99 protein-coding genes, 8 tRNA genes and 2 pseudogenes (1 of these 109 running past the window's edge) are annotated in these 113,673 nt (G+C 67.3%); 67 read left to right on the plus strand and 42 right to left on the minus strand.

The genetic code is table 11. The features are described 5' to 3' along the window. Positions 1–87, plus strand: the 3' end of a protein-coding gene (locus tag PJ250_RS14695; protein WP_271645316.1) for an isopenicillin N synthase family dioxygenase. 864 nt of this gene lie to the left of the window's left edge; only the last 87 of its 951 coding nucleotides appear in the window; its start codon lies off the left edge, out of view; the stop codon is at positions 85–87. An 18-nt stretch (positions 88–105) separates the two neighbouring features. Here PJ250_RS14695 and PJ250_RS14700 read toward each other — a convergent pair whose 3' ends face one another. Then, a complete protein-coding gene (locus tag PJ250_RS14700; RefSeq protein ID WP_271645317.1) occupies positions 106–912 on the minus strand; it encodes an SDR family NAD(P)-dependent oxidoreductase in 807 nt (268 codons plus the stop codon). Positions 913–1,305: 393 nt separating this feature from the next. Between PJ250_RS14700 and tpiA the strand changes: the two genes are divergently transcribed. The 20 genes from tpiA (at position 1,306) to PJ250_RS14800 (ending at position 22,246) form a co-directional block, all read left to right on the plus strand. Then, positions 1,306–2,058, plus strand: coding sequence for a triose-phosphate isomerase (gene tpiA, locus PJ250_RS14705; RefSeq protein ID WP_271645318.1), 753 nt, complete (start codon positions 1,306–1,308; stop codon positions 2,056–2,058). 67 nt (positions 2,059–2,125) lie between these two features. Next, on the plus strand, positions 2,126–2,569 hold the full coding sequence (secG, locus tag PJ250_RS14710; RefSeq protein WP_271648662.1) for a preprotein translocase subunit SecG: 444 nt from the start codon (positions 2,126–2,128) through the stop codon (positions 2,567–2,569). Between the two features lie 48 nt (positions 2,570–2,617). Next, a tRNA-Leu gene (locus tag PJ250_RS14715) sits at positions 2,618–2,702 on the plus strand. Between the two features lie 376 nt (positions 2,703–3,078). Further along, positions 3,079–3,435 carry an NADH-quinone oxidoreductase subunit A gene (locus PJ250_RS14720; RefSeq protein WP_130521787.1) on the plus strand — a complete coding sequence of 119 codons (357 nt, stop codon included), beginning with the start codon at positions 3,079–3,081 and terminating at the stop codon, positions 3,433–3,435. Beyond that, entirely contained in the window at positions 3,426–3,980 is a 555-nt protein-coding gene (locus PJ250_RS14725) for a NuoB/complex I 20 kDa subunit family protein (protein WP_271645319.1), read from the plus strand. The genes PJ250_RS14720 and PJ250_RS14725 overlap by 10 nt, the downstream gene beginning before the upstream one ends. A 29-nt stretch (positions 3,981–4,009) precedes the next feature. Next, entirely contained in the window at positions 4,010–4,756 is a 747-nt protein-coding gene (locus PJ250_RS14730; RefSeq protein WP_271645320.1) for an NADH-quinone oxidoreductase subunit C, read from the plus strand. Positions 4,757–4,833: 77 nt separating this feature from the next. Beyond that, positions 4,834–6,063 carry an NADH-quinone oxidoreductase subunit D gene (locus tag PJ250_RS14735; RefSeq protein WP_271648663.1) on the plus strand — a complete coding sequence of 410 codons (1,230 nt, stop codon included), beginning with the start codon at positions 4,834–4,836 and terminating at the stop codon, positions 6,061–6,063. Continuing rightward, the gene (gene nuoE / locus PJ250_RS14740; RefSeq protein ID WP_271645321.1) at positions 6,060–6,587 is read left to right on the plus strand and encodes an NADH-quinone oxidoreductase subunit NuoE; all 528 of its coding nucleotides are present in this window, start codon (positions 6,060–6,062) and stop codon (positions 6,585–6,587) included. Before PJ250_RS14735 ends, nuoE begins: the two co-directional genes overlap by 4 nt. 4 nt (positions 6,588–6,591) lie before the next feature. Then, positions 6,592–7,929 carry an NADH-quinone oxidoreductase subunit NuoF gene (nuoF, locus tag PJ250_RS14745; protein ID WP_271645322.1) on the plus strand — a complete coding sequence of 446 codons (1,338 nt, stop codon included), beginning with the start codon at positions 6,592–6,594 and terminating at the stop codon, positions 7,927–7,929. Next, positions 7,926–10,172 carry an NADH-quinone oxidoreductase subunit NuoG gene (nuoG, locus tag PJ250_RS14750; RefSeq protein ID WP_271645323.1) on the plus strand — a complete coding sequence of 749 codons (2,247 nt, stop codon included), beginning with the start codon at positions 7,926–7,928 and terminating at the stop codon, positions 10,170–10,172. Before nuoF ends, nuoG begins: the two co-directional genes overlap by 4 nt. Continuing rightward, the gene (nuoH, locus tag PJ250_RS14755) at positions 10,169–11,260 is read left to right on the plus strand and encodes an NADH-quinone oxidoreductase subunit NuoH (protein ID WP_271645324.1); all 1,092 of its coding nucleotides are present in this window, start codon (positions 10,169–10,171) and stop codon (positions 11,258–11,260) included. The genes nuoG and nuoH overlap by 4 nt, the downstream gene beginning before the upstream one ends. 6 nt (positions 11,261–11,266) lie before the next feature. Then, entirely contained in the window at positions 11,267–11,755 is a 489-nt protein-coding gene (gene nuoI / locus PJ250_RS14760; RefSeq protein ID WP_271645325.1) for an NADH-quinone oxidoreductase subunit NuoI, read from the plus strand. Between the two features lie 7 nt (positions 11,756–11,762). Continuing rightward, a complete protein-coding gene (locus tag PJ250_RS14765; RefSeq protein ID WP_271645326.1) occupies positions 11,763–12,419 on the plus strand; it encodes an NADH-quinone oxidoreductase subunit J in 657 nt (218 codons plus the stop codon). Further along, the gene (gene nuoK, locus PJ250_RS14770; protein ID WP_271645327.1) at positions 12,416–12,721 is read left to right on the plus strand and encodes an NADH-quinone oxidoreductase subunit NuoK; all 306 of its coding nucleotides are present in this window, start codon (positions 12,416–12,418) and stop codon (positions 12,719–12,721) included. Before PJ250_RS14765 ends, nuoK begins: the two co-directional genes overlap by 4 nt. A gap of 7 nt (positions 12,722–12,728) precedes the next feature. Beyond that, complete coding sequence (gene nuoL / locus PJ250_RS14775) at positions 12,729–14,888, plus strand: NADH-quinone oxidoreductase subunit L (RefSeq protein ID WP_271645328.1); 2,160 nt, start codon at positions 12,729–12,731, stop codon at positions 14,886–14,888. A 19-nt stretch (positions 14,889–14,907) separates the two neighbouring features. Continuing rightward, positions 14,908–16,428 (plus strand): NADH-quinone oxidoreductase subunit M, encoded by a 1,521-nt coding sequence (locus PJ250_RS14780; protein ID WP_271645329.1) that lies wholly within the window; start codon positions 14,908–14,910, stop codon positions 16,426–16,428. Positions 16,429–16,439: 11 nt separating this feature from the next. Then, positions 16,440–17,903 carry an NADH-quinone oxidoreductase subunit NuoN gene (nuoN, locus tag PJ250_RS14785; protein ID WP_271645330.1) on the plus strand — a complete coding sequence of 488 codons (1,464 nt, stop codon included), beginning with the start codon at positions 16,440–16,442 and terminating at the stop codon, positions 17,901–17,903. A gap of 61 nt (positions 17,904–17,964) precedes the next feature. After that, positions 17,965–18,041, plus strand: a tRNA-Met gene (locus PJ250_RS14790). Between the two features lie 659 nt (positions 18,042–18,700). Then, positions 18,701–19,741, plus strand: coding sequence for a GGDEF domain-containing protein (locus tag PJ250_RS14795; protein ID WP_271645331.1), 1,041 nt, complete (start codon positions 18,701–18,703; stop codon positions 19,739–19,741). 21 nt (positions 19,742–19,762) lie between these two features. Beyond that, entirely contained in the window at positions 19,763–22,246 is a 2,484-nt protein-coding gene (locus PJ250_RS14800) for a putative peptide modification system cyclase (RefSeq protein WP_271645332.1), read from the plus strand. Positions 22,247–22,253: 7 nt separating this feature from the next. Here the strand turns inward: PJ250_RS14800 and PJ250_RS14805 are convergent, their stop codons facing one another. Both PJ250_RS14805 and PJ250_RS14810 read right to left on the minus strand, forming a co-directional pair. Continuing rightward, positions 22,254–22,553 (minus strand): NHLP-related RiPP peptide, encoded by a 300-nt coding sequence (locus PJ250_RS14805; RefSeq protein WP_271645333.1) that lies wholly within the window; start codon positions 22,551–22,553, stop codon positions 22,254–22,256. Positions 22,554–22,619: 66 nt separating this feature from the next. Next, on the minus strand, positions 22,620–23,795 hold the full coding sequence (locus tag PJ250_RS14810) for a putative peptide maturation dehydrogenase (RefSeq protein ID WP_271645334.1): 1,176 nt from the start codon (positions 23,793–23,795) through the stop codon (positions 22,620–22,622). Between the two features lie 452 nt (positions 23,796–24,247). Here PJ250_RS14810 and rimP point away from each other — a divergent pair. The 13 genes and pseudogenes from rimP to PJ250_RS14875 all read left to right on the plus strand — a co-directional run. Beyond that, a pseudogene (rimP, locus tag PJ250_RS14815) lies at positions 24,248–24,742 on the plus strand (ribosome maturation factor RimP); the annotation flags it as partial. A 123-nt stretch (positions 24,743–24,865) separates the two neighbouring features. Continuing rightward, complete coding sequence (gene nusA / locus PJ250_RS14820; RefSeq protein WP_271645336.1) at positions 24,866–26,377, plus strand: transcription termination factor NusA; 1,512 nt, start codon at positions 24,866–24,868, stop codon at positions 26,375–26,377. Between the two features lie 95 nt (positions 26,378–26,472). Next, positions 26,473–29,106, plus strand: coding sequence for a translation initiation factor IF-2 (infB, locus tag PJ250_RS14825; RefSeq protein WP_271645337.1), 2,634 nt, complete (start codon positions 26,473–26,475; stop codon positions 29,104–29,106). Positions 29,107–29,187: 81 nt separating this feature from the next. Continuing rightward, a complete protein-coding gene (gene rbfA, locus PJ250_RS14830) occupies positions 29,188–29,562 on the plus strand; it encodes a 30S ribosome-binding factor RbfA (RefSeq protein ID WP_271645338.1) in 375 nt (124 codons plus the stop codon). Beyond that, positions 29,562–30,599, plus strand: coding sequence for a tRNA pseudouridine(55) synthase TruB (gene truB / locus PJ250_RS14835; protein WP_271645339.1), 1,038 nt, complete (start codon positions 29,562–29,564; stop codon positions 30,597–30,599). Before rbfA ends, truB begins: the two co-directional genes overlap by 1 nt. A gap of 158 nt (positions 30,600–30,757) precedes the next feature. Then, entirely contained in the window at positions 30,758–31,018 is a 261-nt protein-coding gene (gene rpsO, locus PJ250_RS14840) for a 30S ribosomal protein S15 (RefSeq protein ID WP_271645340.1), read from the plus strand. Between the two features lie 155 nt (positions 31,019–31,173). Continuing rightward, the gene (gene pnp / locus PJ250_RS14845) at positions 31,174–33,282 is read left to right on the plus strand and encodes a polyribonucleotide nucleotidyltransferase (RefSeq protein WP_271645341.1); all 2,109 of its coding nucleotides are present in this window, start codon (positions 31,174–31,176) and stop codon (positions 33,280–33,282) included. Between the two features lie 138 nt (positions 33,283–33,420). Then, complete coding sequence (locus PJ250_RS14850) at positions 33,421–33,909, plus strand: NUDIX hydrolase (protein ID WP_271645342.1); 489 nt, start codon at positions 33,421–33,423, stop codon at positions 33,907–33,909. A 369-nt stretch (positions 33,910–34,278) separates the two neighbouring features. Continuing rightward, positions 34,279–34,899 carry a CDP-diacylglycerol--serine O-phosphatidyltransferase gene (pssA, locus tag PJ250_RS14855; protein ID WP_271645343.1) on the plus strand — a complete coding sequence of 207 codons (621 nt, stop codon included), beginning with the start codon at positions 34,279–34,281 and terminating at the stop codon, positions 34,897–34,899. A 54-nt stretch (positions 34,900–34,953) separates the two neighbouring features. Beyond that, entirely contained in the window at positions 34,954–36,177 is a 1,224-nt protein-coding gene (phaE, locus tag PJ250_RS14860) for a class III poly(R)-hydroxyalkanoic acid synthase subunit PhaE (RefSeq protein ID WP_271645344.1), read from the plus strand. Then, positions 36,174–37,238: a class III poly(R)-hydroxyalkanoic acid synthase subunit PhaC gene (locus PJ250_RS14865; RefSeq protein WP_271645345.1), complete on the plus strand. Its 1,065-nt coding sequence runs from the start codon at positions 36,174–36,176 to the stop codon at positions 37,236–37,238. The genes phaE and PJ250_RS14865 overlap by 4 nt, the downstream gene beginning before the upstream one ends. Positions 37,239–37,335: 97 nt before the next feature. Further along, a complete protein-coding gene (locus tag PJ250_RS14870; protein ID WP_271645346.1) occupies positions 37,336–37,542 on the plus strand; it encodes a PspC domain-containing protein in 207 nt (68 codons plus the stop codon). Between the two features lie 9 nt (positions 37,543–37,551). Next, positions 37,552–38,019, plus strand: coding sequence for a hypothetical protein (locus PJ250_RS14875; RefSeq protein WP_271645347.1), 468 nt, complete (start codon positions 37,552–37,554; stop codon positions 38,017–38,019). Here the strand turns inward: PJ250_RS14875 and PJ250_RS14880 are convergent. The 4 genes from PJ250_RS14880 to PJ250_RS14895 all read right to left on the minus strand — a co-directional run bounded on the left by PJ250_RS14880 (position 38,008) and on the right by PJ250_RS14895 (position 41,500). Then, entirely contained in the window at positions 38,008–39,228 is a 1,221-nt protein-coding gene (locus PJ250_RS14880; RefSeq protein ID WP_271645348.1) for an NAD(P)/FAD-dependent oxidoreductase, read from the minus strand. The genes PJ250_RS14875 and PJ250_RS14880 overlap by 12 nt on opposite strands. Positions 39,229–39,292: 64 nt before the next feature. Continuing rightward, on the minus strand, positions 39,293–39,961 hold the full coding sequence (locus PJ250_RS14885; protein ID WP_271645349.1) for a TetR/AcrR family transcriptional regulator: 669 nt from the start codon (positions 39,959–39,961) through the stop codon (positions 39,293–39,295). A gap of 164 nt (positions 39,962–40,125) precedes the next feature. After that, positions 40,126–40,211, minus strand: a tRNA-Leu gene (locus tag PJ250_RS14890). 275 nt (positions 40,212–40,486) lie between these two features. After that, positions 40,487–41,500: a LacI family DNA-binding transcriptional regulator gene (locus PJ250_RS14895; RefSeq protein WP_271645350.1), complete on the minus strand. Its 1,014-nt coding sequence runs from the start codon at positions 41,498–41,500 to the stop codon at positions 40,487–40,489. A gap of 323 nt (positions 41,501–41,823) precedes the next feature. Between PJ250_RS14895 and PJ250_RS14900 the strand changes: the two genes are divergently transcribed. Continuing rightward, on the plus strand, positions 41,824–44,178 hold the full coding sequence (locus PJ250_RS14900) for a glycoside hydrolase family 3 protein (protein WP_271648664.1): 2,355 nt from the start codon (positions 41,824–41,826) through the stop codon (positions 44,176–44,178). A gap of 169 nt (positions 44,179–44,347) precedes the next feature. Here the strand turns inward: PJ250_RS14900 and PJ250_RS14905 are convergent, their stop codons facing one another. The 13 genes from PJ250_RS14905 to PJ250_RS14965 form a co-directional block, all read right to left on the minus strand. Then, the gene (locus PJ250_RS14905; RefSeq protein WP_271645351.1) at positions 44,348–44,815 is read right to left on the minus strand and encodes a hypothetical protein; all 468 of its coding nucleotides are present in this window, start codon (positions 44,813–44,815) and stop codon (positions 44,348–44,350) included. Between the two features lie 124 nt (positions 44,816–44,939). Then, entirely contained in the window at positions 44,940–46,052 is a 1,113-nt protein-coding gene (locus PJ250_RS14910) for a homoserine O-acetyltransferase MetX (protein ID WP_271645352.1), read from the minus strand. Between the two features lie 827 nt (positions 46,053–46,879). Next, positions 46,880–47,887 carry a tetratricopeptide repeat protein gene (locus tag PJ250_RS14915; protein ID WP_271645353.1) on the minus strand — a complete coding sequence of 336 codons (1,008 nt, stop codon included), beginning with the start codon at positions 47,885–47,887 and terminating at the stop codon, positions 46,880–46,882. Further along, the gene (locus PJ250_RS14920) at positions 47,887–48,318 is read right to left on the minus strand and encodes a cytochrome c-type biogenesis protein (RefSeq protein ID WP_271648665.1); all 432 of its coding nucleotides are present in this window, start codon (positions 48,316–48,318) and stop codon (positions 47,887–47,889) included. The genes PJ250_RS14915 and PJ250_RS14920 overlap by 1 nt, the downstream gene beginning before the upstream one ends. Before the next feature lie 188 nt (positions 48,319–48,506). Then, positions 48,507–49,082, minus strand: a complete 576-nt coding sequence (locus tag PJ250_RS14925; RefSeq protein WP_271645354.1) for a DsbE family thiol:disulfide interchange protein — start codon at positions 49,080–49,082, stop codon at positions 48,507–48,509. Then, complete coding sequence (locus PJ250_RS14930) at positions 49,079–50,998, minus strand: heme lyase CcmF/NrfE family subunit (protein WP_271645355.1); 1,920 nt, start codon at positions 50,996–50,998, stop codon at positions 49,079–49,081. Before PJ250_RS14930 ends, PJ250_RS14925 begins: the two co-directional genes overlap by 4 nt. 60 nt (positions 50,999–51,058) lie before the next feature. Continuing rightward, positions 51,059–51,526, minus strand: coding sequence for a cytochrome c maturation protein CcmE (gene ccmE, locus PJ250_RS14935; RefSeq protein WP_271645356.1), 468 nt, complete (start codon positions 51,524–51,526; stop codon positions 51,059–51,061). After that, positions 51,523–51,702: a heme exporter protein CcmD gene (gene ccmD, locus PJ250_RS14940; protein ID WP_271645357.1), complete on the minus strand. Its 180-nt coding sequence runs from the start codon at positions 51,700–51,702 to the stop codon at positions 51,523–51,525. Before ccmD ends, ccmE begins: the two co-directional genes overlap by 4 nt. Further along, positions 51,699–52,457 (minus strand): heme ABC transporter permease CcmC, encoded by a 759-nt coding sequence (gene ccmC, locus PJ250_RS14945; RefSeq protein ID WP_271645358.1) that lies wholly within the window; start codon positions 52,455–52,457, stop codon positions 51,699–51,701. The genes ccmD and ccmC overlap by 4 nt, the downstream gene beginning before the upstream one ends. A gap of 176 nt (positions 52,458–52,633) precedes the next feature. Then, positions 52,634–53,080, minus strand: coding sequence for an azurin (gene azu / locus PJ250_RS14950; protein ID WP_271645359.1), 447 nt, complete (start codon positions 53,078–53,080; stop codon positions 52,634–52,636). A gap of 225 nt (positions 53,081–53,305) precedes the next feature. Beyond that, positions 53,306–53,989, minus strand: coding sequence for a heme exporter protein CcmB (ccmB, locus tag PJ250_RS14955; RefSeq protein ID WP_271645360.1), 684 nt, complete (start codon positions 53,987–53,989; stop codon positions 53,306–53,308). A gap of 39 nt (positions 53,990–54,028) precedes the next feature. Beyond that, on the minus strand, positions 54,029–54,757 hold the full coding sequence (gene ccmA / locus PJ250_RS14960; protein WP_271645361.1) for a heme ABC exporter ATP-binding protein CcmA: 729 nt from the start codon (positions 54,755–54,757) through the stop codon (positions 54,029–54,031). Between the two features lie 41 nt (positions 54,758–54,798). Then, entirely contained in the window at positions 54,799–55,278 is a 480-nt protein-coding gene (locus tag PJ250_RS14965) for a DUF3293 domain-containing protein (protein WP_271645362.1), read from the minus strand. A 171-nt stretch (positions 55,279–55,449) separates the two neighbouring features. Here PJ250_RS14965 and PJ250_RS14970 point away from each other — a divergent pair, with 171 nt between their 5' ends. The 3 genes from PJ250_RS14970 to hemN all read left to right on the plus strand — a co-directional run bounded on the left by PJ250_RS14970 (position 55,450) and on the right by hemN (position 59,136). Continuing rightward, positions 55,450–56,598 (plus strand): pyridoxal phosphate-dependent aminotransferase, encoded by a 1,149-nt coding sequence (locus PJ250_RS14970; RefSeq protein ID WP_271645363.1) that lies wholly within the window; start codon positions 55,450–55,452, stop codon positions 56,596–56,598. A 258-nt stretch (positions 56,599–56,856) separates the two neighbouring features. Then, positions 56,857–57,660 (plus strand): amidohydrolase, encoded by an 804-nt coding sequence (locus PJ250_RS14975; protein ID WP_271645364.1) that lies wholly within the window; start codon positions 56,857–56,859, stop codon positions 57,658–57,660. Positions 57,661–57,726: 66 nt separating this feature from the next. Continuing rightward, entirely contained in the window at positions 57,727–59,136 is a 1,410-nt protein-coding gene (gene hemN / locus PJ250_RS14980) for an oxygen-independent coproporphyrinogen III oxidase (protein WP_271645365.1), read from the plus strand. A 12-nt stretch (positions 59,137–59,148) separates the two neighbouring features. On the opposite strand, the gene PJ250_RS14985 is transcribed toward hemN, so the two are convergent. From PJ250_RS14985 to PJ250_RS15005, 5 genes are all read right to left on the minus strand, one after another. After that, positions 59,149–59,556, minus strand: coding sequence for a hypothetical protein (locus tag PJ250_RS14985; protein ID WP_271645366.1), 408 nt, complete (start codon positions 59,554–59,556; stop codon positions 59,149–59,151). Positions 59,557–59,581: 25 nt separating this feature from the next. After that, complete coding sequence (locus PJ250_RS14990) at positions 59,582–61,456, minus strand: ABC transporter ATP-binding protein (RefSeq protein WP_271645367.1); 1,875 nt, start codon at positions 61,454–61,456, stop codon at positions 59,582–59,584. Between the two features lie 136 nt (positions 61,457–61,592). Beyond that, positions 61,593–62,075 (minus strand): FKBP-type peptidyl-prolyl cis-trans isomerase, encoded by a 483-nt coding sequence (locus PJ250_RS14995; RefSeq protein ID WP_271645368.1) that lies wholly within the window; start codon positions 62,073–62,075, stop codon positions 61,593–61,595. A 152-nt stretch (positions 62,076–62,227) separates the two neighbouring features. Then, a complete protein-coding gene (locus PJ250_RS15000) occupies positions 62,228–62,383 on the minus strand; it encodes a hypothetical protein (RefSeq protein ID WP_271645369.1) in 156 nt (51 codons plus the stop codon). Between the two features lie 75 nt (positions 62,384–62,458). Next, positions 62,459–63,418 carry a cation diffusion facilitator family transporter gene (locus tag PJ250_RS15005; protein WP_271645370.1) on the minus strand — a complete coding sequence of 320 codons (960 nt, stop codon included), beginning with the start codon at positions 63,416–63,418 and terminating at the stop codon, positions 62,459–62,461. A 164-nt stretch (positions 63,419–63,582) separates the two neighbouring features. On the opposite strand from PJ250_RS15005, the gene PJ250_RS15010 reads away from it, so the two are divergent. Beyond that, a complete protein-coding gene (locus PJ250_RS15010) occupies positions 63,583–63,921 on the plus strand; it encodes a zinc ribbon domain-containing protein YjdM (RefSeq protein WP_271645371.1) in 339 nt (112 codons plus the stop codon). A 19-nt stretch (positions 63,922–63,940) separates the two neighbouring features. Here the strand turns inward: PJ250_RS15010 and PJ250_RS15015 are convergent, their stop codons facing one another. Further along, entirely contained in the window at positions 63,941–64,855 is a 915-nt protein-coding gene (locus PJ250_RS15015; protein WP_271645372.1) for a LysR family transcriptional regulator, read from the minus strand. A gap of 113 nt (positions 64,856–64,968) precedes the next feature. Here PJ250_RS15015 and PJ250_RS15020 point away from each other — a divergent pair, with 113 nt between their 5' ends. Next, positions 64,969–65,730: an SDR family NAD(P)-dependent oxidoreductase gene (locus tag PJ250_RS15020; protein ID WP_271645373.1), complete on the plus strand. Its 762-nt coding sequence runs from the start codon at positions 64,969–64,971 to the stop codon at positions 65,728–65,730. A gap of 110 nt (positions 65,731–65,840) precedes the next feature. Further along, positions 65,841–66,866 carry a LacI family DNA-binding transcriptional regulator gene (locus PJ250_RS15025; RefSeq protein ID WP_271645374.1) on the plus strand — a complete coding sequence of 342 codons (1,026 nt, stop codon included), beginning with the start codon at positions 65,841–65,843 and terminating at the stop codon, positions 66,864–66,866. Between the two features lie 221 nt (positions 66,867–67,087). Here the strand turns inward: PJ250_RS15025 and PJ250_RS15030 are convergent, their stop codons facing one another. The 4 genes from PJ250_RS15030 to PJ250_RS15045 all read right to left on the minus strand — a co-directional run bounded on the left by PJ250_RS15030 (position 67,088) and on the right by PJ250_RS15045 (position 69,593). Further along, positions 67,088–67,270 (minus strand): hypothetical protein, encoded by a 183-nt coding sequence (locus PJ250_RS15030; protein ID WP_271648729.1) that lies wholly within the window; start codon positions 67,268–67,270, stop codon positions 67,088–67,090. A 16-nt stretch (positions 67,271–67,286) separates the two neighbouring features. Then, positions 67,287–67,619 carry a YkgJ family cysteine cluster protein gene (locus tag PJ250_RS15035; RefSeq protein ID WP_271645375.1) on the minus strand — a complete coding sequence of 111 codons (333 nt, stop codon included), beginning with the start codon at positions 67,617–67,619 and terminating at the stop codon, positions 67,287–67,289. Then, positions 67,616–68,278: a class I SAM-dependent methyltransferase gene (locus PJ250_RS15040; RefSeq protein ID WP_271645376.1), complete on the minus strand. Its 663-nt coding sequence runs from the start codon at positions 68,276–68,278 to the stop codon at positions 67,616–67,618. Before PJ250_RS15040 ends, PJ250_RS15035 begins: the two co-directional genes overlap by 4 nt. Before the next feature lie 208 nt (positions 68,279–68,486). Then, positions 68,487–69,593, minus strand: a complete 1,107-nt coding sequence (locus PJ250_RS15045) for an alkene reductase (RefSeq protein WP_271645377.1) — start codon at positions 69,591–69,593, stop codon at positions 68,487–68,489. Positions 69,594–69,775: 182 nt separating this feature from the next. Here PJ250_RS15045 and PJ250_RS15050 point away from each other — a divergent pair, with 182 nt between their 5' ends. The 3 genes and pseudogenes from PJ250_RS15050 to PJ250_RS15060 all read left to right on the plus strand — a co-directional run bounded on the left by PJ250_RS15050 (position 69,776) and on the right by PJ250_RS15060 (position 70,940). Continuing rightward, positions 69,776–70,117: a RidA family protein gene (locus tag PJ250_RS15050; protein ID WP_271645378.1), complete on the plus strand. Its 342-nt coding sequence runs from the start codon at positions 69,776–69,778 to the stop codon at positions 70,115–70,117. Positions 70,118–70,190: 73 nt separating this feature from the next. Then, positions 70,191–70,355, plus strand: a pseudogene (locus PJ250_RS20635) (DUF2256 domain-containing protein). Between the two features lie 27 nt (positions 70,356–70,382). Beyond that, positions 70,383–70,940, plus strand: a complete 558-nt coding sequence (locus PJ250_RS15060; protein ID WP_271645379.1) for a 2'-5' RNA ligase family protein — start codon at positions 70,383–70,385, stop codon at positions 70,938–70,940. Here PJ250_RS15060 and PJ250_RS15065 read toward each other — a convergent pair. Beyond that, positions 70,937–72,166 (minus strand): TCR/Tet family MFS transporter, encoded by a 1,230-nt coding sequence (locus PJ250_RS15065; protein WP_271645380.1) that lies wholly within the window; start codon positions 72,164–72,166, stop codon positions 70,937–70,939. The two genes, PJ250_RS15060 and PJ250_RS15065, sit on opposite strands and share 4 nt — an antisense overlap. Before the next feature lie 270 nt (positions 72,167–72,436). Here PJ250_RS15065 and PJ250_RS15070 point away from each other — a divergent pair, with 270 nt between their 5' ends. The 13 genes from PJ250_RS15070 (at position 72,437) to PJ250_RS15130 (ending at position 84,180) form a co-directional block, all read left to right on the plus strand. Next, the gene (locus tag PJ250_RS15070; RefSeq protein WP_271645381.1) at positions 72,437–74,926 is read left to right on the plus strand and encodes a DNA internalization-related competence protein ComEC/Rec2; all 2,490 of its coding nucleotides are present in this window, start codon (positions 72,437–72,439) and stop codon (positions 74,924–74,926) included. Beyond that, a complete protein-coding gene (locus PJ250_RS15075; RefSeq protein WP_333909484.1) occupies positions 74,826–75,419 on the plus strand; it encodes a MotA/TolQ/ExbB proton channel family protein in 594 nt (197 codons plus the stop codon). The genes PJ250_RS15070 and PJ250_RS15075 overlap by 101 nt, the downstream gene beginning before the upstream one ends. A gap of 7 nt (positions 75,420–75,426) precedes the next feature. After that, a complete protein-coding gene (locus PJ250_RS15080; protein ID WP_271645382.1) occupies positions 75,427–75,849 on the plus strand; it encodes an ExbD/TolR family protein in 423 nt (140 codons plus the stop codon). Then, positions 75,846–77,600, plus strand: coding sequence for a lipid A export permease/ATP-binding protein MsbA (msbA, locus tag PJ250_RS15085; protein WP_271645383.1), 1,755 nt, complete (start codon positions 75,846–75,848; stop codon positions 77,598–77,600). The genes PJ250_RS15080 and msbA overlap by 4 nt, the downstream gene beginning before the upstream one ends. Further along, positions 77,597–78,610: a tetraacyldisaccharide 4'-kinase gene (gene lpxK / locus PJ250_RS15090; RefSeq protein ID WP_271645384.1), complete on the plus strand. Its 1,014-nt coding sequence runs from the start codon at positions 77,597–77,599 to the stop codon at positions 78,608–78,610. Before msbA ends, lpxK begins: the two co-directional genes overlap by 4 nt. 112 nt (positions 78,611–78,722) lie before the next feature. Next, positions 78,723–79,502 carry a 3-deoxy-manno-octulosonate cytidylyltransferase gene (kdsB, locus tag PJ250_RS15095; protein ID WP_271645385.1) on the plus strand — a complete coding sequence of 260 codons (780 nt, stop codon included), beginning with the start codon at positions 78,723–78,725 and terminating at the stop codon, positions 79,500–79,502. A gap of 128 nt (positions 79,503–79,630) precedes the next feature. Then, a complete protein-coding gene (locus PJ250_RS15100) occupies positions 79,631–81,052 on the plus strand; it encodes a redoxin domain-containing protein (RefSeq protein WP_271645386.1) in 1,422 nt (473 codons plus the stop codon). Then, complete coding sequence (gene uvrC / locus PJ250_RS15105) at positions 81,049–82,926, plus strand: excinuclease ABC subunit UvrC (protein WP_271645387.1); 1,878 nt, start codon at positions 81,049–81,051, stop codon at positions 82,924–82,926. Before PJ250_RS15100 ends, uvrC begins: the two co-directional genes overlap by 4 nt. Next, entirely contained in the window at positions 82,923–83,567 is a 645-nt protein-coding gene (gene pgsA / locus PJ250_RS15110; RefSeq protein WP_271645388.1) for a CDP-diacylglycerol--glycerol-3-phosphate 3-phosphatidyltransferase, read from the plus strand. Before uvrC ends, pgsA begins: the two co-directional genes overlap by 4 nt. After that, positions 83,558–83,633, plus strand: a tRNA-Gly gene (locus PJ250_RS15115). The genes pgsA and PJ250_RS15115 overlap by 10 nt, the downstream gene beginning before the upstream one ends. 106 nt (positions 83,634–83,739) lie before the next feature. Beyond that, positions 83,740–83,813, plus strand: a tRNA-Cys gene (locus tag PJ250_RS15120). Positions 83,814–83,857: 44 nt separating this feature from the next. Next, a tRNA-Gly gene (locus PJ250_RS15125) sits at positions 83,858–83,933 on the plus strand. A 160-nt stretch (positions 83,934–84,093) separates the two neighbouring features. Beyond that, positions 84,094–84,180, plus strand: a tRNA-Leu gene (locus tag PJ250_RS15130). Positions 84,181–84,449: 269 nt separating this feature from the next. Here the strand turns inward: PJ250_RS15130 and PJ250_RS15135 are convergent. Next, positions 84,450–84,581: a hypothetical protein gene (locus PJ250_RS15135; RefSeq protein ID WP_271645389.1), complete on the minus strand. Its 132-nt coding sequence runs from the start codon at positions 84,579–84,581 to the stop codon at positions 84,450–84,452. Between the two features lie 806 nt (positions 84,582–85,387). Here PJ250_RS15135 and PJ250_RS15140 point away from each other — a divergent pair. Beyond that, positions 85,388–85,462: transfer RNA gene (locus tag PJ250_RS15140), tRNA-Val, on the plus strand. A gap of 72 nt (positions 85,463–85,534) precedes the next feature. Here the strand turns inward: PJ250_RS15140 and PJ250_RS15145 are convergent. Then, positions 85,535–86,548 carry a LysR family transcriptional regulator gene (locus tag PJ250_RS15145; RefSeq protein WP_271645390.1) on the minus strand — a complete coding sequence of 338 codons (1,014 nt, stop codon included), beginning with the start codon at positions 86,546–86,548 and terminating at the stop codon, positions 85,535–85,537. A gap of 125 nt (positions 86,549–86,673) precedes the next feature. On the opposite strand from PJ250_RS15145, the gene PJ250_RS15150 reads away from it, so the two are divergent. The 6 genes from PJ250_RS15150 to PJ250_RS15175 all read left to right on the plus strand — a co-directional run bounded on the left by PJ250_RS15150 (position 86,674) and on the right by PJ250_RS15175 (position 94,590). Beyond that, positions 86,674–86,901, plus strand: a complete 228-nt coding sequence (locus tag PJ250_RS15150) for a hypothetical protein (protein ID WP_271645391.1) — start codon at positions 86,674–86,676, stop codon at positions 86,899–86,901. Then, entirely contained in the window at positions 86,898–87,698 is an 801-nt protein-coding gene (locus PJ250_RS15155; protein WP_271645392.1) for an SDR family oxidoreductase, read from the plus strand. Before PJ250_RS15150 ends, PJ250_RS15155 begins: the two co-directional genes overlap by 4 nt. Before the next feature lie 48 nt (positions 87,699–87,746). Beyond that, positions 87,747–88,958: an efflux RND transporter periplasmic adaptor subunit gene (locus PJ250_RS15160; protein WP_271645393.1), complete on the plus strand. Its 1,212-nt coding sequence runs from the start codon at positions 87,747–87,749 to the stop codon at positions 88,956–88,958. Between the two features lie 152 nt (positions 88,959–89,110). Further along, positions 89,111–92,290, plus strand: coding sequence for an efflux RND transporter permease subunit (locus PJ250_RS15165; RefSeq protein WP_271645394.1), 3,180 nt, complete (start codon positions 89,111–89,113; stop codon positions 92,288–92,290). A 60-nt stretch (positions 92,291–92,350) separates the two neighbouring features. Then, on the plus strand, positions 92,351–93,100 hold the full coding sequence (locus tag PJ250_RS15170) for an SDR family oxidoreductase (RefSeq protein ID WP_271645395.1): 750 nt from the start codon (positions 92,351–92,353) through the stop codon (positions 93,098–93,100). Then, complete coding sequence (locus PJ250_RS15175; RefSeq protein ID WP_271645396.1) at positions 93,094–94,590, plus strand: efflux transporter outer membrane subunit; 1,497 nt, start codon at positions 93,094–93,096, stop codon at positions 94,588–94,590. Before PJ250_RS15170 ends, PJ250_RS15175 begins: the two co-directional genes overlap by 7 nt. Before the next feature lie 202 nt (positions 94,591–94,792). Here PJ250_RS15175 and PJ250_RS15180 read toward each other — a convergent pair whose 3' ends face one another. Both PJ250_RS15180 and PJ250_RS15185 read right to left on the minus strand, forming a co-directional pair. After that, the gene (locus tag PJ250_RS15180) at positions 94,793–95,050 is read right to left on the minus strand and encodes an acyl-CoA-binding protein (protein WP_271645397.1); all 258 of its coding nucleotides are present in this window, start codon (positions 95,048–95,050) and stop codon (positions 94,793–94,795) included. 141 nt (positions 95,051–95,191) lie between these two features. Further along, entirely contained in the window at positions 95,192–96,319 is a 1,128-nt protein-coding gene (locus PJ250_RS15185; protein ID WP_271645398.1) for an acyltransferase family protein, read from the minus strand. 344 nt (positions 96,320–96,663) lie between these two features. Between PJ250_RS15185 and PJ250_RS15190 the strand changes: the two genes are divergently transcribed. The 3 genes from PJ250_RS15190 to PJ250_RS15200 all read left to right on the plus strand — a co-directional run bounded on the left by PJ250_RS15190 (position 96,664) and on the right by PJ250_RS15200 (position 102,953). Then, positions 96,664–99,150 carry an alpha/beta hydrolase family protein gene (locus PJ250_RS15190; protein WP_271645399.1) on the plus strand — a complete coding sequence of 829 codons (2,487 nt, stop codon included), beginning with the start codon at positions 96,664–96,666 and terminating at the stop codon, positions 99,148–99,150. Between the two features lie 192 nt (positions 99,151–99,342). Then, complete coding sequence (locus PJ250_RS15195; RefSeq protein ID WP_271645400.1) at positions 99,343–100,350, plus strand: glycoside hydrolase family 43 protein; 1,008 nt, start codon at positions 99,343–99,345, stop codon at positions 100,348–100,350. A 215-nt stretch (positions 100,351–100,565) separates the two neighbouring features. Beyond that, positions 100,566–102,953, plus strand: a complete 2,388-nt coding sequence (locus PJ250_RS15200; protein WP_271645401.1) for a GH92 family glycosyl hydrolase — start codon at positions 100,566–100,568, stop codon at positions 102,951–102,953. 243 nt (positions 102,954–103,196) lie between these two features. Here the strand turns inward: PJ250_RS15200 and PJ250_RS15205 are convergent, their stop codons facing one another. The 7 genes from PJ250_RS15205 to hutI all read right to left on the minus strand — a co-directional run bounded on the left by PJ250_RS15205 (position 103,197) and on the right by hutI (position 113,604). Continuing rightward, complete coding sequence (locus tag PJ250_RS15205) at positions 103,197–105,263, minus strand: TonB-dependent receptor family protein (protein WP_271645402.1); 2,067 nt, start codon at positions 105,261–105,263, stop codon at positions 103,197–103,199. Between the two features lie 710 nt (positions 105,264–105,973). Beyond that, a complete protein-coding gene (locus PJ250_RS15210; protein WP_271645403.1) occupies positions 105,974–106,558 on the minus strand; it encodes a DUF8082 domain-containing protein in 585 nt (194 codons plus the stop codon). 49 nt (positions 106,559–106,607) lie between these two features. Then, positions 106,608–107,735 (minus strand): Cache 3/Cache 2 fusion domain-containing protein, encoded by a 1,128-nt coding sequence (locus tag PJ250_RS15215; RefSeq protein WP_271645404.1) that lies wholly within the window; start codon positions 107,733–107,735, stop codon positions 106,608–106,610. A gap of 236 nt (positions 107,736–107,971) precedes the next feature. Then, positions 107,972–109,639 (minus strand): urocanate hydratase, encoded by a 1,668-nt coding sequence (hutU, locus tag PJ250_RS15220; protein ID WP_271645405.1) that lies wholly within the window; start codon positions 109,637–109,639, stop codon positions 107,972–107,974. 47 nt (positions 109,640–109,686) lie between these two features. Further along, entirely contained in the window at positions 109,687–110,520 is an 834-nt protein-coding gene (gene hutG / locus PJ250_RS15225; protein ID WP_271645406.1) for an N-formylglutamate deformylase, read from the minus strand. Positions 110,521–110,625: 105 nt separating this feature from the next. Further along, positions 110,626–112,167, minus strand: coding sequence for a histidine ammonia-lyase (hutH, locus tag PJ250_RS15230; RefSeq protein ID WP_271645407.1), 1,542 nt, complete (start codon positions 112,165–112,167; stop codon positions 110,626–110,628). A 231-nt stretch (positions 112,168–112,398) separates the two neighbouring features. Next, complete coding sequence (gene hutI / locus PJ250_RS15235; RefSeq protein WP_271645408.1) at positions 112,399–113,604, minus strand: imidazolonepropionase; 1,206 nt, start codon at positions 113,602–113,604, stop codon at positions 112,399–112,401. Positions 113,605–113,673: the final 69 nt, after the last annotated feature.

Raw genomic sequence — 113,673 nt, forward strand, 5'->3', positions numbered from 1 at the left:
ACCCCGGACAATCCCAAGCGCTATGCCGAGCCGATCACCGCCCAGGGCTACCTGGAAGAGCGCCTGCGCGAGATCAAACTGAAGTAAGCGGCATCGCGCGCAGGCTCATGCCTGCGCGCGCACCTTGCGGGAGCTGCGTGCCATCAGTTTCAACAGCAAGGCCTGCGGCAGGTGGCGCACCACCCGGTACAGCCAGCGGTAGCGCCAGCCCGGGATGACCAGCACCTGGCCGCGCTCGACGCCGTCGATGCCGGCACGCACGACCTCCTCGGCGGTCAACCAGATCCAGCCGGGCATGCGCGACATCTGCTCGCGGGTGCCGGTGACATCGTGGAACTCCGACCAGGTGAAGCCCGGACACAGGGCGCAGACGTGCAGGCCGCGGTCGGCGTATTCCAGCGCCAGCGATTCGCTCATCGCCACCAGCCAGGCCTTGGCGGGGGCGTAGAGGGTCTGCCCGTCCGCACCCGGCACCAAGGCCGCGAACGAGGCCACGTTGATAACGTGTCCAGCACCGCTGTCCAGCAGGTCCGGCAGCACCCGCCAGGTCAGCTCGCACAGCGAGGTCACCATCAGCTGCACGAAGCGTGCATGGGTGGCCCAGTCGCGGGTGAGGTAGCGTCCCGGCACGCCGTAGCCGGCGTTGTTCACCAGGATGCGCACTGACAGCCCGCGGCGCTGGATTTCCGCGTGGAGGCGGGCGGGTGCGGCCGGGTCCTCCAGATTCTCGGCAATGACCTGGACGTCCACCTGCGCGCCCAGTTCTGCGGCCAGCGCCTGGAGCCGGTCGAGCCGGCGTGCGGTGAGGATCAGCGGGACGCCGGCGGCAGCGTACTGACGGGCGAACTCGGCCCCGATCCCGCTGGATGCACCAGTGATCAGGGCGTAGCCCCTGGCGGATCGGGATGGCATCGTGACGGTCTCGGCGGGAGCGGGTAACCAGTGTGCCTGAGCCCGTCCGCTTCCCGCAGGCGCCATGAAGACCGCAGCCACGGCGGTGTGTGCCGCGGGCGTGCGCTCGTCGATGTGCCTGATTGGTGGGGAATTTCCGCGAGGTCACCGTGCTGGTTGCCGGCCGTGCGGTGCCGCTGTCCCCCAGCAGTCATCCGGGAGCGGGGCGGTCGCCACTCGCGCGCCGCCGATGCCGCAGACGCTGGCGCGAAATCCGCACATGACCCGGACGCACGAACAGAGGTGCCTCCGCTTGCTGGCGGTCTGACCGGCGACTCGCGCAGCGGGGCATCCTCGCAGGGCCGCGACAGGGCGCACGGTATTCTGTCGTGCCCGAATCAGACAGGAGCTCCCATGCGCCGCAAGATCGTCGCTGGAAACTGGAAACTGCACGGCAGCCGCGGCTTCGCCACCCAATTGGTGGGCGAGGTGGTCCAGGCCCTTCCGCTTGAGGGCGTGGACGTGGTCGTCATGCCACCCCTGCCGTACCTGGGCGATCTGATCGAGGACTTCGAGGGCAAGGCGATCAGTTTCGGCGCTCAGGATGTCAGCCCCAACGAGAAGGGGGCCTACACCGGCGAGGTGTCCGCCTCGATGCTGGTGGATGTCGGGGCGCGCTACGGCCTGGTTGGCCATTCCGAGCGTCGCCAGTACCATCATGAGAGCAGCGAGCTGGTCGCCCGCAAGTTCCTGGCCGCCCGCAACGCTGGCCTGATGCCGGTGCTGTGTGTGGGCGAATCCCTGGAGCAGCGCGAAGCAGGGCAGACCGAAGCGGTGATCGCGTCCCAGCTCGAGCCGGTCCTGGCGCTGGTGGGCGTGGGCGGGTTCGATGGTGCCGTGGTGGCCTACGAGCCGGTCTGGGCCATCGGCACCGGGCGCACGGCGTCGCCGCAGCAGGCGCAGGAGGTGCACGCGTTCATCCGTGGCATTGTGGCCAAGCACGATGCTAGAATCGCCGATTCGCTGCCCCTGCTGTACGGCGGCAGCGTCAAGCCCGACAACGCTGCGGAACTGTTTGCCCAGTCCGATGTCGATGGAGGGCTGGTCGGAGGCGCCTCGCTGGTGGCCGACGACTTTCTGGCCATCGCCCGTGCGGCGGCCAGGTGACCAGATGACTTTGCGGCCTCGTCGACCTTGTCGGCGGGGTCTTTGACGAGATGCCAGATCCATGTCGATGTTGATGCTGATCCTGAATGTGGTCTACGTGCTGGTGGCGGTTGCCATCATCGGCCTGGTGCTGATGCAGCGCGGGACCGGTGCCCAGGCGGGCTCTGGCTTTGGCGCGGGTGCGTCGGGGACGGTGTTCGGTTCGCGTGGTGCTTCCAACTTCCTGTCCAAGAGCACCAAGTGGCTGGCCGTGGCCTTCTTCGCCATCAGCCTGTTCATGGCATGGAGCGCCTCGCGCACCTCGCACACCACCTCTGTTGAGCAGGATCTTGGCCTGATGTCCGAGCAGCCTGCCACGGCCGCGCCGGCGGCCCCGGGCGAAGTGGCGCCGTCGGCCAGCACGCCTCCGGCCACCCAGGCTCCGGCCGCCTCCGCCCCGGCGACATCGGCTCCGGCCGAGTCGACGCCTGCCACCGGTTCGCCGGAACAGGCTCCCACTCAGGGCCAGTGACACGTACAATGCCGCCCCGGCCAAACGCCGGTACGGTGTAGCAGCTTTGCCCAGGTGGCGGAATTGGTAGACGCACTACCTTGAGGTGGTAGCGACGAGAGTCGTAGGGGTTCGAGTCCCCTCTTGGGCACCATATCCAGATGCAGGATCACGCTAGGGCCCTCCGGGGCCCTTTCGCGTATGAAGGCGATTGCGCAATGAGGCGCCGTGCCGTGGATCAGGCCGTCATGGACTGACGGAATCCTCATAAATCGTTTACTCAACAGTTCAGTGACCGCTACAATTGACGGGTTCGCAGCAGCGTCCGGTACGACACCGGAAGGGCGCGTTGCGAAGCGCCCGGCTTGGCCGGACCGGAGGACGGAGGACGCAAGGTCGTGTCCTTCTGGCGCCAGGCTCCTGCCAACACAGGGCCGCAAGCCCGGACCCGAATGCGACCGTCGCATGTTTCTGCCGCGCTGCAGCAGTAGACTTGCGGTGGCTGCCGGAACCCAAAGAGAGAACTGCGAGTGCTGGCCAACTATCTGCCGAACCTGCTTTTCCTGATCGTCGCCACCGGTATCGGCATTGCGCTGATGATCATCGGTCGCCTCATCGGCCCGCGGCGTCCTGACGCCGAAAAGCTCTCCCCCTACGAGTGCGGTTTCGAAGCATTCGAGGACGCGCGCATGAAGTTCGATGTGCGCTACTACCTGATCGCCATCCAGTTCATCGTCTTCGACCTGGAAATCATCTTCATCGTGCCGTGGACCCAGGTGTTCATGGACATCGGTGCGCGCTCCCTGGTCACCATGGGCCTGTTCGTGGGCATGCTGTTCCTGGGCTTCATTTACGTCTGGAAGAAGGGAGCGCTCGAATGGGAGTGATCCAAACCCTCGACAAGCTGATGACCAACCCGATCCCGGAAGGGCGGGTGGACGACATCTTGCGTCCCGAAGGGGAAAACCCGCTGCTGGAGAAGGGCTACGTCACCACCAGCGTCGATGCGCTGATGAACTGGGCCCGCACCGGTTCGATGTGGCCGATGACCTTCGGCCTGGCCTGCTGCGCGGTCGAGATGATGCATGCCGGCGCCGCGCGCCTGGACCTGGATCGCTACGGCGTCGTCTTCCGTCCCAGTCCGCGCCAGTCCGACGTGATGATCGTGGCCGGCACCCTGGTCAACAAGATGGCCCCGGCGCTGCGCAAGGTCTACGACCAGATGCCCGAGCCCAAGTGGGTCATCTCGATGGGCAGCTGCGCCAACGGCGGTGGCTACTACCACTATTCCTACTCGGTGGTGCGCGGCTGTGACCGCATCGTGCCGGTCGACGTCTACGTGCCGGGCTGTCCGCCGACGGCCGAGGCGCTGGTCTACGGCATCCTGCAGCTGCAGAAGAAGATCTGGCGTACCCAGACCATCGCCCGCTGATCCACTCATCAAGAGCACGCAAAGCCCCCATGGCAGAGCAAGCCGATTACATCGACGAGTTGCGCACGCGTTTCACCGACGCGGCCGTGACCGTATCGCCCTCGGGCGAGACCACCATCGAAGTGCCGCACGCACAGTGGCATGACCTGTGCCTGGCGTTGCGCGACAGCTTTGGCTTCGAACAGCTGACCGACCTGTGCGGCGTGGACTATCTGGGTTTCGGCAGTGACGAGTGGGATACCTCGGACGTGTCGTCCCAGGGCTTCTCACGCGGCGTGGAAGGCAAGGCCGTGGGTCGCTTCGCCTGGGGCGAGATGCCCACGGGGGAGGGCGCGGACCATGCCACCGGCCTGCCGATGCCGACCAATCGCTTCGCGGCGGTCGCCCACCTGATCTCCTACCAGCACAACCGGCGCGTGCGCGTCCGCTGCTACGCCCCCAACGATGACGTTCCGGTGGTGTCCTCGGTCACCGACATCTGGCCGGGCGCCAATTGGTTCGAGCGCGAGGCCTTCGATTTGTTCGGTATCGTGTTCGCCGGGCATCCGGATCTGCGCCGCATCCTGACCGACTACGGCTTTGTCGGGCACCCGTTCCGCAAGGACTTCCCGCTGATCGGCAACGTCGAAGTGCGCTACGACGAGGAGCGCAAGCGCGTGGTGTATGAGCCGGTCACCTCGGTCGAGCCGCGCGTCGGCGTGCCACGTGTGATCCGCGAGGACGCGCGCTACCAGACCGCCGCCGGCGAGACCGCGGCGCGGGAGAGCAGCAAGTGAACGCACACATCAAGCCATCCCACGTGGGCGCGGCCGGCGAGCCGGGCCAGGACAAGCAGGAAATCCGCAACTACACGATGAACTTCGGACCGCAGCATCCTGCGGCCCACGGCGTGTTGCGTTTGATCCTGGAAATGGATGGCGAGACCATCGTCCGCGCCGATCCCCACATCGGCCTGCTGCATCGGGGCACCGAGAAGCTGGCCGAATCCAAGCCCTTCAACCAGTCGATCGGCTACATGGATCGCCTGGACTACGTCTCGATGATGTGCAACGAGCACGCCTACGTGCGCGCCATCGAGACCCTGATGGGGATCCAGGCCCCCGAACGCGCGCAGTACATCCGCACGATGTTCGACGAGATCACCCGCATCCTGAACCACCTGATGTGGCTGGGCTCCAATGCGCTGGACCTGGGCGCGATGGCGGTGATGCTGTACTGCTTCCGCGAGCGCGAAGAGCTGATGGACTGCTATGAAGCGGTCTCCGGTGCGCGCATGCATGCCACCTACTATCGGCCGGGCGGCGTCTACCGCGACCTGCCGGGGCAGATGCCCAAGTACAAGGAGTCGCCCTGGCACAAGGGTGCGGCGCTCAAGCACCTCAATGCCGCGCGCGAGGGTTCGCTGCTGGACTTCCTCGAGGAGTTCACCCGTACTTTCCCCTCGCGCGTGGACGAATACGAGACCCTGCTGACCGACAACCGCATTTGGAAGCAGCGCACCGTCGGCATCGGCGTGGTCACGCCCGAACAGGCGCGCGCCTGGGGCATGACCGGCGTGATGCTGCGCGGTTCGGAGATCGAGTGGGACCTGCGCAAGAAGCAGCCCTACGCCAAGTACGACGCGGTCGATTTCGACATCCCGGTCGGCGTCAACGGCGACTGCTACGACCGCTATCTGGTCCGCGTGGCCGAGATGCGCGAGTCCAACCGCATCATCGCCCAGTGCGTGAAGTGGCTGAAGGCCAATCCGGGTCCGGTGATGGTCGAGAACTTCAAGGTCGCCCCGCCCAAGCGCGAGGCGATGAAGGACGACATGGAAGCGCTGATCCACCACTTCAAGCTGTTCTCCGAAGGCTATTGCGTGCCGGCCGGCGAGACCTACAGCGCGGTGGAGGCGCCCAAGGGCGAATTCGGCTGCTACCTGTTGTCCGACGGTGCCAACAAGCCCTTCCGCGTGCACCTGCGCGCGCCGGGCTTCGTGCACCTTTCTTCGATGGACGCGATCGTGGTTGGGCACATGCTGCCGGACGTGGTTGCGATGATCGGCACTTATGATCTTGTCTTTGGTGAGGTGGACCGATGAGGGCCACGGGTAATTTCGAGAACGCGCGCCATGTCGACCCGCAGGTCGTCCTGAGCGAGAAGACGCGCGCCCACATCGATCATTGGCTGACCAAGTTTCCGCCGGATCGCAAGCGCTCGGCCGTGCTGCAGGGCCTGCATGCAGCGCAGGAGCAGAACGGGGGCTGGCTGACCGACGAATTGATCGCCGGCGTGGCCAAGTACCTGGAGCTGCCGCCGGTGTGGGCCTATGAGGTGGCCAGCTTCTATTCGATGTTCGAGCTGGAGAAGGTCGGCCGCCACAACGTCGCCTTCTGCACCAACATCAGCTGCTGGCTCAACGGTGGTGAGGAACTGGCGCAGCATGCCGAGCGCAAGCTCGGCTGCAAGCGCGGGCAGTCCACCGCCGACGGCCGCATCTTCCTCAAGCGCGAGGAAGAATGCCTGGCCGCGTGTTCGGCGGCACCGATGATGGTGATCAACGGCCACTACCACGAGCACCTCACGCCCGAAAAGGTCGATGAGTTGCTGGACGGCCTGGAGTAAGCGCATGGCACATTCCCACCACGCCCCCACCGGCCCGGTCGGTCCCGCACCGCAGCCGCACCAGGTGGTCTATACCACGCTGCATTACGACACCCCGTGGTCGTACGAGAGCTACCTCAAGACCGGTGGTTACGCCGCGCTGCGCAAGATCCTCGAAGAGAAGATCAGCCCGGCCGACGTGATCGAGATGGTCAAGGCCTCCAACCTGCGCGGCCGTGGCGGCGCCGGGTTCCCGACCGGCCTGAAGTGGTCCTTCATGCCCAAGGGCGACATGCAGAAGTACATCCTGTGCAACTCGGACGAGTCCGAGCCGGGTACCTGCAAGGATCGCGACATCCTGCGCTACAACCCGCATTCGGTGGTGGAGGGCATGGCCATCGCCTGCTATGCCACCGGTTCGACCGTGGGCTACAACTACCTGCGCGGCGAGTTCCACCACGAGCCCTTCGAGCATTTCGAGCAGGCCCTGGCCGATGCGTACGAACACGGCTGGCTGGGCAAGGACATCCTCGGCAGCGGCGTGAACATCGACATCTACGGTGCGCTGGGTGCCGGTGCCTACATCTGCGGGGAAGAGACCGCGCTGATGGAGTCGCTGGAAGGCAAGAAAGGCCAGCCACGCTACAAGCCACCGTTCCCGGCCAATTTCGGCCTGTACGGCAAGCCCTCGACGATCAACAACACCGAGACGTATGCCTCGGTGCCGGCGATCATCCGCAACGGCCCGGAATGGTTCCTGGGCCTGTCCAAGACCAAGAACGGCGGCCCGAAGATCTTCTCGGTGTCCGGTTGCGTGGCCAAGGGCGGCAATTTCGAGGTGCCGCTGGGCACCACGTTTGACGAACTGCTGGAAATGGCCGGCGGTCTCAAGCCGGGCCGCACGCTCAAGGGCGCCGTCCCCGGCGGCGTCTCGATGCCGGTGCTCAAGGCCGAGGAGCTCAAGGGCCTGCAGATGGACTACGACACCCTGCGCGCGCTGGGCACCGGCCTGGGCTCGGGCGCCATCGTGGTGCTGGACGACAGCGTGTGCTGCGTGAAGTTCGCCTGCCGCATCAGCCAGTTCTTCCACAAGGAATCCTGCGGTCAGTGCACGCCCTGCCGCGAGGGCACCGGCTGGATGCACCGCGTGCTGGAGCGCATCGTGGCCGGCAAGGGCACGATGGAGGACCTGCACCAGCTCAAGGCCGTGGCCGGCCAGATCGAAGGCCACACCATCTGCGCGTTCGGCGAGGCGGCGGCGTGGCCCATCCAGGGCTTCCTGCGCCAGTTCTGGGACGAGTTCGAGTACTACATCGTCAACGGTCATTCGATGGTTGACGGCCAGCTGGAGGCGGCCGCATGAGCGCCCAACCGGTCGACCCCAACGTCCCACCGGATCACGTGACCATCGAGATCGACGGGCGCACGCTGTACGCGCCCAAGGGCTCGATGATCATCCAGGCGGCCGACAAGGCCGGCATCCCGATTCCGCGGTTCTGCTATCACGACAAGCTGTCCATCGCGGCCAACTGCCGCATGTGCCTGGTCGATACCGAGATGGGCGGGCGCGCCGCGCCCAAGCCGTCGCCGGCTTGCGCCACGCCGGTGGGCGATGGTCTGAAGGTCTTCACCCGCAACGAGAAAGCGCTCAAGTACCAGCGCAGCGTGATGGAATTCCTGCTGATCAACCATCCGCTGGACTGCCCGATCTGTGATCAGGGCGGCGAGTGCGAACTGCAGGACGTCTCGCTGGGCTATGGCCGTTCGGTGAGCCGCTTCAACGAGCGCAAGCGCACCGTGCCGGACGAGGACATCGGGCCGCTGGTGGCCACCGAGATGACCCGCTGCATCCAGTGCACGCGTTGCGTGCGCTTCACCGCGGAAGTCGCCGGCACCTACGAGCTGGGCGGCATGTACCGCGGCGAGAACCTGCAGATCGGCACCTACGACGGCAAGCCGTTGACCACCGAGCTGTCGGGCAATGTCGTGGACGTGTGTCCGGTCGGCGCGCTGACCAACAAGGTGTTCCAGTTCCGCGCCCGTCCGTGGGAGCTGCAGGCGCGCGAGTCGCTGGGTTTCCACGATGCGATGGGCTCGAACCTGTTCGTGCACGTGCGTCGTGGTGAAGTGCTGCGCACCGTGCCGCGCGACAACGAGGCGGTCAACGAGTGCTGGCTGTCCGATCGCGACCGCTATTCGCACCAAGGCCTGTACGCCGAAGACCGCGCGGTCAAGCCGCTACAGAAGGTCAATGGCGAGTGGAAGGAAGTGAGCTGGGCCGAAGGCCTGGCCGCCGCGGTCGAGATCCTCAAGGCCCATCAGGGCGATGATCTGGGCGTGCTGGTGCATCCGGCCACCTCGAACGAGGAGGGCGGCCTGCTGGCCAAGCTCGCCTCCGGCCTGGGCACCGGCAACCTCGACCATCGCATCACCTCCAACGACCTGTCCGATGGCGCCGTCGCGCAGCCGTTCGGCCTGCCGCTGGCGCAGATCGAACAGGCCGGTGCGATCGTGGTGTTCGGCAGCAACGTGCGCCACGAGCTGCCGCTGCTGCACCAGCGCATCCGCAAGGCGGTGCGCAATGGTGCCAAGGTCCATGTGGTCAACCCGGTCGACTTCGACTTCACCTTCAACGCGGCGGGCAAGTACATCGTGGCGCCGTCGCAGCTGGCCGATGCACTTGGCAATGCGGCGCTGCGCGAGGCGGTGCAGGGCGCCAGCTCGTCGGTGGTGATCGTCGGTGCCATCGCCGAGAACCACCCGCAGGCCGCCACGCTGCGCAAGGCCGCTGCGGACTTTGCGTCGGCGACCGGCGCGGCGCTGTGCCGCATCCCGCAGGGGGCCAATGCCGTGGGCCTGGCCCGTGCCGGCGTGCTGCCCAGCGGCAGCGACGCGGTGGACATGGTCGCCAAGCCGCGCGGTGCCTACGTGATCTACGGGATCGAGCCGGGCCTGGACTTCGCCCATGGCTTCGCGACCCAGAAGGCGCTGACGGCGGCCAAGGTCGTGGCGTTCAGCCACTTCGCCTGTGCCTCCACGCGCCGCATGGCCGATGTGATTCTGCCGATCGGCGCGCTTCCGGAGATCGAAGCCACGCTGACCAACCTGGATGGCGTCGAGCAGCGCGCCCAGGCCGGCGGCAAACTGCCGGGCGAAGCCCGCGAGGGCTGGCGTGTACTGCGTGCCCTGGGTGGCGCGCTGGGGCTGGCCGGCTTCGAGTTCACCGATTTGTCTGGTGCGCGCGCAAGCCTGGCGGGTGCCGCGCCCGTCGCGCCCAAGACCTCCGCCGCGCCGGCACTGGCCGGGGAGGGGCTGGAGGTCGTGGCCACGGCGGGCATCTATCGCACCGACGGATTCGTGCGCCGGGCCACCGCCCTGCAATCGCATCCGCTCAATGGCGCGCCGGCCATCAGTCTGCATCCGGACGATGCGCAGCGCCTGGCCCTCACGGACGGACAGGTGGCCAAGGTGCAGGCCGGTGACGGTACGGCCACCTTGCCGGTGGTGATCAATGATCGGGTCGCGCCGGGATCGGTGTGGATCGAATCGGGCCATGGCGCCACCGCGCCCATCGGGGCCGATCGGGTGAAGGTGGTGGCGGCATGAACGAGTTGTTGATCAATGGTGTCGGCCCGCTGCGCGACTGGCTCATCGGCCTGGGCGCCGGGGGACTGATCGCGTGGATCGTGCTGAAGATCCTGGTGATCGCGGTCCCGGTGATCGTGACCGTGGCCTTCTACGTGGTCTGGGAGCGCAAGCTCATCGGCTGGATGCATGTGCGCCACGGGCCGATGTACGTCGGCATGGGCATCTTTCAGGCCTTCGCGGACGTCTTCAAGCTGCTGTTCAAGGAGATCATCCAGCCAGCCAGCGCGCAGAAGGCGATCTATATCATCGCGCCGCTGATCACCCTGGCCCCGGCCTTCGCGGCCTGGGCAGTGGTGCCCTTCGACGGCAAGCTGGTGCTGTCCAACGCCAATGTCGGCCTGCTGTACCTGCTGGCGATGACCTCGCTGGGCGTGTACGGCATCATCCTGGCGGGCTGGGCTTCCAACTCGAAGTACGCCTTCCTGGGCGCGCTGCGCTCGGCGGCCCAGGTGGTCAGCTACGAGATCGCGATGGGCTTTGCGCTGGTCGGTGTGATGATCGCCGCTGGTAGCCTCAACCTGTCGTCCATCGTCGAGGCGCAGCGCGGCAACGCCGGCTTCTTCGAGTGGTACTGGCTGCCGCTGTTCCCCTTGTTCATCGTCTACTGGGTTTCGGGTGTGGCCGAGACCAACCGTGCGCCGTTCGACGTGGTCGAGGGCGAGTCGGAGATCGTGGCGGGCCACATGGTGGAGTACTCTGGCTCGGCGTTCGCGCTGTTCTTCCTGGCCGAATACGCCAACATGATCCTGGTGAGCTTCCTGGTCGCGCTGTTCTTCATGGGCGGCTGGCTGAGCCCCATCCAGGGCTGGGTGACCGGGGATGTGTCGCCCTGGGTCAACTGGATCTGGGATGGCGGTTGGCCGTGGCTGTTCGCCAAGGTGTTCTTCTTCGCCAGTGCCTTCATCTGGTTCCGCGCCAGCTTCCCGCGCTACCGCTATGACCAGATCATGCGGCTGGGCTGGAAGGTCTTCATTCCCCTGACCATCGTGTGGATCGCAGTGACCGCGCTGATGGTCTTCTACGGCGTCATCCAACGAGGCGCCTGACCTGTCATGAATAAGATCACCCATTACTTCAAGAGCCTGCTGCTGCTCGAGCTGCTGCAGGGCCTGTGGCTGACGTTGAAGTACACGTTCAAGCCCAAGTACACCATGATGTACCCGATGGAGAAGTTCCCGCAGTCGCCGCGCTTCCGCGGCCTGCATGCGCTCCGTCGCTACCCGAACGGGGAAGAGCGTTGCATCGCCTGCAAGCTGTGCGAGGCGGTGTGCCCGGCGCTGGCGATCACCATCGATTCGACCAAGCGCGAGGACGGCACCCGCCGTACCACGCGCTACGACATCGACCTGTTCAAGTGCATCTACTGCGGCTTCTGCGAAGAAAGCTGCCCGGTGGATTCCATCGTGGAAACCCACGTCCTGGAATATCACTTCGAAAACCGTGGCGAGAACATCGTCAACAAGCAGCAGCTGCTGGCCATTGGCGACCGACTCGAGTCGGAAATCGCCGAGCGCCGTGCCGCCGACGCCGCATTCCGCTGAGGACGAGATGGACTGGGTATTGATCAGCTTCTACATCTTCGCCGCCGTCGCCGCGCTGTCCGGCGGTGCGGTGATCAGCGTGCGTAATCCCGTGCACGCGGTCTTGTTCCTCATCCTGACCTTCTTCAGCGTGGCCTGCACCTGGCTGCTGGTCGGCGCCGAGTTCCTCGGCGTGGCCCTGATCCTGGTGTACGTCGGCGCGGTGATGGTGCTGTTCCTGTTCGTGGTGATGATGCTGGACGTCGACGTGGCGTACCTGCGCCAGGGGTGGGTCAAGTTCCTGCCGGTGGGCATCCTGGTGGCCGTGATCATGCTGGTGCAGATGCTGATCCTGATCGGCATCAAGGCCAAGACCGGCGCGGTCCTGCCGGACAACGCCGCAGCGGCGGCGGCGGAGACCTCCAACATCACCTGGCTTGCCCGCACGCTGTTCACCGAGTTCCTGCTGCCGTTCGAGTTTGCGGCGGTGATCCTGACCGTGGCGGTGATCGCCGCGGTGATGTTGACCCTGCGCAAGCGCGAAGGCGTCAAGACACAGAATCCTTCCGAGCAGACCCGGGTCAAGGCGGCAGGTCGCTTCCGCATGGTGCGCATGGAAGCCGTTCGTCCGGCGCCCGCACCGCAGCCCCCGGCCGATGCGCCATCCCAGGAGGCCAAATCGTGATCACCCTCGGACACCTGCTGGCGCTTGGCGCGGTGCTGTTCTGCATCTCGCTGGCCGGCATCTTCCTCAACCGCAAGAACGTGATCATCCTGCTGATGTCGATCGAGCTGATGCTGCTGTCGGTCAACATCAACTTCGTGGCCTTCTCGCGCCAGCTGGGCGACCCGGCCGGGCAGCTGTTCGTGTTCTTCATTCTCACCGTGGCAGCGGCCGAGGCCGCGATCGGCCTGGCGATCCTGGTCGCGCTGTTCCGCAGCCGGCACACGATCAACGTGGCCGATGTCGACTCCCTGAAGGGCTGATGTACTGATGATGGGCGAACTCCTCCTCTCCAAGTCCATGCTGGTGGCCGTGGTGCTCGCGCCGCTGCTGGGCAGCATCATCGCCGGCCTGTTCGGGCGTCAGGTCGGGCGCGCCGGTGCGCACACGGTCACCATCCTGGGTGTGGCGGTCAGCTGCGCGTTGTCTTGCTGGGTGCTCTACCAGTTGGCCTGGCAGGGTGCGGCGCCGTTCAACCAGAACCTCTACACCTTCTTCGACATCGGCAATTTCCAGGGGCACGTCGGCTTCATGGTCGATCGCCTGACCGCGATGATGATGGTCGTGGTGACCTTCGTGTCGCTGCTGGTGCACATCTACACCATCGGTTACATGGCCGATGACCCGGGCTATCAGCGCTTCTTCAGCTATATCTCGCTGTTCACCTTCTCGATGTTGATGCTCGTGATGAGCAACAACTTCCTGCAGCTGTTCTTCGGCTGGGAGGCGGTCGGCCTGGTGTCCTATCTGCTGATCGGTTTCTGGTTCAAGCGCCCGACGGCCGTGTTCGCCAACATGAAGGCGTTCCTGGTCAACCGCGTGGGCGATTTCGGTTTCCTGCTGGGCATCGCCGCCATCCTGCTGTGGTTCCGCACACTGGATTACAGCGAGGTGTTCGCCAGCGCGCCGATGCTCAAGAACATGTCGCTGACCCTGATCGACGGCCATCCCTGGCAGGTCGCGACGGTCATCTGCATCTGTCTGTTCATCGGTGCGATGGGCAAGTCGGCCCAGGTGCCGCTGCACGTGTGGCTGCCCGACTCGATGGAAGGCCCGACCCCGATTTCGGCCCTGATCCACGCCGCGACGATGGTGACCGCCGGCATCTTCATGGTCGCGCGCATGTCACCGCTGTTCGAGCTGTCGCAGACGGCGCTGAACTTCGTGCTGTTCATCGGTGCCACCACGGCGTTCTTCACCGGCCTGATCGGTGTCATCCAGAACGACATCAAGCGCGTGGTGGCGTACTCCACGCTGTCCCAGTTGGGTTACATGACCGTTGCGCTGGGTGTGTCGGCCTATAGCGCGGGCGTGTTCCACCTGATGACGCACGCGTTCTTCAAGGCGCTGCTGTTCCTGGGCGCCGGCTCGGTCATCATCGGCATGCACCACGAGCAGGACATGCGCAAGATGGGCGGCCTGCGCAAGTACATGCCGATCACCTACGTGACGATGATCATCGGCACCCTGGCCCTGGTCGGCACGCCGTTCTTCAGCGGCTTCTATTCCAAGGACACCATCATCGAGGCCGCCGCCCACCATGCGCACGAGGCGAACAACTGGATCGCCACCTATGGCTACTGGGCGGTGCTTGGCGGCGTCATCATCACCAGTTTCTACAGCTTCCGCCTGCTGTTCCTGACCTTTCATGGCGCCGAACGCTTCCGCGACGCCCATGCCCACGGCGAGCAGCACGGTGCCGCAGCCCACACCGACGCCGAGGCGCAGGTCCATGGCGACGGGCACGATGCCCACGGTCATGACGACGATCATGGGCACGGACATCACGGCGCGCATGAGCCACACGAATCACCCTGGGTGGTGACTGTGCCGCTCATCCTGCTGGCGATCCCGTCGGTGCTGATCGGCTTCTTCACCATCGGTCCGATGCTGTTCGGCACCGATTGGGCCGGCCATCATGCCGAGGCGAGCGTGCCGGGCCAGGCGGTCGGTTTCTTCACCGGCATCATCGACTTCCACGACTCCGCACGCGATACGGTGGGGGCCTTGGCCGAAGAGTTCCACAGCCCGTGGTCGTTCGCCCTGCATGGCCTGACCGGCGCGCCGTTCTGGTTGACGCTGGCCGGTTTCATCCTCGCCGCGGTGCTTTACCTGGTGCTTTCGCCCGAGTGGCCAGCCAAGTTGCGTGCCCGCCTGTCGGTACTGGTCCGCATCCTGGAGGCCAAGTTCGGCTTCGACATCCTCTGGATCGACGGCTTCGCCGGGGGCGGCCTGGAGCTGGGCAAGATTTCGCGCTGGATCGATACCCGCATCATCGATGGTGTCTTCGTCAACGGCAGCGCCCGCGTGGTCGATCTGGCCTCGCAGCTGCTGCGCCGCACCCAATCCGGTTTCCTCTACCACTACGCCTTCGCCATGATTCTCGGCCTGATCGCACTGCTGGCCGCAGTCATGACGTACTGGCGCTGATCTGTACGGATACGAACACGTGTCGAACCTGCTGAGCATTCTGATCTGGCTGCCGATTCTCGGTGGCGCCCTGGCCCTGCTGATGGGGGGCGGGCGTGCGCGAGCGGCCCGCTGGCTGGCCTTAGGTGTGGCCTTGCTGACGTTCCTGGTGAGCCTGCCGCTGCTGGTGCATTTCCAGTGGGGCAATGGCGACATGCAGTTCGTCGAGAAGCACGCCTGGGTGCCTGCGTTCGACATCTGGTATGCGCTGGGGGCCGACGGCATCTCGGTGGCGCTGATCGTGCTGACCACGCTCACCACCGTGCTGGCCCTGATCGGCGCGTGGACCTCGGTGGACAAGCGCGTCAACCAGTACGTCGCGGCGTTCCTGATGCTCGAAGGCATGATGGTCGGCGTGTTCTGCGCCACCGATGCGATGCTGTTCTACGTGTTCTTCGAGGCGATGCTGATCCCGATGTTCCTGATCATCGGTGTCTGGGGCGGTCCGCGCCGCATCTACGCCTCGGTCAAGTTCTTCCTATACACCTTCCTCGGCTCGGTGCTGATGCTGGTCGGGCTGATCTACCTGTACCTCAAGGGGGCGCAGCTGGGCCATGCGAGCTTTCAGTTCGCCGACCTGTACATCCTGCCGCTGACCGCCAAGGAACAGACCTGGCTGTTCTTCGCCTTCCTGATCGCCTTCGCGGTCAAGGTGCCGATGTTCCCGGTCCACACCTGGCTGCCCGATGCGCACGTGGAGGCGCCCACCGCCGGTTCGGTGATCCTGGCGGCCATCATGCTGAAGATCGGTGGCTACGGTTTCCTGCGCTTCTCGTTGCCGATCACGCCTGATGCCGCGCACGAGTGGGGCCAGCTGGTCATCGTGCTCTCGTTGATCGGCGTGGTGTACGTGGGCCTGGTCGCGCTGGTACAGGAGGACATGAAGAAGCTCATCGCGTATTCGTCCGTTTCGCACATGGGCTTCGTGACCCTGGGTACGTTCATTGCCGCCGGCCTGTTGCGCGACTACGACAACGTCGACGCCGCGCGCCTGGGCCTTCAGGGCGCCATGGTGCAGATGATCTCGCACGGCTTCGTCTCCGGCGCGATGTTCTCGTGCGTAGGCGTGGTCTACGACCGAATGCACACACGCATGATCAAGGACTACGGCGGCGTGGCGAACGTGATGCCCTGGTTCGCCGTGTTCTTCGTGTTCTTCGGTATGGCCAACTCGGGCCTGCCGGGGACCAGCGGCTTCGTCGGTGAGTTCATGGTCATCCTGGCCAGCTTCCAGAAGCACCCCTACATTGCCTTCGTGGCCGCCCTGACCCTGATCATCGGCGCCGCCTACACGCTGTGGCTGGTCAAGCGCGTGCTCTACGGCGAGGTGGCCAACAGCCACGTCGCCGAATTGAAGGACATCAACTGGCGCGAAGCCCTGGTGCTGGGCGTGTTCGCCGCGGGCACCCTGGCGATCGGCGTGTATCCCAAGCCGCTCACCGACCTGCTTGAACCGTCGATCGCGAATCTGGCGATGCAGCTCGCCACCAGCAAGCTGTAAGGAATTACGTCATGGCCGCCCCGATGCTTCCCTCCGCCCCCGCCACCGACCTGCTGTCGATCATTCCCGAGCTGGTCGTCATCGCCGGCGCGTTCGTGCTGCTCATCCTGGATGTCTTTCTGGATGCGCGGCGTCGCGTGATCACCCATGGCCTGACCCTGCTCGTGCTGGCCATTGCCTTCGTGCTGCTGTTCGCGCACGTGGGCGAGGGCACCCAGGCGGTGACGGTCTTCAACGGCATGTTCGTGCATGACGCCATGGCCGACGTGGTCAAGGCCACGATTGTCCTGGTCAGCGGGCTGTCGTTGATCTACGGCTGGCCCTATTTGCGCGAACGTGACCTTTATCCGGGCGAGTTCCCGGTTCTGGTGCTGTTCGCCACCGCCGGCATGATGATGCTGACCTCGGCCGGCAGCCTGGTGATGGTGTATCTCGGTCTGGAGCTGCTGTCGCTGTGTTCCTATGCCATGGTGGGCATGAACCGCGACAACGGCCTGTCGACCGAGGCGGCGATGAAGTACATCGTCCTGGGGTCCATCGCCTCGGGCCTGCTGCTGTACGGCATGTCGCTGGTCTACGGCGCGACCGGCTCGCTGGAGCTGTCCCAGATCAGCGCCGGCATCGCGGGCATCACCGATCGGCCGATGCTGCTGACCGGCGTGGTCTTCATGGTGTGCGGCATCGCCTTCAAGCTGGGCGCGGCGCCGTTCCACATGTGGCTGCCGGACGTCTATCAGGGTGCGCCGACGCCGATCACGCTGTTCATCAGCACTGGCCCCAAGCTGGCGGCCTTCGCCATGGCCTATCGCGTGCTCGAGCAGGGCGTCGGGCCGACCGCCGAGCAGTGGCACCTGCTGCTGGCCGCGCTCGCGGCACTGTCGCTGATCATTGGCAACGTGGTGGCCATCGCCCAGACCAATCTCAAGCGCATGCTGGCGTATTCGACCGTCTCGCATGTGGGCTTTTTGCTGCTGGGCCTGGCCGGTGGCGGTCCTGAGGGGTATTCGGCGGCACTGTTCTACGGCATCGCCTATGCGCTGATGTCCGCAGCGTCCTTCGGCGGCATCCTGGTGCTTTCGCGCAAGGGTTTCGAAGCCGACACCATCGATGACTTCAAGGGTCTCAGCGCGCGTAGCCCATGGATGGCCTGGATGGTGCTGTGTGTCATGGCTTCGCTGGCAGGCGTTCCGCCGTTCCTGGGTTTCTGGGCCAAGCTGGTGGTGCTGCGCGCCGCCTTGCACGGTGATCTGATGTGGCTGGCCCTGCTGGGCGTGATCTGTGCGGTGATCGGCGCCTTCTACTACCTGCGCGTGATGAAAGTGATGTTCTTTGACGAGCCGGTGGGTTCCCTTCCGGATGCGCGTTCAGGTACACTAGTCCCCGTTGTTTTTGGCATCAATGCCCTGGGTCTTCTGGCCCTTGGACTGGCTTGGAACCCAGTCATGACGTGGTGCAAGACCGCGTTCGGCATATGATGTAACGGAAGGTTCTAAGGGTTGCAAAAAATCCTCAATACCTTCATAATTCCGCTTCTGCTGCGGGGTGGAGCAGTCTGGCAGCTCGTCGGGCTCATAACCCGAAGGTCGCAGGTTCAAATCCTGCCCCCGCTACCAAGAAAGAAGTCGCTTTATCTGCTCCAGAGCGACTGTTGAATACGATGCGGCGATCTCGGTAACGAGGTCGCCGTTTTCGTTTTGAGGTAGTGCTTGGTTTTTGTCCAACGCCTGCTTCGAGGCGTATCTCACTGACGTCGGACCAGAGAGGATTCGGCATCCTCCTTCGCGGTGTGTTGGCTGGCGGCGAGCGGCCCAGATCGCCCTGGTCCGTGTGCGATGGCCGTCATCATGGCCTTGAGCAAGCGCATCGCATCATCACGTTCGCGTCCGGCAAAGGGAAAGGTTTGGCCAGAGCCGCCCCCCCGGTCGGGACGCCGCGTCGCGGCCGGCGGGGCGGGAGCCGCCACCGGCGGTAGGGTCGCTCACCCTCCGGCGTGAAGTCGGCGCTCGCCTTGCGCTAGCAACCCGCTCACGGGGCGTGGCTCGATCAGGGCAGCAGCTCGATAGGAGACGCCCGCGCGCGCTAATGGCCCGGTCTTGCCCGCGACATCAGGGCCTTCACGGGCGCCGAGGAACCGGGTACCTTGCTCGAGGGGAGTGATGCCGGATCGGGGTGCGCATTCTTGCAGCGGGTCACCTCGTGTCTTCGAGGCTGCGTCCGGATGTTGCTATGCTGTGAAGGTCACTGGTGGTTCGCCAGTCGTTTGGATTTGGGTATGGCCTGCGATCTCAAGACGCCGGAATCAAGCGACGTGGCCGTTGGCGTTTCCCGGCGGGCGGCGCACGAAGTGCTGTCGGCCGATGAACTGGCCCTGTTCTCCCGTTTTGGCCGCGAGCGGTCGTTCATGGCAGGCGAGCGGATCTTCGAGCGTGGCCAGGTCGGGACGCAGATGTACGTCTGCCTGGAGGGTGGGGTCGATCTGGACTTCGGCCGCGACCTGATCGTCAAGCGGATCGGCGCGGGCGGCTTCTTCGGGGAACTCGGATTGCTGATCGGAGGGCATGCGCGCAGCGCCGATGCCAGCGCCGCCAGCGCGTGCCGGCTACTCGAGCTGGATCACCACGACTTCGAGCGTCTGGTTGCGCATGATCCGGCACTGACCGCGCATTTCCTGCGCGCTGCGATCGTACGGGTTGTCCACAGCGAACAGTCGCTGATCCATCAATTGCGCCGTCGCAATCATGAACTGGAGGCGGCGCTGGAGAGCCTGGACGCCACTTCGCGCCAGCTCAATCAGTCCGAAGTGCTGGCCGGCACCGATGAGCTGACCGGTCTCTACAACCGTCGCGCGCTCGCGTCCTACCTGCAGACGTCTCGTCTCAAGGGAGAACTGCCCGCGCTGGGGCTGTTGCTGATCGACTGCGACCGATTCAAACGTGTCAACGACCAGTATGGGCACGTGGTGGGCGATCGCGTGCTGCAGAACGTGGCGCATGCGCTGCGTGCGCGGATGCGGCCCGGTGACTTCGCCTGCAGGCTTGGTGGCGACGAATTCTGTGTGTTGGTCAGTGCGGATCATGCCGCCGAGGTGAGTCGTTTCGCGGAGGATCTTCTGGCACAGGTGCGCAGCGGAATGAACCAGGCCGGTCAAGTGCCACCGCACATTTGTCCGGTCAGCATCGGCATGAGCCTGATCGATGCGCAGGGCGGTTGGAATGACTGGTACGCGCGCGCCGACGATGCGCTTTATGAAGCCAAGCGTCTGGGGGGCGATCGTGTGCATGGTGCTGATCCGCTTCCGTTCGCTCCAATCTGAGGATCGGCTTTCGGCCTCTGCATGAGTGGTGTCGATCCGCAGCAACTCCAGGCGCCGCAGGTCCGAGCGCTGGTGCTCACCGATCTATGCGGCTACACCGCCCTGGTCGAACGACTTGGCGATGCCGCCGCCGCAGAGGTGCTGCGCGAGCATGATCGTCTGGTCCTCGGGTTGCAGAGGCGTTGGCGCGGACAGCTGATCGATCGCTCCGATGGCTTATTGCTGCTGTTTGAGCGCCCTGTCGACGGGCTGGGGTTCATCCTGGACTTCACGCGAGGTCTGCACGAGTTGGCCCAGGCGCGTGGGCTTGATCTGAAGGCGAGGGCGGGTCTGCATGTTGGCGAGGTCCTGACCTGGCAAAACGACCCCGACGCGATCAGTGCCGGTGCCAAACCCGTGGAAGTGGAGGGGCTGGCCAAGCCCGTCGCTGCACGCCTGATGGCGCTGGCGCGTCCTGGCCAGATCCTGATGTCCGCCGTGGCCGAGTCGCTCACCCGGCGCGGCGTGCGCGAGCTGGGGAAGGAGCTGCGATGGAAGTCCCACGGGCGATGGCACTTCAAGGGCGTGCCCGAGGCGCAGGAAGTGTTCGAAGTGGGCGAGCCTGCGCTGATGCCGTCGCGCAGCCCGGCCGGGTCGGCCAAGGCCAGGCGCGCGCAGCCGCTCTGGCGCAGGCCGATCGGGCTGATCGCGGGAGGGGCTCTGCTGCTCCTCATCGCGCTCGGGGTGCGGCTGGCGACGCGTCCGGCGCTTGATTTTGCAGAGCGCGATTGGGTGGTGGTGGCGCAGCTGCAGAATCAGACCGGCGACGCGCTGCTGGATGACTCGCTCGAGCAGGCGTTCCTGATCGGGCTTCAGCAGTCCCGCTACCTCAATGTCGTCTCGCCGCTCACGATCCGCGAGATCGTCCAGCGGATGCGCTTGGACCCGGATCGCCCGATCGATCGCAAGCTCGCCGGCGAGATCGCGGTGCGCCAGGGGGCGCAGGCAGTCCTGGCGCCGAGTGTGTCCGAGGTCGGCAATCGGATCCTGGTCACGGTGGATGTGGTTGATCCGGCATCTGGCGAGACCATGCTCACGGTGTCCAAGGAGGGCGCGGGACTTGGTTCGGTGCTGCAGACGGTCGATGCGGTCGTGGCCAGCCTGCGTGACGACCTAGGTGAGCAATTGGAGTCGATCCAGAAGGATTCGGCGCCACTGCCCACGGTGACGACGTCCAGCTTGCTGGCGCTCAAGGCCTATGCCCTGGGACAGAAGGCACGCGCCTCGCGCCAGTGCGGACCGGCGCAGGCCTACTATCAACAGGCCATTGAGCTCGACTCCCGGTTCGCTCTGGCTTATGTCGGCATGGCCTTTTGCTATGAGATCCAGGTCGATACCCCCCATGCCCAGGAGGCGTTGGACGCCGCCCTGCGCTTGATCGGGCATCTTCCCGAGCGCGAGCGCCTGTATGTCCAGGCCTGGAAAAGTCGTCTGGACGGAGATTCGTATACGGCGACCGAACGCCTGCGGGTGTTGGCGCATCTGTTCCCGGATGACGAAGAAGCGTTCGGCCAGTACGTGTGGCTGACGCTCTCGCAGGCCGGTTATGGCGAGGTCGAGGAGACGGTGACCTCCGTCCTGAGCAAGCACGGCCCTGAGCGTGGCGACATCCTCTCGTATCTGGGGCGCGCGCAATTGGCGTTGGGCAAGCTGGATGCTGCGCGGCAGTCCTTCCAGCAGTCCGATCAGATCCGGGGCAACGGTACGGGCAGCCAGGAAGCGTTGGTCGATGCCGCGCGCGGGCGGACCCAGGCTGCCTTGCAGAAGCTCCATGCAGCGATCGCCGGACGTAGCATGACCAGTTCGGAGTCGGTGACCATGATCGATCTGGAGGTACAGCGGGGCTGCGCTGCGTGTGCGGAGCAGATCATCGAGACGCAACTGGCCGCGTATGCGCAGGAGGATCCAGAGAGTTTCATGCCGCGGCTCTATCGCTTCATGCAACTTTCCGTCCGTGCGTCGAGCGGCGACCAAAGCAATGCGGCGGATCTGTTGAAGTACCTGGGCCAGGCCCGTCACGCGGTGACCGACGGATTGGCGGGCGACCGGGAGGACAATGCCTACCTGCTGCTGGCGACCTACTACCTGCTGCAGCGCTTTCATCCGCAGCACGCCGACCAAGCCTTGTTGGATCAGGTGGTCGGGCTGGCGTCAGGCTCCAGGAACGCCACGGTCCTGGCCTTGGTCAACCTGGTCAAGGCCCAGCAACTGGTGATCGAGCGACGCCCCGACCAGGCCATCGCGCTGCTGGAGCAGTGGCGGGGTCGCCCGAACCTGCTGCAGGCCGGCGTTGTCCTGCATGCGGCCCATCTGGCGGCCGGGCACGACCAGGACGCATTGGCCGTGGAGCAACAGGTCGCCTCGGAACTCCCGTTGGCGTATGCCGAGGTCGCCGGAGCATTTTCGCTGCAGCCTCTCAACGTGGCCGATGTCATGGCCATGCGTGGAGAGGCTGTGCCGCGCTAGGCCTGGATCAGTGTTGGGCGAGGGCGGCCTGGACCTTGCCGGATTCGAACACCGGCGTTCCCTGCATGTGGACCTGACTGCCGAAGTAGCGCAGCAGCTGCTCGCGCGCCTCGGCCAGTTCGCTCTTGGATGCCAGGACATCGCAGCAGCTGCACGGCGGTGGCTTCGTCCCGCAGTCGATGCCGAGTTCGCCCAGTGCCGCGGCCGGGTCGGCAGCGAAACGGGTCCGGAAACCGTCGTCGCCGCTGAGCAGGTCCAGCAATGCAATGGCTTGTTCGCTGGTCAGGGTAGGGGATTCGGTGCTCAAGGTTGGGTCTCCGTGTGGTGGTTGTGGACGGCAGTATGCCGAGGTTTCAGCGGTCTGGATCCTGGGTCACTCATGTGCCGGCAGTGCTTCCCAGAGGGCGCCGGCGGGGTCGAACTCCGTCGTGGTCATCAGTCCGGATCGCCAGCCAAAGCCGCAGACCGCAAGAGGGCTGTCGGCAAGCGGCTGCAGGTCGAGGGCCTGCTCGATGTCCACTTCATTGATCGCGGCAGTCACGAATGCGCCCAGTCCTGCCTGAGTGGCGGCCAGGTATAGCAGTTGCGACAGATGCCCAGCATCCAGGATCGCGACCCGATATGCCTTGTTGTGGCGGCGATACTTCCAGAAGGTCCTGGGAAAATTCGCCACCAGCATGACCAGCACATGCGCCTCGGCAAACCAGTGTTGTTGCGACACGGCGCGCCGCGCGAAAGCCTCCAGTCCTTCCGGCGGCGCCGGCAATGGTTGCAGCGCGTGTTCCAGGGGGGCATGGCGATAGAGTCCCGGCCGGATGCCATCCACGTCGCGCACCAGCAGGTAGGCGTCGATCGGATGCAGTCCGCCGCCGGAGGGGGCATTGCGTTTGAAGAGCAGGGCTCCGTTGCGCATGCGGACCTGGCCCTGTGCGGCGAAAGTCCGCTGCAGCAGCTGGGCAAGCAGTTCCGAAGGAAGCGACCTGGACGTATCGAAGTTGCGACAGGTCACCCGCCGGGCAAGCAGCGCGTCGAAATCGTCGGCCGGAACCCGGGGCAGGGCGTGCAGGGTGGCGTCGGTGGCCGGTGACGCCGTGGGCATCGGGCCGCGGCGCGCGGTCATGGCGGCCATGTCCAGCACCTCCGCTCGCACCGAGGCATGGGTGCTGTCCACGCCTTGCCAGCGGCTCATACGATGCATCACCGCCGCCAGGGGCCACCATTCCTGATCGGCAGGATGACCGCGATGCGCCGGCATGTTCGGGCGGGCGGGAACCACCAGAGCGTGCGCCAGCAACTCCTGCAGCGCGTGTTGTAACGCGTCTTCCTGCAGCGCCAACGTCGTCCCTGGGTTGGTCAAGGCCGAGAGCACATGCCATTGATCCGGGGTCAGGGTCACCGGGGTTTCCAGGTGCGGCGCCAGCGCGCGCCAGGCGCGACGGACGGTCAGCCCGGTCTTGCCCGCCAGCAGACCGTGAAGTTCCACCCCTGGCTCCTCATGCCATTGCAGGTGCAATCCATCACAACAGCGCAGATCGGCGAAGCTGGGCATGGAGGGCGCCGTGATTTCCGGCGTGGACGCACTGGTATCGAGTGGCATGGTCAGGCAAGGCTGGCTTTCATCTAGCTTAATGCAAGGTCAGGCACGGAACGGCACCGCAGGCGGCAGGACGCGACAGAGTGCAGGTAGGGCGTGCGCCTCAAGGGTATCGGGTCGTCAGCACGGTCCCACCGCCGAAAGGCGGGCATCAGGTTGCTAATTTGCCCTCTGCGTCTTAAGATTTGCGGCTTACGGCGGTTTGGGTCTGGTCTCGGCGATGTTCAATTGCCGTCCATGGTCTGTTCTCGCCACCAGTTTCCGGGTGTTTGAGGGTTACCTCATCCGCCTGAAGCCTGGGCTCGTAGAGGCGTATTTCCCGCTTCTACATCCAGCGTCATCGGACAAGGGCCCTCTGGGCCCTTTTCCGTTTCCGAAGATAAAACACAGGACGAGACCTCCGCGACGTGACTGACAAGGCGACCGAGATTGCGCAGCTGCTGCAGCCGACCGTCCAGGCCCTGGGCCTGGAGTTGCTGGGCGTGGAATACCTGCCGGCTTCGGGCAATGCCACGCTGCGTCTGTACATCGACGTGGCCGAAGCCGAGCGCGAGACGCGCGTGGTCAATGTCGACGACTGCGAGTCGGTGAGCCGCGAGGTCTCGGCCCAGCTCGATGTCGAGGATCCGATCAGCGGCAACTACACCCTGGAGGTTTCGTCTCCCGGTGTCGACCGGCCGCTGTTCACGCCCGCCCAGTTCGCGCGTTTCATCGGCGAGCAGGCCAAGGTGGTGCTGAAGCTTCCACAGGAAGGCCGGCGCCGGCTGCAGGGGCACATCGTGTCCGTCGAGGCGGACCAGGTCACCCTGGCCGTGGACAACCAGCAGCTCACGGTGGCAGGCGACAATATCGACAAGGCCCGGCTGGTGCCGGACTGGGTCGCGCTGGGCATGGCACCCCAACCCAAGAAGAACCTCGGCGCGGGCAAGGGCGGCAAGAAGGCCCCGGCCGCACCGAAGAAGAAACTGCACTGAAATCAACCCAACCCAACGACGGCCCCTGGCGGGTCGCGCGCGGAGTGAAAGATGAGTAAGGAATTGTTGCTGGTGGTGGACGCGGTCGCCAACGAAAAGGGCGTCCCGCGCGAGGTGATCTTCGACGCCATCGAAGCCGCCCTGGCTTCGGCCGCCAAGAAGCGCTACCCCGATCAGGACGTGCTGGCACGCGTGACCATCGACCACAAGGACGGCACCTACGAAACCTTCCGTCGCTGGGAAGTGGTGGCCGACGATGTGGTCATGGAGTCGCCGGATCGCCAGATCCGCCTGATGGACGCGGTCGACGAGGCCGACGGCGTGGACGTGGGCGATTACATCGAAGAGCAGATCGAGAACCCCGACTTCGGCCGTATCGCCGCACAGGCCGCCAAGCAGGTCATCGTCCAGCGCGTGCGCGAGGCCGAGCGCGCCCAGGTCGTGGATGCGTGGAAGGACCGCGTGGGCGAGCTGGTTACCGGCATCGTCAAGCGTGCCGAGCGCGGCAACATCTACGTGGACCTGGGCGGCAACGCCGAGGCCTTCATCGCCAAGGACAAGGGCATCCCGCGCGACGTGCTGCGCGCCGGTGACCGCGTCCGCGGCTATCTGTTCGACGTGCGCTCCGAACCGCGCGGGCCGCAGTTGTTCATCAGCCGCGCCGCGCCGGAATTCATGATGGAGCTGTTCAAGCTGGAAGTGCCGGAAGTGGGCCAGGGCCTGGTGGAGATCAAGGCCTGCGCACGTGATCCGGGCGATCGCGCCAAGATCGCCGTGCTGGCCCACGACACCCGCACCGACCCGATCGGCGCGTGCATCGGCATGCGTGGTTCGCGCGTGCAGGCGGTGAGCAACGAGCTCAACGGCGAGCGCGTGGACATCGTGTTGTGGAACGACAACCCCGCCAACTTCGTCATCAACGCGATGGCGCCGGCCGAGGTGCAGTCGATCATCGTCGACGAGGATCGCCACTCAATGGATCTGGCCGTGGCCGAGGATCGCCTGGCCCAGGCGATCGGCAAGGGCGGCCAGAACGTGCGCCTGGCCAGCCGACTGACTGGCTGGCAGCTCAACGTGATGACCCAGGACCAGGTTTCGGCCAAGTCCGAGGCCGAGCAGGCCGTCGCCCGCCAGTTGTTCATGGACAAGCTGGAAGTGGACGAGGAGATCTCGGCCATCCTGGTGTCCGAGGGCTTCAATACCGTCGAGGAAATCGCCTACGTCCCGGTCGGCGAACTGCTGGCGGTGGAAGGGTTCGACGAGGACATCGTCGAAGAACTGCGCGCCCGTGCCCGCGACGCGCTGCTCAACGAAGCCCTGGCCGCCGAGGAAGGCGCCGAGGGTGAAGGTCCGGCAGAAGACCTGCTGGCCCTGGAGGGCATGGACGAGGAAACGGCCGAGGCCCTGGCGGCCCATGGCGTGCGTACCAGCGAGGACCTGTCCGACCTGGCCGCCGACGAAGTGGTCGAATTCGGCATCGAGGGCCTGGACGAGGCGCGCGCCGCCGCGCTGATCCTGGCCGCACGCGCCGAGGAGATCGCCCGTTTGGAGCGTGGCGAATGAGCCAGCCATGAACATCGCCCTGATCCCGTCAGGGCTTAGAATCCGCGTTTCCCTTGCTCTGGGCGAGGGGGCGCCAACCAGATCATAGGATCCGAATGTCGCAGCAAACCACCATCCGCAAGCTCGCCGCACTGGTCAACACGCCGGTCGAAAAACTGATCGAACAGCTGGCCGAGGCCGGCATGAAGTTCAACGATCCCGACCAGGAAGTCTCCAGCACCGAGAAGATGAAGCTCCTGGGCTTCCTGCGCCGGACCCACGGCAAGGGAGACCTTGCCGAGGAAGAGACCAGCGCACCGAAGAAGATCACCCTGGCACGTCGCAAGGTGCAGGAAGTGACGGTCAAGTCCGGGCGCAGCAACTCCACCGTGGCCGTGGAAGTGCGTCAGAAGCGGACCTACGTCAAGCCGACCGAGGCACAGGCCAAGGAGGCACGGCGTGCCGGTGCCGCAGCGGGTGGCGATGACGAGCGCGCGGAGATCCTGCGCAAGTTGGAAGAGTCGCGCCAGCGCAACCTGGAAGAGCAGCAGCGCCTGGCCGAAATGGACCGTGCGCGCGCCGAGGAACAGGAGCGCAAGCGCAAGGAAGAAGAGGCCGTCAAGGCGCAGGCCGAGGCCGAGGCGCGCGCGGCAGCCGAAGAGGCGGCCGCCGCCGAGGCGCCGGTCGAGGCCGGCGCACCGGCCCGGACCCCGGCCAAGCCCAGCGCCCCGCGCAGTGCGCCGCCGGCGCCGCGCAAGGAGCCCGAGCGCGCCACCCCGGCTTCCAAGCACAAGACCCGTGGCTCGCATGCCATGGTCGCCGGGGTCGAGGACGACGACAGCACCCAGCGGTTCGCCGGTCAGCTGCACCTGTCGGCCGCCGACCGCGCGCGCCGTGGCGCAGCCCGTGGCAAGCCAAAGCCCCGTCGCCACATGGAGCAGAGCCGTGGCGGCTCGGGTAACCATCAGTTCGAGCGTCCCACCGCGCCGGTGGTGCGCGAAGTCGCCATCGGCGAGGCGATCACGGTCGGCGACCTGGCCCAGAAGCTGGCGCTCAAGGGCGGTGACGTGGTCAAGGCGTTGTTCAAGATGGGCGTGATGGCCACCATCACCCAGACCATCGACCACGACACCGCCGCGCTGATCACCGAGGAACTGGGTCACAAGGTCGTGCGCGCCGAGAGCGAGGACGCCGAGGACGCGCTGCTGGCCCACGTCGAGGAAGCGCAGGGTGACCAGACCCCGCGTCCGCCGGTGGTGACCATCATGGGGCATGTCGACCACGGCAAGACCTCGCTGCTGGATTACATCCGCCGCACCAAGGTCGCCACGGGCGAGGCTGGTGGCATCACCCAGCACATCGGCGCCTACCACGTCGAAACCGACAACGGCGTCATCAGCTTCCTGGACACCCCGGGCCATGCGGCGTTCACCGCCATGCGTGCCCGCGGCGCCAAGCTGACCGATATCGTCGTGCTGGTCGTCGCCGCCGACGATGGCGTGATGCCGCAGACCATCGAGTCGGTGCAGCAGGCCCGTGCGGCTGGCGTGCCGGTGATCGTGGCGGTCAACAAGATGGACAAGTCCGACGCCGATCCGATGCGGGTCAAGAACGAACTGCTGGCCCAGGAAGTGGTGGCCGAGGAGTTCGGTGGCGATACGCAGTTCGTCGAGCTGTCGGCCAAGACCGGGCAGGGCATCGATACCCTGCTGGACGCCATCAACCTGCAGGCCGAAGTGCTGGAACTGAAGGCGGTGCCGGATGGCCGCGCCAGCGGCACGGTCATCGAATCCTCGCTGGACAAGGGCCGTGGCCCGGTGGCCACCGTCCTGGTCCAGCAGGGCGAGTTGAAGAAGGGCGACTACCTGGTCTGTGGCGTGCAGTACGGCCGCGTGCGCGCGCTGTTCGACGAGACCGGCGGTCAGCCGGCCTCGGCCGGCCCGTCGATTCCGGTCCAGGTCCTGGGTCTGTCCGGGGTGCCGGACGCGGGCGATGACTTCGTGGTCGTCGACGACGAGCGCCTGGCCAAGGAGGTTGCCCAGCAGCGTGACGCCAAGCGTCGCGAATCGCGTCTGGTGGCTTCGGCCGGCAGCCGTATGGAAGACATCATGGCCCAGCTGGGCAAGGGCGAGGGCCAGCTGAGCCTCAATCTGATCATCAAGGCCGATGTGCAGGGTTCGGTGGAGGCGCTGCGGCATTCGCTGGTGGCGCTGTCCAACGAGGACATCCGCATCAACATCATCAGCGCGGGCGTGGGTGGCATCACCGAGTCCGACGCCAACTCGGCCCTGGCGTCCAAGGCCACGCTGATCGGCTTCAACGTGCGTGCCGATGCCTCGGCGCGGCGGATCGTCGAATCCAACGGCGTGGACATGCGCTACTTCTCGATCATCTATGACGTGATCGACCAGGTGAAGCAGGTGGCGTCCGGCCTGCTGGGCGTGGAGATTCGCGAGGAGATCATCGGTATCGCCCAGGTGCGCGACGTCTTCCGTAGCTCCAAGTTCGGCGCGGTGGCCGGCTGCATGGTCATCGAAGGCGTGGTCAAGCGCTCCAAGCCGATCCGCGTGCTGCGCGACAACACCGTGATCTTCGAGGGCGAGCTGGAATCGCTGCGCCGCTTCAAGGAAAACGTGGACGAAGTGCGCAACGGCACCGAGTGCGGTATCGGCGTGAAGGCCTACAACGACGTCAAGGCCGGCGACCAGATCGAATGCTTCGAGCGGATCGAGGTGCAGCGCACGCTGTGATCGCGCCGGCCCGCACGGCCGCGGCTCCGCAAGGAGCCGCCGGTCCAGCGGGCGCCGTGATCGCCGCATTGCCTTGATGCCATGCCAAGCAAATCCTTCCATCGTACCGACCGCGTTTCTGCTCAGCTCCGCCGGGAGCTGGGGACGCTGGTTCATGCCGCCGTGCGTGAGCACGGCCTGCCTTCGGTCAGCGTCTCCGACGTGGAGGTCAGCCGTGACCTGGCCCACGCCAAGGTCTTCGTGACCGCCCTGATGCCCGAGCGTTCGGCCGAGGCGGTCAAGGGCCTGAAGGAACTGGCGCCACAGATCCGTTACGGCCTGGGCCGGGCGGTGAAGATGCGCCATGTGCCCGAACTGCATTTCCATTACGACGACTCGGTCGACAAGGGCGAGCGCATCGAGACCCTGCTGCGCGAAAACCCGCTGCCGCCCAGCACCGAGTCAGACGACGACTGATGGTCCACGACGATTCCGCCGCCACTCCGGACGCCGACGGCGCCGGCCGCGGCGGCAAGCGCCGTGCCGGGCAAGGGCGTGTGCAGCGGCCCCGGACCAGATTCCGGCGAGTCGACGGCATCCTGTTGCTGGACAAGCCCACGGGCATGAGCTCCAACCAGGCGCTGCAGCGTGTGCGGCACCTGTTCTGTGCCGAGAAAGGCGGTCACACCGGCGCGCTGGACCCGTTGGCGACGGGGCTGCTGCCCATCTGCTTTGGTGAGGCGACCAAGATCGCCGGCAGCCTGCTCGGTGCGAGCAAGGCCTACGACACCGTGGCCCGTTTGGGCCAGGTCACCGATACCGACGACGCCGAAGGCGTGGTGCTGCGCGAGCGCGAGGTCGGCGCCTATCCGATCGATCGGCTCGATGCCGCCTTGCGCGGGCTGACCGGGAACATCCAGCAGCGGCCGCCGATCTATTCCGCGCTCAAGCGCGGGGGGGAGCCGCTCTACGCCAAGGCCCGGCGCGGGGAGCTGGTCGAGGTGGGCGCCCGCGAGGTTCAGGTGCGCGTGTTCGAACTGCAGGCCGCCGACGATCTGCTCGACCAGGGGCGCCCCTTGCTGCGGCTGCACGTGGAGTGCGGCTCGGGGACCTATGTGCGCAGCCTGGTCCGTGATCTGGGCGAAGCGCTGGGCTGCGGGGCGCATGTGGCCGAACTGCGCCGGCTGTGGGTCGAACCGTTCCGGGAGCCGCGCATGTGGACCATCGAACAGCTCGAAGCCCTGGCCAGCCGCGATCCCCAATCGCTGCACGCGTGCCTGCTTCCGCTGGAAGCAGGCCTGGTCGGTTGGCCGCGGATCGACCTCACCGACGAGGCGGCGGCGCGGTTCAGCCAGGGACAGCGGCTCAACCACGTGCCCGGCCCGGCCGGGGCGGTGGCGGCGTTTTCGGCGTCCGGCACGGTCCTGGGGCTGGCCCAGCTGTCCCGCGAGGGGGTCCTGGCACCCCAGCGGTTGTTCAACTGGCCGACCGGCGGTGGATTGCCACACGGCTGAAACCTTGTGCCGCAGGGGGGCGGAGCCTACAATGCTGCGGCCTTTTCAGGCACCCGGGCCGCACGACGGCCATTCCTCAATCGCAAGCGGCGGACCAGGCGGTGCGCGCGGTGGACAGTCCGCGTTCCTGCAGGTTTCGCATCAACCAGAGAAGTCACATGTCCATTGATACCCAGAAAGTCATCGAAGAGAACAAGCGCGGCGCCAACGACACCGGCTCCCCGGAAGTCCAGGTCGCCCTGCTGACCGCCCGCATCGAGTTGCTCTCCGGTCACTTCAAGACCCACAAGAAGGATCACCACAGCCGCCGCGGCCTGCTGCAGCTGGTGAACCAGCGCCGCAGCTTGCTGGATTACCTGCACCGCAAGGACGCCCCGCGCTACAAGGCCCTCATCGAAAAGCTGGGTCTGCGTCGCTAAAACCAGACGAACAACCGCGGCGCAGTGATGCGCCGCGGTTCGTTTTTTCCGGGCTCCGGAAAAATCGCACTGCAACATGGCCGCATACGGTGGCCGCCCGCGCGCGACAGGGGTCGCAGACGGGACAACCAGATTCGAGACCCTAGGAAACCCACGTGGCAAAAATCACTAAGACCTTCCAGTACGGCAAACACACCGTCACCCTCGAGACCGGCGAGATCGCCCGTCAGGCCAGTGGTGCCGTCATCGTCAAGATGGACGACACCGTGCTGCTGGTCAGTGCCGTCGCCGCCAAGAGCGCGCGAGAAGGGCAGGACTTCTTCCCGCTGACGGTGGATTACCAGGAAAAGTTCTACGCCGGCGGCCGTATCCCCGGTGGCTTCTTCAAGCGCGAAGGCCGCGCCACGGAGAAGGAAACCCTGATCTCGCGCCTGATCGATCGTCCGATCCGTCCGCTGTTCCCGGAGGACTACAAGAACGAGGTCCAGATCATCGCCACGGTGATGTCGCTGAACCCCGAGATCGACGGCGACATCGCCGCCCTGATCGGCGCCTCGGCCGCCCTGTCGCTGGCCGGCACCCCGTTCAAGGGTCCGATCGGTGCCGCCAAGGTCGGTTACAAGAACGGTGAGTACATCCTCAACCCGACCGTGTCCGAGCTGAAGGACTCGCAGCTGGAGCTGGTCGTGGCCGGCACCGCCAACGCCGTGCTGATGGTCGAATCCGAAGCCGCGTTGCTGTCCGAAGAAGTCATGCTGGGCGCGGTGACCTTTGGCCATCGCGAGATGCAGAAGGTGATCAACGCGATCAACGAGCTGACCGTGGAAGCCGGCACCAAGCCGTCGACCTGGGTGGCCCCGGCCAAGAACGAAGTGCTGATCGCCGCGCTGAAGGAAGCCGTCGGCGGCAAGCTGGCCGAAGCCTTCCAGGTGCGCGACAAGCTGCAGCGTCGCGACGCCATCGCGGCGATCAAGAAGGACGTGACCGAGGCCCTGGCCGGCCGCGTCGAATCCGAAGGCTGGAACCCGGCCGAGCTGTCCAAGGAATTCGGCGAGCTGGAATACCGCACCATGCGCGACTCGGTGCTGGACACCAAGATCCGCATCGACGGCCGCGCCCTGGACACCGTGCGTCCGATCTCGGCGCAGGCCAGCGTGCTGCCGCGTACCCACGGTTCGGCGCTGTTCACCCGTGGCGAGACCCAGGCCATCGTGGTTACCACGCTGGGCACCGCCCGCGACGGCCAGGTGATCGACGCGGTCAGCGGCGAGTACAAGGACAACTTCCTGTTCCATTACAACTTCCCGCCCTATTCGGTGGGTGAGTGCGGCCGTTTCGGCGCGCCCAAGCGTCGCGAGATCGGCCACGGCCGCCTGGCCAAGCGCGGCGTGCTGGCCGTGATGCCGACCATGGAAGAGTTCCCGTACACCATCCGCGTGGTCTCGGAAATCACCGAGTCCAACGGTTCCTCGTCGATGGCCTCGGTCTGCGGCTCCTCGCTGGCCCTGATGGACGCCGGCGTGCCGGTCAAGGCACCGGTCGCGGGCATCGCGATGGGCCTGGTGAAGGAAGAAGACCGCTTCGTGGTCCTGTCCGACATCCTGGGTGACGAAGATCACCTGGGCGACATGGACTTCAAGGTCGCCGGTACCTCCGAAGGCGTGTCCGCGCTGCAGATGGACATCAAGATCGAAGGCATCACCGAAGAGATCATGAAGCAGGCGCTGGAGCAGGCCAAGGCCGGCCGTCTGCATATCCTCGGCGAGATGTCCAAGGCCCTGACCGGCCCGCGTGCCGAGCTGTCGGATTACGCGCCGCGCCTGATCACCATCAAGATCCACCCCGACAAGATCCGCGAAGTCATCGGCAAGGGCGGTTCGGTCATCCAGGGCATCACCAAGGAGACCGGCACCCAGATCGACATCCAGGACGACGGCACCATCACCATCGCCTCGGTGAACGGCGCCGCCGGCCAGGCCGCCAAGTCGCGCATCGAGCAGATCACCTCGGACATCGAGCCGGGCCGCATCTACGAGGGCAAGGTCGCCAAGCTGATGGATTTCGGCGCGTTCGTGACCATCGCCCCGGGCAAGGACGGCCTGGTCCACGTCTCGCAGATTTCCGCCGAGCGCGTGGAGAAGGTCTCCGACAAGCTCAAGGAAGGCGACGTGGTCAAGGTCAAGGTGCTGGAAGTGGACAAGCAGGGCCGCATCCGCCTGTCCATGAAGGCCGTGGAAGAAGGCGAGGGCGTGGCCACCGAGTAATCGGTCGCTGCAACGACGTGCTGCAAGCGAAAGGCGGGCCATGGGCCCGCCTTTCGCGTTTTATGCGCCTGCTTCAAAGGCGGACGTACGGCGCAGGACCTCTACAATGCACTGTCTTCCGATTCGCTAAGCCCTGCCATGCCCTATACGCCCATCGTCGCCACGCTCGGTTACGTGCTGTCCCCGGACGGGAAACAGGTGCTGATGATCCATCGCAATGCGCGACCCAACGACCATCACCTGGGCAAGTACAACGGGCTGGGCGGGAAGATGGAGCCGGACGAGGACGCGCTGGCCTGCATGCGCCGCGAGATCCGCGAAGAAGCCGGCATCGAGTGCGATGCGATCTCACTGCGCGGCACGCTGAGCTGGCCCGGCTTCGGCAAGCATGGCGAGGATTGGCTGGCTTTTGTGTTCGTCGTCAGCGCGTGGAGCGGGACGCCGATGACATCCAATCCCGAAGGCACGCTGGAATGGGTCGACGTGGACCGGCTGCTTGAGCTGCCGCTGTGGGAGGGCGACCGGCACTTCCTGCCCCTGGTGTTCGACGACGACCCGCGTAGCTTCCACGGCGTGATGCCCTACAAGGAAGGACGCATGATCTCGTGGAACGTCAGCCGCTGCTGAAGGCGGTGCCGGTGCACTTCATCCACAGCAGGTGTGGATGAGTGTTGGGGCAATCGTGTGGATAACCCGCGCGCGCCCTTGCCAGTCCTGCGATGCAGCGACGATGGCGAAAAAATGACCATGCGGTGTCGGTTGATCCACAGGAGATGTGGATGACTTCAGGACAAAGATGTGGATAACCACCTGAGCGCTTTGCAGGGCAGGCGTGTCAAGCGGAATGGCGAAAAAATGACCGCACCAATTTGCGCTGATCCCAGCAGTGGCGTGGAACATCGCGGTGGGTGTGTCGCTGAGATGAAGCGATCTTGATTGCCGCATGACAGCCGGACAGGCACGCTGGCGCCTCCCTTGAACACTCCGGTCGCCGCCATGTCCCGACAACGCCACTTCTCCATGCTGCGTGACTTCCGCCTGGCTGACTGGTTCACCCTTGGTAACGCGTTCTGTGGGACCGGGGCGGTGTTCGCCGCGTTGCATTACATGCAACAGGGGCGCCGCGGCGTCCTGCTGGCCGGCATGGCGCTGATCCCGCTGGCCTTCATCTTCGATGCGCTCGATGGCCGCGTGGCACGCTGGCGCAAGACCTCCTCCACCCTGGGGCGCGAACTGGACTCGCTGGCCGATGTGATTTCCTTCGGGGTGGCGCCGGCCGCGCTGGCCTATGCCTGCGGGCTGCAGGGCGGCTGGGACTGGCTGGTGCTGAGCTATTTCGTCTGCTGCGGCGTGAGTCGGCTGGCACGCTACAACGTCACCGCCGAGTCGCTATCCGGGGATGAGGGCAAGGTGACCTATTTCGAAGGCACGCCGATCCCGACCAGCCTGGGACTGGTGATCGTGCTGGCCATCGCCGCAGCGATGGGACATATCGGGGCGAACCTGTGGTGGGGGCAGTGGCAACTCGGCCCCTGGCAGTTGCACCCGCTGGTGGCGCTCTTCGCCGTGTCCGGCTCGCTGATGATCAGCAAGACCATTCACATTCCCAAACCCTAGGCCGGGCGCCTGCGTCCAGCGTTGCTATCATCGAGTCACCACTGGGAGACCGTGATGTCGGGTACGCAATCGGGTTGGGGCGAAGGTGTGGACGCCATGGCGCACCAGGTCTGGGAGACCTGGGGCGAGGCGCTGCGCAAGATGGCCTCGGCACCGCTGGAGTCCGCCGCCCCGGCTTGGCAGCAGGTGCCAGGCGGTTGGCCGGGCTGGACTCCGCCCGAAGGCGTCGGTGCTGGCGATGTGATGGAGCGCTTCGACGGCATGGCCCGGCATTGGTTCGGACGCATGCAGCAGGTCGCCGCGCGGTTCGCCGATCGCGACAACACGCCCGCCGAGATCGTGGCGGCCTGGCGCGAGGCGCTCGGCGCCACCGAGGCGCGCCCGTACCCGGATCTGTTCGGTGATCTGTTCGGCCAGGGCGCGACGGGACTGGACGGCTTTAGCGAGCAGTGGATGCCATGGCTGGAATCGCTGCGCGGTCCCCTCGAGGACTGGGCCAGGACACCGGCGTTCGGGCCGGCGCGCGAGCACCAGCAGCGCTGGAAGACCTTGTTGCAGACCCAGCAGCTGCTGCGCGAAGCCAATGCCGCCTACCAGGCCATGCTGGAGGAGGCCTCGCGACAGGCCTACGCATTGTTCGAAGAGAAACTCGGCGCGCGCGCTGGGCAGGGCAATCCGCTGGATAGTGCGCGGGCGTTGTTTGATGAGTGGATCGACGCGGCCGAGGACGCCTATGCCCGCATGGCGCTGTCCGAGGAATTTCGCGAGGTGTACGGCCAACTGGCCAATGCGCAGATGCGCATGCGTGCGGGTCTGCAGCGTGAGGTCGAGCAACTGGGGGGCATGCTGGGCCTGCCCACCCGCAGCGAGGTCGATGCGGCCCATCGCAAGATCGCCGAGCTCGAACGGCTGCTGCGCCGGATGATGCGCGAGCCCGGTGCGGCACGTGCCGGAGCAGAGCCGGCGGGAACGCGTGCTCCGCCCAAGCGCGCATCCACCACCGGGCGCCCACGGGCCGGCGCCACGAAAGGCAAGGCCACGCCCAGGCCGCAGGCGGCCGGGAAGTCCCCGCGCGCGCAGGCGTCCGCCAAGCCAGCTGCCACACAAACCACTACGCAAACCGCCAAGAAAGCCAGCAAGAAGGCCGCTAAGAAGGCAACCAAGAAGGCAACCAAGAAGGCAACTGCCGACAAGTCCACTGCGGCTTCCGGAAGCAAACCCAGTAAAGCGACTTCGAAGCCTGGGCGCCGTGCCTCCAGCAGGAAGCCGGCCCGATGATCAGTCCCCTGAACGTCACCGCCGACGCGTTGGCCGCCGAGGCGGCTTCCTTGCGGCGCAAGCTGGGCGAGGGGCTGCGCACCCTTCCGGAAGTGGGCGATGTGCATTACGGCGTCACCCCGCGTCAGGAGGTCTGGCGCGATGGCAAGGTGGTCCTGTATCGCTTCATCGGCGAGAGCGCACCGACCGAACAGGTGCCGTTGCTGATCACCTACGCCCTGGTCAATCGCCCCTACATGGTCGACCTGCAGCAAGACCGGTCGCTGGTGAGGGGCCTGCTGGCCCAGGGCCAGGATGTGTACCTGATCGACTGGGGCTATCCGGACCGCTCGGATCGCTTCCTGCTGCTCGACGACTACGTCAACCGCTTCATCGATGGCGCGGTGGATCACCTGCGCCAGGCCAGCGGGCAGGATGCGATCAACGTGCTGGGCATCTGCCAGGGCGGGGCGCTGTCGCTGTGCCATGCGGCCTTGCACCCGCACAAAGTGCGCAACCTGATCACCATGGTCACGCCGGTGGATTTCCACACGCCGGACAACATGCTGTCCAACTGGGCGCGCCTGGTCGACGTGGACCTGCTGGTGGACACGCTGGGCAACGTGCCGGCCGACCTGATGAACCTCAGCTACCTCATGCTCAAGCCGTTCCGGCTGAACGTGCAGAAGTACGTCGGCCTGCTGGACATCCTGGACGATGCCCGCGCGGTGCAGGATTTCCTGCGCATGGAAAAATGGATCTTCGATTCGCCCGATCAGGTGGGCGAGGCCTTCCGCCAGTTCATCAAGCAGTTCTACCAGGGCAACGGGTTCGTCGAGGGTGGCATCGTCCTGGATGGCGAGGAGATCGATCTGGCCCGGGTGGACATGCCGGTGCTCAACATCTATGCCGAGCAGGATCACCTGGTTCCGCCGGCCGCCTCCAGGGCGCTGCGCGACCTGGTCGGGACAGAGGACTACGCCGAACTGGGCTTCCGTGGAGGTCACATTGGCATCTATGTGTCCAGCCGTGCCCAGCGCGAAGTGCCCAGCGCGATCGCGGAATGGCTCGCTGCCCGCTGAGCGGCGTCCCTGATCGCTGTGAGCGCATCGTGGATGCGCCAGATGTCCACGGCGCTAGACTCCGTCACAACGTTCCCTGCTGCCGCGAGGCATCGCCATGAATACTCCCGCCTCGACCCGTCCCCTGGCCCGTTCGCTCAATGACCGCATGATCGCCGGCGTCATGGGCGGGATTGCGCGCCGCTTCGGCTGGAACGCCACCCTGGTGCGGGTGCTGTTCGTAGTCATCTCGATCGCTTCGGTCGCCTTCCCCGGCATCCTGGTCTATCTGTTGCTCTGGCTGCTGATGCCCAACGAGGCCTGAGAACGCGCGATGACGCCTGCCGCGCGGGCGCTGCTGTTCGTGCTGGGCGTCGCATGGACGGTGCCCAATACGCTGCTGGGGCTGGTACTGGGCCTGGTGGGTATGCCGTTTGGCGCGCGGGCGAGTCTCAGCAAGCGCGAACAGGCCCTGGTTTTCGCCGCTTGGCCTTGGGGGCCGGGTGGGGCGATCACGCTGGGTAATGTCATCGTCCACACCGGCGCGTCGCTGGACGTTCAGTGCCACACCTATGCGCATCGCGCCGGCCGCTGCCAGGAGCCGACCATGCGCCTGGGGGACCACGAACGCGCCCATGTCTTCCAGGCCATGGTCCTGGGGCCGTTGTTTCTGCCGGTCTACCTGCTCAGCGGTGGAATCAGCGTGCGCAACCCGTTCGAACGCGCCGCCGACCGCTATGCCCTCTCCGGACGTGGCTGGTGGCCGGGAGGCGCGGCGTACCCACGCCGCTCAGCGCCGTGACAAGCGGTCGAACGAGAACAGTGCCGCAAGCGGGTGCGGACGTCCTTCGATGGTGGCCCGCAGCAGGCCCGCGCCCAGCATGCTATAGGTGATGCCGTTGCCGCCGTAGGCCATCGCGAACAGGACACGTGGCCCGTGCTGGGCATGTGCACCGAAGAAGGGCAGGCCGTCGTCGGTCTCGGCGAAGGTGCCCGCCCAGGCGAACGCCGGCTCCAGCGCGACATCCTGCAGCACGCGGCCGAACTTTCGCTTCAGCACACGCGCCTTACGCAGGACGCGGGCATCGCGCCGGGCGGGGATGTCGACGCGATCGTCTTCTCCGCCGACCACGAGGCGTCCGTCTTCGGTGCTGCGCACGTAGAGGTAGGGGCGCGCCGATTCCCAGAGCAGCGTGTCACGCAGGAAGCCCAACTGCTCGGCCGGCATGGGTTCACTGACCAGGGCGTAGCTGCTGTGGTTGCGGGCGACGGGCTTGTCGAGCCAGCGCTGGTTGGCGTAGCCGGCCGCCAGGACCAGATGCGCAGCCTGCACCTGGCATCCTCGCTCGGTCATCAGGCGAACCCCGTGGGAACCGGTCTGGATGCGGGTGATCCTGCTGCGGTCGTGGATCGCGGCGCCCTGCGCTTGCAGGCGGGCGAAAAGCCCATAGGTCAGGCGGTAGGGGTCCACACGCGCGGCCTGATGACTCAGGATCGCGCCCGGTGCGCGGATCCCATAGCGGAGCAACAGGGGCACCGGATCCAGCCATTCCACCTCCAGCCCATGCCGGTGCCGCAGTGCGAATTCGCGCTGCAGGGCGGGCCGGTCCTGTCCTGTGCTGGCGTAATAAAGGCTGTCGTTGCGGGCGTAGCCGATGTCGCCCACCTGAAGCGCCACCTCGGCCAGCAGGTCCAGGGCCTGTGCGCATGCGCCGTAGGCGCGCCACGCATCGTCCAGGCCATAGCGTCGTGCCAGCGCGGTCATGTGGGTATCGATCTCGTACTGGAGCAGCGCCGTACTGGCGGCCGTGCTGCCCCAGCCGATGTCCCGCTCCTCCAGCACGACCACCGAATGACCATGGGTCACCAGTTCGTTGGCGATCAGCGCGGCGGTGATTCCCCCGCCCACGATGGCCACGTCGGCAACGATGTCGTCCGTCGCAGGGGGAAAGGCCTGCAGCAGCCCGTTGCGCACCGGCCACCAGGGATAACCACTCTTGAGATCGAGCATCGTTCCAGCCGCAGTCCTGAGGGCGGCAGGATGAGGCGGCGCCGATGCAGGCTGTGTGCAGGGCTCAGCGCGGGAGCGAGCCGTACAGGAACTGGTCTACGGCGCCGTCGGTGAAGGACATGATCTCCTCCATGTCCGGATTGTCCATGTAGCCGCAGGCCGTGCGGATGGTCAGGTCGCCGAACAGCATCATGAAGAACTGCTTGGCCGTCAGTTCCGGGGTGGTGTGCAGCACCATCGCACCGGCATCGACCTGGCGCTGGAAATACACGCCCAGACGGCTGCGGATCTTGGCCACGGCGTGGTCGAAGTAAAAGTCGCGCAGTTCTGGGAACGCGCGCCCTTCGCCGATGACGATCCGGGCGACCAGATAGGCATCGCGCGTGGTGAGGCTTTCGGCGATCGAGCGCGCCGCGGTGCGCAGGGCCTTGTCCGGGGGCAGGCCGTCCAGTTCCATCGCGTCGAGCTGGTCGGCCATGTACTGCAGGCGCCGCTCGATGATGGCGAAGGCCAGGCCTTCCTTGTCGCCGAAGGCGCGGTAGAGCGTGGCCAGCGAGCCTCCGGCGCGTGCCACGATCTCGCTCAGCCGGGCGTGCTGGTAGCCCTTTTCGGTGAAGACGTCGGTGGCCGCGTCGAGAAATTTCTCGACGCGCAGTTCGCCACGTCGGCACAGTTCGACGCTGCGTGACGCGCGGGCCGCCGGCAATGTGGGTTTTGGCGCGGGCATGGACATGCGGGGGACCGTCCTGTGAGGAGTTGCCGAAACCAATCTAGCAAGATTGTCAGACCGGGCATGCTGCGTCGCAATAGCGACACGTGTCGCCAGGCACTGCATAGTCCAACGCGGTCCGCACAGCAAAAAGGCCGGCAATCGCCGGCCTTGTCGAGAATCTGTTTTGGTGCCGAAGGTGGGACTCGAACCCACACGCTTTTAAGGGCGGCGGATTTTGAGTCCGCTGCGTCTACCATTCCGCCACTTCGGCGCGGCCGCGCAGTATAGCCGGCGGGAAGGAATGGCGATATCCCTGTCATCGCCATTTCGCCGGGAGCTGGGGTGCGCGATGACGTTGCTGACAGACAGAGCCGTTTTGCCGCGCTGCAGAATGCAATTCTGGGAGGTCTGGGTATCGTGACAGCGCTGTCACCGCGGCGTTTGCAGGCCATGCAGCGCCCGGGGCTTCCCAGAAACCGAGCCAAGGCCTTGACCCAAGCTGCACGTGTGACCCGATCCCGCTGGCAACGACCGGCGCCAGACCGTTCACGGATGTGGGGGTGGGGCGGCGGTCGACTCGCGCAGCTGCAACGCGTAGTCCATGCGCAGCATGTCGCCCTGGTCCGGGGCGCGGATGGCCTTGAGGACCTCCAGCGTGGCGATGCGGCCCATGTCGCGTGTGGGCTGACGCACGGTGGTCAAGGAGGGAAAGATGTGGCGCGAGATCGGCGTGTCGTCGAAGCCGCAGACCGACAGATCGTGCGGAATGCGCAGCCCGCGCTCGCCCGCCACCCGAACCACGCCGGCCGCAGTGTCGTCGTTGGCGGCGAAGATCGCGGTGGGAGGCTCGGGCAGGTCGAGCAACTGCCGCGCGGCGATCACCCCCGACTCGAAGGTGAACTCGCCCTTGACCACCAGCGCGGGTTCGTAGGCGATTCCCGCAGTGCGCAGGGCTTCGCGGTAACCCGCGTAGCGCCACTCGGCCGCACCATGCGTGGGCGGCCCCTTGATGTGGCCGATGCGGCGGTGGCCGAGCGCGATCAGGTGCGCCATCAGTTCGCACACCGCGGCATGCTCGTCGACGGTCACCCCGATGCGCCCACGCGGCGTGCGAGGAGCGATGCTGGCGAAGGGCAGGGTGGCATCGTCCAGGAACGCCAGCAGTTCCATGTCGTCGGTCAGTGGCGGGGTCAGGACGAAGCCGTCGACGCCGTAGTTCTGCGCCAGTTCGCGCAGTTCGGCGATGGCGCTGCCCTCGCCGTACATGACCGGAGCGAGCACCAGGTTGTAGTGGCTGGCCCGGCAGGCATCCAGCACGCCGCCCTGGATCTCCATCAGGTAGTTGCGCGAGGGATTGTCGTAGGCCAGCGCGACCACGTAGGTGCGCCGGCTCGCCAGGCTGCGCGCGGACAGGTTGGGCTTGTACTGCAGCCGGTCCACCACTTCCTGCACGCGTTGCCGCGTCTCCTCGCTGACGCGCGGCTCCTGGTTGAGCACGCGCGATACCGTCTTCATCGAAACACCGGCCGCGGCGGCCACGTCTTCCAGTCTTACCCGCATCGCCCGGATGTCCTTGCTGTCAGTCGGACGTCATCTTGCCAAACTCCGCGTCCTGGTCCTGCTGCACTCGCAGCATGGATCTTGGCGTCCACCTACTTGGGGAGCACTCCATGAGTCATCAACGCACCGTCGCCCGTCGCCAATTCCGGCCCCGCGCCTTGCCATTGCTGCTGGGCGTCGGCACGCTGATCTGCGGCGCCGCCCTGGCGGCCGATCCATCGGACGGTCCGGGCACGGCCCATCCGGACCTGTGGCCGAAGCTGCAGTCGCCGATCAAACCCGACCCGCAGCTGGAAGCGCGCATCACCGCGCTGATCCGCAAGATGAGCGTGGCCGAGAAGGTCGGGCAGGTGGTCCAGGCCGATATCGCCAGCATCGCCCCGGATGATCTGAAGACCTATCGCCTGGGCTCGATCCTGGCCGGCGGCAGCTCGGACCCGGGCGGCCAGTACAACGCGCCGGCCCAGGCCTGGCTGCAGCTGGCCGATGATTTCTACGCGGCCTCGATGGACACCGCCGACGGCAAATACAACGCGATCCCGGTGATCTTCGGCATCGATGCGGTGCATGGTCACAACAACGTGGTCGGCGCGACGCTGTTCCCGCACAACATCGGCCTGGGCGCCACCCACGACCCGGCGCTGATGGGCCAGATCGCGCAGGCCACTGCCGCGGAAATGCGCGCCACTGGCGTGGACTGGACGTTCGCACCGACCCTGGCCGTGCCGCAGGACGACCGTTGGGGCCGCACCTACGAGGGCTACTCGGAGAATCCGGAGGTGGTGCGCTCCTACGCCGGCCCGCTGATCCAGGGCCTGCAGGGCAAGCCGGGCGCCAAGGACTTCCTCAAGGGCGCGCATGTGGTGGCCACGGCCAAGCACTTCCTGGCCGATGGCGGCACCTTCGAAGGCCGCGACCAGGGCGATGCGCGCATCGACGAGGCCACGCTGCGCGACGTGCATGGCGCCGGCTATCCGCCTGCCCTGAAGGCCGGCGTGCAGGCGGTGATGGTGTCGTTCTCCAGCTGGAACGGGGTCAAGATGAGCGGCAATGCCTCGCTGCTCGATGCGGTGCTGAAAAAGCGCATGGGCTTTGACGGCTTCGTGGTCAGTGACTGGAACGGCCACGCCAGTGTGCCCGGCGGCAGCCGCGAGAACTGCGTACCGGCGTTCGTGGCTGGCGTGGACATGATCATGGCGCCGGACACCTGGAAGGGCTGCTACGAGCACCTGCTGGCGGCGGAAAACGACCACACGCTGCCGGCCGGGCGCCTGGACGAAGCGGTACGCCGCGTCCTGCGGGTGAAGTTCCGTGCCGGCATGTTCGAGGCGGGCAAGCCGTCCACGCGTGGCGTAGCCGGGCAGTTCGAGCTTCTGGGAAGCCCCGAGCACCGCGCCATCGCGCGTCGCGCGGTCCGCGAGTCGCTGGTGCTGCTGAAGAACAACGACGGCGTGCTGCCGTTGGACCCGCGCAAGACGCTGCTGATCGCCGGCGACGGCGCGGACGACATGATGATGCAGTCCGGCGGCTGGACGTTGAGCTGGCAGGGCACCGGCCTGACCCCGGCGGACTTCCCGCATGCGCAGACCATCGGCGCGGCCCTGCGCGAGCAGGTCGGCAAGGCCGGCGGCAGCGCGGAGCTCTCGGCCGACGGCACGTATACGCGCAAGCCCGATGCCGCGGTCGTGGTGTTCGGGGAGACCCCTTACGCCGAGTTCCAGGGTGACCTGAAGGTGCTGGCCTATCGCCCGGGCGATGACCACGACCTCAAGCTGTTGAAGAAGCTCAAGGCCGAGGGCATCCCGGTGGTGGCGGTGTTCCTGTCAGGCCGTCCGTTGTGGATGAACCGCGAGATCAACGCCAGCGATGCCTTCGTGGCGGCGTGGCTGCCGGGCTCGGAAGGCGGTGGCGTGGCCGATGTGCTGCTGCGCGACGCCAGCGGCAAGGTGCAGCATGATTTTCACGGACGCCTGTCCTACTCATGGCCGCGCACGGTGGTGCAGACCCCGCTCAATGTTGGCCAGCCTGGCTACGATCCGCAGTTCGCCTACGGCTACGGGCTGACCTACGCGCATCCGCAGCAGGTGGCCGTGCTGTCCGAGGACGCCGGGATGGACCTGGCGACGCTGGGGTCCCAGAGCTTCTTTGCGCGTGGCGCGCCGGCCACCGGGTGGACCGTGCGCGTGCAGGCCGGCCAGGCCGCCCCGCGCGTGGTCTCCCAGCCCTCCGGGCAGAAGGACGCGGCCGATGTGACCATCGTGCCGGTGGATCGCAAGGCGCAGGAGGATTCCTGGCGCTTCACCTGGAAGCAGGGCGCCAGCATCGCCTTCGTCGCCCCGCGTCCGCTGGAGCTGGTGCGCGAGACCAACGGCGACGTGATGTTGGTGATGACCCTGCGTGTGGACCACGCACCTGCGGCGCCCGGCGCGGCCCTGTTCGTCGAATGCGGACCGGGCTGCGGCGCATCGCTGTCGCTGGACGCCGCGATGGCCGCCGCGCCGATAGGGACCTGGGGTACGGTCGGTGTGCCGCTGAAGTGCCTGGCCGCGCACGGCGCGCAGATGGGCAACCTCAGCGTGCCGCTCGGCCTGCGCATGCCGGCGGGCACATCGCTCTCGCTGGGCGACTCCGGTTTCGGCACCGACGCCCAGCACGTGCTGGACTGCCCGGCGCCGTGAATGCGGCCAGTGGCCTGCCCGCGTGCTCCGGCATGCGGGCATGGTCACCGGGTCACGCGCCCCGGACCGGGCGGCCATAGGTCTAGTGAGTGGGCGTGGGTGGAGCGTGTGGTGCTTGTCGATGCCGCGGGGAATGCGCCAGTCGCTGCGGCGAACCTGGACGATGCGCTCAGTGCTCGCTTCCGCTGGTCCAGGCGTGCACCGTGACCGGCGGCACGCCGTCGCGGCCGTCCCAGCGTGCCAGGTTGCCGTAGGTCCGCACGTCCAGGATCTGGCCCGCCTTGCCGAAGCGCATCAGGCAGGTGTCGTCGGCGCTGCAGGATTCCAGCTCGGGCAGGCGGGCGCAGGCCTGTCCGCTTGGCGTGCAGATATGGCCATCCAGCGGCTTCCAGCCAGCCTGCAGCAGGGCGACGCGCGCGCGCGCATAGGGCATGGCCGGTTCCAATGGCACGGCAGGTGCGCCACGCGAGGCCTGCGCCGCGGAGGAGGCCGGGACCGGGACGCCCTGTGCCTCAAGCGCGGCCGTGCTGCCCACGGCCGGTGGCTCGACCTGGCAGGCAACGAGCAGCACACAGCCGAAGAGCGGAAGGAAGCGGAAAGCGTTCATGCGATGCGGCAGACGGTCGGACAGAGCCATGGTGTTCGCGCCCTGAGCGCGCGAGGAAAAGGTGAATCCAGGTAGCCGGATGCCGGCGGCGGCGAGTCTAGCAGCGTCGCGTTAAGAGTCCGCTGGACCCTCGTGCCACCGCGCGGTCGGTAGCCTAGAGCCCGTCGAGAAAGCCCCTCACCGCTGGATCGAACCGTCCGAAGTCGACCAGGAACGCGTCATGCCCCTGCGGCGAAGGCAGCGGCACGAACAGGCTCTCGGCACCGCCGGCGCGCAGGCCATCGGCGATCTGCTCCTGCTGCTGCAGCGGGAACAGGATGTCGGTGGTTGCCCCGATGGTCATGGCCTTCTCCAGCCGGATCGTGGCCAGCGCCGCCATGACATCGCCATCTGCATATTCGGCCAGGTCGAACCAGTCCATCGAGCGGCTCAGATAGAGATAGCAGTTGGGATCGAACTGGCGCACGAAGCGGCGTGCATGGCCTTCCAGGTAGCTCTCCACCTGGAACTCCAGGCCGAACGGATCCTCGTCCGGGCGATCGGATTCCAGCCGCACCCGGCCGAAACGGCCGTCCCATTCCAGCGCCGAACGATAGGTGATCACGCCGAGCTTGCGTGCCATGCGCATGCCGCTCTCCGGATAGGCCTCATCGGTGTAGTCGCCGCCGTTCCACAGCGGGTCCAGGCGGATGGCCTCGCGCTGCAGCGAGCGGATCGCGATGGAAAACGGCAGGGCCTGCGCGCTGCCGGAGATGTTGATGTGGCTGCGGGCGATGCCCGGGTTGGCGTGCAGCAGCGCCAGTGCGGTCATGCCGCCCATGGAGTTGCCGATCACGCAGGCCAGCCGCTCGATCCCTAGTGCGCGCACGACGTCCAGCGCCGCGGCCGCACCGTCTTCGATCGACAGGTCGGGGAAGGCCAGGCGATAGGGGACCTCGCTGCCGGGCATCGGCGAGGCTGGCCCGGTCGAGCCCTTGCAGCTGCCCAGCGAATTGACGCAGACCACGAACCAGCGATCGGTATCGATGGCCTTGCCCGGACCGAGCATCGCCTCCCACCAACCCGGCGCCGGGTTGTCCGCATTGGCAGCGGCGTGGGCATCGGGCGACAGCCCGGTGACGATGAGGATGGCATTGTCGCGGGCCTGCGACAGCGTGCCCCAGGTCTCGTAGGCGACACGGGCATCTTGCAGTGCGCCGCCGCGTTTCATCGGGAAGGGCGAGGGCAGGGCGTGCCAGCGCGAGCCGGGCGGGATGAATTCGGTCATCCGCGCAGTTTAGCCCGTGGCTGAATCATGCCGGTCGTATCGGGCTGTGCTCAGGCGGCAACGCAGCGTGCTGCGCTGGGAATGGCTTGGGATTCGCCTTGTTGGGGACGGGATCTCCTTTCGAGCAAAAGCTTTCGTGCCGCTTCGCGGCCCGACCTACTGTCTTGCTCGTGCAAGAAAGCTGGGCAAAGAACACGCCTCCGGGCGGCATGCCCTCGCGTTGCGAGGGTTCGCTGCGGGCCGAGGGATTTTCCCAAGGGACATCCTGTCCTTTCGGAAAACGCTGCACATCCTTGTGCAGCGCCCTGCGGGTCTAGTCCTCGGCCCTTCGCCATGCCTCACGAGGGAGTAAGGGCAGAAGAAAAGGCAAGCGCAATGTCCTTGGATGACCAGACATTCGTCTGTTGTAAAGCGCTTCGCGCGTTCGCGGGGATGACGCGTTAGGGTCTTTGTGCGGGCTGTTACCACGCACTAGCTTTTGATTTTGCTTTTGCTGTTGTTTGAGGCAGTTGCGCTTCCGCTTTCTTGTCTGAGCCGTAAAGCGAGCCGAGCATCGGAGAAGAAGACGGCCGAAGAGTCGCCCTGTTTGAGCGTAGCGAGTTTGGGCGACGTGCCGTCTTCTTCGAGAAGCGCAGGGGACCGCCGCGCAGCGGCGGCGAGTGTTTTCAATCCCCTTTTTGGGACCGGCGAGTAGCGGTTTTGCCTTCTTTTGCCGCGACAAAAGAAGGTCGCGCCCGTAGGCGCGAAAGCCTTTGCTTCAAGGTAAAAAAGACCGCGGTGCAGGGAAGCAAGGCACGGCGCGTGATGTTCGCGAATGAAGCCGCGCCCTACGGCTTGGCGCCGATCATCAGTTTCACTGGATCCTTAGCCGGCAGCATGACGCGGACCGGGGCCGACTCCAGGTCGCCCTCGCTGCGCATGGCATCCCCGCTGCTGGAGATGCGGGCGATCAGCTCGACATCCTTCAGGGCCGAGAGCGTCTGGGTCGGCATCGGGCTGTCGGCATCGCTCAAGGTGATGTCCAGCGGCAGCTCCTGCAGGGTGTGCTTCTGCACCGCGACCGGCATCGGCGCACCGTTGGTCGCGCGGGCGATGACGAAAACCGTGGCGTCACCGCGCAGGCGGACGCGGGCGGCGAAATCCGGATCCAGCGCGACCTGGACGCGCAGCGCATTGGCGGGTGTCGACGAAGCGGGAACATCGGCCAGGGCCGGCTCACCGGCCTCGGTGCGAGCCGCATTGATCTGCTCCAGCAGGCTCTTGGCCGTGGCCGCGTCGACCTGGGTCAGCAGCGGCGTCCAGGTGTCCGCCGCCTTGGCCGGCTGGTTGCGCTGGCGCTGGGCCACGCCGAGGAACCAGCGCGCGCGCTGCTGGGTGGGATCTACCTGCAGGGCGTGCTCGAGCATGGACACGGCGGTGTCGTCCAGGCGCCGGTTGGGATCGGCCAAGCTGCGGGCCTGGGCGGCTTCGACCAGGGCGCCGGGATCGTCGGGCAGCAGCTTGGCCGCGCGCTCAAAGGCGTCGCGGGCCTCAGTGGCCTTGCCCTGCGAGGCCAGGGCGCGTCCGAGCAGCTGCCAGCCTTCCGCTGCCTGTGGATCACGCTGCAGTTGGTCCTTGAGTTGGGTGATGGCGCCGTCCAGGGTCACTGGTGCCTGCGTGGCCTGCGGCTGCAGCGCCTGCGGAGTGCCCACGAGGCGGTACAGGGCAAAGGCACACAGGCCTAAGGCCACCAGCAGGCCGCTGGCGGTCCTGGGCGCACCGCGCCACAGCGGCCACAGCGCACCGCCCAGCACCAGCAGGCCGATGAGCACGGCGGCGGTCACGAATCCGGTCATCACCACTCCTGCCCGTCGTCGGGCATCGGGACCTGGCGTCCACTGCGCCGGCGCACCACGCGCCACACCACCAGCGCGCCACCCACCAGCAGCAGGGCCGGGCCGAACCACAGCAGCCAGGTGCTGCGCTCGACCTGCGGGCGGTACAGGACGAACTCGCCATAGCGGTCCACCAGGTAGGCCTTGATCTGGTCGTCGCTCTGACCGGCGTTCATCAGGGTGAGGACCTCGCGGCGCAGGTCATGGGCGATCTGCGCATTGGAATCGGCCAGTGACTGGTTCTGGCACATCACGCAGCGCAGCTCGTGGGTCAGCGCGTTGAAGCGCGTCTCCTGCGCGGCGTCCTTGAACTGCAGGGGCGTCGGGTCGCTGACCTGCGCCAGCGCGGCGCACGACACCAGCAGCAGACAGGTGCACAGGGCCAGACGCAGCCAACGCAGCGCGCCGTGTTCCGGTAGAGCGGAGCTTGCTCCGCTGCTTTCCGGCCAGCGCAGCGCCCGATGTTCCTGTAGAGCGGAGCTCGCTCCGCTGCTCTTCGCTCCGTTGATTCCAAATCCGGACGAGGCGGAAAGCCCCAGCGGAGCGAGCTGCGCTCTACGGGGCGCGTGGGAATGGGCGCTCATCGCGCGGCCTCCGCCGCGGCCAGGGCCGGCAGCAGCTCGCGCTCGATCAGGGCCTCATCCAGCGGGCCGACATGCTTCCAGCGGATGATGCCGTCGGCGTCGATCAGGAAGGTCTCCGGCGCGCCGTAGATGCCCCAGTTGAGCGAGGCCTTGCCCTGGACGTCGGTCACCACGGTCTCGTAGGGATTCCCGAACTGCTGCAGCCAGCGCAGGGCGTCGGCAGGCTCGTCCTTGAGGTCGTAGCCGATCACGCGGACTTTGCCGGTCCGGGCGAAGGCGTTGATCACCGGATGCTCGACGCGGCATTCCGGGCACCAGCTGCCCCAGACGTTGAGCAGGTAGGGCTTGCCGCGCAGGGTGGCGAAATCGAGCGTCTTGTCGGGCTCGTGCAGCAGCGGCAGCACCGTAGCCGGCGCCGGCTTGCCGATCAGCGCCGAAGGCAGGGCCTGACGGTCGGGACGGTCCGAGCGCTTGACCGCGACCAGCAGCAGCGCGAAGACAGCCGACAGGCACACCACGCCGATCACCAGCGCAGGGCGCGACACGCCGCGGCGTTCGGGCGCTGCGTTCATGCGCGGGCCTCCTTGCGGCGGCGGAAGCGGCGGTCGGTGGCGCTGACCAAGCCACCCAACGCCATCAGCACCGCGCCGGCCCAGATCCAGCGCACCATCGGCTTGATCTGGACGCGCACCGCCCAGGCCCCATCGCCCAGTGATTCGCCCAGTGCGACGTAGACATCGCCCAGCACGCCGGGACGCACGGCCGACTCGGTCATGACCTGGCCACCGCTGGCGTAGGCGCGCTTCTCCGGATGCAGGGTCTGCAGCGCCTGTCCGGCCTTGCTCAGCTGCAAGGTGCCGTAGTCGGCGGTGTAGTTGGGGCCACGGGTTTCTTCGACGCCCTCGAACGTGAAGCCATAGTGGCCGATCTCCAGGGTCTGTCCGGGCCGCATGGCGACCTCGCGCTGTACGTTGAGGGCTTCCACCAGCAGCGCGCCGACCAGGAACACCGCCAGCCCGAAGTGGGCCAGGCTCATGCCCAGCATCTCGGCGGTCATGCGCCCCTGCGCGCGCAGGCGCTGCCACACAAAGCGCAGCGTGCCGCCGGCCACCCACAGCGCACCGGCGATGCCGGCGGCGGTCTTCCACTGGCCCTGCGGCGCCAGGAAATAGGCGATGCCGCCACCGACCACGGCCACGAGCGCCCACGGTGCCAGCAGCGCGGTGACACGCGAGGCCTGCTCGCGCTGCCACTTGAACAACGGGCCGAACGGCAGCAGCAGCACCAGCGGCGTCATCAGCAGCACGAACAGCAGGCTGAAGTAGGGCGGCCCGACCGAGATCTTGCCCAGGTCCAGCGCGTCTGCCAGCAGCGGATAGAGGGTGCCCAGCGCGACCATGGCGCAGGCGCAGCCCAGCAGCACGTTGTTGGCCAGCAGCAGCGTCTCGCGTGAGCTGGCCGCGAACGGCGCGCCGTCGGCGACCTGCGGCGCGCGCAAGGCATACAGCAGCAGCGAACCGCCCACCACGAGCCCTAAGAAGATCAGGACGAACAGGCCCCGGGTGGGATCGGCGGCAAAGGCGTGCACGCTGGTCAGCACGCCCGAGCGCACCAGGAAGGTCCCCAGCAGCGACAGCGAGAATGCGGCGATGGCCAGCAGCAGGGTCCAGCCGCGGAAACTTCCGCGTTTCTCGGTCACCGCCTGCGAATGCAGCAGGGCCGCGCCGGCCAGCCATGGCATGAAGCTGGCGTTTTCCACCGGGTCCCAGAACCACCAGCCGCCCCAGCCCAGCTCCGAATACGCCCACCAGCTGCCCAGGGCGATACCGCCGGTCAGGAATGCCCAGGCCACGTTGGTCCACGGGCGGGTCCAGCGCAGCCAGCGCGCATCGACCTCGCCGTCCAGCAGCGCGGCGATGGCGAAGGCGAACGGCACCGAGAACCCGACGTAGCCCAGGTACAGCATCGGCGGATGGATGATCATCCCCGGGTCCTGCAGCAGCGGATTGAGGTCGCGGCCTTCCGGCGCGGCCGGCAGCAGGCGCGCGAACGGGTCGGAGGTGAAGATCAGGAAGGACAGGAAGCCCACGCTCACCAGGCCCATCACCCCCAGCACGCGGGCGATCACCCGCTCGGGCAGGGCGTGGGAGAACAGCGCGACCGCCGCGGTCCACAGCGCCAGCACCAGCGCCCACAGCAGCAGCGAGCCTTCGTGCGAGCCCCACACCGCGGTGTAGCGGTAGACCAGCGGCAGCAGCGAGTTGGAGTTCTCGGCCACGTAGCGCACCGAGAAGTCCTGGGTGACGAACGACACCGTCAGCATCGCGAAGGCCAGGCCCACGGCCACCAGTTGGGCCAGCGCCGCCGGGCGGGCCACGCCCATCAGCGCGGCATGTCCCTTGTGCGCACCGGCCAGCGGTAGGGCGGCCTGCAGCACCGTCACCAGCAGAGCCAGGATCAGGGCGAGTTGCCCGAGTTCAGGCAGCACGGTCGTTCCTCGCGATCAGGGGGGAGCGCCTCGCGCCAGCGAGGCCCGGACATGCCCGCATCAGGGTGCGTCCGCGGCGACGGTGGGCGCCGGCACGTCGTGCTTGAGGTGCGCCTTGGCCATTTTGTCGGCTACTTCCTTGGGCATGTAGGTCTCGTCATGCTTGGCGAGCACCTCGGTGGCCACGAAATGGCCGCCCTGCATCGAGCCGGTGGCGATCACCGCCTGATCCTCGCGGAACAGGTCCGGCAGGATCCCGGTGTACAGCACCGGTAGCTGTGCATCGCCGTCGGTGACGCTGAAGTGCGCTTCCATCGAGCCCTGCGCACGCTTGAACGAGCCGCGCTCGACCATGCCGCCCAGGCGGAAGCGCGCCTGCTGACCGGCCTGGCCCTTGAGCACCTCGGACGGGGTGTAGAGGTAGGCCACATTGCGCTGCAGGGCCATGGCCACCAGCGTGGTGGCGATGGCGGCGGCGGCCACCAGGACCAGAACCAGCAATAGGCGACGGCGCCTTACCGGGTTCATCGCGCCAACTCGGTGTCGGTGGCGGCCGTGGCCGCGCGACGCTGGCGCTGGCGGCTGCCGCGCAGGCGCGCGGCCCGCAGCAGGCGGCGGATCTGCAGCCGTGGGACGACGAAGTCCCAGGCCAGCACGATGGCGAACACCGCGTAGGCGGCGATGACGTAGTGCAGGTAGGTCATGCGCGCTCCTCGGCCAGGTGGGCGACCCAGTCCTTGCCCGATTCGCGGCGCAGGTTGTCGGCGCGCGCGCGCGACAGCAGCGAGCCGGCGAACCAGCACTTGGTCGCCAGGACCATGATCCACAGCGGCGCGATCATGCTGGCGTCCATGTGCGACTTGCCGAACAGGTTGATGGTCTGGCCCTGGTGCAGCGAGTTCCACCACACCACCGAGTAGCGAATCACCGGCAGCAGGGCGACCCCGACGATGGCCAGCAGCCCGGCAGCGCGCGCGGCGGCGCGGCGATCCTCGATGGCGCCGTACAGGCCCATCACGCCCAGGTAGAGGAACAGCAGGATCAGCTCGGTGGTCAGGCGCGGATCCCAGTCCCACCAGGTGCCCCACATCGGCTTGCCCCAGATCGAACCGGTGAGCAGGGTGATCAGGGTGAATGCGGCGCCGATCGGCGCGCAGGCCATGGCCAGGATCTCGCACAGCTTGATCCGCCACACCAGCGCGATGGCGGCGTACAGCGCCATCAGCCCAAACACGAACAGGCTCATCCAGGCGCTGGGCACGTGGATGTAGAGGATGCGGAAACTATCCCCCTGCTGGTAGTCCGCCGGTACCACGAACAGCGCCTGCCAAAGCCCGAGCGCCATCAACAGCACGCCGGCCAGATAGCACCATGGCGTCCAGCGCGCGGCGAAGCGGTCGAAGATGGGCGGGGACCCCAGTCGGTGGAACCACAGCACCACCGCATTCTTGTTGGACATCGCAAGCTGCTCGCTTCATCGGAGAAGCCGCATCCGGGGGCGGGGGCGGAATACGGCGTTGACCGTCACGTCCATCGACGTGGCTGGCATCCGCCGTATCTTTTCAGAAAGCACGCCGCCGCGCCAACAAATGGCGCGGCGGCCGTCGAGGCGGAAAAGTCGCGCCCGGCGCAGGCTTACTTGACGGTCAGGGTGCCCTTCATCAGGGACGAGTGCCCCGGGAAGCTGCAGAAGAACGAATACGGCGCGCCGGTGATCTTGGCCACCGGGAAGCTGACCGAGGTCTTCTCACCGCCGCCGATCACCTTGCTGTGGGCGACCACGCGGGGGTCGCCGGCCTTGACGTAGTCGTTGGCCAGGCCTGCGCCCATGCCTTCGCTGGCCACCGCCGAGATGTCGGCGGTCTTCGCGATCACCACGTTGTGGCCCATGATGTTCTTGGCCAGCTTGCCCGGATGGCTGAAGTTGATGGTGAACTCCTTGCAGCTCTTGGGCACGTCGATGTTGATCTTGTCGAACTTCATCGCGTCATCGCCGGCCAGGTCGGCCGAACAGGTCGCGGCCTGGGCGGCCAGCGGCGCCGACAGCAGCAGGGTCATCGCGATCAGGATCTTGCGCAGCATGTGGATCTCCGGAAAAAAACACGTGGGTTGAGTCAGACACCCCCAATCCTGGCAGAGCCGGACACGTTTGTGCGCATCCGGCGCGCGCCAACGTCGCTGAATGCCAGACGGCCGCGCGCGCGGACCAGGGGCATCACCCGCTGTGACTTGGCCTGTCGCCAAGGCCAGGGGACGCGTTTGCGGGGGTTGCGTCGGCCGCCTCAGACCAAGGTCTAACGCCGCCGATCAGTTCAGGGCGATGCGGATCGCGGCAGCGGCGGCGAGCGGTGCCAGCACCGTGGCGATCACCAGGCCGGCCGCCAGCAGCAGCAAGGCGCCGTCCACGGGCAGACCCTGCGCACTGGCGGCCACGCTGCCGGCCCCGAACACCAGCACCGGGACGTAGAGCGGCAGCGCCAGCAGCGCCAGCAGGATGCCGGCCCGGCGCATGCCCACCGTCAATGCCGCCACGACCGCGCCGAGCAGGCTCAGCAGTGGCGTGCCCAGCAGCAGGGACGCCATCAACACCGGCAATTGCCCGTGCGGCAACTGCATCAGTTCGGCCAACAGCGGGGTCACGAGGATCAGCGGCAGCGTGGTAGTCAGCCAGTGGCTGAACACACGAACGGTGACCAGCCAGGCCAGGGGGACCGGTGCCAGGATCCACTGCTCCAGCGAGCCATCCTCGGCGTCGCCGCGGAACAGCGTATCCAGCGCCAGCAGTCCGGCCAGCAGGACCGCCAGCCACAGCACGCCGCCGGCGACCTGGGCCAGCAGCTTGGGGCTGCCCCCCAACGAGAGCGCGAACAGGACCACCACCAGCAGGGCGAACAGCGCCGGCTGCAGGGCGTCGCCGCGGCGACGCCACATCAGGCGCAGATCGCGCACGAGCAGGGCGCGCGCCACGCCGGGCAGGGTCGGAAGACTCATGCGGCGACTCCAGCAAGCTCAGCGATGCCGACCATGGCGCTACGCCTTCGCCTCTTGATGCCCTGGCCTCGCCACCCGTGGCTGGGCGCCCGCCGTCGCGTCCGCCGCAGATTGGGTATCGGCAAAGCGCGCCGGCTCACCCATGTCCAGCAGGCGGGTGCGCACCGGCGGCGCCGCATAGGCGCCATGGGTGGTGACCAGGGCCGCGCCACCGCCGCGCAGGTGAGCGTCGACCATCCGGTTGACCAGGGTGATGCCGTCCAGATCCAGGTTGGCGTAGGGCTCGTCCAGAAGCCACAGCGGCGCGGGCGAAAGCCACATGCGGGCCAGCGACAGGCGTTTTTTCTGCCCGGCCGAGAGCTGCCGGGCGGGGGTGTCCTCGTAGCCGGCCAGCCCGGTCATGGCCATGGCGGCGGCCGGCTCCGGCGTCTGCCGGCGCCCATGCAGGCCGCACAGGAATTCCAGGTTCTCCAATGCGCCCAGATCGCCTTTCAGCGCGGGCAGGTGACCCAGATAGGCCAGCGCATGGGCGCGTCCCTGCACGTCGGCTGGCTTGCCTTCCAGGGCGATGGTGCCGGCATCGGCCCGCAGCAGGCCGGCCAGCACGCGCAGCAGGGTGGTCTTGCCGACCCCGTTGCCGCCCTGAACCAACAGTGCCTCGCCGGCGTCGACCTGGAAATCGAGCGGGCCGAAGACGGGGTCCTCGTTACGGCTGAAGCACAGTCCCTGCACCGACAGCAGGGGGGGGCGGGAAGCGGGGGCGGTCATCGCGCGCATTGTAGGGGCGCCCGCGCGCCTGAATGACCCGATCAGCCGATCCAGTCGGTGAACGCGTCCTCGGCGCAGTCGTGCGGGCGGGGGTGCTGCATGCGCAGCCGGACCGCTTCGCCCGCGCGCCAGTAGACCGTGCTGGCCTGGCCGAACAGGCGCGCCAGCGCGTCTGCCGCTTCCGGGGCGACGTCCAGGACCAGCCAGCCGTGTTCGACGGCACCTCCGCGGGCGTTGCAGCCCAGGGCGCGATGGATGGACAGGCCCGAGCTGAGCAGGTGCTGTTCAAGGGCGTCGCCCGCCTCCAGGTTGCCCTGTCCAGCGGGCTCGCGGGAGTGCGGATTCCATGCGGTGATGAATTGGTAGCTGGAGCCACCCAGCTCGCGCTCGATCTCCGCGGCGCACTGGCCGACCTGGAACAACCATTCCCGGCGACCGGCCACGGCAAAATAGTGCGCACAGGCATACCGCCGTGCCAACTGGCCCAGCGACAGCTGCCCTGGATCTTCTTCCCCTGTCATGGCGCGATCATGGCGTGGGTGTGTCAGCGCTGCCATCGTCCGAAGGTCGAGCGGTCCTGGGTGGCGACCGGCGGCTGCGCGGGCCCCGCGGGGTCATGGATTGACCGGCGCGCGCAGTGGCATTGCGTACACTTGCCGGCCACCCCACGAACTGGCCCGGACCCCGGATCGATGCAGCCGCAGACCAAGTTGCCCCGCGTGGGCACGACCATTTTCACCGTGATGTCCCAACTGGCCGCCGAGCACGGTGCGGTCAATCTGGGCCAGGGCTTTCCGGATTTCCCGGTGCCGCAGCGGTTGGTGGACGAGCTGGACAAGGCCATGCGCGCCGGCCACAACCAGTACCCGCCGATGACCGGCGTGGCCCTGCTGCGCCAGGCCATCGCCGCCAAGGTGTTGCGCTGCTACGGCGCCCAGGTCAATCCGGACACCGAGATCACCGTGACCAGCGGCGCCACCGAGGCGTTGTTCAACGCCATCCATGCGGTGGTGCGCCCGGGCGAGGAGGTGATCGTGCTCGACCCGGCCTATGACAGCTATGAACCTGCGATCGAGCTGGCCGGCGCCCGCGCCGTGCACGTGGCGCTGGACCCGCAGACCTTCGCGGTGGACTGGGACAAGGTGCGCGCCGCGATCACCCCGGCCACGCGCCTGATCATGATCAACAGCCCGCACAATCCGTCGGGGGCGATGCTGGGCAAGGCCGACCTGGAAGCGCTGACCAACATCCTGGAAGGCACCGATATCTTCCTGGTCTCCGACGAGGTCTACGAGCACATCGTGTTCGACGGCCGCGTGCATGAATCGATCCTGCGCTGGCCGGAGCTGGCCCGGCGCGCCTTCGTGGTATCCAGCTTCGGCAAGACCTACCACTGCACCGGTTGGAAGATCGGCTACGCGATCGCCCCGCCGGCGCTGACGGCGGAATTCCGCAAGGTGCACCAGTACAACACCTTCACCAGTTTCGCCCCGGCCCAGCACGCCTTCGCCGCGATGCTCCAGGCCGAGCCGGAGCACGACGAGCAGCTGGGCGCGTTCTACCAGGCCAAGCGCGACCGCTTCGCCGAGCAGCTGCGGACCACCCGGCTCAAGCCGTTGCCGGTCCCGGGCGGGTATTTCCAGCTGGTCGACTACTCGGCGGTCAGCGACCTGCCGGACATCGAATTCGTGAAGTGGCTGACCGTCGAGCACGGCGTCACTGCGATCCCGCTCTCGCCGTTCTACGAAACCCCGCCGGCCGGCCAGCGCCTGGCGCGCCTGTGCTTCGCCAAGAACGCCGCCACGCTGGACGCGGCGATCGAACGATTGAAGTTGCTGTAATGGCGCGGACGCGTTGGTTCGGCTGGTTCCGGACCCTTGTAGCGCCGAGTTTGCTCGGCTGGATCCGGAAGTTTGTAGCGCCGAGCTTGCTCGGCTGGCGCTCTGCCGGGGAAGCCTCAGCCGAGCAAGCTCGGCGCTACAGGGATGTCGGGAAAGCTTCAGCCGAGCAAGCTCGGCGCTACGGGAGCGGTCGCCGGGTAAGGACGGCATTTGGGAACGGAGCGGGCGCCGCTCTCTGGCTATGAGGAGGAGATCACGATGCAGGATCTGAGAATCGCCCTGGTCCAGGGCGCCACCCGCTGGCACGACCCGGCCGGCAACCGCAGCTACTACGGCGAGCTGATCGCGCCGACGGCGCGCCATGCCGATCTGGTGATCCTGCCGGAGACCTTCACCAGCGGGTTCTCCAACGACGCCATCGACAAGGCCGAGGGCATGGATGGGCCGACCGTGGCCTGGATCATCGAGCAGGCGGTGATCTTGAATGCCGCCGTCACCGGCAGCGTGCAGCTGCGGACCGAGGATGGCGTGTTCAACCGCCTGCTGTGGGCCACGCCGGACGGCGCACTGGCCTACTACGACAAGCGCCACCTGTTCCGCTACGCCAACGAGCACAAGCGCTACGCGTCTGGGCGCGAGCGACTGAGCGTGGAGTGGAAGGGCTGGCGGATCAATCCGCAGGTCTGCTACGACCTGCGCTTCCCGGTGTTCTGCCGCAACCGGTTCGATGTCGAGCGCCCCGGGCAGTTGGACTTCGACCTGCAGCTGTTCGTGGCCAACTGGCCGGCGTCACGCCGCTATCCGTGGCAGACGCTGCTGCGTGCCCGCGCCATCGAGAACCTGTGCGTGGTCGCCGCGGTCAACCGCGTCGGCACCGACGGCAACGGGCTGGAGTACGCGGGCGACAGCGTGGTGCTCGATGCCCTGGGCCAGCCCCTGGCCGAGGCCGATGCGTCCGAGGGCGTGACCTATGCGGCGGTTTCGGCCGAGGCCCTGCGCGCGCATCGGGAGCACTTCCCGGCGATGCTGGATGCCGATCGCTTCGAGCTGATCGATCGGTAATTCCGTGCGCGGGCCGCTTTGATCCAGGTCAAGGCGGCCGGGCGCGCAGGCGGCGAGGATGGCCGCATGACGACTTCGCTCCCGCGGCCAGGCGACTGGTCCTTCGATGCCGAGCTGTTGCGCCGCCATGGCGTCAACGGCCCGCGCTACACCTCCTATCCCAGCGCGCTGCAGTTCAACGAGGACTTTGGGCCGGCGCAGTTCGCCGAGCAGGCGCGACTGAGCAACGTCGGCCAGTACTCGCGGCAGCTGTCGCTGTACGTGCACGTGCCGTTCTGCGCCAGCCCGTGCTTCTACTGCGGCTGCAACCGGGTGATCACCCGCAGCGCGGTCGCCGGCGAACGTTACGTAGACTTCCTGGAGCGCGAGATCGCCCGGGTGGGGGCGTTGTTCGAGCCGGGGCGCGAGGTAGTGCAGCTGCATTTCGGCGGCGGCACGCCCAACTTCCTCGATGGTCCACAGCTGGCCCGGGTCGTGGCCTGCCTACGGCAGCACTTCCACTTCAGCCAGGTGCAGGACCGCGACATCTCCATCGAACTGGACCCGCGCACGACCACACCGGCCCACGTCGCCGCGCTGGCAGAAGCCGGTTTCACCCGCGCCAGCCTGGGCGTGCAGGACCTGTCCGTGCAGGTGCAGGAGGCCATCAACCGCGTGCAGAGCTTCGAGCAGACCTACGCGGTGGTGGCGGCCTGTCGGGCCTACGGGCTGCAGTCGATCAACCTGGACCTGGTCTACGGCCTGCCGTACCAGACCATTGAGGGCTTCGCCGAGACGCTGGACCGGACCCTGGCGCTGAGGCCCGATCGGCTGGCGGTCTACGGATACGCGCATATGCCGTCGGTGTTCAAGGCGCAGCGGCAGATCCCCGAGGACGCGCTGCCCGATGCCGAGGGGCGGCTGGCGCTGCTGGAGCTGGCCGTGCAGCGTCTGCGTGCGGCCGGCTACGACTACATCGGCCTGGACCATTTCGCGCTGCCCGGCGATGCGCTGGCCCAGGCGCTGCGCACTGGCAGCCTGCATCGCAACTTCATGGGCTATACCACCCATGCGCAGACCGACCTGCTGGGCTTTGGTGTCAGCGCGATCAGCCATGTGGGAGACAGCTACAGCCAGAACCATCGCGACCTGCGGCAGTGGGAGGCGGCACTGGAGCAGGAGCGCCTGCCGATCATGCGCGGCGTGCTGCTGGACGAGGACGACACCATCCGCGCCGACGTGATCCAGCAGCTGATGTGCGGCGGGCGGGTCGAGCCGGAGCAGATCGAGCGCGCCTGGAGCATCCGTTTCCAGGAGTACTTCCGCGATGAGATCCACGCGCTGGCGCCGCTGGTCCAGGACGGGCTGGTCCGGGTCGAGCCGGACCTGATCGAGGTCACGCCACGCGGGCGCGGCCTGCTGCGGCTGGTGGCCATGCGCTTCGATCGCTACCTGGCCGGCGGCCAGCTACAGGGTCGGCACTCACGCGCGGTCTGAGCCGGTGCTGGCTCAGGGGGTGAAGCTCAGCTCGTAGGAGACGTAGAACGGCGAGCGCGCCGGCACCAGCAGGATGCGACCGCGCAGGAACTTCTCCATGCAGATCGACAGCGGCGTGGTGCCCTGCCGCCAGGTGTGTTCGATGCGGCCCTGCGCGTCGAGCTGGGCGACCACCACGAAGGGGCTGGTGTCCGGCTGGGGCGTGGCGCAGGCCTCGACCCCGGCTTTCAGCGTGTCGGCCTGGGTGCTGCGCATGGCCTCGGCCACGTCCGCCGGCAGCGAGGCTTCGTCGCGGTCGGCCAGGGCCTTGGCCTGGCTGTAGTTGATCGGCGTCTGAGCGCTGGCGCTCAGGCTGACGCCGCAGAGCAGGGCGGCGAGTGGGATGGCGATGGCGATGGCGATGGCGATGGCGTGGCGCATGGTTTCCTCCTGATGACGGCATCATTCAACGATAGCCGGCGGCCTGCAGTTCGAACAATTCCGCGTAACGGCCGCCCTCGGCCAGCAGGCTTTCGTGGGTGCCGCTGGCCTCCAGCCGGCCCAGGTGCAGTACCAAGATGCGGTCTGCCATGCGCACCGAGGAAAACCGATGCGAGATCAGCACCGCGGTGCGCTGCTCGGACAGCTCGCGGAAGCGTTGGAACACCTCGAATTCGCTGCGCGCATCCAGCGCGGCGGTGGGCTCGTCCAGGATCATCACCTGGGCCTGGCGCATGTAGGCGCGGGCGATGGCGATCTTCTGCCACTGCCCGCCGGACAGGTCCACGCCGGTCTTGAAGCGGCGCCCGATCAGCTGCTCGTAGCCGGCCGGCAGGCCTTCGATCACCTGGTCGGCCAATGCGCTGTGGGCGGCGGCGCGGATGCGGACGGCATCGTCCATGGCCTCGATGCGGCCCACGCCGATGTTCTCGCCGGCGGTCAGGTAGTAGCGCACGAAGTCCTGGAAGATCACCCCGACGTTGGCGCGCAGCGCATCCAGGTCGTACTCGCGCAGGTCGCGCCCGTCCAGCAGGATGCGGCCTTCGTCCGGGTCGTACAGGCGCGCCAGCAGCTTGACCAGAGTGGTCTTGCCGGCGCCGTTTTCACCGACCAGCGCCAGCACTTCACCCACCCTCAGCTCGAAATCCAGGTGTCGCACCGCCCAGTACTCGGCATCCGGATAGCGGAAGCCGACGTTCTCGAACACGAAACCCTGGCGGATCGGCTGCGGGAAGGGGAGTGGGTCGGCGGGGGAGGTGATCTCCGGCTGCACCGCGAAGAACGAGAACAGGTCGTCCAGGTATAGCGCCTGGCCCGCGACCTGCGAAAAGCCCACCAGCAGGCCTTCCAGCAGCTGGCGCAGGCGCAGGAAGCTACCGGCCAGGAAGGTCAGATCGCCGATCGAGAAATCCCCGCTCACCGTGCGCCAGGCGATGTAGGCGTAGGCGGCGTAGTAGCCCAGCGAGCCCAGTGCGGCCAGCGCCGTCCCCCAGATGGCACGCCGTTTGGCCAGCACACGGTTGGCCAGGAACAGCTGCTGGGCCAGCGCGCGATAGCGTCCGATCAGGAAGCGATGGAGGTTGAAGATCTTCACCTCCTTGGCCGTCTCCACGCTGGCGCCGGTCTGGCGCACGTATTCCAGCTGGCGGCGCTCGGGCGTCCACTGGAAGTTGAGCGAGTAGCCCAGCGCGTTGAAATGCGCTTCGCCGACGAAGGCCGGCACCAGCGCCACGATCAGCAGTGCGATCAGCCATGGCGCGTAGGCGAGCAGGCCAATGCCGAAGCTCACCACGGTGATGGCGTCCTGGACCTGCCCGAACAGCTGGCTGAGCAGGTTCATGCGGCCCATGGTCTGGCGCCGCGCGCGGTCCAGCTTGTCCTGCAGCTCCGGATCTTCGAAGTCCTCCAGGTCCAGCGTGGCGGCGTGTTCCATCAGCCGGATGCTGGTGGCGTTGGTGAACAGCTCCGACAGCAGCGTATCGGCATAGCTGATCAGCCGGCCCAGCAGGTCCGAGCCGATCGCCAGGGCGAATTCCAGCGCCAGCAGTTCGAGCAACCGGGTCAGCTGGCCGCTGGCCATTGCCTGGCCCAGCGAATCGAACTGCAGCCCCAGGCCGACCAGGCGCACGGCTTCGTCGATGATCAGCTTGCCCACGTAGAGCGTGGCGACGGGCACCAGGGCGCGGATCAGGCGTAGCCCCAGGCTGCCGACGGTCAGCCACGGGCTGGTGGACCAGACCATGCGCAGGAACGGCGGCAGGTTGCGCATGGCGTCGAAACGCTCGCGCAGGCTGGGTTGTTTGGAGGTGCGCGGCGGTGCGGCGTGAGGCGAGGGCGGCATGGCGCCCATTGTCGCCCGGGCGCGATCAGGGTGGTGCGATCATCGCGCTTGGCCGTGCCTGCATACGAAAACGCCCCGGGGACATCCCGGGGCGTTCGACATCAGCGGTCGCTACCGCGACCGCACATGCTGTGCGTCAGGCGTGCGCGCCGTCGGCGCCGTGCACGTGGCCGTGGTTGAGCTCTTCGGTGGTCGGTTCACGCACATCGGCCACTTCCACGGCGAAGTGCAGGTTGCGGCCGGCCAAGGGGTGGTTGCCGTCGATCGTGACCTGATTTTCGCCGACCTCGGTGACCATCACGACCATCGGACCACGCTCGCTGCGGGCCTCGAACTGCATGCCCGGGACCACGCTGGCGCCCTCGGGGAAGGCGGTCTTGGCGACCTGCTGGACCAGCTGCTCGTGGCGCGGGCCATAGGCTTTCTCCGGCGGCACATCGGCCTGCACGGTGTCGCCCTGCTGCTTGCCGGTGAGCGCCTGCTCCAGGCCCGGCACGATGTTGCCGGCGCCGTGCAGATAGCTCAGCGGGGCTTCGGGCGTGGAGCGATCGATGACCACGCCGTCGTCGTCGGTCAGGGTGTAATGAATTGTGGCGACACGGCCGTCCATGATTTCCATGGGAAACCTCCGTAGTTGAGAAAAAGGGAGTTGAAGCGATACGCCGGCAGAATTCACGGCGAAGATGCGAGTTGCCTTATCTACCCTAGGGAAAAGCGGCCCGCGATACAACCTCGGGGCCCGCCGGGGCGGGCTTCTGGGGCAGGTGCGATTCAGCCGTGTCCGGGCCAATCGTCCAGATAGACTTCGGCAATCGGGCATCGGGCACTTCGCGTTGAACGCTGAGCGCGCCACGCGCGATTCTGGGCGCGTTCTCCGCCGCTGCCATCGCGCACCCGCAGCGCGTCACCCGGATTGCCGTAGATCATGCCGATGTATCAATCCTTCGATGCGGCTCGGTGTGCGGCGTGTCGCGTCGCAGGGCTTCGGTGGTCAAGCGCGGCCTAATGCGGTTGGTTTGCCTCGGCCAGGACCGCGCGCCTGGCTTGGAAGACCTCGGGTGTCTGCGGCTTGACGAAAAGCGCCTTCAGCTCCGGATATTGGCGCTTGACCGCGTCCTCGATGCGGGTGATGCAGGCCTCGATCTGCTGGGTATTGCGTGCATCCTCGAATTCGCAGCTGAGCATGGCCACCACCTGGCGGGGGCCCATCTGCATCGTGGTCACGCCGTTGGCGCCACGCACGTCGACATCGGCGGCCGCGAGCTCCAGGATGGTGCTGGCGACTTTGGGATGGGCCGGCTCGCCGACCAGCAAACCCTTGGTTTCGCGGGCCAGCAGGAAGGCCGCGGTGGCCAGGACCGCGGCGATGCCAAGCGATGCCACGCCATCGAGCACCGGCATCTCCAGCAACTGCGCGGCCAGCAGGCCGGCCAGGGCGAAGCCCAGCCCCAACAGCGCGGCACTGTCCTCCAGCAGCACGGTGAAGGTGGACGGGTCCTTGCTGCGACGAAAGGCTTCGAAATAACCCTGCTTGCCCTTGGTGCGGCGGAACTCGCGCAGGGCCAGGTACCACGAGGTGCCCTCGAACAGGATCGACACGCCCAGCACGATGTAGCTCATCAGATGGCTCTTGGCCGGCTCCGGATGGCGGATGTGGCTGATGCCCTCGTAAGCGGACACGCCCGCACCGGCGGCGAAGACCAGCAGCGCCACGATGAAGCTCCAGAAGTACAGCTCGCGCCCATAGCCGAACGGATGCGTGGTGTCCGGGGCTTTCTCCGCGCGGTGCAGCCCGTAGAGCAGCAGCAGCTCGTTGGTGGTGTCCACCAGCGAGTGCACGCCTTCGCTGAGCATGGCCGAGCTACCGGAAATGCCGGCTGCGATGAACTTGGCGATGGCGATGGCGAGGTTGCCGACCAGGGCGGCATAGACGACAAGGCGCGAGCCGGAGGGTTTGGCCATGGGGCGGAGGATTGGGAAACGGCGTGGACTGACATCTTGGTCAGCCTGGTGTCCCGGCTGCGTGAGAGATCCGCGTCCGCCGTCCGGAGCCATCGCCTGGCCTTGCCCGAATCGCGTTGTCGTCCGCGTACAATCGCGCGCCCTGCTTTGAAATGCTGCTTCTGATGCCGACCAACGCCTGCCCGCAATGCACGCTGGATAACACCTACCCCGATGGCGCGCTGTGGATCTGTGCCGATTGCGGATTCGAGTGGACGGCCGAGGCGTCCGAGTCAGCGGACACCGCACAGCTGGTGCGCGACGCCAACGGCAACGTGCTCAATGCCGGCGACACGGTCACGGTGATCAAGGATCTCAAGGTCAAGGGATCCTCGATCCCGCTCAAGCAGGGCACGGTGATCCGCAACATCCGCCTGGTCGAAGACGATGTCGAACACATCGAAGGCCATTCGGACAAGATCAAGGGCCTGGTGCTGAAGACCTGTTTCCTGCGCAAGGCATAGGACGCACCCCAGGCCGGTCTCAGCGCGGGACCGGCATCGGATCCAGGTGCGGGGTCGCCACGCCGGCCAGCCAGTCCATGAAGGCGGCGACCCGGCGCGGCAGGTGTCGCCGTTGCGGATACAGCAGGGTCAGTGGCATGGGCTCGGCGGGGGCGTCGGGCAGGATTTCCACCAGTTCCCCGGAGGCCAGCAGCTGGCGCACGCCCATGGCCGGCGGCTGGATGATGCCGAAGCCAGCCAGTGCCGCGGCCACATAGGCATCGCCGCTGTTGACGGTGATCGGGCCGGGCAAGGCGCGCGTGACATAGGCGCTACCATCGAAATACTCCAAGCCTGGCGAGCGCTGGCCCAGCGTGCCGACGTAGTGCACCAGCTGATGGCCCTCCAGCTCATCGGCCGTGTGCGGCGTGCCATGCCGGGCCAGGTAGGCTGGGCTGGCGCATGTGACGACGGGCATCATCCCCAGCGGACGCGCGACCAATGAACTGTCAGCCACCGTGCCCGCGCGCAGGACGCAGTCGAAGCCTTCGCGGACCACGTCGACCAGACGGTCGGTGCTGCTGATCTCCACTTCCAGCAGCGGATGTTCGGCGAGGAATTCGGGCAGGCGCGGCAGCACATAGCCGCACGCCACGCCGCCGGACATGTCCACCCGCAGCCGGCCTTTGAGCTGGCGCGCCTGGCGGAACATGCCGTGCAGTTCGTCCATGTCGTCGGCCAGGTCGCGACTGCGCTGGTAGAAGACCTCGCCGTCGGCGGTCAGTTGCACCCGGCGCGTGGTCCGGTGCAGCAACTGGGTGCCCAGGCTGGCCTCCAGCCGGGCCACCGCGGTGGACACGCTGGCCTTGGGCAGGCCAAGCGAATCGGCGGCACGGGTGAACCCGCCCAGCTCGGCTACGCGCTGGAAGATGCGCAAGGTGTCCAGCGAATCCATGGACTGTTCGCAAATAATGAACGGTGAAATCAGAATTGCGCGATTTGTGCGCAACTTCAAGCGCAATAGTCTCAGTGCACCGGGCAATCGCCCTTCGCGACGAGCTTCTGACGATGTTGAACGCACCCACCACCACCCTGATCACCGGCGGCAGCCGCGGCCTGGGCCGCAATGCCGCGCTCGCCCTGGCCGCTGCCGGTGGCGATGTCATCCTGACCTACCACCAGCGCAGCGACGCGGCCGACGAAGTGGTGGCCCAGCTCCAGGCACTGGGCCGCAACGCGGCCGCGCTGCGCCTGGATGTGGCCGACGCCAACTCCTTCCCGGCCTTTGCCGGGCAGGTGAAGGATGTCCTGGCCGGCTGGGGACGCGACCGTCTCGACGCCCTGGTCAACAATGCCGGCACCAGCCTGCATGCCTCGATCGCCGACACGACCCAGGCGCAGTTCGACGAGGTCGTCGCCGTGCACCTGAAGGCGCCGTTCTTCCTCACCCAGGCGCTGCTGCCGCTGATCGCCGACGGCGGCCGCATCCTCAACGTGTCCAGCGGGCTGGCGCGTTTCGCGCTGCCGGGCAGTTCGGCCTACGCGATGATGAAGGGCGGCATCGAGGTCTTCACCCGCTACCTGGCGCGCGAGCTGGGCGAGCGCGGCATCAGCGCCAACACCCTGGCCCCCGGCGCGATCGAGACCGATTTTTCCGGCGGCATGGTCCGCGACAACCCGCAGGTCAATGCCATGGTGGGGCAGAACACCGCGCTGGGCCGGGCCGGCAAGCCGGACGACATCGGGCCGGTGGTGCTGGCCCTGCTGTCGCCCAAGACGCACTGGGTCAACGGCCAGCGCGTGGAGGCGTCGGGCGGCATGTTTCTCTGAGCGACCTCCAAACCCGCAGGGCAGTCCCGGAGCGTTGCAGGTTCCGGGCTGCACGTTGCGTGCGCGACACGGCACACTAGCGCCCCTCCGTTCAGCGTGAGGCCGAGGCGATGTCGCGCAACAAGCCTAATTTCCAACAGATCGCCGAACTGGCCGGCGTCAGTCCCAGTACCGTGGACCGCGTGCTCAACGACCGTGGCGGCGTGTCCGAAGCGCGCCGCAAGAAGGTGCTCGAAGCCGCGCGCAAGCTGGGGACCGGGCGGGTGTTGCCCAGCGCGGTGCGCGGCTCGATGCATTTCGACATCATCCGCACCAAGGCCGAGAACGAGTTCTCGCGTCGTATGGAGCTGGCCTTGCAGCGCGTGGCCAGCATGCTGGGCAAGGACATCGTCCTGCACCGCAGTGTGTGGGCTTCCGAGGACCAGAGCGCGCTGGTGCGCTTCATCACCCGTCCGCGCCATCGCCGGCATGGGTTGATCATGGTGGCCGGCGATACCCCCGAGGTGCGTGGCGCGCTGGAAACGGCGGTGTCCAACGGCATGCCGGCGGTGTTGATGGTCAATAACCTGCCGGACCTGGCCCAGGCCGTCCCCTACGTGGGCGTGGACAATCGCGCGGCCGGCGCGACCGCGGCGTTGCTGATGGGGCGTTTCCTGCGCCGTCAGGGGCGGGTGTTGATGCTCACTGGATCAGCCAATTTCCAGCCCTACCGCGAGCGTTCCGAGGGTTTCATGCAGGTCATGGACCGGGACTTCCCCGGGTTGGAGCTGATCGGACCGATCGACATGCGCGACGACGACGCGCTGGCCGAGGCGACCGTGCGCGGCGCCCTGCGGGGCGAAACACCGCTGGTAGGCCTGTATGGCAATGGCCAGGGCACCTTGGGGGCCGATCGGGCCATGGGGCGCCTGCGTCCGGGCGAGCGGCCCATCTGGATCACCCATGAGTCCACGCCGCAGCACGATGCGCTGCTCAACGCCGGCCGCATCCACATCCTGATCGACCAGGACCCGGAGACGCAGGCCCTGCATGGCATGCAGCACCTGCTCCACGCCAACCATGACGGTCCGGCGCCAGCGGTGGCGCAGACCCGCTTCCACATCATCACCTCGGAAAACATGCCCGCGCTGGGCTGAGGCTTTCCCCTAGGCTTCCGTTAGCACGCCTAAGCCGTGGCGCGGATATTCGGCAAGCGCCGCCAGGGCAGTCCGGCCTCGCGTCCTATGCCGCGTTTGGCCCGGCGCTAAATGTGCATTGGTCTTGGCGTGGCCCAGGCGCGCATCCACGTGGGCGAGTGGCAAAAAAGACAAAGGCCGCGAAAGCGGCCCTTGTTGTCATGGGGTCGAAACGACGGCGGTCAGTTGGTGCCTTCCTGTCCGTCGACCTTCTTCAACACGCGGGTGTTGCCGAGCACTTCCACCCGGCCACCGGCCTTGCGGAACGCTTCCAGGTCGGCCTGCAGCCGCTCGTGGGTGAGCGCGCCGCCCTTTTCGCCGGACTTGTTCTTGGCCATGGTCATCTTCGAGCTGGTACGGGCCATTTTTGGATCTCCTGATTCAGTACATCGTCAAAGGGATGCCGCGACGCAGCTGGTCATGGTGGACCTGCCGCACATCGCGACAATAGGGGGCGCCCATCACGAAGCGGCGGCAGACATCGGGCCGCGACGCATAGATGGAGCACCCCATCTCGGGGTCGACCGCCACGCACCAGCCCTCTTCGTCGCGGGCCATGACGTGCAGTCCGTCGTGGGTGTAGTCGGTCAGGTGGGAGGGCACCCGGTCGTCCGGGTCCAGGACCACGGTCAGCCGGCAACAGATCGCATCACAGCCCCCGCACTGCACGCTGGGGTCCACGTCGCTGCCGCCCTGCGTCTTACTGCAGCTCATGCGGTGCCCACCAGGCCACGCGCGTAGACCAGCAGCTGTGCCAGTCGGGCGCCACCCTTGCCCGAGGGCAGGCGCGGCGTGGCCAGCTGGAAGCCGTGACTGGCCAGTTCGCGGGTGAAGACCCCGGCATGGCCACGACCGGGGTCGCTGATGATGATCTCGCAGGCCGGCCGCGCCAGGGTGGGCAGCAGCGCGGCCAGGGCCAGCGCGGGCCCGCGCTCGTAGAGCACATCGCCGCCGATGATCAGGTCGAAGCGTCCCATGCTCTGGCTGCCGGTCAGCCAGTCCAGGCGCCGGTAGGCGACCGCGTCCAGGCCGTTGAGGGCGGCGTTGTAGGCCAGGAACACTTCGGCCAGCGGGTGGTGATCGCTGGCGACCACGTCGGCGCCACGTGCGCGCAGCACCAGGCTGGCAAGGCCAAGGCCGCAACCCAGTTCCAGTACGCGCTTGCCGGCGACAGCGTAGCTGGCCATCGCCTGGGCCAGCAGTTCGCCCGCCGGCCAGACGTGGCCGAACAGGCTCCACTGCGCCGAAGAGATCCCGGCGGTCTCGGCCAGCGCATCGGGATCTGCGAATTGCTGCAGATCGCTCAAGGCGCGGATACGGAGATGCTGGTCGCCGAAGTCATAGTGGGAAATGAGGGTCTGATAGCCCGACACGGGCGCTCCCGAGGGTCGCCGCTGGCGTGCACGCCAACGAACCGGAGGAAAGAGAGCGAGAGACGGGCGCCGAAGGTGGCCGGACGAAACGCGCGCGAAGCAGCGTGGAACCTGCGCGAGTGTAGCACGTCGTGTTCCACGCCGGCTTCACCGCGCCTGAATCGGGCCATGGCCAGGCATGGCCCGATTCGCCGGTGACCACAGGGGCTCAGGCGTTGGCCGTTTCGGGCAAAGCGGGGTAGTCGATGTAGCCCTCGGCACCACCGCCATACAGGGTCTGCTGGTTGAAATCGGCCAGTGGCGCGTCGCGGCGCAGGCGCTCAACCAGGTCCGGGTTGGCGATGAACGGGCGTCCGAACGCCACCGCATCGGCCTTGCCGGCTTCCAGCGCGGCCACGGCCATGGCTTTGTCGTAGCCGTTGTTGACGATCCACGGGCCACTGAATTTCGCCTTCAGCGCGGCGTAGTCGAAGGCGATGTTGTCGCGCGGGCCGCCGGTGGCCCCTTCGATCACGTGCACGAACGCCAGCCCCCCGATGGCCTCCAGGCGCTCGACCGCGCGCTCGAACAGGGGCTGCGGGTTGGAATCGTGCGCGTCGTTGACCGGGGTCACGGGCGAGAGCCGCACGCCCGTGCGTCCCGCACCGATCTCGCCAGCCACCGCCTGCACGACCTCGGCCAGCAGGCGCGTACGGGCCTCGATGTTGCCGCCGTATTCGTCGGTGCGCTGGTTGCTGCCATCGCGCATGAACTGGTCGATCAGGTAGCCGTTGGCGGCATGCACCTCTACGCCGTCGAAGCCGGCCCCGATCGCGTTGCGTGCGGCGATGCGATAGTCGGCAATCAGGCCGGGAATCTCGTCCAGGCGCAGCGCCCGCGGTTCGGACACATCCTCCATGCCGTTGGCGGTGAAGGTCTGGGCCTTGGCACGCAGGGCGCTGGGCGCCACCGGCACCTGGCCCTCGGGCAGCAGGCTGACGTGGGAGATGCGCCCCACGTGCCAGAGCTGCAGCACGATCTTGCCGCCCGCGGCGTGGACCGCCTCGGTGATGGCCTTCCAGCCGGTGACCTGGGCCTCGCTATAGATGCCGGGCGTGTCCAGGTAGCCCTGGCCCAGCGGATTGATCTGGGTGGCCTCGGCGATGATCAGCCCGGCGCTGGCGCGCTGACGGTAGTAGTCGATGGCCAGCGGGGTGGGCACGCGCCCTTCGATGGCGCGGTCGCGGGTCAGCGGGGCCATCACCACGCGGTTGCCCAGGTCGATGTCGCCCAGTCGGGTGGGAGAGAACAGGATGTTGTCGTCGGTCTGGTTCACGGGTGTGCTCGCGTCAAAAGATGTTGCGATGGTGCCCCGGCGAGTGTTGCCATTCAGTGCATCGGCCCGTGCGCGGCTGGAACGCAGCATCCAGCCGCCGGTCTTTAGCGCGCGGGTGCTTGGCAGCGGGCCGGCGCGCCGGTAGCGTGGCGCCCCCCCCCCTCCCTCAGCAGAGTCGCCCCATGATCCAGCGTTTCGATACCGGCCCACGCATGTCCGAGATGACCGTCCACAACGGCGTGGCCTATCTGGCCGGGCAGATCGCCGAGGCCGGTGGCGACATCGGCGCGCAGACCCGCGAGGTGCTGGGACACATCGACGCACTGCTGGCCCAGGCCGGCACGGACAAGTCCAAGGTGCTGCGCGCCGAGATCTTCATGGCCGATCTGACCGAGTTCGCCGGCATGAATGCCGAGTGGGAAGCCTGGGTCGTGCCGGGCCACACCCCGGCCCGCGCCACCGTGCAGGCCCAACTGGCCGATCCCAGCTGGAAGGTCGAGATCCTCATCACCGCGGCGGTCTGAGGCCAATGCGATGCCCCGCCTGACGCCCTCGCGCCGCCCGCGGACCCCGCCGTCCGCCGAGGGCGTCTAGGCCGTGCCGCGCGGCGTCGCCAAGGCCGATCTGCCGCGCAAGCGTTGCCCGGTATGCGGGCGGGACTTCACCTAGCGCAAGACGTGGGCCCGCGACTGGGAGCAGGTGGTGTACTGCTCCGATGCCTGTCGCCGGGGGACGCCGCGCCAGACTGGCGTCAAGCACTGACCCTCAACAACCCGGGATATCGACACCATGCAGGACGATCTGTTCGCCAGGCCTGCCGCGCCTCCCCCCAGCCTGTTCTTCGCGTTGCTCCCGTCCGAGGGCGACCAGGCGGTGCTGGATGAGGCCCTGCGTCTGCACGCCGACCGCTTCGGCCCGTCGCGGCCGATCGCGGCGGCCAAGCGGCATGTGACCCTGCTGTACCTGGGCCAGCCGCTGGACGAACAGATCCCCTCGCTGGTGCAGGGCGCGCAGCGTGCGCTGGAAACCCTGGTGTGCGACCCCTTCGTCCTGACGTTGGACCAGGTGGGGGTCTTTGGCCGCAACGCGCTGGTGCTGGCAGCCTCGCAGACCCCGCCGGCGCTCGCGCAGCTGGATGCCCGCCTGCGCGAGGCCGCCCTGCGCCAGCGCCTGCAACGAGTCAAGGCGCCGGTGCTGCACCCACATCTGACCCTGGCCCACAACGACGGGCGCCGCGCGCCGGTGGAGGCGTGTGCGCCGGTGCGTCTGGCCTTCGATGCGTTCGTGTTACTGCGTGGCGGCGTGCCCGACGCCTACCAGGAACTGGGGCGTTGGTCGCTGGGTTAGGCCTGACGGCGCGCGCTGCGATCGGCCATCAGCGCCAACAGCGCGGCCGCGCCCAGCACCCCGGCGGCGATCAGCAGCGCGGTGCCGATGAAGGGAATCCGCGCCTGCGGCCCGACCGAAGCCGAATACACCGCACCGAAGAACACCGGTGAGATCACGCCGGCAATGCTGGCCACGCTGTTGTTGGCGCCCTGCAGCTGGCCCTGCTCGGACTCGGACACGCGCTGGGTCATCAGCGATTGCAGCGTCGGCATGGCCAGTCCCCATAGGGCGTTGGGAAAGATCGCCGCCACGAACAGCCACCCGGTCGGGGCCAGGCCCATCAGGACCATGCCCACCACGCCGAAGCCCAGCCCGACCACCAGCGTGCGGCGGTCGCCGTAGCGCTGCACCATGGGCGCGGTCAGCGTGCCTTGGACCACCATGTCCAGCGCGCCCACCAACGCCAGCAGCAGGCCCACCTGCCACGGGCCCCAGCCGTAGCGGGCCGCCGCGTACAGCACGAACACCGCCGAGAACACGTGGTGGGCGAAGTACAGCAGGAAGTTCACCGTCGCCAGCCCGGACAGTTCCCGGTGCGAGCGCAACAGGCGTAGCGCGCCCAGCGGATTGGCGCGCGACCAGGCAAAGGCCATGCGCCGCTCGGCCGGCAGGGATTCGGGCAGTACGAACAGTCCATAGCAGAACGCCAGCGCGCTCATCGCCGCCGCCGCCCAGAACGGCGCGCGCGGCGACCACTCGCCCAGCACCCCACCCAGCAGCGGCCCGGCGACAAAGCCGGCGCTGAAGGCCGCACCGATCAGGCCGTAGCCACGCGCCCGGTTTTCGGGCGCGGTGATGTCGGCCATGTACGCGTAGACCGTGGTGAAGCTGGCGGTGGTGATGCCAGAGATGATCCGGCCGGCGGCCAGCCACCACAGGTTGGGCGCCACGGCCATCAGCAGGTAGTCCACGGCCAGGCCGGCGGTGGACATCAGGATCACCGGGCGGCGCCCGTAGCGGTCCGACAAGGACCCCACCACCGGCGAGACCAGGAACTGCATCAGCGCCCACAGCGCGACGAACACGCCGTTGATCAGCCCGGCCCGCGCGCTGGAACCGCTGAACTGTTCGATCAGGTGCGGCAGCACCGGGATGATGATGCCCATGGCCACGATGTCGAGCATCGCGGTGACCAGGATGAAGGCGACGGCGGCCTTGCCGGCACGGAACACGGGGAGGGGCATGGCGCTGGGGATCTCGACGTGGCGACGATCAGGGCGCCGCGCGGGCGCCGATGGTAACGCGCGGCCGCCGACAGGCCGCGGTCCGCGCGGGATTCGGATTTCCCCCACCTCCCAGGTCGCCTCCGGCCGATGGCACCAGGGCAGCGCCCCCGTGATTCTAGTGGCGTCATGGAAGACGGAGCTGCGCGTATGGGCGTGACGCTGGAGGCTGATCGCGGGATTGGGCATGAGCGCCCACGAGCGTGGGGTGGACGGGTCGCGCCGTTGGGCGTGGCAGTGGCCGTTTGCCTGTTGGGCGGCGCCGGCGGCGGCCTGCTGCTGCCCGGCTTGCCCCGCGCGATCTGGCTCTGGTGGGCCGTGGGGTTGGGGGCTGCCGGCTGGTGGCGTGGACGCGGCCTGGTGCGCTGCCTTGCGGTGGCCCTGCTCGGATTCGGTCTGGCGGGATTGCAGGCCGGCCATGCGTGGCAGGGACGCCTGGCGCAGGCGCAGGAGGGCCACGATCTGATCCTCAGCGGGCGCGTGGTGGGGCTGCCCACGGTCGAGGCCAGACGGACCCGCTTCGAATTCCTGGCCGATGCCTGTCCCGGCACACCACATCCGGGCTGTGGAAGACGGGTGATGCTCTCCTGGTACGACGACTTCGGCGCCACCGCTCCCGGGCCGCGCACCGGCCTGCATGCCGGTGCGCGCTGGCGATTGGTCGCGCGTCTGCGCGCGCCGCGCGGGCTGTCAAACCCGGGCGGCTTCGACAACGAGCGCACGGCCCTGGCCAATCGTGTCGCGGCCACTGGCTACCTGCGTGAGGTCGCGCTGGCCCGGCGGCTGGCGCCCGCCACGGGCCTGGATGCATGGCGCGAGCGGATGTCCGCACGCATCGATGCCCAGGCGCCCCCCTCGGCGCGGCGCTTCATCCGCGCCCTGGCGCTGGGCGACACCGGCGGGCTGGACGATGCCGACTGGAGCACGCTGCGCGCGGCGGGATTGACCCACCTGATCGCCATCTCCGGCTTCCATGTCGGGCTGGTGGCCGGATTCGGCGCGCTGCTGGCGCTGGGATGCTGGCGCCTGTGGCCGGGACTGGGGCGCGTGCTGCCACGTCCGATCGCCCAGGCCGTGGCCGCGTTGCTGTGCGCCGTCCTCTACGCCGCCCTGTCCGGCTTTTCGCTGCCGACCACGCGCACCGTGCTGATGATTGCGGTCGCGGCGGCCTCGCGCTGCGGGCGGCGACCAGCCAGTGGCGCGCAGTCCCTGGCCCTGGCCGCCATTGCCGTGCTGCTGGTCGATCCGCTCTCGGTGCTGGCGGCCGGCTTCTGGCTGAGCTTTGCGGGGGTGGCCTGGCTGCTGTGGTGCCTGCCGCGCGACGACGCGCCGCTGCTGCGGCAGTTCCTCTCGGCCCAGGGCGTGGCCACGCTTGGCCTGCTGCCGCTGAGCGTGGCGCTGTTCGGCCAGGCCTCGCTGGCCGGGCCGCTGGCTAATCTGGTCGCCATCCCGTGGTGGAGCCTGGTGGTGGTGCCACTGTCGCTCATCGGGACCGCGCTGGAAGCGGTGCATGCCGGCGCCGGGCAGTGGGCATGGTGGCTGGCCGGGCAGGCATTCGCACCGAGCTGGACCCAGTTCGCGTGGATGGCGCACAGTCGCTTCGCATTGTGGTGGCTGCCAGAGGCGCCGTGGTTCGCGCTGCCACTGGCCCTGCTGGGCGCCTTCTGGATGCTGCTGCCGCGCGGCGTGCCCGGCAAGGCGTTGGCGGGGCTGCTGTGGTTGCCGTTGTTGTGGCCGGACACGGGTCGGCCGGCGACGGGCGAGGCGACGCTCACGGTGCTCGATGTGGGGCAGGGCCTGTCGGTGCTGGTCCGCACACGCAGCCACGCGTTGCTGTTCGATACCGGGCCGGCGGTGGAGGACGGGTTCGACGCTGGCGAGCGCGTGGTGATCCCGGCCTTGCACGCCAAGGGCATCGCGCGCCTGGACCGGGTGGTGGTCAGCCATGGCGATGCCGACCACGCGGGCGGCCTGGCTGCCGTGCTGCGGGACATGCCGGTGCTGGACGTGTTGGCGCCGGCCGGCGCGCCGGTGCCGCTGCGCACCCGCTGTCGCGCGGGGCGGGCCTGGCATTGGGATGGCGTCGAATTCCGCTTCCTGCATCCCACGCGCGGCTTCCCCTATCTGGGCAACGAGGCCAGCTGCGTGCTGCGCATCCAGACCGCCTACGGCAGCGCGTTGTTGACTGGCGACATCGGTCAGGTGATCGAGCGCCGCCTGGTCCGGACCCGGCCGGCCGCGCTGAAGGCGGACGTGGTCGTAGTGGCGCATCACGGCAGCGGTGAGTCGTCCGATCCGGCCTTCGTGCGCGCCTCCGGGGCGCGGTTGGCGCTAGTCTCGGCCGGTTACGACAACCGCTTCGGCCATCCGCAGGCCGCGGTGGTCAGGCGTTGGCGCGATGCAGGCGCCGAGGTCCTGGACACGGCAAACGGCGGTGCGCTGACCGTGTGGCTGGGGCGGCAGGGGCTGGCCGTGCGCGAGCGCCGGCGCTGGAAACGGCGTCTGTGGGACCCGACAGGAGCGGCGCGGTCGCTACGCTATCCTATCTGCTTGCTCTCACACGGCCCCCCGAGCCGAAGGATTGACTGTGCTGGAACTGGTGAAGGCGGGCGGCTGGCCCATGATCCCGCTCTTGCTGCTGGCGGTGCTGGCCCTGGCCATCGTGGTGGAGCGGTTCTGGAGCCTGCGTCGCAAGGAAATCCTGCCGCCGGGTCTGGGTGAGGAAGTCCGCCGCTGGGCGCTGTCGGGCAATCTGGAGGCCTCGCACATCGAGTCGCTGCGCCAGACCTCGCCCCTGGGCGCGCTGCTGGCCGCCGCGCTGGACGTGCGCCATCGCCCGCGTGAGGTCATCCGCGAGCGGGTGGAGGACACCGGGCGCCACCTGGTCCATCGCATGGAGAAGTTCCTCAACACCCTGGGCACGATTGCCGCGGCCGGGCCGCTGCTGGGTCTGCTGGGCACGGTCATCGGCATGATTCAGATGTTCCTGGGCATCCTGGACCACGGCCTGGGCGATGTGAACCAGCTCGCAGGCGGCATCGGCAAGGCCCTGGTCTGCACCGCCACCGGCATGCTGGTGGCCATCCCGGCGTTGATCTTCCACCGTTATTTCCGCGGCCGGGTCACCGGTTACGTGATCGAGATGGAACAGCAGGCCATGGCCCTGTCCGACGCGCTGGAAACCCGCAACGCCAGCCCGCACGGACAGGACTGACCCCCGCATGCGTATCCGTGACGACCGCGCCCACGACGAGCCGGAGATCAACCTGGTCCCGCTGATCGACGTGATCCTGGTGCTGATCATCTTCTTCGTGATCACCACCACCTTCGACGCGCGCTCCACCCTGCAGCTGCAGTTGCCGTCGGCCTCGCAACAGCCGGTGGACACGCCGGCCAAGGCGCTGAGCATCCTGATCAACGCCGACGGGCGCTATTTCGTGGGGGACGAGGAAGTGCTGCGGACCGATGTCGATGCGCTCAAGCAGGCCATCGGCCAGTCCGCCGGCACCGACCACAGCCGGCCGGTGCTGCTGCGCGCCGATGCCCGCACCCCGCACCAGGCGGTGGTGACCGCGCTGGACGCGCTGGCGCAGCTGGATTTCAAGCGCATTTCCATCGCCACCGCGCCGGAGCCAGGCAAGTGAGTCGGAGCAACCAGGGCAATGCGTGGCAGACCTATCGGCGGCTGCTGACGTTCGCTGGCCCCTACAGTGCGCTGCTGGTGATCGCCTTCATCGCGGCGCTGGTCGAGGCCGCGGGCACCGGTGCGTTCGCCAAGCTGATGGAACCGATCACCAACCGGACCTTCGTGGCCCGCGACATGCGGTCTGCGTTGTTCATGCCGGCGGCCATCCTGGGGCTGTTCCTGGTGCGTGGCATCGCCGGCTACATCACCGACATGTCGATGGGGCGCGCCGCGCGCAGCATCGCGCGTGACCTGCGGGTCAAGGTGCTGGGCAAGTACCTGCGCCTGCCGGGCGCGCGCTTCGATTCAGAGCCGGTGCCGTCGATGCTGGTGCGCCTGGGGTCGGATTCGGACCAGGTCGCGCAGGCTGCCGTGGACGCGCTCAAGACAATGATCCAGCAGGCGCTGCAGGCCATCGCCCTGCTGATCACCATGCTGTGGACCAGTTGGCAGGTGACCATTTCCATCCTGCTGCTGGCACCGCCGCTGGCCTTCGTGATGAACAAGGTGGCCAAGCGCTACCGTCGGGTGAGCCATCGGATCCAGGAAAGCGGTGCGCAACTGTTGCAGTCGGCCGACCAGACGCTTTCCAACCAGCAGGAGGTCAAGGTCTACGGTGCCCGCGACTCGGAGCTCAAGCGCTATCACGCACTGGCCGACAACAACCTGCGCCTGGCCATGAAGGTGGAATCCACGCGCGGGCTGTCCACGGCGACCGTGCAGATGATGGGCGCGGTGGGCCTGGCTGGCCTGCTGCTGATCGCCAGCTACGAATCCACCGCCGGCCGGCTCAGCGCCGGCGCGTTCTTCACCCTGCTGCTGTCCATGGCCGGCATCATCCCCGCGCTCAAACAGCTGACCAACGTGCAGAACGTCCTGCAGCGCGGCGTGGCCTCGGCCGAGCGCCTGTTCTCGGTGCTCGATGCGCCGGATGAGCTCGATACCGGAACCCGTGCGCTGACGCGCGCGCAGGGCACCATCGAATTCCGCGACGTCACCGCGCGCTATCCCGGGCAGGGGCGACCGGCGCTGGAGCACGTCAGCTTCACCGCACGCCGCGGCACGGTCACCGCAATCGTGGGGCGCTCGGGAAGCGGAAAATCCAGCCTGATCAAGCTGATCCCGCGCTTCTACGATGCCGAGTCCGGCCAGATCCTGGTGGACGGTGCACCGGTGGAGGAATACCGGCTGACCGACCTGCGCCGGCAGATCGCGATGGTGGGGCAGCAGGTGATGCTGTTCGACGGCTCGGTGGCCGACAACGTGGCGTATGGCGAAATGAGTGCGTGCGCGCCGCAGGCGCTGGACAAGGCCCTGCGCGACGCGCATGCGATGGAGTTCGTCGAACAACTGGCCGATGGCAAGGACACCTCCATCGGGGTCAAGGGCGGCAAGCTCTCCGGCGGCCAGCGCCAGCGCCTGGCGATTGCCCGCGCGATGCTCAAGGATGCGCCGATCCTGATCCTGGACGAGGCCACCGCGGCGCTGGACAACGAGTCCGAGCGCCTGGTGCAGGACGCGCTGACCCAGCTGATGCCCGACCGCACCACGCTGGTCATCGCCCACCGCCTGTCCACCATTGAGCACGCCGATCAGGTGCTGGTGCTGGACCAGGGCCGCCTGGTCGAGCAGGGCACCCATGCCGAGCTGCTGGCGCAGGGCGGTTTGTACGCGCAGTTGCACGGCGCCCAGTTCCGCGACGCGGAATGAGCAAGGCGTCCAAGACACCGCGGCACTGGTTCGACGGGGCGCCGGTGCCGCCGCTGGCCGGCGCGCTGGAGCCGGTCTATGCCGGTGCCCTGAAGCTGCGTGGCGCGCTGTTCCGACTGGGCCTGCTGCGCCGTCGGCGTGCCCCGGTCCCGGTGATCGTGGTCGGCAACGTGACCGTGGGCGGCACCGGCAAGACGCCGCTGACCATTGCCCTGGTCGAGCGCCTGCGCCGCGCTGGCTGGACGCCCGGCGTGGCCAGTCGCGGCTACGGGCGTCGCGATGAGCGCACGCCGCGCTGGGTCGAACTGGAGACGACGCCGGAGGATGGCGGGGACGAGCCAGTGCTTGTCGCCCGGCGCACGGGGGTGCGGGTGCGCGTGGACCGCGACCGCGTGGCCGCCGCGCGCGCGTTGGCCGCGGCGGGCTGCGACATCGTGGTCTGCGACGACGGGCTGCAGCACACCCGCCTGCGCCGCGATCTGGAGATTGAGGTGATCGATGGTCGCCGCCGCTATGGCAACGGCCGCCTGCTGCCGGCCGGGCCGCTGCGCGAACCGGCCGAGCGCGCCGGGCGCTGCGACTTCCGGGTGGTCAACGGCGGTAGCGCGGGCTTTGGCGAGTGGGGCATGACCCTGCGCTCGGAGCGCGCCCTGCCGATGGTTGGCGGCAAGCCGGTGCAACTCAGCGCCTTCGGCGGTCATCGCGTTCATGCGATTGCGGGCATCGGCAACCCCGGGCGGTTCTTCGACATGCTGCGCGGCTACGGGATCGGCGTGGTGCCGCACGCCTTCGACGACCATCACGCCTACACCGCCGAAGACCTGCAGTTCGGTAGCGAATTGCCGTTGCTGATGACCGAGAAGGATGCGGTCAAGTGCGCGGGGATCGCCGGTGACTGGGCCTACAGTGTGCCGGTGGATGCCGAACTGCCCGAGGCGTTCTGGGTGGCCCTGGATGCAAAGCTGGCACCGCTGCGCAAGCCCGGCAGGCCCGGGGCAGCGACGCCCTGATTGCCGCGACGGCCCGCGGCGCGGTCGCGGGCGGACCGTACACTGCAGCGCTCTGTCGCCTCCGCCAGGCCTTGGCGAAGCCTTACTCCAAAACCGACTCCGGAGCCCATGCATGACTGAACCGAACGAAGCCTTCGTCGTCGCCATTCCTGCCCGGCACGACGCGTCGCGCCTGCCGGGCAAACCGCTGCGCCTGCTGGGCGGGCGTCCATTGGTGCTGCATGTGGCCGAGCGCGCGCTCCAGGCCGGGGCGCGCGAGGTCTGGGTGGCCACCGATGACGAACGCGTGGCGCGCGCGCTCGACGGCAGTGGCGTGCAGGTGGCGATGACCGCTGCCGACCACGCCTCGGGCAGCGATCGCCTGGCCGAATGCTCGCGCATCGCGGGCTGGTCCGACGAGACCCTGGTGGTCAACCTGCAGGGCGATGAGCCGTTCGCGCCGGTGGCCGGGATCCGCGCCGTGGCGTCCGCGCTGTCGGCCAGCGGCCATCCCATGGCCACGCTGGCCACGCCGATCACCGAGGCGGAGCAGGTCTTCGACCCCAATGCGGTCAAGGTGGTCGTGGCCGCCAACGGCGATGCGCTGTATTTCAGTCGTGCGCCGTTGCCCTGGCACCGCGATGGGTTCGCCCACAGCCGCGATGTGCTGCCGGCCTCGGACGCGCCGTTCCTGCGCCATATCGGCATCTATGCCTACCGCGCCGGGTTCCTGCGTCGCTTCACCACGCTGCCGCCTGGCCGGCTGGAGCACACCGAGTCGCTGGAACAACTGCGCGCGCTGGAGGCGGGATTCCGGATTTCTGTGGCGCTGACCCCGGCCGCATTCCCGCCTGGCGTGGATACCCCCGAGGACCTGGAGCGCGCCGAGCGCCACCTCGCAGGGACGGCATGACACAGGGAAAGCACGTCCTGCGATGTGATCCTGATCGCATCGCGCCCGGCTTCACCGGTCGATCGGGCTGAACGGGCGGTGCGGTCGCGACGTCTGTCTAAACAGGGCTCCGGCATAATTGGCAGCACATGACGCCGATCCACGCACCCGACTTTCCCCACGACCTCAAATGGCTCAACGCGGCCCCGACGGCGATCCAGTCGCTGCGTGGCAGCGCGGTGGCCCTGGCTTTCATCGATCCGGCCTCGACCTGGTGCATGCAGCGGCTGGCCAACCTCGCCACGCTCCAGCGCCGTTTTGGCGCACGCCTGCAGGTCCGGGTGATCGCCGTGCCGCGGTTCGACGCGCATCGCCGGCCAGAGGTGGTGCTCAAGCGCCTGCGCCGCCATGGCGTCAGCCTGCCGGTCGCGCACGATCCGGACTGGCACGCGTGGCAGCGCTTCGGGATCGAGGCCTGGCCGACGGTGGTGGTGATCGATGCGGCGGGGATGATGGTCCAGCGCATTGCCGGGACGCCCGGCACCGGCGTCCTGGAACGTGCACTGGCCGCGGTTTGCGAGGACTTGGACGAGCCCTTGCAGGACACGCGCCCGCGCGAAACCCATCCCGAGCCGCGCCTGCCGCTGCTGTTCCCGACCGGGCTGGCGGTCACCGGGGATCGGCTCTATGTCGCCGACACCGGGCATCACCAGATCCTGGAGTGCACCCATGCCGGGCGCGTGCTGCGACGCTTCGGCAACGGCACGGCCGATGCACTGGATGGTGGCGCCGAAATCGCCAGCTTCTGCAGACCTAGCGGCATGTCGCTGCTGCGCGAGGCGCTGTACGTGGCCGATACCGGCAACCATCTGCTGCGCCGGATCGATCTGCGCAGCGGCACGGTGCACACCGTGCTCGGCAACGGACGTGCCGGCACGCCCGCCGAGGGGCGGCTGTCCAATGTGCACGATGTCTGCCTGCCGTCGCCGACCGCCCTGGTGGCGGGCAATAACCAGCTGCATATCGCGCTGGCCGGTGACAACCGCGTGTGGACCTGGAACCAGACCGACGGAGTGGGCGTGATGGAGTGCCGCGCCGGCTCGGGGCAACTGGGCCAGCGCGATGGCGCCGGTATCCTGGCCAGCTTCTCCCAGCCCACCGGCCTGGCGCTGGTCCAGCAGGCGCTCTACGTCTGCGACACGCTGGGCTCGGCCATTCGCGGCATCCAGTTGCGCGGTGACCTGACCCAGACCCTGGTCGGGCAGGGGCCGTGGGAGTTTGGCGATGCCGATGGTCAGCGTCACCAGGCCCGCCTGCAGGCGCCCGAAGCCATCGCGCTGGATCCCGATGCGCCGCTGCTGTGGATCGCCGACACCGGCAACGGCTGCATCCGCAGCCTGCGTCTGGGCGGCGGCGTGGTGAACAAGGTGCCGCTGGAGCGCGCATTGGCCGGTCCGGCGGGCGTGGCGGCGTTCGGCGGCAAGCTGTGGATCGCCGAGACCGATGCGCATGCGGTGCTGTGCCTGGACGTGGCCAGCGGCGTGTTGAGCCAGGTCCCGATCGAAGAATGAGCCGGAGCGCAGGGCGCAAACCCGAGGACGCGTTCGACGGCAAGGCCTTCGCGGCCGGGCTTGGCACCGTGCCGGGCGTGTATCGCATGTATGCGGCCGACGACACCCTGCTGTACGTCGGCAAGGCGCGGGCGCTGCGCAATCGCGTGGGCAGCTACTTCAACAACGCCCCACGCAACCCGCGCACCATCGCGATGATCGCCCAGATCGCGCGCATGGACGTCACGGTCACCCGCACCGAGGCCGAGGCGCTGCTGCTGGAAAACCAGCTGATCAAGTCGCTGACGCCGCGCTACAACGTGTCCTTGCGCGATGACAAGAGTTATCCGTATGTGCTGCTGACGCGCGAGGACTTCCCGCGCATCGCCCTGCACCGCGGGCCGCGTGCGATCCAGGGCCGCTACTTCGGTCCGTACGCCAGCGCCGGCGCGGTCCGCGACACGCTCAACCTGATGCAGAAGCTGTTCAAGCTGCGCAATTGCGAGGACAGCGTCTTTCGCAACCGTTCGCGGCCCTGCCTGCAGTACCAGATCGGTCGCTGCACCGCGCCCTGCGTGGACCTGGTGAGCGTGCAGGACTACCAGCAGTCGGTGCATCGCGCCTCGCTGTTCCTGGGCGGGCGCAGCGATGAGCTCAGCGACGAGCTGACCGCTGAAATGGAGCGGGCTGCCGAGAAGCTGGAGTTCGAGGAGGCCGCGCGCCTGCGCGACCTGCTCAAGCGCCTGCGCGGCATGCAGTCGCGCCAGTACGTGGATGGCCACGCCGCCGACCTGGATGCACTGGCGTGCGCGATGCAGGGCAGTACGGCCTGCGTGCTGCTGCTGGCCTTCCGCGACGGCCGCAACCTGGGCACGCGTGCCTTCTATCCGCGCACCAACGGCGAAGAGAGTGCCGAGGAGGTCCTGGCCGCGTTCGTGTCCCAGTACTACGCCGACCAGGTGCCGCCACGCGAACTGCTGCTGGATCGGGAGATCCCCGAGGCCGAGCTCATCGAGGCGGCCCTGTCCTCGGCGGCGGGGCGCAAGGTGCAGCTCAAATGGAACGTGCGCGGTGAGCGTGCCGGCTATCTCGACCTGGCCCGGCGCAATGCCGAGATCACCCTGGCCACGGAGATGACCAGCCGCAATGCGCAGGCCGCGCGCAGCCAGGCGCTGGCCGAGTTGCTTGGCCTGTCCGAGCCGGCCCAGCGCATCGAGTGCTTCGACATCAGCCACACCATGGGCGAGGCCACGGTGGCTTCGTGCGTGGTGTTCGACGACAAGGGCGCGGTGCGCTCGCAGTACCGCCGCTTCAACATCACCGGCATCGAACCGGGGGACGACTACGCGGCCATGCGCCAGGCCATCGAGCGCCGCTTCCGCCGCGCGATGGAGGAGGGCACCGTGCTCCCCGACGTGCTGCTCATCGATGGCGGCACCGGTCAGCTGCGCCAGGCACGCGAGGTACTGGCCGACCTGGGCGTAGATGGCATCGCGTTGGTAGGCGTGGCCAAGGGTGTTGAGCGGCGCGCAGGTCACGAGACCCTGATCCTGGACGACGGCCGCGAGGTAAACCCTGGCGCGGCGTCGCCAGCATTGCAGTTGGTGCAGCAGGTCCGCGACGAGGCGCATCGCTTTGCCATTACCGGCCACCGTGGCAAACGCCAGAAGGCGCGCACCACCAGTAAGCTGGAAGACATCGCCGGCATCGGTCCGCGCCGACGCGCCAGCCTGCTCAAGCATTTCGGCGGACTGGCCGGGCTCAAGGGCGCCGGCGTGGAAGAGATCGCACGGGTGGACGGCGTCAATCATGCCCTGGCCGAACGCATCTACGCTAACCTGCACGGGCTGCCCGAACCGGCGACTCCCTCCGCGCCTGGCCCAGATCGCACATGAAGTTGACTGTACCCACCTGGCTGACACTGCTGCGGATCCTGCTGATCCCGGTGCTGGTCGTGGTGTTCTACCTGCCGTATCGCTGGGCGAGCATCGCCGCGGTGATCATCTTTACCACCGCCGCGGTGACCGACTGGCTGGATGGCTGGATCGCGCGTCGCTGGCACCAGTACTCGGCGTTCGGGGCCTTCCTCGATCCGGTCGCCGACAAGCTGATGGTGGCCGTGTCGTTGTTCCTGATCGTGCAGGGGCATCCCACCCCGTGGATGGCGTTCTGGGCGGCGGTGATCGTCGGTCGCGAGATCGCCGTGTCGGCCCTGCGCGAGTGGATGGCCGAGATCGGCCAGCGCGGCACGGTCAAGGTGGCCTGGATCGGCAAGGTCAAGACCACCGTGCAGATGATCGCGCTGGGCTGCCTGCTGTATTCGGTGCGTCCGGCCAGCCATTCGCTGTACAACGTGTGGCTGGCGGTGCCGATCTTCCACATCGGCGACTGGCTGCTGGCGGTCGCTGCGCTGCTCACCCTGTACTCGGGATACCTGTACCTGCGCGCGGCATGGCCGAGCCTGCGAAAAGATGAGCAGGCAGCCGTTGACAGCCGCAAGAAAGACACTACAATTTCGCCTCTCTCGCGGGATTAGCTCAGTTGGTAGAGCGCAACCTTGCCAAGGTTGAGGTCGAGAGTTCGAGTCTCTTATCCCGCTCCAAGTTTCAAAACGTTCCTGTCGCACCTCGTGCTTCAGGAGCGCAGATGAAACCCCCTCGCAGGGGTTTTGTCGTATCGGAAGGTCGAAAGGCCAACCGCGGGTCACCGGCCTGGTGGCAGAGTGGTTATGCAGCGGACTGCAAATCCGTGCACGCCGGTTCGATTCCGACCCAGGCCTCCAAGATTCAAGGCGAAGCCCAGGCATCGCTGGCGGTAGAGAAAAACGCGGGATTAGCTCAGTTGGTAGAGCGCAACCTTGCCAAGGTTGAGGTCGAGAGTTCGAGTCTCTTATCCCGCTCCAAGATCAAAGGCCGGCACTGCCGGTCGATGCGGAAAAGGCCCTGCATGCAGGGCCTTTTTTCGTAGGCGAGGCAGGCTTTCGTATGAGCGACAGGCCACTCGCGCGCGTGACGCATGGGCGCGGCGTCGGCTTCCTGCTAGCCTTGCCCAGCTGCCTTCCTGCCCGGATGGCGAAACTGGTAGACGCATCGGACTTAAAATCCGCCGGGAGCAATCCCTTGCCGGTTCGATTCCGGCTCCGGGCACCAAGACGAGGTGGGCGCGACGATGTCGCGGGTCGGCGTTCGTCGGGTAGGGAGTGCGGACTGATTTTCGCGACAAGGGTGGTGAGCGCCCGGTGCCGGGACGCGGTCGCTTGGCGCGCCGTTGTCTCCTGCCTCTGCCGGGCTTCGGCTTCTGGCCTCGCGCGAGCGGTGTTCGCCCACTCCCGCCAGGAGGTCGCGGCAGTTCAATCGCCTCTGCCTGGCGGTCCTTGTCGGCGGTGATGGCCGCCGCAGCGGCGGCCCTTCACTGGGGCTCAGCGCGCCTTGCAGGAGTAAGACGGCGGCTTGGTGCCGTGGTCGCCGTGCCCGCTCGCGTATGCGATGCCGCCGCCACCCAGCAGCAGGACGGCCAAGGTCAGAATGACTTTAGTGGTGGTGGTGATCACGGAGTGCTCCCCTGGTTGGAAATGATGAAACGTGTTGTGCGTTCGTCTTGTAACGCGAACTGCGTCACGTTTAGGTCAAGGGGGCGCGATTTCTTGTCGGGACGCTTCCCGATCGCGCGGCCGCCTGCTGGCCGCGGTTCAGACAGTCGGAAGCGGTCAAATCTGGCGCATCGGGTCGGAAGCGCGACCGCCCTGCATCTGCCGGCCAACACGCGCGATGGACGCGCGTCATGCCTGCCGGCGCCGGGACTTGGGCCTGCGCCAAGCGCCCGGGAGGGAGTGGGAGGGGTCATATCGCCAGTCCACGCTTGGCCGAACGGGAGATGGCACCACGCAGGTGCGGGACCGCCTTGCCAAGCCATGCGAGAGGAGCGGAGCCATTGACGCGCCCACGCTCGCTAGACAGCCCCGTGTCCTGGCGGGGATGCTTGAAAGGATGTCCGACTGCTGATCGGGCGCGGCTAGGCGCTCTACGTCCGCCATCCGTGGAGGCCGAGGAGGGATTGCGTCAGCACGCACACAGCGCCGCAGGTCCGCGGCATGCCCGATGGGCAGATCGAAGCGCTGTTTGCGTGGGTCTGGAGGCTAACCTGGTGCCGGCCTGCGGTAGAACACGTCCGAACTGGGCGGCGTCGCGGGCCACCCGACGCGGTGATGAGCTGCATCGGATAAAGCACGCCTCCCTCCGGCGAGGTGTCGAGGCAGGGCGTTTCGGCGTGCGATGCGGTGCTGCAAAAAACGGTTTGACCGAATCGAACAGGGCCATTACTATTTGCGCCCCGATCGGGCCTGAGGGTCTGCATCGCGGGCGGTTAGCTCAGCGGTAGAGCATTGCCTTCACACGGCAAGGGTCGCAGGTTCGATCCCTGCACCGCCCACCAAGCATCAATGAAAAAGGCCGGCTTTCAAGCCGGCCTTTTTCTTTTCCGCCTCAGCGTGATGCGCTGGATGGATCAGGCGGTCACCGCCTCGACTTCCTTGAGCAGGCGCTTGACGTCGTCACTGGTGTCGCTGTTCTGATCGGCCTGTTGCTTGGCCTGCATCAGCGGGCAATGCGCGCTCATGTAGTCGATCTCCAGATTGAGCCGCTCGAGCAGGAAGTCGACGAACACCCGCACCTTGGGCGACTGCACGTGGCCACGCGGGAACACCGCGTTGAGCACGTATTCGCCGCCGGTCCAGCCGGCCAGCACGCGCTGCACCAGGCCGGCTTCCACGAACGGCTTGACCATCACGTCGGCCGAGATCACCAGTCCTTCGCCACACAGCAGCGCCCCCTTGAGCGCTGCGGGATCGTTGGCCACCAGGATCGGGTTGACCAGGAAATCACGCGGGCCGTTGCCGTCGTCCAGCGACCAGCTGTAGCTGCTGCCGTGGCGATGCTTGGGCATGGCGAAGGTGCGGTGGTACTGCAGGTCGTCCGGATGCAGGGGTTCGCCGTGGCGGGCGATGTAGCTCTTGGCGGCAAACACCTGCGTATTGAGCACGCCCAGCTTGCGCGCGACCAGGTTGGAGTCGGGCAGACTGCCCACGCGCAGGGCGACGTCGACTTCGCCCCCGATCAGGTCGATCGGTTCATTGGACAGCAGCATCTCCACGCGCACTTCCGGATGGCGGGCGTGGAACTCCCCCAGTAGCGGGGCGATCTTGTCGATACCGATGGAGTAGGGAGCGGTCACCCGCAGCCAGCCACGCGGGCCGGCATGCAGCTGGCCAACGGCGCTTTCGGCTTCGGCCAGTTCGCGCGCGATACGCTGGCAATGCTCGTAATAGACGTTGCCGGCTTCGGTGAGTCCCAGCTTGCGTGTGGTGCGGTGCAGGAGCTGCGCGCCCAGGCGCGTTTCCAGTTCCTGGACCTTGCGGCTGACGGTGGTCTTGGGCAGTCGCAGGGCGCTGGCTGCACCAACGAAGCTGCCTTGTTCGACCACCTTGACGAAGATCAGGGTGTCGTTGAGGTCGTGGGACATGGATTCCTCCTGAGGGGAGAGCGATTGGACCGGGAGCGGGATGATTATTCCCCGAAATCCGGACTAATCAAGTCCGGCATGCAGGCCTAGAGTGGCGCCCTGTCCTCACCGCCAAGACCGACGCCATGTCGTTTATCGCCGCCGCCCGCCAATTATTGAACCCGAAAGTTCGCAATGAAAGCGCCATTTCACGGGCGTCATTCCTGCGCATCGCCAGCAGTGGCAAGGGTCTGCGCGAGTTTTCCCCATCGCGCCGGGTTCAGCTCGGCGGGGTGCAGGTGCGGCCTGCAGGTGCACGCTGGATGGGTGGTGATTTCGGGATTATCCCGTCGATGGGAGGAAAACTCCCATGAGTGGGATGATGCCGCAGTCGCCGGTCCCGACCGCGCTGGTCCTGGGGGCGCACAGCGCCGCTGGGGCAGGCGTGGTCGGTGCGTTGATCGAGGCGGGCAGCCCGGTTCTGGCGATCGGTGAGCCCGGCGAGTACATGGACGCGTTGGCCGAGTCCTATCGTGACGAGGCCCAACTGACCCTGCTGCCAAGCACAAGCCCGATCGACGAGGACGGTGCGCGCAAGCTGGCCAATGAAGTGCGCGCGCGTGGCCTGGTGCTGCATGCGGTGTTCGCGCACCTGTTCGCACCGTCCTTCAGCGGTCGCCTGCTGGAGCAGTCCAGTGCACGGCTCGGCGAGCGCTTCGGCAGTGACGTGCTCGCCCACTTGGCCGCGGCCCGGCACCTGCTCCCGCTGCTGCAGCATGAGTCGGCCACCACGCATTACGTGATGATCGGCGGGCCGGCCACCGAGTGCGGCTGGGCCGGCCACGGACATGCCTCGATTGCCTCGGCCGGCCTGCGCATGCTGGCAAAGGTGCTGCACGAGGAAGCCATGCCGCTGGGCGTGCGCGTGCAATTGCTGGCTGTCGAGCACCCCCTGTCCACCCCCAAGAACCGCGTGCATGCCTGCGCTGGCTGGCCCGATGCAATCAGCGTGGGCCGCAAGGCCGTCGAACTGCTGCGCCCGGCCACGTCCGGCCCGGTACGCGCCATCGTCTCCTTCGATGCGGCCTGGGTGCCGCCGCCGGTACGCACCCTGTTCGATGCACTGCCTGGTTCGCTCACCGTCTCTTCGCTCGACCTCAACCGGGGTTGAGGTCGTCGCTCCGTCTTTCCCTTCTTGTCTCCCACACGAGCATTTGCCATGAACCTTTTCCGCGCCGACTCCTTCTTCCGCGCCCGTCGTTTGTCTTCCTTCGCGCTGCTGGCCCTGTCGGTGGCGGTGATCGCCGGCTGCAACGGCAACGCCGCCGAGACCGCCGCACCGCCTCCGCCGGCCGTCAGCGTCGCCCCCGTACTGGTCAAGCCGATCAAGCAGTGGGATGAGTTCAGTGGCCGCATCGAGGCTGTGCAGACCGTACAACTGCGCCCGCGCGTGTCCGGTTACATCGAGTCGGTGAACTATCACGAGGGCGAGGAAGTCCGCGCCGGCGATGTGCTGTTCACCATCGACGCCCGCAGCTACCGTGCGGCGTTGGAGCAGGCCCAGGCCGAGCTGGCCCGCGCGCGCAGTGCGGCCAGCCAGACCCAGGGCGAGGCCGACCGCGCCAAGAAGCTCACCGATGTGCAGGCCATGTCCACCGAGTTGTTCGAACAGCGCCGGGCTGCCGCCAACGAGGCCAGCGCCCAGGTCCAGGCCGCTCAGGCCGCGGTGGACGCCGCGCGCCTGGACCTGGACTGGACCAAGGTGCGCGCGCCCATCTCTGGTCGCGCCGGCCGCGCGCTGGTGACCGCCGGCAATCTGGTGGGCACCGGCGAGTCGGCCAGCGTGCTGACCACCGTGGTGTCCGACCAGATGCACGTGCACTTCGATGCCGACGAGGCCACCTTCCTGCGCTACCAGACCCTGGCCCGTGACGGCGAGCGTCCCAGCGGCCGCGATGGCGGCCTGCCGGTCAAGGTCGGCCTGGTCGGCGAGGATGGTTATCCGCACCAGGGCCAGGTCGACTTCGTCGATAACCAGTTGTCCCCGGGAACCGGCACCATCCGCGTGCGTGCGCTGATGGACAACAACGACCACAGCCTGGTGCCGGGCCTGTTCGCCCGCGTGCAGTTGCCGGGCAGCGGTGAGTTCAAGGCCATGCTGGTGGACGACAAGGCCGTGCTGACAGACCAGGACCGCAAGTACGTCTACGTGGTCGATGCCGAAGGCAAGGCGCAGCGCCGCGACGTGCAACTGGGCCGCATGGCCGACGGGCTACGCATCGTCAACGGCGGGCTGAAGGCCGGCGACAAGGTCATCGTCGACGGCGTGCAGAAGGTCTTCATGCCCGGCATGCCGGTGCAGGCCAAGGAGGTCGCCATGCAGGCGCCGCCGGCCAAGCCGGTCGAACAGCGCACAACCGCGATGAACTAGCGCCGTTAGGTGGGAGCTGCCATGGCGGCGAGAGGCTTTCCCGATAGACCTCATCGCCGCCATGGCGGCTCCCACAAGAAATGCAACTCGCAATGAAGCCTCTCTCCGGGAAAGGGGAGAGGACGGCGTCGCTCAATTCAGGAAACCACCCCATGAACATTTCCAAGTTCTTCATCGACAGGCCGATCTTCGCCGCAGTCCTGTCCATCGTGATCTTCGCCGCCGGCCTGATCGCGCTGCCGCTGCTGCCGATCAGCGAGTACCCCGAAGTGGTGCCGCCGAGCGTGCAGGTTCGCGCGACCTATCCCGGCGCCAACCCCAAGGTGATCGCCGAGACCGTGGCAACGCCTCTGGAGGAAGCGATCAACGGCGTCGAAAACATGATGTACATGAAGTCGGTGGCAGGCTCCGACGGCGTGCTGGTCACCACGGTGACCTTCCGCCCCGGGACCGACCCCGACCAGGCCCAGGTCCAAGTGCAGAACCGCGTGGCCCAGGCCGAGGCGCGCCTGCCCGAGGACGTGCGCCGCCAGGGCGTGACCACGCAGAAGCAGTCGCCGACGCTGACCATGGTCGTGCACCTGCAGTCGCCCAACGGCAAGTACGACTCGATGTATCTGCGCAACTACGCGGTGCTGAACATCAAGGACGAGCTGGCGCGCCTGCCTGGCGTGGGCCAGATCAACATCTTCGGTGCCGGCGACTACGCCATGCGCATCTGGCTGGACCCGGACAAGATCGCCGCGCGTGGGCTGACCGCCTCGGATGTGACCGCGGCCATTCGCGAGCAGAACGTTCAGGTCTCCGCCGGCCAGCTTGGTGCCGAGCCGATGCCGTCCAAGAGTGACTTCCTGCTGTCGATCAACACCCAGGGCCGCCTGCAGAGCGAGGCCGAGTTCGGCAACATCATCGTCAAGAGCGGCGATGACGGCGAGATCGTGCGCCTGCGTGACGTGGCCCGCATCGAGATGGGCGCGGGCACCTATGCGCTGCGCTCGCAGCTGGACAACAAGGACGCGGTGGGCATGGGCGTGTTCCAGGCCCCGGGTGCCAACTCGCTGCAGCTGTCCGACGCGGTGCGCGCCAAGATGGCCGAGCTGGCCACGCGCTTCCCCGAAGGCATGACCTGGGCCGCGCCGTACGATCCGACCGTGTTCGTGCGCGATTCCATTACCGCGGTGGTCCACACCCTGATCGAGGCAGTGATCCTGGTGGTGCTGGTGGTGATCCTGTTCCTGCAGACCTGGCGCGCCTCGATCATCCCGCTGCTGGCCGTGCCGGTCTCGGTGGTCGGTACCTTCGCGGCGCTGTACCTGCTGGGCTTCTCGATCAACACGCTGAGCCTGTTCGGCCTGGTGCTGGCCATCGGCATCGTGGTCGACGACGCGATCGTGGTGGTGGAAAACGTCGAGCGCAACATCGAGGAGGGCCTCACGCCCCTGGCCGCGGCCCACCAGGCCATGCGCGAGGTGTCCGGGCCGATCATCGCCATCGCCCTGGTGCTGTGCGCGGTGTTCGTGCCGATGGCCTTCCTGTCCGGCGTGACCGGCCAGTTCTACAAGCAGTTCGCGGTGACCATCGCGATCTCCACGGTGATCTCGGCGATCAATTCGCTGACCCTGTCGCCGGCGCTGGCCGCGATGCTGCTCAAGGCGCACGATGCGCCGAAGGACGGCCCGTCGCGCCTGATCGACCGTCTGTTCGGCTGGCTGTTCCGCCCGTTCAACCGCTTCTTCAACACCAGCTCCAACAAGTACCAGGGCGCGGTGTCCCGTGCGCTGGGCAAGCGTGGCGCGGTGTTCGCGGTATACGTGCTGCTGCTCGTCGGCGCTGGCCTGATGTTCAAGGTGGTGCCGGGTGGCTTCATCCCGACCCAGGACAAGCTGTACCTGATCGGCGGCGTGAAGATGCCTGAAGGCGCCTCGCTGGAGCGCACCGACGCCATGCTGCGCAAAGTCAGCGACATCGCCCTGCATACCGACGGGGTGGACCACGCGATCGCCTTCCCCGGCCTCAACGCGCTGCAGTTCACCAATACGCCCAACACCGGCACGGTGTTCATCACCCTCAAGCCGGCCGGTCAGCGGCATCGCAGCGCCGAGCAGATCAACGCTGAGCTCAATGGCAAGATCTCTCAGCTGCAGGAGGGCTTCGGCTTCGCGATCATGCCGCCGCCGATCCTCGGCCTGGGCCAGGGTTCGGGCTACTCGCTCTACATCCAGGACCGCGCGGGCCTGGGCTACGGCGCCCTGCAGCAGGCGGTCAATGCGGTGGCCGGCACGGTTTCGCAGACGCCCGGCATGTCCTTCCCGATCGGCACCTATCAGGCCAACGTGCCGCAGTTGGATGCCCAGGTGGACCGCGACAAGGCCAAGGCCCAGGGCGTGCCGCTGACCAACCTGTTCGACACGATGCAGACCTATCTGGGCTCGGCCTACGTCAATGACTTCAACCGCTTTGGCCGCACCTGGCAGGTCATTGCGCAGGCCGACGGCCAGTTCCGCGACAGTGTCGAGGACATCGCCAACCTGAAGACTCGCAACGCGGCCGGCCAGATGGTGCCGATCGGTTCGATGGTGCACATGGCCACGACCTATGGCCCGGACCCGGTGATCCGCTACAACGGCTATCCGGCGGCCGACCTGATCGGTGAAGCCGATCCGCGCGTGATGTCCTCGACCCAATCGATGCAGGCCGTCGCCGGGATCGCGAACAAGGTGCTGCCCAATGGCATGACCATCGAGTGGACCGATCTGAGCTACCAGCAGTCCACCCAGGGCAATGCGGCGATGATCGTGTTCCCGATGTCGGTGCTGCTGGCCTTCCTGGTGCTGGCCGCGCTGTACGAAAGCTGGACGCTGCCCATGGCGGTGATCCTGATCGTGCCGATGACGATGCTCTCCGCGCTGGTGGGCGTGTGGCTCACCGGCGGGGACAACAACGTGTTCGTCCAGGTCGGCCTGGTGGTGCTGATGGGCCTGGCGTGCAAGAACGCGATCCTCATCGTCGAGTTCGCCCGTGAGCTGGAACTGGGCGGCAAGGGCATCGTCGAGGCCGCGCTGGAAGCCTGCCGCCTGCGTCTGCGTCCGATCGTGATGACCTCCATCGCCTTCATCGCCGGCACCGTGCCGCTGGTGCTGGGCCATGGCGCCGGCGCCGAGGTGCGCTCGGTCACCGGCATCACCGTGTTCGCCGGCATGCTGGGTGTGACCCTGTTCGGCCTGTTCCTGACCCCGGTGTTCTACGTGGCCCTGCGCAAGCTCTCGGGTCGCCAGCTGGTGCACCACGACGCCGCGCCGGCCTTGGGCCACACCCATGGCACCGCGCACTGAACGTTTTTTCCCCTGCTGGGCACATACCGGGCCCAGCCATCTTCTCAACGGAGATATTCCATGAACACCCATGCTCAGAAGATCGCCCTGGTCACCGGCGCCACCCGCGGCATCGGCACCGAGACCGTGCGCCAGCTTGCGCAGGCAGGTGTACGCACCCTGCTGGCCGGCCGCAAGCTCGCCACCGCGCAGGCCGAGGCGAAGAAACTGGCCGATGCCGGTCTGCCGGTGGAAGCCATCCAGCTGGACGTCACCGAGACCGCCAGCATCGCCGCCGCCGTCAAGGAGGTGCAGGACCGCCACGGTCGCCTGGACATCCTGGTCAACAACGCCGGCATCGCCATTGATGACCTCACCAAGAAGCCGTCCGAGCAGACGCTGGAAACCTGGCGCACCACCTTCGACACCAACGTGTTTGCCGTGATCGAGGTGACCCAGGCGTTCCTGCCGCTGATCAAGGCCTCGCCGGCCGGACGCATCGTGAATGTGTCCAGTGCGCTGGGTTCGATCACGCTGCATGCCGATCCCAGCTCCTTCATCTACGACTTCAAGATCCCGGCCTACAACGTCTCCAAGAGCGCGGTGAATGCCTGGACCGTGCAGCTGGCCTACGAGTTGCGCGATACCCCGGTGAAGGTCAACACCATCCACCCCGGCTACGTCAAAACCGACATGAACAACAGCGATGGCGAGCAGCGCGGCGAGATCGAAGTGGACGAAGGCGCCAAGACCAGCGTGCAGATGGCGCTGATCGACGCCGATGGGCCGACCGGAAGCTTTTCCTATCTGGGACAGGTGCTGCCATGGTGAAGAGCATCCTGGGGATCGGCGTCGCCTCGGCGCTGCTGGCCGCCTGCACGGTGGGACCGGACTATGTCCGTCCCGATGCGCCGCACGCCGCGGCCTTCGTACAGGCACCGATCGACGCCGCCAGCGCTGGGCCGGTGAACACCACGGCCGACGCCGAGTTCTGGCGTAGCTTCAACGATCCGCAGCTCTCGGCCCTGGTCGAGCGCGCGCTGCTGGAAAACCACGACGTGCGCATCGCGCTGTCGCGCTATGACGCGGCCAACGCGCTCCTGCGTGATGCGCAGTACGCGCGGCTTCCGACCTTCACCGCCACGGCCGATGCACAGCATGTCCGCAGCAGTGCCGACCAACTGCCGGGCTACAGCCGCGATGAACGCGACAACCACGGCTATGACGGCAGCCTGGGCGCGGTGTGGGAGCTGGATTTCTTTGGCCGCCTGCGTCGCGCCAGCGAGGCAGGGCACGCCGATGCACAGGCCGCCGCCGCGGATCTGGCGGCGATGCAGGTGGCGATCGCCTCCAGCGTGGCGCAGGGCTGGTTCCAGTTGCGCGGCATCCAGTCGCAGCTGGAGATCGCGCGAGAGAACGCCAGCACCCAGCAGCGCACGCTCAAGCTGCTGGAGGCGCGCACCCAGATCGGCGTTGGCGATGCCTTCGACGTGGATCGTGGGCGCACCCAGCTGGAAACCACGCTGGCACGCATCCCGTCGCTGGAAGCGGCGGAGGCTGTGGCGGCCAACCGCATCGCGGTCCTGGTCGGTGCCACGCCGGAGTCGATGTCGGCCGATCTGATGGTCGCCGGGCCGATGCCCGCGCTGCCACCGGCGCCGGCGCCGGGCACGCCCTCGGACCTGCTGCGTCGGCGTCCGGATGTGGCCGCCGCCGAGCGGCGTGTGGCCGGTGCCACCGCACGGGTCGGCGTGGCCACGGCTGATCTGTTCCCGCGCTTTACCCTCGGGGCGCTGTTCGGGACCCAGGCCATGGCCAGCAGTGCGCTGTTCGCGCGTGACAGCGAGACCCGCGTGCTGTCGTTGGGCATGGACGGCTCGTTCCTCAACGTAGGCCGGGTACGGGCAAGGATCGCCGCCGCCAACGCACAGACCGCCGAGGATCTTGCCAGCTACCAGCAGACCGTGCTGCGTGCGCTGGAGGACACCGAGAACGCCCTGGTCCGCGTGGATCGCAGCCGCAAGGAGGCCGCACACCTGGACCAGGCCGCGCAGGCGGGCGCGCGGGCGGCCGATCTCGCCCGCCTGCGCCTGGACAACGGCGCCATCGACACGCTGGACATGCTCGACGCTGAGCGTAGCCGTCTGGATGCCGAGGATGCGGCCGTGCAGGCCAAGGTGCGCAGCGGCCAGGCCATGGTGCAGCTGTATGCGGCGCTGGCCGGTGGCTGGCCCAACTACATCGCTGCCGAAAGCCTGCCGCCCGCGCCTGTGACCCAGGCGGGTCAGCGGCGCGAAGTGGCCATGGAAATGCCGCGCTGAAGTCGGTGGTACACGGGTGCCGTGCAGGGAAGCGCGGCATCGTGTCTCGGTCTGGCCTGGAGACACGTCCGATCCGGTGCTGTTGCACCGACGCTTCGCGCGCCGGGCATCAACGCATCATCCTGGCGTCAACGCCGACGCAGTTCGGTGGATGACCCGATGCGCTCGGCGGGATGACAGCGACCGCCGCCCCGTTAGTGGCTCAGTGCAGCAGTTGCTCGACCAGGTCCACGTAGCGCTTCTGAGCGGTGGTCGAGGGCATGCCGCGCAGGCGTTCCCACGCCTCGTACTTGGCCGTGCCGACGAAATCGAAGAAGCCGGGCTTATTGCCATGCACGTCGCCTTCGAGACCCTGCTTATACAGCGCGTAGAGCCGGAGCAGGGTGTCGTTGTCCGGACGCTCGGACAGGGTCTGGATGTCCTGTGTCGCCTGTTCGAAAGCCGTGCTGACCTGGGCCATGGTGGCCTCTCCTGGTGCGGGGTGCGCGAATATCAGCACGCCCGCCTCACTCGGTCACGTTGCGGTGCAGCCAACGCGCGGGCAGGGCGCCCTTGGTGCCCTGCGTGTCGATGGCGATGGTCGCGCGGTGCTTTGCCGACGTCAGCTGGCCGCGCTTTTGTGCTCATCGGGATGGCCGAGATCGAAGGCCGATGGCACGGTCGCCTGGGAAATGTCGGCCGGCCCGGTGCCCTGCTGGCGGGCCCGGTTCGGAAGCAGGATCCGCTGCCCGATCCGACGCAGCAGCTTGCTGCCCGGCATCTCGATGGTCCGATACATCGCCCAGGCCAGCAGCAGGATGATGGCCGTCACGCCAACCGCCATGGCGGGCGTCGCGGCACGACCATGGGCCCACTTCACTGCGAAATAGATCACCGGGATGTTGATCAGGTACATCGAAAAGCTGCAGTCCCCGCACAGCTTGATCGCGCGGTTGCCGAGCAGCGCCTTGGCCAGACGAGTATCGAAGGAAAAGACGAACACCGCGATGCCGGCAAACAGCGCTGTCTCCAGGCTTTCGTAGAACGCCCGCTTGGAGCCGAAGTGCGGGTCCGCCACGCCCAGGCCTACCAGCGCGAGCAAGATCAGCAGGACGACCTGCATCGTCCCGATCATCGCCACACCGCTGCTATCCCGGGTGCGCGCGCGAACCAGGCCGAACACGGTGCCGGTAAAGAAGTAGTGCAGCTTGGAACCGACGAAGGTGCCCGGCAGCGAACCGCGATAGCTCATCATCAGGAAGACCAAAGTCAGCATGGCGACCAGGAACGCCGCGTTGCCCTGACGACGAAACGCCCACAGCGAGAACCACAGGGCGACGAAGACCACGTAGAACTGCACTTCCGGTGGAATGCTCCACAGCGCCGAGACGTTGCCCGAGAACGCGAGGTGGCGCAGGAGGTTCTGGTGGGTAATGGCGTAGACGAAGTGCCCGTCCACAAGGTTGTAGATCAGGTACGCGGCCACGACCACGAACAGGTAGGCCGGGGCGATGCGCGCGAACCGGGCGATGGCGTAGCGGGCGACGGCCGGGTAGTTGAAGTCCTTCTCGCCATAGAGGAAGGCCATCAAAAACCCGCTCAGGGTAAAGAACACCATGACGCCGACTTCGCCCGGTAAAAGCGGGCTGACGCTGAAGAAGTATTTCTCCACCAGGTGCGAGTACACCACCAGCAGCGCGGCGACGCCGCGAATGCCGGTCAGTGCGTCGATGCGACGTTCTTGGCTCATGGCCAGGCTCCTTGCGTATTGTGCGGTTACGGGGGCAACTGCAAAAAACGTCAGGGACCTGCCTGTCACGGCGGAGAGGCATCCGCGCTCATCGGCGGCCGGTCGGGGGTCCCGGTCTACTCAAGCGTGCTGGAGCAAGTAAGCGCGACCAGTGCACTTGGCTGCGCTGGTCTGGAGCCGAGCCTAGCAGGCGGACGGGCGCCGCGCACCTGGCATGGATCATCGCCGCGGTCCGATTCCGCGCCGCTTGTCGGCTCAGCAGCGATGCTAGATTTGAACACGGCATGCGAAGCGCACCGCTTCGCATGCGCGATGTGAACCATGCCACTTTTCTAGGGATGCTCATGCTGCTTCGCCGCAACCTCCACGTCACGGCGGCTGCCGTGACCACCCTGTCGCTGCTGGTATGCGCGCCGGCCTGGGCCGGCTACGACGTTCCGCCCGAGCCGCTGCTCAAGGTGCTCAAGGCGCCGCCGCCGCCCAGGCCCAGTGTCGATCCCACCGGTCGGACCCTGATGCTCACCACGGCGCAGACCTATCCTTCGATCGAGCGGGTGGCGCGCCCGTTCTACAAGCTGGCCGGCGTGCGCCTGGAGCCTGCCAACCGGAGTCGGCATGACACGCCCGCCGGCTACGGCATCCCCGCCTGCGTGGCCGATTTCACCCTGGTGGACATCGCCAGCGGCAAGCAGACCAAGGTGCCATTGCCGAACGGCGCCTGCCCGGGCAGTGCCTCGTGGTCGCCCGATGGGCGTCGCTTCGCCTTCCAGAACGTGACCCCGACCTCGGTGGAGCTGTGGCTGGGCGAGACGGCGACCGGCCAGGTACACCCGGTGCCTGGCGTGGCCCTCAACCCGATCTTCGACGATGCGGTGCAGTGGCTCGACGGCAGCCGCAGCCTGCTGGTCAAGCGCGTGCCCGCCGGGCAGGGCGCGCCGCCGGCCGAGACGCCCGAACAGATCGGGCCGGACATCCAGCAGTCGTTGGGCGGGCAGGGCGAAAGCAGCACCTACGAGGCGCGCGACACGCTCAAGAGCCCGCTGGACGAGGCCCGCTTCGTCTACTACGGCACCTCGCAGCTGGCCGTGGTCGATACCGGCGATGGCCGCATGCGCGACGTCGGCCAGCCGGCGATCTACAACGACGTCGTCGCCGCGCCTGATGGCGTGCACGTGCTGACCGAGGCGATCAAGCCGCCGTATTCGCACGCGGTGACCTACCAGCGTTTCGCCCACGACGTGGCGGTGCTGGACGTGGGCAGCGGCACCTCGGTGACCGTGGCCCGCCTGCCGTTGGCCGATCGCGTGCCGGTGCACGGCGTGCCCGAAGGTCCGATCAACTTCGACTGGCGCGCGACCGAGCCGGCCACCCTGGTGTGGTCCGAGGCGCTGGACAAGGGCGACTGGAAGGTCAAGGTGCCGGCACGCGACAAGGTGATGACGCTCGCCGCGCCCTTCACAGGCACCCCGAAGGAGATCACCCGCACCGAGCAGCGCTTCGAAGGCTTTGCCTGGACGCCGCGCCGCGAGACCGCCTTCCTGCTGGAGGTCGACGAAAACCGTCACTGGCAGACCACCCGCATCGTCGATGTGGACCAGCCCGGCGCGCCGGGGCGCGTGCTGTGGGACATGTCCTACGACGAGCTGTACAAGAACCCGGGCAATTTTGTTTACCAGGTGCTGCCTAACGGTGCCTGGGCGGTGCGCCTGGAAGGCGACACGGTCTTCCTGCGCGGGCAAGGGGCTTCGCCCAAGGGCGATCGGCCGTTCCTGGACCGGCTGGATCTGGGCACGCTGAAGACCGAGCGCCTGTTCCGCAGTGGCGTGGACGAATACGATCAGTTCCTGGCCTTCGCCGCGACGCCGGATCGCTTCCTGACCTGGCACCAGTCGGTGATGGATCCGCCCAATGCCTTCGTCCACACCCTGGGAACGCCGGTGGCCGATGCGGCCGAAGGCGAGGCGGCCTATGCCACGCCGGGCACCGCGTTGACCCGCCTTGAGGATCCGACGCCGGAGGTGCGGCAGATCAAGAAGCGCCTGGTGACCTACAAGCGCGCCGACGGGTTGGACCTGTCGTTCACCCTCTACACCCCGCCGGGCTACAAGGAAGGCCAGCGCGTGCCGGCAATTCTGTACGCCTATCCGGAGGACTTCGCCAGCAGCGAGCAGGCCGGCCAGGTGTCCGGCTCGCAGCAGACCTTCACTCGGTTGAGCAACTATCGGTTGCTGCTGCTGGCCGGCTACGCGCTGATCGACAACGCCTCCTTCCCGATCGTCGGCGACCCGCGCAGCGCCTACGACACCTACATCCAGCAGCTGACCGCCGATGCGCAAGCGGCCGTGGACAAGGCGGTCGCGCTGGGTGTGGTGGACCGTGACCGGATCGGCGTCACCGGGCATAGTCATGGCGCGCTGATGACCGCCAACCTGGTCGCGCACACCGACCTGTTCAAGGCCGGCGTGGCCACCAGCGGCTCATACAACAAGACCTTCACTCCCTTCGGCTTCCAGAACGAGCGGCGTTCGGTGTGGGAGGCACAGGACGTCTATCTCAAGGCCTCGCCGTTCTTCTACGCCGACAAGATGCAGGCGCCGCTGCTGCTGGTGCACGGCGAGGACGACGCCAACCCGGGAACCGAACCGATCCAGTCGGTCAAGCTCTACCAGGCGATCCGCGGCAATGGGGGCGTCACCCGGCTAGTGATGCTGCCGCACGAACCGCACTGGTACACCGCGCTGGAGTCCAACGAGCAGCTCGTCTACGAGATGCTGCACTGGTTCGACACCTACGTGAAGGAGGCCGGGGCCAAGCAGGGCGGCGCGCGATAAGGCGACGCTGTCTGGCCCCTTGGCAAGGCGGCGCCGCGAGGCGCCGCCTTTTTCATTGAGGTGCAATGCGTCTGGCAGGTCTGGCACACGACCATGTTGCGGTGCGCCTTCTTAATTGTCTGATTATATGGTTTAGTCGGCGCTGTCACGGTGGCCGCATCGCTTGCGGCCTCGCCCCAGCCAGGAGTCCACATGCCGCGTCCTGCTTCGATCGCCCTGCTACTTGGCTTGTTGTTGACCGTGCCCACCGGCATGGCCAGGACGCCGACCTATACCAATCCGCTGCTGCCGTCCGGGCCCGATCCGTGGATCGCGCGCGAGGGCGGGATGTACTACTTCATGAGCACGCGCGGCGACCACCTGGCCATCCGCAAGGCCGCCGACCTGTCGCAGTTGGCCAAGGCAGCCCCGGTCACCGTCTGGACCCCGCCCAAGCAGGGGCCGAACGGCCAGTCGATCTGGGCGCCGGAACTGCACCGTATCGACGGACGCTGGTTCATCTACTACACGGCGGCCGACAGCGCCCACGACGATGATGCGCATCGGGGCATCTTCGTGCTGGAAAACACCAGCGCAGATCCCACCCAGGGAACCTGGATCGATCGCGGCCAGCTCAAGACCGCGCACACTGGCATCGATGGCACGACCTTCGCGGTGGATGGCAAGCGCTACTTCGTGTACTCGCCCTACGTCGGGCCGGACAGCGTGCTGGCCATCGTGCGCATGTCCAATCCGTGGACGCTGACCGGGCCGGAGACCGTCATCGCGCGCCCGGATCAGGCCTGGGAGCGACAGGGCGGGCGCCAGATCCTGGAAGGACCGGAGTTCGTGCTGGGGCCGAAGGGGGATCTTTTCCTGACCTATTCCGGCAGTGCCTGCTGGTCCGACGGCTATGCGCTGGGATTGCTGAAGGCCGCGGCCGGAAGCGATCCGCTCGATGCCGCAAGCTGGATCAAGCAGCCTGGGCCGGTGCTGGCCACCGACCCGGCGCGCGGCGTGTTCGCGCCCGGGCACAACGGCTTCTTCCGCAGCGCGGAGGGTCAGACTTGGATCGTCTACCACGCCAATCCCGCCGCGGACATGCGCTGTACCAAGGCGCGTGCCCCGCACCTGCAGCCGGTGTCCTGGTCGGCTTCGGGCGATCCGGTATTCGACCGGCCTGCGCCCGTCGGCATCCCGCTGACTGCACCGGGTGGTTGAAGGCGTCGCGCAGGCTTTGCGCGTTCGACGACCCGTTCATACCAGGCCAGACCCATCGCGCATCGGCGTGCGGGGAGGCAGGTTGGGATCAATGCGGATTCCCCTGGCCGGCAGATGTCGCAACCACGGGGCGGTCTTCATTTAAACGATTTAAATCAGCATACTCACGACGAACCGCGCCACGCACTGGCGCGCGCAGAACCGGGAGAATGCGCATGTACCGTCCCCTGCTGCTGGCTGCCAGTGTGGCGCTGCTGATGCCATCGGCCCAGGCCGAGGCTCCGACAGAGCGCGAAACGGTCGACCTCGCCGCCGAGGTCAATGTCTTCATCGGCACGACCAACGGCGGCAATGTGTATCCGGGCGCGACCCTTCCGTTCGGCATGGTCGCCTTCAGTCCGGAGCAGACGCCACTGCCGGGCAAGCGCTTTCCCTTCGCCGCACCGGGTGGTTACGAATGGCGCGCCAACGGCGTGCGCGGCTTCAGCCTGACCCACGTCTCGGGCACCGGGTGTGCCGGCGCCAGTGGCGACATCCCGATGATGCCGATTACCACCGCGGTCGAGGTTTCGCCGTCCTCGCCGCAGGCCGGTGTTCAATATTCGGCCCTGCTGGACCATACCGACGAGCACGCCAGCCCGGGCGCCTATGCAGCCAAGCTGGGCAACGGCGTGGACGTGGCACTGGGCGCGAGCGCACGCACGGCGGTGGGCCGCTTCGCCTATCCGGAAGGGCGCCCGGCCAATCTGCTCATCCGGACCTCTGACAGCGAGGTCGGCAGCACGGCCTCGTCCATCCACATCGATCCGGCCACCCGGACGGTCAGCGGCTCGGTGACCAGCGGCAATTTCTGCGGCTACCTGGCCGAGGATCGCCGCGAAAGCTATTACACGCTGCATTTTGTCGCGCGCTTCGACGAGCCCTTCGAGGTGGGGGGCACCTGGCGCGATGAAACGCTCAGCAAGGGCGCCGTGGACGGGGGCGGCGGCACCACCTATGGCACGCGTGGCCATCCGCCGGCGGGGCGCGGCGCGGGTGGATGGATCCAGTTCAAGGAGGGGGCGACGGTCAATGTCCGCATCGGCGTGTCCTACGTGGACCCGGCCGGGGCGCGGGCCAACCTGGACAAGGAGAGCCCGGCCGGCACCTCGCTGGAAGCCACCCAGGCGGCTGCGCGCCGCGCGTGGAACGACATCCTGGGCCAGGTGCGCATCACCGGTGGCGCCGGGGACGAGCGCACGGTCTTCTACACCGCGCTCTACCATGCGCTGCTTGAGCCCAACCTCTATAGCGATGTCGACGGGCGCTACCTGGGCTTCGACGGCAAGGCGCATCGCCTTGCGCGTCATCAGCGGGCGCAGTACGCCAACTTCTCCGGCTGGGATGTCTATCGCTCGCAGCTGCAGTTGGTGACGCTGCTGGACCCGCAGCGTGGATCGGACATCGCCCAGTCGCTGCTTAATCAGGCCGAGCAGAATGGCGGGGTCTGGGACCGCTGGACGCATCTGACCGGCGCGACCGGCGTCATGAACGGCGATCCCTCGCCGCCGTCGCTGGCGGCGATCCACGCGTTCGGCGGGCGCGGGTTCGACCTCGAACGCGCCTACGCCTCGCTCAAGCGGGCCGCCACGGTGCCAACCGAGAAGGATCTGAGCCGCAGGGGGTGCCCGATCCTGTGCGTGGGCCAGCGCCCTGGCCTGGATGCCTGGCTCAAGCTGCATTACATGCCGGTCGACGCGCCGGGCTGGGGCACTGCCTCGGACACGCTGGAGTTGGTCGCCGCCGATTTCGGCCTGTCCGAGCTGGCGCTGGCGGCCGGTGACAAGGCGGGCGCGAAGCTGTTCCGCGAACGCTCGGGCTGGTGGCGCAATCTGTTCAATCCGCAGGCGACCCCGGACGGCGGCTATATCCAGCCGCGCAACGCCGATGGCAGCTGGCCCGCATTCGATCCGGCCTCCGACGAGGGCTTCGTCGAAGGCAGCGGCGCCCAGTACCTGTGGATGGTGCCGTTCGATCCAGCTGGATTGATCGAGAAGCTCGGTGGTGCGCAGGTCGCCGCGCAACGGCTGGATGCGTTCTTCCGCACGCCTGACGGCGGCTGGGCGGTGACAAAGTCCGGACCGCTGCATGCCGAACTGGACAACGAACCCTCGATCGCCGCGCCGTGGCTGTACAACTTCGTCGGCCAGCCGTGGAAGACGCAGGACACCGTGCGCGCGGCGATGCGCCAGATCTGGACCAACACGCCGCAGGGCATCTCCGGCAACGACGACCTGGGCCAGATGTCCTCCTGGTACGTCTGGTCGGCGCTTGGCCTGTATCCGGTGTATCCGGGGCGAGCCGAGCTGGCGGTCGGCAGTCCGCTGTTTCCGCAGGTGGTGATCGAGCGCCCCGGCGCGCGCATCGAGATCCGCGCGCGCAATGCCGCGCCCGATGTGCCGTACGTGCAGTCCCTGCAGGTGGACGGCAAGGCCAGCGATCAGGCCTGGCTGCCGGCGGACTTCGTCAAGCGTGGTGGCACGCTGGAGTTCGACCTGGGCAAAGCCCCCAACCAACACTGGGGCACGCAGGCCCTGCCGCCTTCGTTCGGGCCTGCGCTGTAAAACGCGACATCGCGCCGCGAGCGCGATTCGCACGGACAGGGACGCGGCAGGAAGCCGCGCATGGACGAGCGCCTCGCCTTTCTACGCCGACGGCGCTGGTCAACGCCGATCGAAACAGAGCGGACGCGACCGGCGGCCGCGCGGCGCGGCCAGCCAAAGGGAAGCGCGCGATGCGCGGCTCCGCACGCAGCGGGTTGCGGACGTAGGCCACGTACGGCGCTTGACCCTCACGTTCGATTCGACTCATTCGAAGTGCAGTTCGAGGCCCGCATAGAGGCCAAGGCCTTCGCCGGGCGTGGCCCGCGCTGCGTCGGTACCGACATCGTCATAGCCGGGGGTGATCGTGGCGGCGTAACGCTGCCCGGTGAGGTTGCGCGCCTCCAGCCAGGTCTGCCAGCGCCCACCCGGTGCAGCGAAGCCCACGCGTGCGCCAAACACGGTGTGGCCATGCGCCCAGGCGCTGTTGGCATAGTCCACCGCCACGCGCGAGGCCGACTCGGTGTCCAGCGCCGCATAGACGCCGCTGTGATGGTCGTAGCGCAGCATGGCCTGGTAATAGTGGCGGGGCAGGCCGGGCAGCACGTTGTTCCCGAACCGCGCATCGTGGCGGTAGCGGAAATCGCTGTAGGTATAGGCCTGGCGCAGTGACAGCCGGTCGCCCTGGGCCTGCCACAGGGTCGACTCCAGTCCCGCTTCGATGCCGCGATGCACGGTCGGGCTGGCATTGGATTCGGCCACGTAGGTGTCCGGCGCGGTGCCGACCTCGACGCTGAGCAACTCGTGGTGGACGTTGGACTGATAGGCCGCAAGCTGCCAGCGGCCCAGCGTGCCGTCACCGCGCGCGCCCAGTTCCAGTGTCGCGGCGGTCTGGTTGCCCAGGTGGACCGGCGTGCTCTGCCGGCCGGTGGCCGCGCCGCTGCCGGCCGGGAACACCGTGCCTGAGCCCCAGATCATCGACCACGGGTGTGGCGGCTCGACCGAGCGGCTCAAGTTGCCGAACAGCTGCACCTGCGGTGTGGCCTGGAAGGTCAGGCCCACGCGCGGCGCGTAGTCCCAGCCATGCTCGGACAAGCGGCCACCGCCGGCTGGCCAGGTCACTGCGACCTCGCTGGCGGTATGGACCAGGGCCAGGCCGGTGACCAGATGCAGGGACGGGGTGAGCGCCGTCGTGTTGCCGACATGCACGACGGCATCGGTGCCCAGGTGTTCGAAGTCGCGCGTGCGCGTCCCGGCCGGATACCCGTTGGTGTCCAGGCGCAGAGTCTCGCGCACCTGGGCATGCAGATCATGGGTCACGCGCAGGCCGACGGTGGTGGTGCTGTCGCGGCCAAACCATCTGTGCTGATGCGTGTAGTCCAGCGTGGCACCCAGGTCGGCGTAGTCCAACTGCTGGCGGTAGCGGCTTTCGTTGAGGTCCATCGGAAAGCGGTGGTAGACCAGGCCCGCCTTCAGCGTGGAGGCCGTGTCCAGCTGCAGGGTGGTGATGCTGCCGATCCAGGTGCTGCCAGGCTGCGGCCGGCGCGCATCGATGGCCACATAGGCCGGGTTGGCCTGGCGCGGGTCATCGGCGATCTGGGCACGGGTCAAACGGCCCGGCGTTTCGTGTTCGGTTTCGCGATAGCGCAGCACCAGCCGCGTGCTCAGATCGGGACTGAGCTGCCAGCCCAGGTTGGCCATCACGCCCTTGCCGCTGCCGGCCGCATGCGTCTGGTAGCCGTCGGTGCGGCTGTCGGTCAGGGCGAGGTAGTAGTCGAACGCGCCGTGCGCGCCGCCATCGGCCAGGCTGCGCTTGCGGTAGCCGAAACGGCCGCCCTCGTAGCGCAGCGCAAACCCCGGGGTATCCAGGCCACTGCGGCTGACGTAGTCGATCGCGCCGCCCAGGGCCAGGGCGCCGCGATCGAATCCGTTGGCGCCCCGCAGCACGTCCACGCGGCTCATCCACAGCGGTTCGAGCAGTTCGTAGGGCGTGCCGCCGGAGAAGGTCAGCGGCAAGCCATCGAGCGACACCGACACCCCCGAGGCGTGCGCGCCCGGCGCGCGGTTGAGGCCCGAGCCGCGGATCGACACCTTGACCCCTTCGTTGCCGGGGGACTGGGCGTAGATGCCGGGCTGATAGGCCAGCACGTCGGCCGTGCCCGCCACGCGTCCGTTATCCACCCGAGTTAGATCGATCACGTTGCCTGCGCCGGGCACGTTGGACAGCGCCTTGCGCGCGGCGTCCACGCCGTCGGCTCCGGTGCCTGTGACCTTGATCGCATCGAGGGTGACCGCCTGTTCCGGCGTCGCGGCGAGGATGGCGCGGGGGGACATGCAACACAGCAGGGTGCTGGCCATCAGGACATGGCGTGTGGAGAGCGGGGCGAATCGTGGGCACATTGCGCTGGACATCGGAGCGAGCAACCAACCTGGGCTAAGGGCATGGGACGGCGCGCCGGCGCTGACCCGGATCGCGGTAGCGATGCCGGATCAAGGCGCAGACGCGTTGCGGAAGACCGAGGGAGGGATGATGGGTGGCGCTCGCGCCACATCCTGTCTACCTCAATACTTTCTCTAAAGTTTACAGGTTCGTCGAGGCACTGGCGAGTGCGATCGCTTCGCAGAAGGATTGGAGGCTGTTCCATCGGGCTTTGCGGATCACGCCGTCGCGTGATCCGCGGTGGCGCGCGTCAGGGAAGGTCGCCGACGCTGGGAGGTGCGGAGGCCACGTGGGCCTGGCCGATGGGTACTCGGGAACAAAGTCCATCATCGGGATGCCGTGGGGACGTCAGGCCAAGGCGGTACCGAGCCGGCGATGGGCGCGCGATGCTGGCGCGCGCTCATGATCGAGCGTGCCGCTTGCGAGGGCTTGCGTTATCGAACGGCCAGACCCAAGCCGATGACGCGAAGCCGGCCGTCAGGCGGCGGTCGCCGAGGTCGCACGAGGCACTTTGCCGCAAGGGCATGACCGTGCGTGCAATGCGTGCACAGTCGAGGCAGCGCGAATAATGTTGCGATCCACGATCGCCGTGACGCAGATGCCGCTAGTGCGGCAGCTTGTCCAATCCGGCGCGCACTTCCTGGAGAAAGCCCTTGGTTTCATCGGGCGAGGACAGATTGCTGGCCAGTTGCTCCAGCTGCGACGCCAACGGGGCAGGGGTTTCGAAGGCTTCATCGCACAGCATGCCGGCGATCGGGCCGAAGTACTGCAGCGCGATGTTCTCGATCAACTTGCGCTGGGCTTCACTCGGGGCGCCGCCGGCGGGCATGCCGGCAGGCGCTGCCACCGCTGCGGCGACCGGCGCGGCCTGCGTGCGTGAAAGGGCCTGTTCGAAGCCGCCTAGCAGCCACTGCAAGGAATCCTCGCTGAGGGCGGCCTTGCCGCTGCTCTTGCTGGCGGGATCGACCTGGAAGCGTCCGCGCGCGGCGTTGACCATCGACAGCCGTTGCACGGCCTCGTCACCGCGCAGCATCCTGAAAACCACTTCGTCGATCTGTCCGCCGTGCAGGCGGATGATGCAGGAATGGTTTTCCTCGGTGACCACGAAGAAGAAGCCGGACGCCTTCTTCGCCGTCAAAGATCGCAGCTCGCGCAGGACTTGGATCAGTGGGATGAAATCATTGGCCATGCGTCCTGGCTCCCTCGCATCGTCGATCTGGCGTCAGAGGCTTGGCGCCTCACCGTTTGGCCAAACGCTCCATGGCCAAGCGTACGCTGTTGGAGAGCCGCGAGATGGCCCGCGCCAGGGTGCCAATCTCGTCCTTGAGCTTGACCTCGTCGATGGTGTGGTTCCATTTGCCTAGGCTCAGTTCTTCGGCCACGGCGGTGAGGTGCTGGATCGGGCGCAGCACGCGGCTGAGGATCAGCATTGACTGCAGGCCCAGCAGCAGCACGCACACCAGCAGGCCGATGCCACCAATCCACAGCGACTGGCGCAGGATCACACTGTTGATGTCTTGCTTGGGATAGGCCGAGACCAGGGTGAAACCCCAGCCAGGGACGTCCTGGCGCGTCACCACCCAGTCGTCCGGACGCTCACGGGCGACCTGTTCCATCTTGGCCGGGTCGGTGGTGTTGCCGGTCTTGGAGTGGAAGCGCAGTTTCCCATTGCCGTCGAAGACCGCGATGAAGCCTGATTCCAGCACATGCGCCTCGCTGATCTCGCCTTCCAGCGAGGCCAGGTCGGTCTTGTAGCCGACGTACCAGATGCCGATGGGTTCCTCGTCGTAGATCGACATGATCGGCTCGTAGCCGGTCACGTAAGGCGTCCCCAGGATGTCGACCACGCCATAGAAACCCTGCGCCTTGCGAATCTGTTGAATCACCTGTCCCTTGGGATCCAGGAGGGTACCGACCGCCCGGTTGCCATCGTCGGTCTTGACGTTGGTGGCCACGCGCACGTAATCCTGACCGGTGCGCGAGAACACCGTTGCGGTGCCGTCCACCGTGGCGGTCACGCTGTCGACCAAGGTCATGTTGCCGGCCTGGGACTTCTGTCCGAACAGCAGGTCCGGGACATCGCGGCCGCTGATCTGGACCTTGGTTCCGGCGGACGGGGCTCCTAGCGCGGCACTTTCACGGCGCAGCAGATTCATCGAGCCCCTGACCCGATCGAGCATGATCGAGCGGGTGATGGCGAACAGTCCCTGGAGGGACGAGGACTGGCGCCGGATCGCCTCATCGGCCTGGCTGTGCACGCGCCGAGCCTCGGTGCTGGCAAGGACCAGGGTCAACACCACCACCACGACCAGGACCAGGCCCAGCACGGGCAACAGCAGGCGCACACGTAATGAATTTCGGAGCATTGCCCCCTCCCGACTTGCTTCACTTGAGCAGGAGGCGCTACGGCGCTCCCGGTATAGGCGCACTTCTGGCCCCAAACGCAATAGCGGCCGCGGGCGCGCGGGCTTGAGCGGTCTGGGCGAGCGGGCGGATCATGGGGCGGCCCGTCCCCGGGCCGGGTGCGCCCCCCTTCAAGGCCCGCCAGCGAGCGAGCGGGCGTTCGTGACGGTGGTGTTTCAGGCTGCGCGTCGCGCGGGTTTCAACCGAGGATCGCCGGCAGGTCCAGACCTTGCTCCTTTGCGCAGTTGAGCGCGATCTCGTAGCCCGCATCGGCATGGCGCATGACGCCGGTGGCCGGGTCGTTCCACAGCACGCGGGCGATGCGTTTGGCCGCCGCCTCGGTGCCGTCGCAGACGATGACCATGCCGGCGTGCTGGGAGAAGCCCATGCCCACGCCGCCGCCGTGGTGCAGCGACACCCAGGTCGCCCCGCTAGCCGTGTTGAGCAGGGCATTGAGCAGCGGCCAGTCGGAGACCGCATCCGAGCCATCGGCCATCGCCTCGGTTTCGCGGTTGGGCGAGGCCACGCTGCCGCTGTCCAGATGGTCGCGGCCGATCACCACCGGCGCCTTGAGCTCGCCCTTGGCGACCATCTCGTTGAAGGCCAGGCCCAAGCGGTCGCGATCGCCCAGGCCGACCCAGCAGATGCGCGCCGGCAGGCCCTGGAACTTGATCTTCTCGGCGGCCATGTCCAGCCAGCGGTGCAGGTGCGGGTTGTCCGGGATCAGTTCCTTGACCTTGGCGTCAGTCTTGGCGATGTCTTCCGGATCGCCGCTCAGCGCCGCCCAGCGGAACGGGCCGATGCCGCGGCAGAACAGCGGGCGGATGTAGGCGGGCACGAAGCCGGGGAAGTCGAACGCATTGGCGATGCCTTCCTCCAGCGCCATCTGCCTCAGGTTGTTGCCGTAGTCGACGGTCGGCACGTCGAGCGCGTGGAAGCCGAGCATGGCGCGGATATGGTTGGCCATCGACGCACGCGCCGCCTTTTCCACTTCCTTCGGCGCCGATACGCGCTTGTCGTCCCATTGCTCGACGCTCCAGCCTTGCGGCAGGTAGCCGTTGACCGGGTCGTGGGCGGAGGTCTGGTCGGTCAGCAGGTCCGGCTTGACCCCGCGCGCCAGCAGTTCGGCGAGCACGTCGGCGACGTTGCCGAGTAGGCCGACCGATAGCGGCTTCTTAGCCTTGCAGGACTCGTCGATCAGCCGCAGCGCCTCGTCGAGGTTGTCGGTCCAGGTGTCCAGGTAGCCGGTGCGCAGGCGCATGTCGATGCTGCTCTTGCGGCATTCCACCGCCAGGCACGAGGCGCCGGCCATCACCGCGGCCAGTGGCTGCGCGCCGCCCATGCCGCCGAGCCCGCCGGTGAACAGCCAGCGCCCGGACAGGTCGCCGTTGTAATGCTGGCGGCCCATCTCGACGAAGGTCTCGTAGGTGCCCTGGACGATGCCCTGGGCGCCGATGTAGATCCAGCTGCCGGCGGTCATCTGGCCGTACATGGCTAGTCCCTTCTTATCCAGCGCGTTGAAGTGGTCCCAGGTGGCCCAGCGCGGCACCAGGTTGGAGTTGGCGATCAGCACGCGCGGCGCATCGGCGTGGGTGCGGAACACGCCGACCGGCTTGCCGGACTGCACCAGCAGCGTCTGGTCGTCGTCCAGGCGCTTGAGGGTCTCGACGATCTTGTCGAAGCTTTCCCAGTCGCGCGCGGCGCGGCCGATGCCGCCATACACCACCAGCTCTTCCGGGCGTTCGGCCACGTCGGGGTGCAGGTTGTTCATCAGCATGCGCAGCGGTGCTTCGGTCAGCCAGCTCTTGGCATTGAGCGAGGTGCCGGTGGGCGCGTGGATGACACGGGACGGATCACGACGGGTCATGGGAAATCCTTGTGGTTTGGACAGGCCGCACCGCGATGTGCGGGCCTTCAGCGAAGGGAAGCGGATGTGCGGGCGAAGTCGAGGGCGGCACTGAGCACGCCACGCAGCGTGTCCTGCAGGCGCTGGGCGCGGGCCGGCGACCACGGCGTGGGCCAGGTGTCGGGCGTCACCTGACTGGGTTCGTCCATGTAGCCGCGGCAGGCCAGTTCCATCTGGATGGCGTGCACGCCCTGCGCAGGACGAGCGTGGTGGCGGGTAATCCAGCCGCCCTTGAAGCGACCGTTGCGCACGTGGCTCAGGCCACTTTCGGCGCAGTGCTGTTCGACCGCATCGGTCAGGCGTGCGTCGCAGGACGTGTCCGTGTTGGTCCCGATGTTGAACTGCGGCAGCTCGCCTTCGAACAGGTGCGGGATATGCGAGCGGATCGAGTGCGCGTCGTACACCACGACGCGGCCGTGTTGCGTGCGCAGGCGTTCGATCTCGCTCGCCAGGGCTTCGTGGTAGGGCGTGAGCCAGCGCTCGCGGCGGCGCGCGATCTCTGCATCATCCGGCTCAAATCCGTCGCGATACAGCGGCTGATTGTCGAAGGTGGTCAGCGGGCACAGCCCGGTCGTGTTCTGGCCCGGATACAGCGAGACGCCGGACGGGTCGCGGTTGACGTCGATCACCGAACGCGAGATCGCGGTGCGGATCGTGGTGGCGCCCAGCTCACGCGCGAACGCATAAAGCTGGTGCACGTACCAGTCGGCATCGCGCCGGGCCAGCCACGGCGAGACGAAGCGGTCTTCCAGCCCGGCCGGCAGCTCGGTGCCGGTATGCGGGAAGCTCACGATCAGCGGCGCATCGCCACGATGGATCTCAAGCCAGGTGTCAGGCGACATGTTCGATTTCCCCGAAACGATGGGATGCCGTGGGAGCCGCCATGGCGGCGACGGGCATGAACTGGAAAGCCCCTCCGTCGCCATGGAGTTCACCACCCTGCGGCGTCATGCCGACGCGTCCACGCCTGGCAGGGCGACGGTGACACGGGCGGTCAGCGCACCGCTGCGCACCAGCTCGGTCGCGGCCACCATGTCCGGGTGGAAGTAGCGGTCGTCCTGCAACGTGGGCACCTGGCCGCGCAGCAGGCCGCGTGCAGCCTCCAGGACGCTGCTGGAGGCGAGCGGGGCATGGAAGTCGCAGCCCTGCACGGCGGCCAGCAGCTCGATGCCGACCACGTTGGCGGCGTTGTCGGCCATGGCCATCAGCCGGCGCGCGCCGTGTGCGGCCATCGACACGTGGTCTTCCTGGTTGGCCGAGGTCGGGATGGAATCGACGCTGGCCGGGTAGGCGCGCTGCTTGTTCTCCGACACCAGCGCTGCGGCGGTGACCTGCGGAATCATGAAGCCGGAGTTCAGGCCCGGCTTGGGCGTCAGGAACGCGGGGAGGCCCGACAGCGCCGGATCGACCAGCATCGCGATGCGGCGCTCGCTGATCGAGCCGATCTCGCACACCGCCATGGCCAGCATGTCGGCGGCGAAGGCCACCGGCTCGGCGTGGAAGTTGCCGCCGCTCAGCGCCTCGCCGGTGTCGGTGAACACCAGCGGATTGTCGGACACGCCATTGGCTTCGATCTCCAGCGTGCGCGCGGCTTGGCGCATCACGTCCAATGCCGCGCCCATGACCTGCGGCTGGCAGCGCAGGCAGTAGGGGTCCTGCACGCGCACATCGTCCTCGCGGTGCGATTCGCGGATCGCGCTGCCGGCCATCAATGCGCGCAGTGCATCGGCCACGACGATCTGGCCGGGCTGGCCGCGCAGCGCGTGAATGCGCGGATCGAAAGGCGTGTCCGAGCCCTTGGCCGCTTCGGTGGACAGCGCACCGGTGACCAGCGCGGACTGGAACACGGTCTCGATTTCGAACAGGCCGGCCAGGGCGTAAGCGGTCGAATACTGGGTGCCGTTGAGCAGCGCCAGGCCTTCCTTCGCGCCCAGCACGATCGGGGCCAGCCCGGCCTGGGCCAGGGCGTCGGCGGCGGACATGCGCGCACCGCCGAAGAAGGCGTCGCCCGCGCCGATCATCGCCGCGGCCATGTGCGACAGCGGAGCCAGGTCGCCCGAGGCACCGACCGAGCCCTGGCAGGGCACCACCGGCATCACATCCTGCTGCAGCATCGCTTCGAGCAGGACGAGCGTGGCCGGTTTGATCCCCGAGGCGCCCTGGGCCAGGCTGGCCAGCTTCAGCGCCAGCATCAGCCGCACCACCGACAGCGGCATCGGCTCGCCCACGCCGGCGGCGTGCGAGAGCACGATGTTCCGCTGCAGGGTTTCCAGATCGTCGCGCTCGATGCGCACCGTGGCCAGCTTGCCGAAGCCGGTGTTGATGCCATACACCGGCGCGCCCTTGGCGACGATGGCCTCGACGGTCTGCGCGCTGCGCAGCACGGCGTCTGCCGAGCCCGGATCGAGCTGGACGCGGGCGCCGCGATAGATCGCGCGCCATTGCGCAAGGCTGACCGCGCCGGGGCGCAGGAGGATGGACTGGCTCATGAAGATGCTCCGTGGATCGAATGGGAGACAAGCGGGGAGTGGGTTCGCAGTCGCATCGCCTGCGCCTGGACCGGCCCCTGTAGCGCCGAGCTTGCTCGGCGGAGGCTGTACCGGGAGAGCCCCAGCGGAGCGAGCTCCGCTCTACAGAAGCGCTCCCGGGAAGGCCCCAGCGGAGCAAGCTCCGCTCTACAGAAGCGCTCACGGGTGAGCCTCAGCGAAGCAAGCTCCGCGCTACGCATCCTGGCCACGCCAGACGCGCGCATGCAGCGGGTTGAAGCCCATGCGGTAGACCAGGTCGGCCGGGGCGTCGATGTCCCAGATCGCCAGGTCGCAGTCGAAGCCGGCGCGCAGGCGGCCCAGGCGATCCTGGCGGCCGAGCGCGCGCGCGGCTTCACGGGTGAAGCCGGCGATGCATTCGGTCACGGTCATGCGGAACAGCGTGGCGGCCATGTTCATGGCCAGCAACGGGCTGGTCAGCGGCGAGGTGCCGGGATTGCTGTCGGTGGCCAGGGCCAGCGGCACGCCGGCGGCGCGCAACGCGGCGATCGGCGGCACCAAGGTGTCGCGGGTGAAGTAGAACGCACCGGGCAACAGCACCGCGACCGTGCCGGCGGCGGCCATCGCCGCGATGCCGTCCGCGTCAAGGTGCTCGATGTGATCGGCGGACAGCGCGCCACAGCGTGCGGCCAGGGCCGCGCCATGCTGGTTGGACAATTGCTCGGCGTGGATCTTGAGCTTCAGCCCGTGGGCGCTGGCCGCGGCGAACACCTGTTCGGCCTGTGCGTGCGAGAACGCGAGGTGCTCGCAGAACACATCCACCGCCTCGGCCAGGCCTTGCGCGGCCACGGCCGGGATCATCGTCGCGCAGACCTCGTCGATATAGGCCTGCGCCTCCACCCCGGGCGGCACCGCATGCGCGCCGAGGAAGGTCGGCGCGATCTCGACTCGGCGCAGTTCGCCAAGCCGCTTGGCCACGCGCAGCTGCTTGGTCTCGTGTTCCAGGGTCAGGCCGTAGCCGGATTTGATCTCCAGCGTGGTGACGCCTTCGGCCAGCATCGCGTCCAGGCGCGGCAGGCTGGCGGCGATCAGGGCTTGTTCGTCCGCCTGTCGCGTGTCGCGCACGGTGGACACGATGCCGCCGCCGGCCTTGGCGATGTCGGCGTAGCTGACGCCGTTGAGGCGCTGCTCGAACTCGCCGGCGCGATTGCCGGCATAGACCAGGTGCGTATGGCAATCGATCAGGCCCGGGGTGATCCAGCGGCCTGCACAGTCGACGCGGGTGGCGGCATCGAAGGCGGGCGCGGCGTCCGCGGGCCCGACATGCACGATCCGTCCGTCGCGGGCCGCGACGACGCCGTCCTGGATCTCGCCCAGTCCGCCGTCGGCGGCATCCAGGGTGGCCAGCTTCGCGTGGTGCCAGAGGGTGTCGCAGCGCATGGCGTTACGTATCGTCGTGAGCTTATTTGTCTATACAATAAAACCGTGCCCATGAGAGTGTCCAGCGAG

It is taken from the genome of Pseudoxanthomonas sp. JBR18 (assembly GCF_028198165.1).
Taxonomy (GTDB): Bacteria; Pseudomonadota; Gammaproteobacteria; order Xanthomonadales; family Xanthomonadaceae; genus Pseudoxanthomonas_A.

Excerpts from the sequence above, each read along its gene's own strand:
- PJ250_RS14700 (WP_271645317.1), bottom strand. The coding sequence starts at position 912 with ATGCCATCCCGATCCGCCAGGGGCTACGCCCTGATCACTGGTGCATCC.
- tpiA (WP_271645318.1), top strand. The coding sequence starts at position 1,306 with ATGCGCCGCAAGATCGTCGCTGGAAACTGGAAACTGCACGGCAGCCGC.
- secG (WP_271648662.1), top strand. The coding sequence starts at position 2,126 with ATGTTGATGCTGATCCTGAATGTGGTCTACGTGCTGGTGGCGGTTGCC.
- PJ250_RS14725 (WP_271645319.1), top strand. The coding sequence starts at position 3,426 with ATGGGAGTGATCCAAACCCTCGACAAGCTGATGACCAACCCGATCCCG.
- PJ250_RS14730 (WP_271645320.1), top strand. The coding sequence starts at position 4,010 with ATGGCAGAGCAAGCCGATTACATCGACGAGTTGCGCACGCGTTTCACC.
- PJ250_RS14735 (WP_271648663.1), top strand. The coding sequence starts at position 4,834 with ATGAACTTCGGACCGCAGCATCCTGCGGCCCACGGCGTGTTGCGTTTG.
- nuoE (WP_271645321.1), top strand. The coding sequence starts at position 6,060 with ATGAGGGCCACGGGTAATTTCGAGAACGCGCGCCATGTCGACCCGCAG.
- nuoF (WP_271645322.1), top strand. The coding sequence starts at position 6,592 with ATGGCACATTCCCACCACGCCCCCACCGGCCCGGTCGGTCCCGCACCG.
- nuoG (WP_271645323.1), top strand. The coding sequence starts at position 7,926 with ATGAGCGCCCAACCGGTCGACCCCAACGTCCCACCGGATCACGTGACC.
- nuoH (WP_271645324.1), top strand. The coding sequence starts at position 10,169 with ATGAACGAGTTGTTGATCAATGGTGTCGGCCCGCTGCGCGACTGGCTC.
- nuoI (WP_271645325.1), top strand. The coding sequence starts at position 11,267 with ATGAATAAGATCACCCATTACTTCAAGAGCCTGCTGCTGCTCGAGCTG.
- PJ250_RS14765 (WP_271645326.1), top strand. The coding sequence starts at position 11,763 with ATGGACTGGGTATTGATCAGCTTCTACATCTTCGCCGCCGTCGCCGCG.
- nuoL (WP_271645328.1), top strand. The coding sequence starts at position 12,729 with ATGATGGGCGAACTCCTCCTCTCCAAGTCCATGCTGGTGGCCGTGGTG.
- nuoN (WP_271645330.1), top strand. The coding sequence starts at position 16,440 with ATGGCCGCCCCGATGCTTCCCTCCGCCCCCGCCACCGACCTGCTGTCG.
- PJ250_RS14795 (WP_271645331.1), top strand. The coding sequence starts at position 18,701 with ATGGCCTGCGATCTCAAGACGCCGGAATCAAGCGACGTGGCCGTTGGC.
- PJ250_RS14800 (WP_271645332.1), top strand. The coding sequence starts at position 19,763 with ATGAGTGGTGTCGATCCGCAGCAACTCCAGGCGCCGCAGGTCCGAGCG.
- PJ250_RS14810 (WP_271645334.1), bottom strand. The coding sequence starts at position 23,795 with ATGCCCAGCTTCGCCGATCTGCGCTGTTGTGATGGATTGCACCTGCAA.
- nusA (WP_271645336.1), top strand. The coding sequence starts at position 24,866 with ATGAGTAAGGAATTGTTGCTGGTGGTGGACGCGGTCGCCAACGAAAAG.
- infB (WP_271645337.1), top strand. The coding sequence starts at position 26,473 with ATGTCGCAGCAAACCACCATCCGCAAGCTCGCCGCACTGGTCAACACG.
- rbfA (WP_271645338.1), top strand. The coding sequence starts at position 29,188 with ATGCCAAGCAAATCCTTCCATCGTACCGACCGCGTTTCTGCTCAGCTC.
- truB (WP_271645339.1), top strand. The coding sequence starts at position 29,562 with ATGGTCCACGACGATTCCGCCGCCACTCCGGACGCCGACGGCGCCGGC.
- rpsO (WP_271645340.1), top strand. The coding sequence starts at position 30,758 with ATGTCCATTGATACCCAGAAAGTCATCGAAGAGAACAAGCGCGGCGCC.
- PJ250_RS14850 (WP_271645342.1), top strand. The coding sequence starts at position 33,421 with ATGCCCTATACGCCCATCGTCGCCACGCTCGGTTACGTGCTGTCCCCG.
- pssA (WP_271645343.1), top strand. The coding sequence starts at position 34,279 with ATGTCCCGACAACGCCACTTCTCCATGCTGCGTGACTTCCGCCTGGCT.
- phaE (WP_271645344.1), top strand. The coding sequence starts at position 34,954 with ATGTCGGGTACGCAATCGGGTTGGGGCGAAGGTGTGGACGCCATGGCG.
- PJ250_RS14865 (WP_271645345.1), top strand. The coding sequence starts at position 36,174 with ATGATCAGTCCCCTGAACGTCACCGCCGACGCGTTGGCCGCCGAGGCG.
- PJ250_RS14870 (WP_271645346.1), top strand. The coding sequence starts at position 37,336 with ATGAATACTCCCGCCTCGACCCGTCCCCTGGCCCGTTCGCTCAATGAC.
- PJ250_RS14875 (WP_271645347.1), top strand. The coding sequence starts at position 37,552 with ATGACGCCTGCCGCGCGGGCGCTGCTGTTCGTGCTGGGCGTCGCATGG.
- PJ250_RS14880 (WP_271645348.1), bottom strand. The coding sequence starts at position 39,228 with ATGCTCGATCTCAAGAGTGGTTATCCCTGGTGGCCGGTGCGCAACGGG.
- PJ250_RS14885 (WP_271645349.1), bottom strand. The coding sequence starts at position 39,961 with ATGTCCATGCCCGCGCCAAAACCCACATTGCCGGCGGCCCGCGCGTCA.
- PJ250_RS14895 (WP_271645350.1), bottom strand. The coding sequence starts at position 41,500 with ATGCGGGTAAGACTGGAAGACGTGGCCGCCGCGGCCGGTGTTTCGATG.
- PJ250_RS14900 (WP_271648664.1), top strand. The coding sequence starts at position 41,824 with ATGAGCGTGGCCGAGAAGGTCGGGCAGGTGGTCCAGGCCGATATCGCC.
- PJ250_RS14905 (WP_271645351.1), bottom strand. The coding sequence starts at position 44,815 with ATGGCTCTGTCCGACCGTCTGCCGCATCGCATGAACGCTTTCCGCTTC.
- PJ250_RS14910 (WP_271645352.1), bottom strand. The coding sequence starts at position 46,052 with ATGACCGAATTCATCCCGCCCGGCTCGCGCTGGCACGCCCTGCCCTCG.
- PJ250_RS14915 (WP_271645353.1), bottom strand. The coding sequence starts at position 47,887 with ATGACCGGATTCGTGACCGCCGCCGTGCTCATCGGCCTGCTGGTGCTG.
- PJ250_RS14925 (WP_271645354.1), bottom strand. The coding sequence starts at position 49,082 with ATGAACGCAGCGCCCGAACGCCGCGGCGTGTCGCGCCCTGCGCTGGTG.
- ccmE (WP_271645356.1), bottom strand. The coding sequence starts at position 51,526 with ATGAACCCGGTAAGGCGCCGTCGCCTATTGCTGGTTCTGGTCCTGGTG.
- ccmD (WP_271645357.1), bottom strand. The coding sequence starts at position 51,702 with ATGACCTACCTGCACTACGTCATCGCCGCCTACGCGGTGTTCGCCATC.
- ccmC (WP_271645358.1), bottom strand. The coding sequence starts at position 52,457 with ATGTCCAACAAGAATGCGGTGGTGCTGTGGTTCCACCGACTGGGGTCC.
- azu (WP_271645359.1), bottom strand. The coding sequence starts at position 53,080 with ATGCTGCGCAAGATCCTGATCGCGATGACCCTGCTGCTGTCGGCGCCG.
- ccmB (WP_271645360.1), bottom strand. The coding sequence starts at position 53,989 with ATGAGTCTTCCGACCCTGCCCGGCGTGGCGCGCGCCCTGCTCGTGCGC.
- ccmA (WP_271645361.1), bottom strand. The coding sequence starts at position 54,757 with ATGACCGCCCCCGCTTCCCGCCCCCCCCTGCTGTCGGTGCAGGGACTG.
- PJ250_RS14965 (WP_271645362.1), bottom strand. The coding sequence starts at position 55,278 with ATGACAGGGGAAGAAGATCCAGGGCAGCTGTCGCTGGGCCAGTTGGCA.
- PJ250_RS14970 (WP_271645363.1), top strand. The coding sequence starts at position 55,450 with ATGCAGCCGCAGACCAAGTTGCCCCGCGTGGGCACGACCATTTTCACC.
- PJ250_RS14975 (WP_271645364.1), top strand. The coding sequence starts at position 56,857 with ATGCAGGATCTGAGAATCGCCCTGGTCCAGGGCGCCACCCGCTGGCAC.
- hemN (WP_271645365.1), top strand. The coding sequence starts at position 57,727 with ATGACGACTTCGCTCCCGCGGCCAGGCGACTGGTCCTTCGATGCCGAG.
- PJ250_RS14985 (WP_271645366.1), bottom strand. The coding sequence starts at position 59,556 with ATGCGCCACGCCATCGCCATCGCCATCGCCATCGCCATCCCACTCGCC.
- PJ250_RS14990 (WP_271645367.1), bottom strand. The coding sequence starts at position 61,456 with ATGCCGCCCTCGCCTCACGCCGCACCGCCGCGCACCTCCAAACAACCC.
- PJ250_RS14995 (WP_271645368.1), bottom strand. The coding sequence starts at position 62,075 with ATGGAAATCATGGACGGCCGTGTCGCCACAATTCATTACACCCTGACC.
- PJ250_RS15000 (WP_271645369.1), bottom strand. The coding sequence starts at position 62,383 with ATGATCTACGGCAATCCGGGTGACGCGCTGCGGGTGCGCGATGGCAGC.
- PJ250_RS15005 (WP_271645370.1), bottom strand. The coding sequence starts at position 63,418 with ATGGCCAAACCCTCCGGCTCGCGCCTTGTCGTCTATGCCGCCCTGGTC.
- PJ250_RS15010 (WP_271645371.1), top strand. The coding sequence starts at position 63,583 with ATGCCGACCAACGCCTGCCCGCAATGCACGCTGGATAACACCTACCCC.
- PJ250_RS15015 (WP_271645372.1), bottom strand. The coding sequence starts at position 64,855 with ATGGATTCGCTGGACACCTTGCGCATCTTCCAGCGCGTAGCCGAGCTG.
- PJ250_RS15020 (WP_271645373.1), top strand. The coding sequence starts at position 64,969 with ATGTTGAACGCACCCACCACCACCCTGATCACCGGCGGCAGCCGCGGC.
- PJ250_RS15025 (WP_271645374.1), top strand. The coding sequence starts at position 65,841 with ATGTCGCGCAACAAGCCTAATTTCCAACAGATCGCCGAACTGGCCGGC.
- PJ250_RS15030 (WP_271648729.1), bottom strand. The coding sequence starts at position 67,270 with ATGGCCCGTACCAGCTCGAAGATGACCATGGCCAAGAACAAGTCCGGC.
- PJ250_RS15035 (WP_271645375.1), bottom strand. The coding sequence starts at position 67,619 with ATGAGCTGCAGTAAGACGCAGGGCGGCAGCGACGTGGACCCCAGCGTG.
- PJ250_RS15050 (WP_271645378.1), top strand. The coding sequence starts at position 69,776 with ATGATCCAGCGTTTCGATACCGGCCCACGCATGTCCGAGATGACCGTC.
- PJ250_RS15060 (WP_271645379.1), top strand. The coding sequence starts at position 70,383 with ATGCAGGACGATCTGTTCGCCAGGCCTGCCGCGCCTCCCCCCAGCCTG.
- PJ250_RS15065 (WP_271645380.1), bottom strand. The coding sequence starts at position 72,166 with ATGCCCCTCCCCGTGTTCCGTGCCGGCAAGGCCGCCGTCGCCTTCATC.
- PJ250_RS15075 (WP_333909484.1), top strand. The coding sequence starts at position 74,826 with ATGATCCCGCTCTTGCTGCTGGCGGTGCTGGCCCTGGCCATCGTGGTG.
- PJ250_RS15080 (WP_271645382.1), top strand. The coding sequence starts at position 75,427 with ATGCGTATCCGTGACGACCGCGCCCACGACGAGCCGGAGATCAACCTG.
- lpxK (WP_271645384.1), top strand. The coding sequence starts at position 77,597 with ATGAGCAAGGCGTCCAAGACACCGCGGCACTGGTTCGACGGGGCGCCG.
- kdsB (WP_271645385.1), top strand. The coding sequence starts at position 78,723 with ATGACTGAACCGAACGAAGCCTTCGTCGTCGCCATTCCTGCCCGGCAC.
- PJ250_RS15100 (WP_271645386.1), top strand. The coding sequence starts at position 79,631 with ATGACGCCGATCCACGCACCCGACTTTCCCCACGACCTCAAATGGCTC.
- uvrC (WP_271645387.1), top strand. The coding sequence starts at position 81,049 with ATGAGCCGGAGCGCAGGGCGCAAACCCGAGGACGCGTTCGACGGCAAG.
- pgsA (WP_271645388.1), top strand. The coding sequence starts at position 82,923 with ATGAAGTTGACTGTACCCACCTGGCTGACACTGCTGCGGATCCTGCTG.
- PJ250_RS15145 (WP_271645390.1), bottom strand. The coding sequence starts at position 86,548 with ATGTCCCACGACCTCAACGACACCCTGATCTTCGTCAAGGTGGTCGAA.
- PJ250_RS15150 (WP_271645391.1), top strand. The coding sequence starts at position 86,674 with ATGTCGTTTATCGCCGCCGCCCGCCAATTATTGAACCCGAAAGTTCGC.
- PJ250_RS15155 (WP_271645392.1), top strand. The coding sequence starts at position 86,898 with ATGAGTGGGATGATGCCGCAGTCGCCGGTCCCGACCGCGCTGGTCCTG.
- PJ250_RS15160 (WP_271645393.1), top strand. The coding sequence starts at position 87,747 with ATGAACCTTTTCCGCGCCGACTCCTTCTTCCGCGCCCGTCGTTTGTCT.
- PJ250_RS15165 (WP_271645394.1), top strand. The coding sequence starts at position 89,111 with ATGAACATTTCCAAGTTCTTCATCGACAGGCCGATCTTCGCCGCAGTC.
- PJ250_RS15170 (WP_271645395.1), top strand. The coding sequence starts at position 92,351 with ATGAACACCCATGCTCAGAAGATCGCCCTGGTCACCGGCGCCACCCGC.
- PJ250_RS15175 (WP_271645396.1), top strand. The coding sequence starts at position 93,094 with ATGGTGAAGAGCATCCTGGGGATCGGCGTCGCCTCGGCGCTGCTGGCC.
- PJ250_RS15180 (WP_271645397.1), bottom strand. The coding sequence starts at position 95,050 with ATGGCCCAGGTCAGCACGGCTTTCGAACAGGCGACACAGGACATCCAG.
- PJ250_RS15185 (WP_271645398.1), bottom strand. The coding sequence starts at position 96,319 with ATGAGCCAAGAACGTCGCATCGACGCACTGACCGGCATTCGCGGCGTC.
- PJ250_RS15190 (WP_271645399.1), top strand. The coding sequence starts at position 96,664 with ATGCTGCTTCGCCGCAACCTCCACGTCACGGCGGCTGCCGTGACCACC.
- PJ250_RS15195 (WP_271645400.1), top strand. The coding sequence starts at position 99,343 with ATGCCGCGTCCTGCTTCGATCGCCCTGCTACTTGGCTTGTTGTTGACC.
- PJ250_RS15200 (WP_271645401.1), top strand. The coding sequence starts at position 100,566 with ATGTACCGTCCCCTGCTGCTGGCTGCCAGTGTGGCGCTGCTGATGCCA.
- PJ250_RS15205 (WP_271645402.1), bottom strand. The coding sequence starts at position 105,263 with ATGTCCCCCCGCGCCATCCTCGCCGCGACGCCGGAACAGGCGGTCACC.
- PJ250_RS15210 (WP_271645403.1), bottom strand. The coding sequence starts at position 106,558 with ATGGCCAATGATTTCATCCCACTGATCCAAGTCCTGCGCGAGCTGCGA.
- PJ250_RS15215 (WP_271645404.1), bottom strand. The coding sequence starts at position 107,735 with ATGCTCCGAAATTCATTACGTGTGCGCCTGCTGTTGCCCGTGCTGGGC.
- hutU (WP_271645405.1), bottom strand. The coding sequence starts at position 109,639 with ATGACCCGTCGTGATCCGTCCCGTGTCATCCACGCGCCCACCGGCACC.
- hutG (WP_271645406.1), bottom strand. The coding sequence starts at position 110,520 with ATGTCGCCTGACACCTGGCTTGAGATCCATCGTGGCGATGCGCCGCTG.
- hutH (WP_271645407.1), bottom strand. The coding sequence starts at position 112,167 with ATGAGCCAGTCCATCCTCCTGCGCCCCGGCGCGGTCAGCCTTGCGCAA.
- hutI (WP_271645408.1), bottom strand. The coding sequence starts at position 113,604 with ATGCGCTGCGACACCCTCTGGCACCACGCGAAGCTGGCCACCCTGGAT.